Raw genomic sequence first — 115343 nt, 5'->3', positions numbered from 1 at the left:
CAACGGAGAACCACACCATGTCCCAGCGAATCGGCAGGACCCACTGGAAGCGCTTCGCCGTGGGCGCTGTGCCGACGGTGGCCGCCATGGCCGCGGTCGGCATCTCCATGGCCCAGGGCGCGCTGGCCGCTTCGTTCAGCATCTCCGGTTCCGACTTCCAGGTCTCGGCAGGCAAGTTGAGCGGCACCGGATTCGGCAACTACGCCACGGTGGACGTCGCCAAGAACGGCAAGCGCGTGCCCGTCTCCGTCTCGTCCATCAAGAACGCGACGGTCACCGACATGTGCCAGTCCGTGCCGGTGGACATCCCCGTCCTCGGGACCTACACGATGACGCTCAAGGCAGGCGGATCGGGTACGCCGGTCAAGGCCAAGAACCTGTACATCGACATGACCGACCTCCAGGCGAAGAAGGGCACCTTCACCAACGTCGACATCGGCGTCGCCACCGGTTCCATGACCAAGGGTCAGGTCAACCCGAAGGACCACGTCGACCCCAACGGCTACGCCCAGCAGGCGGACGCGGTCGAGATCATCGACGCCCACCAGAAGGTCTGGGCCACGACCGCGGGCACGTTCGAACTGTCGGGCCTGCACATGAACATCGCGGCCGGCCGGCACGACTGCTTCTGACCCAGGGCCCTTCACGGAAATCCATCGGTCCGTCAGTCCGTCAGAAGGGCCCTGGCCCAGCCCGGCGTCCCCACCCCCACACGGACGCCATGACCCGCTCACGACTTGGGAACTGCCACATGACGAGTGCCGGCGCGCCCGCGCACCCCCACAGTGACAGCGGCTTCACCCGCGCTCGCCGGAACTTCCGGGCCTGGCGGCGCACCCGCCCCTTCTGGGCGGGCCTGCTGGTGCTCCTCGCTGCCGCGCCCATCATCTACTTCCCGTACTTCAACCTCTCGCTGGGCGCCCTGTCCGTGGCGATGTCCACCACCGGAGGCGCCGGATCGCTGGTCATCGGCCTGACTCTGATCGTCCTCGGCGGACTTCTCTGGTTCCAGCCGGTCATCAGGTTCTTCGCCGGCTGCGTCGCCGTCTTCCTCGGTGTGCTGTCGCTCCCCATCTCCAACTTCGGCGGATTCCTCGCCGGCACCCTGCTCGCGGCCACCGGCGGACTCCTGGCCCTGGCGTGGGGCCCGGTGGACGAACAGCCCCAGGACATACCCGGCGGCGGCGCCCACGAGTCGTCCGATTCGTCGGATGCCGCCGTCTCCGAGGGAGGTCCGGCACATGAATGACCCGTCATCCGGCACCCGCGACGAGGCCGCGGAACCCCGCTTCGCCCGGCCGCCGAGAGGCCGGCACGCCGTTCCCCGCACGTCCGCGCTGACGCGCCTGCGCCTGCCGCTCGGGAAGGCTCTCGTGCTGACCGCGCTGCCGACCGCCCTCGTCCTGGGAAGCCAACGCCCGCCCGAGTCCGTCGACATGAACGCCGCCGCGGCTGTCTCCGCTCCCGAAGCGGGGCCGGGCGGACCCGGAACCGACGGCGTCGACTGCGCCCGCCCCGACGGCACATCGCCCCCTGCCGCGGCGGCTCCCGCGAGCCCCACCCCGTCCGCTGCTCCCACTCCGTCCCCTGCTGCCCGCGCGTCCGGTGCCCCCGCGAGTGACGAGCCCGTCAAACCGTCGGAGCACCCGGCCGACGAGGAAACGGGGCCCGGCCGGGCTCCGACCCCGACCCCCACCCCGACCGCGTCACCGAGCGCGAGCTCCGCCGCCACCGGCCTCGGAGACTTCCTCGGCTCCCTCTTCGGTGGCGACACCGATGACGACACCGGGCGCCGGAGTCCGGCACCTGACGCGAGCCCCTCACCGAGCCCGGCCTCTTCGACGGCGAAGGCCCCAGCCCCGTCCGAGGCAAAGGCACAGGCACAGGCCACAACACCGTCCGACCCACGGCCGCCCTCGTCCCACGCATCACCCACACCGAGCCACCGGACCGCCCAGCCCTCGCCCTCACCCCGACCGGAGTCCACCGGGGGAAACACCCGCGCCTGCGACATCAGCGATCTCAAGGCTCCCGAGGACCGGCATGCCGGCCGGTTCGCCGCCGAGGCGTGGAAGATGAAGGGGAGCCGCCTCGCACTGCACGACCTCGTCTTCGGCGGCGTGGTGACCGTGGACACGGCCGCCGGACCCAAGCGGGTGCTCAAGTTCTCCGCGGCGAGCGTCACGATCCGCGACCTGAAGATGGCGGTGCCCGTCGGCCCGCAGATCCAGCACATCGACGGAGCGCCCGGCTCGACGTCCACGCTGCGCGGCGACCGCATCACCATGTACGTCGAAAGCCTGACGGGCACCCTCTCCGGCATCGAAGGCCTTCCCGTACCGCCCGTCCTCCGCCTGCACCTCACCCCCGACACCGTGCCGGAGTGGCTCTACGACACGGTCGGGAAACTCGGCCTCAAGCTCCAACTCGGCCTGGACGACGCCGACATCGACCAGGCCGGACAGACAGGCGGACAGCTCCTCATCCCCGGGATCCACGGGTACGGAACGCCACGCTGAAGTCGGCGGCACCTCCCGGACCGGCCGCGGCCCGACATCCGGACATGCCGCGGCATCCTGGAACTTGCACACAGAAACCGATCGGTTTACGGCGAGTGGAAACCAATCGGTTTACAACCGTGAGCATTGTGGAGGCACGTCATGACCGCACTCAAGGGCGCAAGCGTCTTCGTCACCGGCGGCAGCCGCGGGATAGGCAAGGCCCTGGTGGAGGAGCTCTATCTGCGCGGCGCCGGCAAGGTGTACGCCACGGCCCGCGACCCGCGCAGTGTGACGCATCCCGACGCCGTCCCGGTGGCGCTGGAGGTCACCGACCCGGCTTCCGTCGCGGCGGCCGCCGCGCAGGCACAGGACGTCACCGTGCTGATCAACAACGCCGGCGCCTCCGTCGGCGCGTCCTTCCTCGACTCCCCGGTCGACGACGTGCGCCGGGAGTTCGAGACCAACTTCTACGGCCCGCTGCTGGTCGCCCGGGCCTTCGTGCCGGTCATCGAACGCAACGGCGGCGGCCACCTCCTCAACGTGCACTCCGTACTGTCCTGGCTGGCCCTCGGCGGCTCCTACAGCGCCTCCAAGGCCGCCCTTTGGTCGCAGACGAACTCCCTGCGCCTGGAGCTGCAACCGCGCGGCATCGCCGTCACCGGACTGCACGTGGGATACGTGGACACGGACCTGGCGTCCGGCGTCGACGCCCCCAAGTCCGACCCTCGCGACGTCGCCGCACTCGCCCTCGACGGCGTCGAGACCGGCGCGTACGAGGTGCTCGCCGACGACATCTCACGCGAGGTCAAACTGGGCCTGGCCGGGGACCTGGCAGGGCTGTACACCCAGCTGGCGAAGTAGGGCAGGGAGCCCGGCGGTACGGGGCCGTGGCCGGTTCGCCTCCGACGGGGAGACCGCAACCTCAACACAGGTGAGCCGGAGGAGAGCGCGACCACGGCCCGGGTGGCCCACCAGCAGGTCTTCCACGGCCGACGTCATCTCCCCCGCGGGGTATGCCCGGTGGCATGGTCCCGGCCGTCGGCGCAGACGTCATCTACTCCGTCACCGCAACCCTCACAGGGCTACCCCGCGCACTCCGCGAGTTCCCGCCAGAGGTCGAGCTTGGGCGCCTCCGACTTGTACGACCTGCCCGAGCGGCCGTGTTCGGGATGGAGTCTGTTGTAGTGCGTCACCAGCGACTCCGCTGCCCGAACCGTGCGGGCGGGCAGATCGCGCTCGATCGCCCGGTCCCAGCGGAAGGGCGACTTGGGGTCGTGCAGGGAGAGCAGGGGCAGCCAGCGGCAGGCCTTCCAGCAGATCAGTTCCGGCGCGTACTCGATCAGGTGGCCGTGGCCCTGCCGGGACTTCCTCGGCATCGCGGCCAGTGCCGCGCGAGCTGTCCGCCACGCCTCGACGGCGCGCATCACGCCCACCGGGCTCATCCGCCCGTGGAAGAGGCGCCGGTAGACCGCGGAGGCGCGGTCGCTCCACAGCGCTTCCCGCCCTTCCGGGGTGGCGGCCAGATGCGCCGCGACCGGCTGCGGAAAGTCCGACAGACAGGCGAGGGCGGATGTCACGTCGGCCATGGAGAAACGCTGTCCGTGGGGTCCCGCAGTCACGCCCCGCCGGGGATCGAAGTCACCCTTCTCCCAGTCGCCGTCCATCAGGCGGATGATGTTCGCACACCGGATCAGACGGTCCTGAGCCGTCGACACGTTGAGGCAGCGATGCGCGACGTCGTAGGCACCGCGGGCCCGGTCCCGCTCGTCGCCACAACGAATCTCCAGCCGGATGACGGCGCGCTGCAGGTGCTCCTGCGACAGGCGGTCCCGCATGTCGGCGATGACCCTCAGCCGCTGGAGGCCGTCGATGCACTCGGGTCCGACGACGAACAGCGTGTCGGCGAACGGTCGCGGACCGGGCTGGATCTCGACCGCTTCCGCGCCCAGCACGATCTGCCCCACGGCACCGAAGTCCTCGGGCCGCTCCTCCAGCATCCGCGCCAGCTCCACGTTGGCCCCGGTTCCCCCGAGGTAGCCGCGTCTGGCCCGGAGCCGGCGCGGAGCGTCGACCGAGGAGGCGAGCGGGGCGAGGTCGGCCGCGGTGACGTCCACGGCCCAACCGCGGATGAGCTGGGCGACCTGCAGGGGCCAGAGGTCGAAAACGGGGTCAGCCGGGAGCGCGTGCTGGACGGGCGAGAAGGTCGTGATCACGACTTCTCAACGCATGAGATCGCAGAGCGTGACGGTCCACGGTCGACCTGTTGCGGAGTTCTCCGGGCCGGTCCCGACGATCTTCGATACCGTCGCCCTCCGCGCCTCAAAAGGGGGAGGAACATGGGGACTTCGGTGCGAATATGGGTGGTCGTGGGCGTAAGCCTCGCCGTGGCTGCCTGGACCACGGCGGCCGTGCTGAGCCGGGCGTCGGCTCTGGTCGTCGCTCTGCCGGTGGCCGGGACGATCTGGCTGCTGGTCGTCCTGGACAGCGGATACCTGTTCGGCCGGCGATGGGCGCACCGTCGCCGACGCCGGGCCAGCCGGTCGCGGCGTGCGGCGCGGGTCCCCGACCCCGCCATACGCCGGCCGATCGACTACCCGAACATCCTCCCCCGCCCGGCGGGCGACACCACGGTGGACCAGCAGGGGCGGTTCCGGGCGACCGGCATCCGGCTCGCCGTGCTGCCCGCGCTCGCGGTGATGTGTCTGACCGTGCAGACCGTGTTCCTGGAAAAGGGCGGCGATCTGGGTCTCGGCTTCGTCCTGGCCGAGTGCCTGCTTCTCGTCTCCATGATCTGGACGGTGTGGACCAGTCAGGAGCCGTCCCAGCCCTGGGTCACCAGCCGGGTCAGGGCCGAACTCTTCCGCCGCGAGATGTTCCTCCTGCTCGCCGCCGTCGGCCCCTATCTGGGGCGCACCGATCAGGAAGCCGGGCAGGTCCGTGACGCCCGGCTGAGTCTGCTCGCGGCCGCGGGCCCGGCCGAGCTCAGCGCGTTCGCCCGCCTCTGCGACCGGGGTTCGGACGGCGCGGAGAAGCACTGGCAGGACGCGGTCTGGCTGCGCGGGGCCGAGGGCGTACCCGTCGCCGGCACCGAGACCACCGAGCGGATGCGCACCTATCTCGACTATCGCATCAGGCGGCAGAGTCTGTTCTTCGAACTGGCCGCCGCCACCTGCGAAGGTACCGAGGCCAAGCTCGGCAGGACGGCCAAGGCCGCGGTCCTTGCGGCGGTCGCCGTCGCCGTCGCGTACGCCGTTCTCCTCCACTCGGGCCGCGGCGGGGCCGGGCCGTCGACGACCTCGGCGGTCGTCGCCCTGCTCGCCGCGGGTCTCCCGCCCCTGTGCAACATGGCCCTGGCGGTGCAGAACCTCTTCGCCTCGCAGCGACTGGCCGCCTCGTACCGCGAGACCCGCCAGGAACTGCTCGGGCACGAGAACACCCTGCGCCGTCTGCTCGCCGAACCCGTCGGCGCCGAACTCGCCGTCTCGTTCCGCTCGTTGGTCGTCCGGGTCGAGTCGACCCTCACCGAAGAACTCCGCCGCTGGCGCATCATCGTCGCCAAGACCGAGTTCGAGGCAGGTTTGTGAGACTTGCCCGCACGGTGGCTGACGATGGATCACAATCGGCTCCGTGGGGGACGTGTTCATCAGTCACAGCGCTCGGGGCGACGCGTTCGCCGTGGCCGTACTCGAAAAAATCGAGGAGGGTCTGCGAGGGCGGACCCACACCCCGCTCGTGGACCAGTCGGGCATCGAACCGGGCGACGAGTGGCGGCCCACGCTCGTCGACTGGCTCGCCCGCTGCGACGCGGCCGTCATCCTGCTCAACGAGGCGGCCCTGCGCTCCCACTGGGTGCGCCGCGAGGTCAACATCCTCATGTGGCGCAAGGCGCTCGGCGCACCCCTGCTCGTGGTGCCCGTACTGCTGAACAGCCTCTCGACCGGAGAGGTGAAGACGGCAGGTCTTGAGGAGCTCCGGCCGATCCAGTTCGCGCGCACCGCGCGGGGCGAGGAGCAGGATGCCCAGAGCCTCGCCGACGAGGTACTGGGACGCTTCGCCGAGCTTCCCCCGGCGGCCACGCGCAAGGACCCGATGAGCAAGTGGCTCGGGCGACTGGCCATGTATCTGTCCGAGGCCCACAGACAGCCGAGCGTCCTGGCCGAGGCCGCGCGAGTGCTCAACGTCGAGCGGGAGTTCCTCGCGCATGTCACCGCTCAGCACGGCGGCTGCCTCGTCCTGGCTCATCAGTTCCTCCTGGCCCCTCCGGAACGGATGGAGGAGGCCCTCGACGTCCTTGCCCCGTCCCTTCAGGCCGAGACCATCCGCCGGCTGACAAAGGACCTGACCGCCACCTGGGTCAACGAAGAGGCCGCCTGCCGTGCCCTCCCGGCCCCGGGCGACCGACCACAGGAGATGACCCTCCTGCTCAACGCCTTCTCGAACGGCACGGCCGAGCAGTACATAAGCCGGGCCACGTGCAGCGCGTTCCACGGCTTCGAGACGAAGTCGATCGGCAGCCTGCCCACGGGCGAGGACCGGGTCGGAGAACGGCTCCGCACGTGGGAGGACACGGTGTGGAAGGAGTTCTTCAACGCCGACACCGAGGAGGAGCGGATGTTCCCGACGGACCTCGGCGCCCGCACCTACTACCTCGTCATCAACGAATTCCGCCCGCCCGACGCCGAATTCGCCGAAGCCGTCAGCCTGCTCCATCGTCTCTTCTCCTGGCTGATCGTCCTGGTGACCACCGGCACCGCGCCGCCCGACGGCCAGGTCCGGAACGCCTTCAAGAACGCGGTTCTGCTGGAACCCCTGCTCACCGCGGAGGACGAGAAGACGGCGGAGCTCCGCAGCAAACGCCTCAGACAACTGCCCGAGCGTCTCGCCGGCATGTACTAGGAGCCTTCGTGACCCGATTCGTCTCCCATGGTCCGGATCCGCGGGACGGCAGGATCTACGACCTGTCGCAGGACCTGCGGCTCGCGATCGACGTGGCGCTGGCCACCGACCGGCCGCTGCTGCTGAGCGGAGAGCCGGGATCGGGCAAGTCCTCCCTGGCCCCGTTCTACGCGCGCGAGAACCACCTGCGGTACTACGAACACGTCGTCACGTCACGGACCCAGGCCACCGACCTGCTGTGGACGTTCGACAGTGTGCGCAGGCTGGGAGACGCCCAGGCGCACGGCGGCAGGCTGAACGACGGCGCCTACGTCAACCCCGGTGTCCTGTGGTGGTCGCTCGCCCCCGAGTCCGCGCGCACCCGCGGGGGCCTCCTCCAGGACGTCCACCGGCCCGATCCGCTGGACCGGTTCCACCAGGAGCACTGGACGAAGGGAGCCGTCGTCCTCATCGACGAGATCGACAAGGCCGACCCGGACGTCCCGAACAGCCTGCTCGTACCGCTGGGCTCGCAGGAGTTCACCATCGCCGAGACCGGAACGCCCATCCGGCGCGAACCGGGTGTCGGCGCCCCGCTGATCGTCATCACCACCAACGGGGAGCGCCAACTCCCCCAGGCGTTCCTGCGCCGCTGTGTCACCTTCACCCTGCCCGGCCCCACCCCCGAGAGCCTGGTGCGGATCGCGCGGCTGCATCTGGGACACGCGGGCGTGCCCCTGGACGACGAGACGCTCGACCTCGTCGGCACCCTGGCCAACGAGCTCGTCGACGTACGGGAGGACGGGCATCTCGGACGCGAGAGGCTGCCCAGCACCGCCGAGTACCTGGACGCGCTGCGCGCCTGCCGTGCGCTGGGTATCGGTCCGGAGCACCCGCAGTGGCCCCTGGTCCGCAGTCTGACGCTGGCCAAGTCCCCGCAGCGGGAGGGCTGAGGCGATGCGGGCGCAGATCTGGGTGGGTGATGTCGTCCGTGCCCTGGAGGTGGCACGGACCGAGAGCGAGCAGGTGCGCGTGCTGGAGATGCTGGGGTTCGCCCCGGGTGTCGTACCGCCCGTCGACCGCGGCACACCCTTCGCGGGACCGGACAGGCCGCCGACTCGGACTCCGGCCGAAGCCTCCCGTCAGGGACGGAGTCCGGAGCCCGGTCACGAGCCGCCGCCGAGCCCCTCCCCCGAGGACGAGACGGACGGCGTCGACGTGGCGGAGGAACTGCCGTTGCTCCGCCCGGCCCGCGTCGAGGCCGTGAACGCGCCACGTGAACCGGTGGAGCCGCTCGCGAGGCCGACGTCCGAGCGGGCCCCGCTGCCGCATCTGCCGCTGTTCGTTCCCGGCTGGACCAGCGCCATCGTCAGAGCCATGATCTCCCGGCGGGTCCCCGAGGGCACTGTGGACATCCCGTCGCTCGTCGACACGCTCGCCCATGGGCGCCCGGTCAGCCGGCTGCCCCGCCTTCCCGTGCCCACGATGCGGTACGGAGTCCAGGTGCTGGTCGACCGGGGCGCCGGAATGCAGCCCTTCCGGCGCGACCAGAACCAACTCCTCGAACGTATCCGCGCGGTGGTCGGCCCTTCCCTGGTCGAGGTGGGCTACTTCTCCGGTGCGCCCCAGCGCGGCACGGGGCCCGGCGCGCGCTGGACGCGCACCGCCTACGCTCCTCCCGAGTCCGGCAGGCCCGTCCTGCTGTTGTCGGACCTCGGTCTGGGCGGACCGTCCGACGCCCCCCGGCGCGGCACCCGCGAGGACTGGGAGCACTTCGTCGGCCTTGTCACCCTGGCGGGATGCGGCGTCGTCGCGCTCTCCCCGTACCCGGCGCGGCGCTGGCCGCGATGGATGACGAGCCTGCTGCCCCTGGTCAGCTGGGACCGCACGACCACCGTGGGCCGGGCCGCGGTGAGGCTGCCGTGACCGGACCGCCGCGGGAGCCGTCGCACGAACTGCCGCCGGCGCCACCGGCCGGTGCGATGGAACTCGCCACGGTGCTGAGCATCGCGACCCGCATCGAACCCGAGCTGATCCGCGCGGTCAGGCTCCGGCTCCTGCCTCACCTGGACGTCGGCGCCGAAGCCGATCTCTGGTTCTGCGACTGGGTCGGCGCCCGCACGCCGGAAGCCATCGCGCTGCTCCCCGAATGCCTGCCCTACCTGCGCGCGGGTCTCGTGGAAAAGCTGGCGAGCGAGCCGCGGCTGGCGGAAGTCCTGGTCATCGTCACCGAGTTCCACGCCGGTCTGTCGCCCGCGCTGCTACTGGAGGAACAGATCACCTGGGCCAGCCTCAGCGGTGACACCGAAGGCGCGGCCCAGAACCTCAACCGGGCCCTGCACGCCCTTGTGCGGGAGAACCGGTCCGGCCTGGCGGGCTGGTTCGCGGAGGCACTGCGGCGGCTGCCCGCCGAGACCCTCTCGACCGCCACCGCGTGGAGCCTCGCCACCGCGGCCCGCACGCACGTTCCGTCCCTCGACCCCGGTGCGGCGCCCGAACTCACCCTCGGCACCGTGTCGTCCATCGCGTCGGTCATCGGGGAAGCCCCGCTCGGTGTCCTGCGCGAGGGGAGGGCGCTGCTGCTGGGGAAGGTCCGCGGGAGGGACGCGGCCGCCGTCCTCGTTCCCGACACCTCCCCACGGGTGGTCGAGGTCACCGCGGGCACCACGGTCCGTACGGTGCGGATCGACGCGGCCGAGGTCGTCCGTCTGGAGGTGGGGACCGGGCCCGTCGGCGTGCGCACCGGCGCGGGTCACGTCTACCTGATCGAGGAACCCGCCCCGGCCGCACCGCGGCCGGACACCTCTCCGTACGAAGTGCTGAGTGACCTGATCGGGCTCGGAGCGGAGCCCGAGTCGGTGCCACCGCTGACCCTGGCGATCCGGGACCTGCTCGACCGGTCCCGCCGGGCGGACGACGCCGAGGCCCTCCAGCAGGGCGTCGCTCTGACGAAACGGGCACTCGATGCCGGATTCGAACCGCGGGACTTCCCCGAATTCGGCTGCGTGGCCGCGGAAACGCTGTACCTCCACGGCCTGCGCCTCGGCTCGCGGAAGTCACTCGAACGAGCCGCCGACGTCGCCCAGTACGTGACCGACGTCGCGTCCCTGGAGCTGAGCATGCGAGCCGGTGTCGTCCTCGGCGCCGCCCAGCGCGAACTCTTCTGCCACACGGGTGACCTCTCCCTGCTGCACAGGGCCGGGGAAACCCTCGCGACCTGGGCGGACCGGATGCTGGGCGGTTCGGTCTCCACCGGGGGCCTCGTCGCGGAACTTCTCACCACCTACCTGGTCCTCCATGAGGTCCGGCCGCGCGAGAACGCGCTGCTCCGGGCGCTGAATCTCGCGGACTGGACGTCCCGCTCACACTCACGTGCCGAACGGGAGACCTACGCGCTGCCGCTCGCCCGGGTCCTCATCGCCCGGTACGAGGCGGAGGGAGATCCGGCCGACCTCGACCAGGCCGAGGACCTGGCACAGCATCCCCTGTCCCTCCAGGAGCCCCGATCCGTACTGGCCGAGCGAGCGGCCGTACTCGCCTCGGTGTATCTGGCCCGCTTCTGGCGGGACGGTTCACCGGACGCGCTCCACGCGGCGCTGGGACAGTGCCGATCGGCGCTCAAGATCAGTCCGGGCAGCGACAAGCTCCTCCGTGCCCGGCTGCGACACGCGCTGAGTGACGTCCTGCGGGTGCACTCCGCCGTACTGCCGGAACAGGCGGACGCCGACGAAGCGGTGGCTCTCGCCGAGCAGGGGGCCAGATCCCTGCCGGCGAAGTCCACGTGGAGGATGACGGCGCTCATCAGCCTGAACCGATGCCGGCTCGACGGATTCCGCCGGACCGGGGCCGTGTCCGAACTCGACCGCGCCATCAAGGCCTCCCAGGAGGTCGTCTCGCATTCCCAGTTCCACCCGGACCTGCCCTACCGGCACACCGCACTCGTCCAGCTGGGCGAATGTCTGGTCCTGAGATACCGGGTGACCGGAGACGGCCTGTCGCTGAGCCTGGCCGTCGAGAGCTTCAGGTCGACCAGGGAGGATCTCGCCGCCCTCAGCCCCGCACACCACGTCGCCCGGACCGCCGCCTACGCCTCCGCCCTGCTCGAACTGCACACACTCGACTCGTCACACACAGAACTCACCAGCGCCCTGGCCGAGTTGGACGCACTGCTGGAGCACGACCGCCACGACCGTCAACTCACCGATCCGGAGTCGGCGTCCGTCCTGCTGGCCCGCGCCACGTTCCTCTCACACCCGCCGAACGCGTCGGCCGCCGCCCTCCGCGACGCGGCCGACAGAGCACGACAGGTTGTCCGCAGCCCGTACGTCCTGCCGCTGCAACGCCTGCGGGCCGGACTTCTCTGGGGCAGCCTGGCAGTGCGCCTCGGCCTGCCCGAGGACGTCGTACAGAGCTCCGAGACCGTCGCCGGCCTTGTCCCAGTGGTACTGCTGACATCCGGCCGTGAGCACGCGGAGCTCGTCAGGGCCTGGGAGGAGCGGAGCAGGGAGGCCGCCGCCTACGCGATCGAGGCGGGGGCGCCGGATCGCGCACTCGAGTTCCTGGAATCGCGGAGTGTTCTCCTGTCGGCCTGGCGTCAGGACTCCCATACGGAGGTGGACCGGCTGCGGGAAGCCGCACCGGACCTCCTCGCGGAACTCCGTCGGCTGTGGGCGTTCCTCCATCTCGCCCCGAAGCCGATCGCCTCGCGGATCCGCCCGCAGGAGGACACGTCCCAGGACCAGCTGGCCGAGCTCGTCGAAACGATGCGTGCCGTTCCCGGTTTCGAGGGCTTCCTCGCACCCGTACCCGTCCACCGGCTGTTGGCGGCCGCGGACGAAGGTCCCGTCGTCGTCCTCAACGCCACCGCCCGCCGCTGCGACGCGCTGATCGTGACCCGCCAGGGGGTGTCGGCGCTACCGCTGCACGGACTGAGCCTGGCCGACCTGACGAACGAGGCGAACAGATACCGGGACGCGATGGGCGCCGGCTCGCTGCCGCTGCCGCTGGACGAACACGCGGTCTGGTCCGTACTCGACTGGTTGGCGGAAAGCACGGTGGGACCGGTCCTCTCCGCTCTCAGGATGACCGACCACATCGGCCCCGGCATGCCGGACTCCGCCCCAGGGGATACGCAGGTGCGTGCCGCGGCCCCGCACGACGAGCTGCCACGCATGTGGTGGTGTCCCAACGGCCCGTTCACGATGCTGCCCCTCCACCTGGCGGGGCGGCCGCCGAGGACCGCCATGGACTACGCGGTGCACTCCTATACCGCAAGCCTCCAGGCGCTGACGGCCGCACGGCATCGCGAGAGACACTCGGTCCGCAGGGCTGTCCAGCCGATGCTGCTGGTCCTCGCGGACCACGACCTGCCGGACGGGGCGTGGGAGATCGACGCAATCCATCGGCTCGTCCCGCAGGCCCGCGTCGTGCGCGACGCACGGGGCACGGGTACGAACGTCGCGGCGCAACTCGCCGACCACTCCTTCTTCCACTTCGTCGGCCGCGCCGATCTCCACGAGGGCGTCCCCCGGCTGCAATTCGGCCCGGAGACCGGACCGGGTGAGCGGCGTCCCGAGCCGCACCCCGTCTCCGGCGGAGCACTGGCGTATCTCTCGGTCCGCGAGACGCACTTCGGTGACCAGGGCTTCGAGGGCGACGGCTGGACCTGGGCCACGTACTTCCAGGCCGCCGGCTTCGACCATGTGATCGGGCTGCCGGGGTGGGGTGGGGACGCGGACGCGAGGGACCTCGCGCAGACCATGTACGGCCTGCTCCTGGCCGGCGACGGCCGACTTCGTTCGGAGCGTTCGGCGCACGCCCTGCACCACGTCGTGCGGGCGGCGATCGCCGATTCCGCCACTCATGCGCTCGCCTTCGCATCGGTCGTGCACCTGGGCCCTTGATCCCCGGCCGCTGAGCGGGACCAGAAAGGAACGGCCGGCGAACACCGTGGAGACACTGTGGAGTTGTTGCACTTTCATGATTCATTCCCTTCTCACAGTGATCTCGCAGGAGACACGATGACGGCGATCTCGGGGGACTGACCACTCCAGCGACCGTCATGCGCACGCGTCCCACAGGCGTGCGCAGGGGGAAGGCACCCACTTGTCCCAGCACCACCCCGGTCTGCGTCGCCTCACCGACCGCAGAACGGTTCTCCTGTTGGCCCCCGCACTCGTCGGCGGCCTGCTCCTCGCCTACGGCCCCACCGCCCAGGCCGCACCCGCCGACCCGTCGGGGAACGCATCGGCGGACGCATCGGCCGACGCCGCCCGGCAGTCGCTCAAGGGCGGAACGTACTTCGTCCAGCTCGCCGACAAACCCGTCGCCACGTACTCCAGGACAGCGCCCGATCCGGGCGAACGGCTGAACGCGCGGACGAAGGCCGTCCGCGACTACCTCGGCCACCTGAAGCAGGAGCGCGACAAGGTGCTGGACGCGGTGGACGGCGTCGCACCGCTGTACAGCTACCAGTTCGTGGCGAACGGGTTCGCCGCCGACCTGACGGCCGGTCAGGCCAACAGGCTGGCCCGCACCTCCGGCGTCGTCTCACTGGTCCGCAACGAGCTGCACCAGGTGACGGCCGCGTCCGAGACCGACGCGGCGGCCGGCGCGAAGGCGGCAACCGCCGACCGGCCCGCCGCGCGCACGCGGACGACAGCGACGCAGACGACAGTGACAGGAACCGCGGCAGCCACCGGAACCGCCGCCGGTTCCCTGCCCGTTCCCGACACCGCCGAGTTCCTCGGTCTGAAGGACCGGGGCGGCCTGTATTCCAAGGTTTCCGGCGGTCAGCGGAACACGGGCGAAGGCCTGGTCCTCGGTGTCCTCGACACCGGTATCGACACGAACAACCCGTCCCTCCAGGCGCTTTCGGAGCCGCGGCCCGACGCCGGGGTCATCGAGAAGAAGTGGAAGGGCAGCTGCGCCCGCGGTGACGACCTCGCGCACCTGGTCACCTGCAACAACAAGGTGATCGGCGCCCAGTACTTCCGCAAGGGCATCACCAAGCCCGGCCCCACCGACTGGGCGTCCCCGCTGGACGCCGAGGCGCACGGCACGCACACCGCGACCACCGCCGCCGGCAACATCGACGTGCCCGCCACCGTGCCCGACAGCGGGATATCCGGCCGAATATCCGGGCTCGCCCCGGCCGCCCGTATCGCGGCCTACAAGGTCTGCTGGAGCCCTGGCTGCTCGACGGTGGACATCGTCGCCGGTCTCGACAGGGCCGTGGCCGACGGTGTGGACGTCATCAACTACTCCCTCGGCGGGTCCGCGCGGAGCACCACCGACCCGACGTACACGGCCATGTTCAACGCCGCGAAGGCCGGTGTCTTCATCTCCGCCTCGTCGGGCAACACCGGCCCGAACACCACCACCAACACCCCGCCGTGGGTGACCACCGTCGCCGCCTCCACCCATGACGTCGGCTACCGCACGACCGTCACCCTCGGCAACGGCACCTCGTACACCGGGGTCGGCATCAGCGCCTCCGCCGTGGCATCCGCGCCGCTGGTCGACGGGGCCGAGGCCGCCAGGAGCGGCGTGGACGCCACCAAGGCCGGGCAGTGCCAGGCCGACGCCCTCGACCCGGACAAGGTCAAGGGCGCCATCGTGGTCTGCGCGCGCGGCACCAACGCCCGGTTCGACAAGAGCGTCCAGGTCAAGGCGGCCGGCGGCGTCGGCATGGTGCTGTACAACGTCAGCACGGCCGACGAAGAGGTCGCCGACGCCCACACCGTCCCGAGCACCCACGTCAACCGGACCACCGGCGAGGCCGTCAAGGCGTACGCCGACAGCGCCGGGGCAGGTGCCACGGCCGAACTCGGCGCCGCCAAGGCCGTCAAGCAGGCCGGCTCCATGATCGCCGGCTTCTCCTCCGGCGGCCCGGACCCGCTCAGCGGCGGCGACCTGCTCAAGCCCGACGTCACGGCCCCCGGCGTGGACATCGTCGCCGGTACCGTGCCGGGCGGCGGGAACGGCGCCTTCAAGGGCGAGCAGGGTGTCATGTCCGGCACCTCCATGTCCGCCCCGCACGTCGCCGGTCTGGCCCTGCTGATCAAGGCGCAGCACCCCGACTGGTCGCCCATGGAGGTCAAGTCGGCGCTGATGACGACCGCGACCACCAAGGACGGCGCGGGCGACGCGATCAAGCGCTCCGGCTCCGACAACCCCGCCACTCCGCTCGACTACGGCGCCGGGCACGTGGTCCCGAACGCCGCCGTCAACCCGGGTCTGGTCTACGACTCCACCTCCGCCGACTGGACGGCGTACTCCTGCTCCCTCGACGACCACCTGGCGAACGCCGACGGCTCCGACGCCTGCCCCACCGCCCGCAAGATCGACCCGAGCGACCTCAACTACCCGACGATCTCGGTGGGGGACCTCGTCGGGAAGCAGACCGTCACCCGCACCGTCACCAACGTCGGCTCCAGGACCGGTGTCTACACCGCCAAGCTGCAGACGCCGCCCGGCTACAAGGCCGTGGTCTCGCCGAAGACGCTGGTCGTCGCGCCCGGCGCCTCGGCCACGTACCAGGTCACCTTCACCCGTACCTCCGCCGCCTTCGGCGACTGGTCGTACGGCTCGGTGCTGCTGAGCGACAAGAGCGGGCACCGGGTCCGCAGCGCCGTCTCCCTGCGCGCCGCGAAGTCCGTCGTGGCGGGCGAGGTCAGCGGCAAGGACGCCACGGGGTCGGTCACCCTCAGCCCGAGGACGGGCTACGCGGGCACGCTCACCACCGCCGTGAACGGCCTGTACGCGGGCAACACCGAGACCGGCACGCTGACCGGGACGAACGGCAACTTCAACCCGACCGTGTCGCCGCAGCCGGCGGCCACGGTCAAGAGCGAGTTCACCGTTCCCGAGGGCACCACCTTCGCCCGCGTCGCGATCCGGTCCGCCGACTACCTGGCCGGCAGCGACATGGACCTGTGGGTCCTCGACAAGGACGGCGGCCTCGTCTCCCGGCTGCCCGGCGACAGCAGCGACGAGCACATCGACCTCAAGCCGGGCACGTACACGGTGTACGTCAACCAGTTCGCCCTGCCGGCCGGCACCACCAGCCAGCCCTACACCCTGCACACCTGGCTGATCGGCCCCGACTCCGAGCCGGACCACGCGGCCACCGCCGCCCCGGCCGAACAGCGGGTCGCCGCGGGCGACACCCCCGAGATCACCGTCTCCTGGGAGAACCTCCCGGCCGGCCGCTCGTACCTGGGCTTCGTCGACTACGGCGACGGAAAAGAGACCATCGGCACCACCCTGCTGACCGTCACTCCCTGACCGTCACTCCCTGACCAGGGCAACCGGCGACCCGAGGGCCGGCCCCACCGCGCGTGCGGTGGGGCCGGCCCTCGTTCTTTCACAGGCTCCGGCAGACCCTGACAGGCACAGACAGGCACAGACAGGCACTTCAGCAGCAGTCGCAGCCCTGGCGGCACCCGCACGCGTCCGCTTCCTGCTGCTCCTGCTCCTGCTGCCGAGCGGTGACCGGGACGGCGGCGGCCGGTGTCGCGCAGCAGCCCTTGCCCTGCCAGGCGTCGCGGCCCTCCTTGACCGCGACGGCGGCTATGACGAGGGCCGCGAGGGGGTCGGCCCAGGACCAGCCGAGGGTGGCATTGGCCACCAGGCCGACGAGCAGGACGGCGGAGAGGTACGTGCACAGCAGGGTCTGCTTGGAGTCCGCGACCGCGCTGGCGGAACCCAGTTCGCGTCCCGCCCGGCGCTGGGCCGCGGACAGGAACGGCATGACGGCCAGCGACAGGGCGGCGATCACGATGCCGGGGACGGAGCGTTCGGCCTCGCCGGTGCCGACCAGGGCACGGACGGCGTCCAGGGTGACGTACGCCGCGAGCGTGAAGAACGACACCGAGATGATCCGCAGTGTGGTCTTCTCCCGCGCCTCGCGGACCGTGTGCTCGGCGGCGGAGAACTGCCAGGCGACCGCGGCGGCCGAGGAGACCTCGATGACCGAGTCGAGGCCGAAGCCGATCAGCGCGGTGGAGGAGGCGATCGTCCCGGCGGTGATCGCGACGATCGCCTCGACGACGTTGTAGGCGATGGTGACGGCGACCAGCAGCCGTATGCGGCGTGCGAGCGCGTCACGGCGGGCCGGTGAAGGCGCGAGGAACATCGAGCCCGTCGCGTCCATCGCGTCCGTCGCGTCCATCGAGTCCGTCGCGGCCATCAGCAGCAGCCCTTCGTCTCGGCGTCCGGGCAGTTCTTGTCCTCCTCGACCGCGACGACGGCGTTGCGCAGGTCGTCGAGGGCGTGGCCGAGACGTGCGTCGGCCAGTTCGTAGCGGGTACGCCGGCCGACGGGGATCGCGACGACCAGCCCGCAGTCCCGCAGGCACGCCAGGTGGTTCGACAGTCTCGTACGGGAGATGCCGAGGGCGTCGGCGAGGTCGGACGGGTGGGCCGGCGCCTCGCGCAGCGCCAGCAGCAGCCGGCAGCGGATGGGATCGGCGAGCGCGCGGCCGAAACGGGCCAGCACCTCGATGTCGGAGGCAACAGTCAGCACCCCTTGAAGGTACACGTCATCCTGAATTCAGGAAACCATGGACGATCTAAACGGTCGGTAATATCGACCGGCCGACCATGGAACTTCGCAGGGCCGGGGGGAGTTGCCAGAAGGGCACGCGGAACGCGCGCGGGCGCCCGGAGACACCGAACGACCGGAACGACACGAGCAACACGGGCTGAAGCCGAGGTGGCACTGATGGCGATGTGGGATCGGATCAAGGACCAGGCCAAGGGTCTGCAGCAGGCGCAGGGCACGCGGAGCGCCGGCGGCGGACAGGGGCGGCCGGGTTCGGGATCCGCCGGGGGATCGAAGGCTCAGCTGGTGAGCACGCTCAAGTCCCAGCTCACCTCCCTCAAGACGGAGTTGAAGAGCGGCGTCTACCGGGATGCCAGCATGGCCATGTGCGCCCTGGTCGCCGCCGCCGACGGGCAGGTCGACCCGGCCGAGCGGCAGCATGTGGAGTCGCTAATCCTGAACAACGACGTCCTGCAGAACTTCCCGGCCGACCAGCTGCGGCAGCGCTTCAACAAGCACGTCGACCGGCTGGCGCTCAACTTCCAGCAGGGCAAGGCCGAGGCCCTCCAGGAGATCGCCAAGGCCGCGAAGAAGCCGACGGAGGCCAGGGCGGTCGTGCAGACCGGCTTCGTCGTCGCGGGTGCGGACGGATACATCGCGCCGGCCGAGGAGCAGATCCTGCGCGAGGCGTGCTCCGTACTGGGCCTGTCCACCCAGGAGTTCGGCCTCTGACGCCGACGCGCACCACCACCGGCGACCGAACCGCCCGGTGACCCCGACCAAACCCCAGGCCAACGGCCTGGGGTTTTTGTCTGCTGTCCGAGTCACGCCTGTAGCCATTTGACTCCCAAGTGAGCTAGACATTTCCCCAACATCATCAACCGACTATTGATGACGCATCAGCCCCAGGGGGAACACGCAGTGACTACGCAAGACCATGTCTCGCCGGACGAAGGCAGACGCTCGGAACACCGGCCGCACCGGCTCGGGGGCCGGTCCGACTCCCGGACACGCAGCGGCTTCTCGCGTCTGCGGATCATCGGAGCCGCGGTGACCGCACTCGTCGTCGCTGGCACGGGGGCCCAGGCGATGGCCGCCCCAGCACCCTCCACCACCTCCACCACCTCGATCGCCTCGCAGGTGACGCCGCCGGTGCCGACCCTCGCCTGGTCAGACTGCCAGGGCGGCTTCGAGTGCGCGAGCGCCGACGTGCCGCTGGACTACCGCGAGCCGCAGGGCCGCACCATCACCCTCGCGGTGATCCGCAAGAAGGCCGCGGACCCGGCGAAGCGCAAGGGCACCCTCTTCATGCAGCCCGGCGGTCCCGGCAACTCCGGAGTGGACTTCGTCCGCAACAACCACGCGGACCTGCCGGCCGCCCTGCGCGACTCGTTCGACGTCTTCGGATACGACGTCCGCGGTGTCGCCCGCAGTTCGGCGCTCCAGTGCTGGGACGACCAGCGGTACACCCAGGCCGTCACCCAGGCCAAGGGCGTCCCCGCCCCCGGCGCCTTCGGCCCGGCCCTGACCGAGGCCGCCGCGTTCAACCAGGCGTGCGTGGACAACTCGGCCGAGCTGCTGCCGTACGTGGGCACGGAGTACGTCGCCCGTGACATCGACCTGCTGCGCCAGGCGCTGGGCGAGGACCAACTCACGTACTACGGGCGGTCGTTCGGCAGCTACATCGGCACCGTCTACGCCGCCCTGTTCCCGAAGCGGGTGCGCGCCCTGGCCCTCGACGGCGCGTACGACCCGGTGCACTACGCCAACCAGCCGTACGCCTACGACCGGTCCCAGTACCAGGCCCTCGACGGCGCGATGAGCCGCTTCCTCGACTGGTGCGCCGCCGACCAGGCCACCTGCGGGTTCGGCGACGGCGACCCCCGGGCGGCGTTCGAGAAGCTCAAGAGCGACCTGGACGCCAACCCGGTGCCGACCGCGAACGGCGGGCAGGCGAACGGCTACACGCTCGTCTACCGCCTGATGTTCAACATCAACGAGGGCAAGGTCATCTGGCCCGGACTCGGCGAGGCCCTGCGCAAGGCCCAACTGCGCGACAACACCTCCTTCCTGCTCCGGCCGCCGTCCCCGGGCAGCTTCGACTTCCTGGTCCCGAACGTGGTGGTCGAGTGTGTCGACCGGGACTACCCGCGTGACCTCAAGCGGCTGAAGCGGAACGTCACGGCCAACGCCAAGGCGGCACCGCTGCTCGGCCCGGCCATGGCGTACGGCCCGCCGACCTACGACCACCAGCACGCCACCGCCTGCGTCCAGTGGCCCGGCGAGCGCGCCAGCCGCTACGACGGCTCCTACCGCGCGAAGGGCTCCGCGCCGATCCTCGTCCTGGGCACCACCGGCGACCCGGACACCCCGTACCAGGACGCGGTGGCCCTGTCCCGGCAGCTCGACAACGCCTCGCTGCTCACGTTCGAGGCCGAGGGGCACACCGCCTTCGGCAGGAGCGCCTGCGCGACGGACGCGGTCACCGGCTACCTGCTGGACCAGAAGGTCCCGGTCTCGGGCACGACCTGCGCGGACGAGACCCAGCCGCCCTCCGCCACGCCCAGGGTGGCCCCGCCCGGCACGACGCTCGGCGAACTCCGCAACGGCGTGAACGAGCGCCTCGACCGCATCGGCACCCTGCGCTGAACCCGTAACCGGTAAGCAGCAACCAGCAACACGTAGTCGGTAACCAGTAACACGAGGCGCCGGGCCCTTCACGGCCCGGCGCCTCGCCACGTCCCGCCTCGCCACCGGGGGCTACCCCCACCGCCGGCCCGGAGGCCCGTCCCATCGCGCTGGTCCCCGCCCCGCCGACATCCTGGGACGGCACAGGAGTCGACAGGAGTCATACGTTCGATCAGGGGGCTGACCGACCATGCGCACACGCATCATCCTGCCCGCCACACTCGCGACAGTCGTGGTGCTCACGCTGACCGGCGTCGCCGCGCCCGCGAGCAGCGCCGCGACCGGCACGAACAGACCCTCGGTGGAGGGCGTCTGGCAGACGGACGGCTACGGCACCGCGGTGGCCGTGAGCGGCCGCAGCCTGACGACGTACGACACCACTGCCATCAGCTGCCTGCCGGGCAACATGCGGGGAGACCAGCAAGGACACACCGGCCCGGACGGCAGCCGCCACTACAGCGCCGCCGGCTACGGCCGGATCACCGTCACCGCGCAGGACGGCGACACCGCGCGGCTGCACATCGCGTCCAGTGCGGGGACCCGCGTCCTGCACCGGGTTTCCGCACTGCCCGCCACGTGTGCGAAGAAGCCGGCCACCGATCCGCGCGCGGTGTTCGACGTCTTCTGGCAGACGTACGCCGAGAACTACCCGTTCTTCGCCGCCAAGGGCATCGACTGGCAGGAGGTCCGCGACCGCTACCGGCCCCGCGTCGACAAGGACACCGGCGACGACGAACTCTTCGCCGTCCTGCGGGAGATGATCGAGCCCCTGCACGACGCGCACACCAGCCTGTCGGACGGGAAGGACCGGGAGTACGGCGGACTGCGCCCCGACACACCTCCGCACAGCCCCGAGCACCTGGCCCGTATCGACACGGCGGTCGCGAAGGCGGTCGAGGTGCCGCTGCGGCAGTACGCCAACGGGTCCCTGTCGTTCGCCCGCCTCCCGGAGGGCACCGGCTATCTGCGCATCACCCGCTTCGCGGGCTACACCGACGAGGAGTCGTACCCGCAGTGGGAGGCGGCACTGGACGCCGCCCTCGACGACATCCCGTGGACGCGGCTGAGCGGGCTCGTCCTGGACGTGCGCGTGAACGGCGGCGGCGCCGATCCGCTGGCGCTGCGCATCGCCTCCCGGTTGACGGACCGGCCGTACATCGCGTACACCAAGCACGCCCGCAACGACCCGGCCGACCCGACCCGGTTCACGCCGGGACAGCCGATCCCCGTACGTCCCCACCAGGGGCCCCGCTTCACCGGGAAGGTCGCGGTCCTCACCGGCGGCCTGTCGGTCAGCGCGGCCGAGACCTTCACGCAGGCGCTCATGGCACGCACCCCGGCACCGGTCCGGATCGGGCAGAACACCCAGGGCGTCTTCTCCGACACCCTGGACCGCGCGTTGCCCAACGGCTGGCGTTTCTCGCTGCCCAACGAGGAGTTCCGTACGGCCGACGGCACCACCTTCGACGGCCCCGGCATCCCACCGCACCACCGCACACCGGTCTTCACCGACAAGGAACTCGACCAGAACCGCGACAGCGCCCTGACCAAGGCACGGAAACTGCTGCGCCGGTAGGAACGGGGCCGGTCCGCAAGGTGCCACGTCCGTGACGACCCCCTTGCCCGCTGTCAGTTGCGGGCATCTCCGAGCGAAACGAGCAGGGCGCGCAGGATGCAGTTCAGTTCGTCGCAGTCGTCGGTGTCGAGGCCAGCGAGGATCTCCCGCTGATTGCGGACGTGGCCCTCCACAGTGCGGTCGACCAGTCAGTCCCCGGGGTTGGATCGTTCGTCGCCGACACAAGGAAGCCCCACGCCCGCACATAAGTACGGCTCTGTACTTGCCAGCCTCGTCCACCCGAACGTCGACCCGTCTTGGTCGTTCACACAGCCGGGTGGCCTTTATGGAAACAGGTTTGACTCTTGAGGAATCAACGACCTGCGCACCTTTGCCGTCGGCTAGCCGAGTGGTTGGGCAGAGATCATGGCCTGCGACACCTTGACAGTCAGGGGACGCTCTTATCCTTACCGCTCAGGCAACGCCCCTCCAGGGCAACGCTCCGCATGACCTAGTGGCCGCCGACAGCCCCCTCCACGAAGCCCCGCGCCAGCGCGCCGAGCACACATGCCACCAAATTGTTCTCAAAGAAAAGGAAATCCAGTAACCACATGAGAATCGTCAGGCGGCTGGACACCGCAGACCAGCGATGCATTCACGACTCCAACTGCCCTGCAGTTTTCTCGCTTTCCAACGGCGATATCGCCTTTATCGGCGCTGAAGCATCTGTGGAACTCCAGTCAAATCTACCGGAAGGCTCCGGCATCGGGGCCGGAGAAAACCTCGTGGTAGTGCCCCGTGATGTACTTATCAGCGCGGGATGGGTCCCACCGTCCGTTTGATCATCGGCACGGTCCGAAGAATTCGTCTTCGGACCGTGCTATTGACTGGAGGCGCGCCGCAGATAGGCCAGTTCAGCGAGATCATAGAATTTCCGCATGCTGCCACCGTAGGGCGTGGAACTGTTTCGACGCGAGCGCGTTTCCTTCCAGAATTTTTGGGTCACCGCGCTACCGAAGGTATGATAAAGAGCTTCCTCTATCTCGTCATCCGTGTAGTAGCCTAATTCATAGCACATAGCATGGTGCGAGATCACCAAGTTGGCGTACATATATTGCCTCCGACGATCCCCTGTGACCTCCGGGCCGTATCCTGGCCAACACTCCATGAGAAGTGGATCACCGATCGCCATCTGAAGCAGGCTCTGATGCTGTCGACGAAATGACGCTGCGGCAGCTTGCTGAGAACTCTTGTGCTGGCCTTCTGCTATCTCACGCTGCATCGAAAGCTCCAGACGCTGCGCCTCTAACAGCTGGCGCTGCATTCTGGACTCTTCTCCTTGCTGGTGAAAAGTTCTGGCTATATAGAAGAGAACTACCACGGACGAGGCCGCTGCGGCCGAACCGAAAGCATCTCCCGCATTTCCGTTGGCGCTGGTCTGAAGCATGGGAAGATTTGTCATCACGATAGTGAGGACAACCGACCCGCTACAGGATGCCGCAAAAAGAGCTACCAGTGTGAGTATCTCTCGCACCCGCCTGAACCTTGCCATGACGCCCCCCGACAAAAGCTCTCCCACTGAGCGATCACATATACCCGCCCAATGCAAGCCTCCCCGCCAACAATCGATCGAAAACGGAAAATTCGAAGCTCGGGTGGCGCACGGAGACACACGTTTTCATCACACCCGTGTGGACCCCGCACACGGGGCGCATACCCGGTTTGGAGCACATGCCACAGAATTCCCCGCAGACCCGTGAAAACCAACCACAGCGGCATGCAGCGGGACCATGCACGAATCAATCCCACTACCCGGATTGCAGATTTTCGTCTACACACATGCTGGCCAGCGGTAACGTCGAACGAATCTGACGGAGCTCACGCAACGGAGCTTCCAGGGGCTCCAGAGATTCCAGTGGAATGCGGTTCTGGTGGTCCCTATTACACGATCGTGCCGCCACGCGCCCCCGTGCGCCGAGGCACGTGATCAAACTTCTACAGCGATACAGAACAGACAGAACAGAAAGGCGCGCAGCCTCTGAAGCCCGCGCGGGAGCGCCAGTCCCAGGGGCTGTGCGGTCTCCTACGGGGCGTTGATCAGGTCGTGCTGCGGGACAGTCACGGTGCGGGCGTCCGGCTCACCGCCCAGGACGACCTTGCGCAGGGCGACGTTGCTGTCGGTGTTCGTCTCCTGGAGCCGCTTCTCGGGTTGGCGATCACCTGGATGTAGTACGTGCCGTTCGGCAGGTCGGTGTTGTCCGGGTGCCAGTTGGCGTTCTTCACGGTGTAGTCGATGGCGCCGGTGTTGGCCAGGCAGAAGGCCTCCTTGCCGCTGCGCACCTCCTTCGTCTGGTCCGCGCTCAGCAGCCGGTAGCTCGCGAAGTCCGTGAAGTGCCAGTGCTCGTGGCCGTTGCACGGTTCCCACTCCGTGGTGCCGGTGGGCGCGTACCCGACCTGCTTGCCGTCCGCGTCGTAGAAGTACTGGTACGCGTCCATCAGATCCTCGCCGGGACTGCGGAAGCCGTCCACGACGAGCGGGGCGGGGCCCGCGTTCCAGACGTTCGCGCTGAATGCGAGGTAGTCCTTGCCCGGGGTGTCCCCCGTACTCGCCGTCGGTGACGGGATGTCCCAGGCCGACAGCGAACGCAGGTCCGGCTTGGGCACGTCGGCCGGGACACCGGCCCGGTCGGCGGGCCGCTTGGCGGCCGGCTCCAGCGCGGGCGCGATGCGCGAGCCGTCGGTGTGCCCGCGACCGTCACCCAGGTGGTGTGCCGTGCCGCGGTCTTCCAGCGCGTGCGACAGAGCGGGCGGTGTGGGCGCTCGGCGCCGCGGGGACCGTAGTGGGCGGCGGAGGACGCGGCGGAGTGCACGTCGTGCCCGCCGCCGTGGTGGGCGGCGGACCGGGAGGCGCGGCCACTCCCTCTCCCCCTCCGCCGCCGTCGCTGAGCTGCCGGACCGTCAGCTTGATGGTCGACTGGTCGTCGGGGATGGCGAACAGGTCGCGGTACTTCTTGGCCACCGACACCTTGGCCGTGTACTCGCCCACCGGCAGGTCCACCGGACTGTCGTAGCCGAACGTGGTGGTGTTGGACGCCCAGCCCTTCTCGACGCCCCAGACCGAACCCAGCGTGAACGGATTGGTGGGGCAGCCCTCGGGATAGTGCGAGGTCGACGGAGCATCCGGGCGGATCCGTCCGGAGGCGTTGTTCGGGCAGAAGTTGCCCTTGCTGGTCGACACCTCCTCCCTGGCCGCGTTCTTGATCGACAGGTTGAGGAAGCCGGGCAGACCGGAGAAGTCCTTCACCAGCCAGGCGGGCAGTGTCTTCGTCCGCGTGCTCGTCCCGTTGCGGAGGACCTGCTTGGCGACGACCGGGTCCTTGTACGACTTCCGGGTCACCTTGATCTCGAACGGCGCGTCGTCGACCGTGACGTACGTACCCAGGTCCAGATAGACCCCGGACTCCCCCTCCCACCGGTCGAGGGTCACGGAGTCGGACGCATCCCCGCGCGCCCCGGGCCGAGCCTGTGAACGCACTGTGAGAGTGGCAAACGCGGTGTGTGGGTTGCCTGTGGTGGTTGTCTGTCGAGGAGGAAATCAACGGCCGGTGTCGCGCCGGGTACTCGTGTTCGAGCTCCACCGGTAGGAGCAGTCAGGAGCAGGAGCCCTGCGCAGTCAGGAACCCGGCACCGCGTGGCGCAGGATGCGGCTCCACATGGACCCGTACTGCCGCCACAGCGGTCCGGTGACGTACCCGATCCCGTGCCGGGCGCAGACCTCGCGTACCCGGGGGGCGATCTCGGCGTAGCGGTTGCTGGGCAGGTCGGGGAAGACGTGGTGTTCGATCTGGTGGCTCAGGTTGCCGGTGAGGACGTGGAGGAGGAAACCGCCCTCGATGTTCGCCGAGCCCTGGATCTGCCGCAGATACCACTCACCGCGGGTCTCGCCCTCCAACTGCTCCTCCTCGTACTCGAAGGTCTGGACGTCCGCCGGGAAGTGGCCACAGAAGATCACGGTGTGCGCCCAGATGTTGCGCAGGCTGTTCGCCGTGACGTTGCCGAGCAGGCAGGGCAGCGCGGACGGGCCGGCGAGCAGCGGGAAGAGGACGTAGTCCTTGGCCGCCTGGCGCACGCCCTTGCGGATCAGGCCCGCGAGATCGCCGAGGAAGGACCGCACGCTCTTGCGGCCGGACGGTACGGCGTCCGCCTCCAGGTCGTAGAGGGCGATGCCCCATTCGAAGACGGGCGCGAGCAGGGCGGCGGCCACCGGCTGGAGAAGGTGGCCCGGATGCCAGGGCTGCTCCGGGCTCATGCGCAGGACCGTGTAGCCGAGGTCCCGGTCGCGGCCGACGACGTTGGTGTACGTGTGGTGCAGGTGGTTGTGGGTGTGCTTCCAGGCCTCGGCGGGGGTGAGGAAGTCCCACTCCCAGGTGGTGGAGTGGACGGCCGGGTCGCCCATCCAGTCCCACTGGCCGTGCAGGATGTTGTGGCCCAGCTCCATGTTCTCCAGGACCTTGGCCACGGTGAGCATCGCGGTGCCCGCCAGCCAGGCGGGCGGGAACAGGGATACGGCGAGGGCGGCCCGGCCGCCGGTCTCCAGACCGCGCTGGACGGCTATCACCGTGTGGATGTAACGGGCGTCCTCCGCCCCGCGCTTCGCGATGACATCGGCGCGGATCCGGTCGAGCTCCGCACCGAGCCGCTCGGCCAGGTCAAGTTCCGTCGGTGGTACGGCAGTTACGGAAGGCGCGGAGGATACGGAGGGTGCGGAAGATACGGACATGAAGGCTCCCGAGGAGGCCTAGAGGTCGAGGGCGAGCGGACCTGCCGCGCCGTTGACGCAGGTCTGGATCAACTCGCCCGGGTCACCGTGCAGTTCACCGGTACGCAGATCGCGTACGCGGCCGTGGACGAGCGGGGTGAGGCAGCCGAAACAGATGCCCCGGCGGCACCCGTACGGCATCGGGACGCCCGCCGCCTCGCCGGTTTCGAGGAGCGGGACGGCCGCCGCCGAATCCGCCTCGACGCCGGTGCGGTCGAAGCGGACCCGGCCGCCGGAGGCGTCGGCGCCGGGCGCGAGCAGCGGGGCCGGGCGGAAGCGCTCCACCCGTAGCCGCTCGCCGATGCCGGCCGCGGCCCAGTGCTCCTCCAACGCGTCGAGCAGCCCGTCCGGACCGCAGGCCCACGTCTCGCGGGTACGCCAGTCGGGACAGAGCACATCGAGGTGGGCCGGAGCGAGCCGCCCGGCGGTACGGGTGTGCCGCTCGTCGACCTTCAGCCAGGGCAACCGGGCTGCCATGTCGGCCAGTTCGGAGCGGAAGAGGGTGTCTTCCGGCCCTGGGGCGCTGTGCAGGAGTACGACATCGGGGGCGCCCCCGGAGGATGATGGTCCGTCCCGACCGCGCCGCCGCGCGAGGGTCCGCAGCATCCCCATCACGGGGGTGATGCCGCTGCCCGCGGTCACCATCAGCATCCGCCGGTTCCCCTCCGGCAGCGTGAACTCCCCCTGCGCCGGGCCCAGTCGAAGCACCGTGCCGGGGCCGGTCCGGTGGACGAGGTGCGGGGAGACCCGGCCGCCGGGATCCGACTTGACCGTGATCGTCAGCGGCAGAGGCAGAGATTCGGGTGAGGTGATCGAGTACGTACGCCAGTGCCGTACGCCGTCGATCTCCACCCCGACCGGAAGGTACTGACCGGCCCGGTGCCCCGCCCAGCCGCGCCCGGGACGTATCTCCAGCGTGGCGGCCCCGGCGCACTCCGGCCGCACGGCGACCACGCGTCCCGCGGGTTGGCGGGCGGAGAGCAGGGGGTCGATCAGGCCGAGGTAGTCGTCGAGGGCGAGGGGGGTCGCGAGGGAGTTCGCGAGCGGGTTCACCAGGGCGCCGGTGAGTCTGCCCACGAAGCCGGAAAGGCTGGGCGGAATCGGCGGAATCGGCGGAAGAAACGGCGTGCGCGGAGCCGGCATGGGAAGAAGCCCCTCTCTCACCACACGGGGACCTGGCACATCGAGCGCATCGGGCACATCGGGCCTGTCGCCGCATCGCGTACCCGGGTTCGCCTCGGTCATGTACATCGGTCATGCACGTCGATCACGTACATAGATCACGTACATCGGCCCTGGGGTGGCGGGCCGCAGCCGAAGTCCCGACAGAGAACCACAGCGACGTGTCCCCATGGCAGACGCAGAACCGGATTCCCGCCAGCCCCTCCACCCCACCCGCCCCTCCCATCCCGCGCGTCGAGGAAAGCACGGCGTCCGCCGGGTCGCGGTACGGCACACAATGGCCGAATCGCGACCCGGGGGACGTCGTGTCCCGCCTCTGTCAGCACTGCCCGCTCTGTCAGCGCTGACAGCTCTGCCGGCCGTCAGTGCACATGAGGCGCGCCCGTCTGTTGCGGCTTGCCGCGCGGTACGAGTCCCAGGGACACCGCCGCGCTCACCGCCGCCGCGAGGGCGCAGACGGTGAAGGCGTCCGTGAAACCGCCGACCGAGCCGCCCTCGATACCCGAGGCGGCGACCGTGGAGACGACCGCCACGCCGATCGAACCGCCCACCTCGTGGAAGGTGTTGACGACTCCGGACGCCAGGCCGGCCTCGTCGTGTTCCACCATGCCCAGCGCGGTGGTGGTGGCGGTCACGAAGACCGCGCCGAGACCGAGCGAGGCGACGACGAAGCCGGGCAGCAGACCGGCGTACACGCTGCCGTCGGTGGAGAGCTGTGTCAGCGGTACGGATCCGGCGGCGGCGACCGCCATGCCGCCCACGGCGACGGCGCGGCTGCCGATCCGTCCGACGAGCCGGGACGCGAGGTGGGCGCCGAGGCCGGTCGCCACGGCCACCGGCAGGAACAGCAGGCCGGTCTTCAGGGGACTGAATCCGCGTACATGCTGCAGGTACATGGACCCCAGGAAGAAGAACGCGATCAGCAGCGCGGTGGCGACCAGCATCAGGAACGCGCCCGCGAGCACCGGCCGGCGGGTGAACATCCGCAGGTCCATCAGCGGGGCCCGGCCCGCCCGTTCGACCGCCGCGAACACCGCGTACAGCACCAGCGCGGCGGCGATCGGCAGCAGGGTGGCCGTGTCGCCCCAGCCCGCGTCCCCCGCCTTCACCAGGCCGTAGATGAGGGACGCGGTACCCGCGGTGACCAGCAGCGCACCGGGCACGTCGAGCCGGGCCGGCCGCGGCGGGCGGGCCGGGACGAAGGCGGGCAGGACGGCGAGGAGGGCGAGGCCGACCGGCACGTTGACGTAGAAGACCCACTGCCAGCCGGGGCCGTCGGTCAGCGCCCCGCCGATCAGGACACCGGCGGCCGCGCCGGAGCCGCCGATCGCCGCCCACACGCCGAGCGCCTTGTTGCGCTCGGCGCCGTGGAAGGAGGTGGTGACGATGGCGAGCGCCGCTGGCGACAGCAGGGCCGCGCCGACGCCCTGCGCGATCCGGCCGCCGAGCAGCATGGGTGCGCCGGTGGCGAGGCCGGTCACCAGCGAGGCGGCGGTGAAGACCGCGAGCCCGGCGAGGAGCGTACGGCGGGCGCCGAGGGCGTCGGCCAGTCGGCCGCCGAGCAGCATCAGACCGCCGAAGCACAGGGTGTACGCGGCGACCACCCAGGTCAGCGTCGCCCGGCCGAGGTCGAGGTCGGCGGCCATGTCGGGCAGTGCGAGGTTCACGACGGTGACGTCGAGGATGAGCATGAACTGGGCCACGCAGATGAGGGCCAGCGCGGTCCAGCGGCGCGGATCGGCGGGCGGCTGGTGCTGGTGCGGCGCGTGCTGCGCGCCATCGGGTGCGGGATGCGTCATGACGAAGTCCTCATGAGTAAGGGCGGGCCCTTCGCGGCCGTCGCCGGGACACATATGAACTGTACGGTGCAGTTCATATGAACTCAACTGTTCAGTTCAGCTCGTTGCTAGGATCGGGCCATGAGCGTGGAGAGCGTGAGACAGCCCCCCAGCGGACCCCGCGCCGAACTGAAACGGCGCGCCATCGTTCGGGCGGCGCGCGAGCTGTTCCTGCGGGACGGTTTCGGCGTCGGCATGGACGCCATCGCCGCCGCGGCGGGCGTGTCCAAGGTGACCGTCTACAACCACTTCCGCAGCAAGGAAGCCCTGTTCACCGCCGTGATCGCGGGCGCGCTCGACGAACCCCTGTCCGGCAGTTCGTCGGCCGCGCTCGAAAAGCTGGCCGAGGCCGAGGACCTCCGTACGGCCCTCATCGACGCCGCCCGCTCCTGGGTGCACGCCGTCAGGACCAACCAGGACGTCATCGCCCTGCGCAACCTCGTCGCCGCCGAGCAGCACCGCTTCCCGGAACTGGGCCGGGCCTGGCAGGGGCGCGGCCCCGAGGGCCACCACCCCGCCGTGGCCGGCGCGCTGCGCACGCTCGCGGACCGGGGCCGACTGGTCATCCCGGACCTGGAGGCCGCGATCATCCAGCTGTACGCGCTGCTGGTCTTCCCTCACATGGTCTTCGGCACCTACGGCACGCACATCGACGAGGACCTCACGGACCGTCTCGTCATCAGCGGCGTCGACATGTTCCTGGACCACTACGGCCCATCCCGGCCCTCCGGCCCTTCCCAGCCATCCGGGCCATCCCGGGATCGGGTCGCACGGGACCCGGCAACGGAGTAGACATGAGGGCATGAGCGCCATTGATGCGCCTGGCGGGAGACCAAGCCCGGGCATCGAGACCGACAAGGCCACAGGCAACGACGTCGAGGTCGGTGGCGAGGTCGACATCGACTTCGCGGAGGTCTTCCAGGCCCTGCCCAGTCCGGTGATGCTGCTGACGCCCGGCCTGGTGATCGTCGACGCCAACCGGGCGCTCCTGAAGGTGAGCGGGCGCGGCCTGGACGAGCTGCGTGGCCGAGTGCTCTTCGACGTGTTTCCCGACAGCCCTTCCAAGCAGGCCACCGGTGTCCGGACCCTGCGCACGTCGCTGGAACGGGTGCTGGCCACCGGCGAGCGGGACACCATGGCTCTGCAGAAGTACGACGTCGAGGTGCCGGACCGGCCCGGCGTGTTCGAGGAGCGTTACTGGAGCCCGGTCAACATCCCGGTCCTGGACGCCGAGGGCCGGGTGTCACTCATCGTCCACCGCACCGAAGAGGTCACCGCCCTGGTCCGCGCCCGGCGGGCCCTCGCCTCGACGCCGGGCACCACGCTCAGCCACGAGGACGCCATGACCGCGGACCTCCTCACCCGCTCCCAGGAACTGCAGGAACTCAACGAGCAGTTGCGCGAGGCCCACGCCCGCACCCACGAGGTCGCCGTCACCCTGCAACGCGCCATGCTGCCCGGCACCGCGCTGCCGCGGCACTCCTTCGCCGCCGTGCGCTACCGGCCCGCGACCAGTTTCCTCAACGTCTGCGGCGACTGGTACGACCTGATCGACCTGGCCGCGGACCGGCTGGCCGTCGCGGTCGGCGACGTCGTCGGCCACGGTCTGGAGGCGGCCGGCGTCATGGGCCAGCTGCGCAGCGCCCTGAGCGCCGCGATCCGCGCCACGGGCCGGCCGGCCGCGGCCCTCACGACCCTCGCCCAGCACGCGCACACCGTCGAGGGCGCACTCGCCACGACCGCCGTCCAGGCCGTCATCAACCGCACCGACCACACGATCACGTACAGCCGCGCCGGCCACCCGCCCCCGCTCCTGGCCCACGCCGACGGAACGGTCGAGATCCTCGACTCGGTCACCGACCCACCCCTCGGAGCATGCGACGACACCCTCCCCCGCACCGAGGCCACCGCGCCCTACACCCCCGGCGCCACCCTCATCCTCTACACCGACGGCCTGATCGAACGCCGAGACGAGGACATCGACACAGGCCTCAACCGCCTCACCAACAGCCTCAAACACCACCACGCCCTCGCCCCCGAGCCCTTGGCCGACGCGATACTGACGGACCTGGTCCCGTCCCCACGACGGGGGCCGGACGACGATACGGCGCTGGTGGTCATTCGGTTGTGACGGGTCCGGAGCGGAGCTCAGCATCCGATCAGGCCGGGCACGCGCCGGGCGGGTCACCGTGCCGCCGTGGATACCAGTAGGGCGACGGGGGCCGGATGAGCCGGTGCCGCGTATCTCTCAGGACCGGCTGCATCAAGGGCGGGCCCTCTGCGTGATCAGCCGGGACGGCTCCTTCGTACTCACCGCACGGGCGTACTCCTCGGGGATGTCGCGGGTGTCCTGGACGGCGACCATCGCTCCGAAGCGGGTGCGGCCGGCGAGATGGGGAGTCGGTACCGCATCGGTCAGCGTTCGCTCTGGTGTCAGCTGACGAGACCGGATCGGAAGACCATCTTCCGGAACGAGCCACCCTTTAGGGACGGGTTCAAGCCAAGGGAGATATGACGTGACTTTGTCAACTCCATCCCTGTAGATTCCAGCTCGTTGTTGATCTTTCACGCGAAATATAGGGGGAAGCCCATGCTGAAGCTGAAGAAGACGCTGGCCGTCGTGGCCATGACGAGCGCGCTCGTCATGGCAGGGACGAGCGCGTTTGCTTATGGGTCCAAGAGCACGCAGCTGTCGAACGGTGTCCTGACCATCAACGCAGATGACGGCTGCCTGGTGAGCGGCAACTGTTCCTTGTACTACTCATCAACCAAGTACAAGAAGACCGGCGGAAGCAAGGTCACGATCCAGCTCGCCCTGGCCACCGGAAACGGGCTCTACCTGGACACCCAGAAGTCGATCTCTTCAGGCCAGACGCTGTCGCACAGCTGGGGCGGGCTGAGGAAGTCCGACGCGAGCGACTGCTCGGTCGCTGGTTACATGAAGGCCAGCACCGGCAACTACTACACCCCCAATATCGGGGTCTGCTAGTCCATTTCCGCGGCGGCCGGGGCGCATGACCAGCGCCCCGGCCGCCTGCTCCGAAGGCCACCTTGTGATTGAAGCGTCCATTTCCGCCGTACCGGGCTTGATCGCGTTCTTCGTGATCCTTGCCGCCCTGGCCGCCGTCCCGACGGTGCTCGTGGCCAAGGCCAGGAGCAAGCCGTGGCCTCTGAGGGCCGCGCTCGCGGTCTATCTGGCCGGGATCGTGGCGGTGACGCTCCTACCGGGCGACGCCGGCCTGGAGTCGGGGCAGTGTGACACCGGGCTGCCCGCCCACTTGTTCACCTCGGCAAGCTCCTTGCTCAACATCGCCCTCTTCGCTCCGGGCGCGTTCTTGGCCGTCCTGCTCTTCCGGCGGCCGGTGACCGTCGTGGCCTCCTTCGCCTGCCTTAGCGCCGGCGTCGAAATCATCCAGTCCGTTGCAAGTCTTGGCCGGTCCTGCAGCGTGAGCGACATCGCGGCCAACGCGACCGGAACCGTACTGGGCTCCCTCGCAGCAGCCCTCTGGCTGTATCAGCGCAAGCAGCCGCCGCACCGACCTCTGCGCGACGCGCTGTGGGGGCTCTCACTCGCCGGCCTAGGCATCGCGGTGCTGGGCGGGATCTTCCATACCCGGATCGACTCGGTCGACATCGTCGCGCGGGACGAGCAGCGAAGCGCCCTCACCGACTCTGCCGTCCAGGCGGACGAGTGGATCACGACGATGGCCAAGGGCATCTACGGCAACGACACCCAGATGAAGGGGACCGCCACCCAGAAGGACGGCACCCGCCTGAAGATCACCGCGGAGACCAACCGGGGCAGCATCTCGGGCTGGTGGCCACAGAAGGATCTGGCGACCGCCTGGTCGTCGAACACCCGCGGCGACGAGGGCACCCTCAACAAGAAACAAGTCGCAGCGGCCGCAGACAAGTTCGCCCGCACCTGGTTCCCGAAGAACATGGCCGGAAGCCAGCAGAAGATCCACTCCATCGGCGACGGCGCAACCCGCGCCTATACGGTGATCTACCGGCGCTACACCGGCGGCGTGATGATGCCCATGCGTCTCGACCTCACCATCACCACCAAGGCCCGGGTCATCGGATTCACGGCCACGAGCGTCGAGGACCCGGCACTCCCGCCGGCCACCATCGACGAGTCGCGAGCCAAGGACATCGCCGGCCGGTTGACCGGGCTGCCAACGGAATCAGCAGTGCTCCTCGCACAGCAGGTCAACGGCGCATGGCGACCGGTCTGGCTGGTCGGCAGCGGCCCCAAGGACATCGCGATCGACGCCGCGACCGGCGACCAGATCACCGACGCACAGCTGAACGGCTCCAAAACCGGGCCGAAGGCTGGCTAGTGGGCAGTGCACTGCCCACTACTACATCCCCGCTTCCCGGAACCGTGCCCTCTTCGAGGACGTGCTTGAGGGACGATGCCGGTGCACATCGCGTGCGGGGCGCCGGACATCATCCGGCAAGAGACGAAGAAGATCACCGAAGGCCAGTGGGACCGTGGCCCGAACCGCCAGACCTGTTGCGAATGCGGTCTGTGGCCCGCAATCCAGCCACCCCCTCCACAAAAAGCGTGAGAACTTTCGGGGAAAGTGCTCACGCTTTTAGCAACTGGTGTCCGGCAGAGGAGATCGTCCAACGGCCTCCCGCCACTCGGGACCCGATCGCAACTGCTCACCCCTGCTTCTGCTCCCCCAGTGCTGCACGCAGCCAGTCCAGAGATCCCGTCTCCAACACCGCGTCCGCAAGCTCGTTCGCGGACTTGGTGATGAGGCGCCCGCGGCTGTTGTCGATCCACCGCTGAGCGTTCTCATAGCCCTGGGCCTTGTACTCGATGCCCTGGATCATGCACTCCAGCTTGTCGGCGTCCCGTGCGCAGACCGCCTCCGGGGACTCCTTCGCCTCATACTCCGCAACGATCTCCTTCACGGCAGAAGCCAGCACCTCGGGCATGCCCGACACCTGGTCAGCCGTGACCGCCTCGGGATCAGCACCAGTCGCGTACTTCTTCCCGAGGTGGTTCACATCACCGGTACGGGTCTCCTGCGAGTCGTGCCACACCGCGAGGAACGCGGCCCGCGCAGGGTCGGCCCCTTCGAGCTTCGCGATGACCGTCGCGATGAGAGCGGTGCGCCAGGAGTGCTCCGCCACCGACTCGGGGTCGCGTACGCCGGCCATCCATCAGCCCGTGCGCTTGGTCTGCTTCAGCGTCCCGGCCTCGTACAGGAACCTCGCCACCGCGGACAGGTCGTCTGCCACCGTCGCACTCCTCTCACGCCTCGGCGAGGCGGATCGCGTACTGAATGCCGCCATGAACGGCCAGGCACGCCGGCAGTTCAACGTCTGCTTCACTACCCGCGCCACCTCAACAGCTCAGACTCCATCACTTCCTGGAGACCCGCGAGCATCCCTGTCTCGGCTCACCTGGTGGAAAGCGAACATCACAGCAGAAGCGGCCCGAAGCCCTCATTGGACGGCCAGGCGTCAGCCACCACAACGGAGACCACGGTCCCGCCGAATCGGCTGGGTCCGGAGTGCCAGGAGTGGGCGATGGAGTCGACCAGGAGCAGCCCACGCCCGTGCGCGTCGCTGGCCTCTGGGCGCCGCATCCGTACGTTCGCCGGGAACCCCGGATTGTGCACCTCGATCCGCAGCGACGTCTCCACCCGGTACCACTCGACGCGCACCAACCAGGGTTCATCCGCCCGCCCGTAGAGAATGGCGTTGGTGACCAGCTCGGAGACCATCAACGTGCACTCGTCGATCGAGCAGGCCGGGCTGTACGGAGCGATGAACTTCCGAAACCATCGCCGGGCCCGAGGGACGGACTCCGGCGCCGGATGCAGGATCATCGCCCCGAGCCGTGCGGTACCAAAGCCGTCGCGGCCATCGGTGGTGTCATCCATCCGCGCTCACTCCTTGCCGCTGCCGCCACAGTTCAGGCAGCGCCGTTTCGATGCGGCACGAACGCGGCCGTTGGCCGGGGCAAGCGCCAGAGCCGTACGGGAGCTGTCGCGTCTCCAACCGCGACCCGGCATCCCGGCAAGCTGACCGCACGCCCTTGTCTGACCGCTGACTCGTCACTTCGCGCCCCTCCCACTCAAGTGGCCTTAGCCACTTGCTGGATAGTGGCGTTAGCCACTTGAGGGATGCAAGCGATTCGGCACAACCGACACCGATCAGGTGAGCGGGTAGCCCTGCTCGAAGGCCCAACGATGCGGGGGATAGGTGGCTTCGGCGAACTCCAACGGCCGGTCCTGAAGGTCGAAGACGACATGATGAACGACCAGCACCGCAGCTCCACCCTCCAGTTGGAGATCCGCCGCTTCCTCGTCCGTAGCGTCACGCGCGCACATGCGGTCTTCGGCATAGCTACCTTGCCGCCCCGTCATCTTCTCGACGTACATGAGCGTCCCCTCCTGGATCCGCGCCGGGTCCAGGAGCTTGGGCGCACGCTGGGCAACATCCGGAGCGAACCAGGAGGTAGATAGCGTGATCGGCCCGTCCTGGCTGTTGGTCACCCGCCGCCGGTGCGCGGCCTGACGGTCCTTGACCAGCCCCAACGCCTCAGCAACATGATCGGGTGCCTGCAGCCAACCGGCCGAGGTGATCACCGCGTACTCACCGGGCGTATAGATCTTCCCGGTCTGCCGCGCCCGCCCATACAACTCCCGCGCCCGCCGATTGACTTCAAGGCTGCGCACGTACGTACCCGAGCCCTGCCGCTTCTCGACCAGGCCCTGATGACTCAATGCCTCCAACGACCGGGCGGCCGTGGGCCGGGACACCTTCCAGTCCGCCGCCAACTGCCGTTCCGAGGGCACCTCGTCCCCCGGCCGCAGGTCTCCCCGAAGGATCTGATCGCGGATGTAGTGCGCGATCTGGAGATACTTCGGCTGAGCCTCCTCAATCTGAGGCATCCACCCTCCTCGTCCAAGTGGCTATGGCCTCTAGCCACTATAGAGTGAGCGGTCAACGCTCCGCCCCGTACGCTGGCCGCATGAAGCGGTTGATCGTCGCAGCAGGAGGAGGGGGCGACGCAGTCGCCGGCTCCATGCTTCACACCGCCCTCTACGGCGACGAGGACCAGGCGGTGATCCTCACGTACGCGTGGGACCGCCTCCTGATCGACCCGGTACCGGGACCGCGGGGACCGGAAAACTTCACCGGCCTCGAACAGCTCACCCCCGCAGTCTGGACAGTGCCGGCGGACGCCCGCCCGATCACTCCAGCGGGCTCCACACTCCCCCGACTTGCGGCAGAGCTCCCGCACACGTTCGCGCTGATCGACCCGCACCATGGCGCCGAGGGCATCACACGCCAACTCGAAGAGCTGATCGACCACTTGTCGCCGGAGTCAATCGATCTGCTCGACGTGGGCGGCGACATCCTCGCCCGCGGCGACGAGCCGACGCTGAAGAGCCCGCTTGCCGACGCCCTCACGCTCGCCGCGTGCTGCCAGGTGAACGCGCCCATCCGGCTACTGGTCGCGGGCCCCGGCCTGGACGGCGAACTACCGCTCGACGACTTGCGCGGCACGCTCGGCTCCCTCGTCCACACCTTCACGGCGAAGGACGTCGAGCCGATCAGCTCGGTCCTGGAGTGGCACCCGTCCGAAGCCACCGGCATGCTCGCAGCCACAGCCCGAGGCGTACGCGGCACCTGCGAAGTCCGAGACGCCGGACTGCCCGTCGCACTCACGGACGAAGGCCCCACCGTCCACGAGGTCGACCTGGACGACGCCGTCAGCCGCAACCAGCTGGCCCGCGCCATCATGGCGACCGAGACGCTGGACGAGGTCGAGGCACACAGCCGGGAAGTCTGCGGCTACTCGGAAATCGACTATGAGCGCAACAAAGCCGCATGGCTCAAAGACCAGCCGCCCTCGGACTTGCTACCACAGACGGTCTTGGCCCAACTCGACCAGTTCGAGAACGAAGCCCGCAGCCACGGAGTCACCCACACGACCTTCCGCCACCTCACCGAGGCCCTGAACCACAACGGCTCCCAGAGGGAGGAGCTACGGCAACTCCTCATCAGCAGCCGCCCCAAGCAGTACACGGCACCGTTGTGGCACATCCCAGCGAAACCTGAGTAACAACTTTCTCTACGGGCTCAAGGCGGTTCGCTTCGTCCAGCGCGCGTGGCGCGGGCGCCGGCCGGGCCTGTGCTCCTGTCTCCGCCCCGCTCCAGCCCGGCCAGCGCCCGTGCCGCGCGCACAACAGTTAGCCGCTTGCCGTTGCAGGGTCTCGTCGTGGCTGGGGCGGTCGACTCCACAGCCTCGGCCACCTGCCTCCCGGGTCCGACGTCGAGCACGGCCAGGGGGCCACCTATTCGCATTATGGGCAGGTCCAAACCTGCCCACGTTGCCAGACAGCGTACGACCCTCTGGATCACGCTCGACCCCGGACCAGGCAGACTACCTGCCAAACCGCTCCGCGCACCCACCTTGCACCCTTAAAGCTGCTTCTTCTGTGTCTGCCGTACAAGGGCCGCTTGCGTCCGGCAAACTGACCGGACACTCCCCCACCTTGAGCATGCAGGAGCTCGCATGTCAGACCGTCAGGAACGTGTGAAGGTATGCATCTTGGAGTCCGACAATAACAAGAAAGGAGACCTCTTCGGCAGGGCAGTCCAAGACGTGTTTCACGCTCTCGGATATGAAGATTTTTCACTGAATATCCAAAAAGCTGGAAGAGAAATCGATATCAAGGGAAAGCATCGAACCGAGACACGCTCACTAATTGCCGAATGCAAGGCAACCAAGGGGCCAATAGGAGGGAGTGACGCAAACAAGTTTGCTGGAGCGGTTCAGGTTGAACGCGCTAGAAACGGCGCCGTGGAATTGGCCCCGTATTTTGTCTCGCTTGGTGGCTACACAGCCACCGCGCTCGAACAAGAGGAAGAGGCAGGGAATCGTCTAATCCTGCTTGATGCCCCCAAGATTGTAGAGGAGTTGGTACGAGGGCGCGTCATTGTCAGCCGCGAGCAGGCGGCTTCCGTTGCTTCGCGGTGCGAAAACCTCCCCGAGCGGGCGATTCTAGGCCAGCGCTGCTCTCTTGCGATCCATGAGATCGGATGGATCTGGGCCTTCTACTTCAAAGTCGGAGGCCGCTATGCATTTTTCACGTTGATCCACGCTGACGGCTACGGACTAGACGCAGACCTAGTTACTGCAATTTCCGAATCAGACGCAGAATCCGCCAAAATTTTCAGCGGCCTGCAGTATGTAGCGCCAGCCGACGTTCCAGACTCTAAGCCGAAGCAAGATCAAGCAACCTCCTCCTATTTTGACTACCTCGAACGCGAGTGTGGAGGGATCACTCTTGAGGGTCTTCCTGCTGACCAGGAGGTTGGAAGCAAGACAATTCGACTCGAATCCATCTATGTTCCCCTCCATCTATCCGCTGTGTCCAAGAGCGAAAAGAATGAAGACGAAAAGGGCACTGCCCTCCCTTCGGCCAAATCCAACACTCCCAGAATTACAGTAAGTGAGGTACTTAATTCTCACAAGCATGTTGCCATCCTTGGAGCACCTGGTGCCGGGAAGACCACGCTCCTCAAACGCCTGGCAGTCGCATACGCAGTTGCTGAACGTCGTGGCGAAGTCGGAGATGAGCTGCCTGCAACTGACTGGTTTCCACTATTCATCCGATGCCGACAGTTGGGAAGTCAAGTCAGGAAACCTGTTACGGAGCTCATTCAGGACCTGCCTCGTTTCGCTGAACTACCACACCTCAGGGAAGCGTTTTCCCGCCGTGTTTCTGAGGAACTCAAGCAGGGTGACGCGCTACTACTCGTCGACGGATTGGATGAGATTAGCGACCCGGGAGATCGAGCAGCCTTTGCAGCGCAGCTGCGCACCTTCATCGGAACCTACCCTGCCGTGCGTGTCATTATTACTTGTCGAGAAGCAGGATTCAGGGCTGTCTCGGGCGCCATGTCCTCTGTATGTTCCCTTTTTCGAATCGCAGATCTCTCAGTGCAGGATATTTTTACACTTTGTCGAGCGTGGCAACATGAAGTTGTTGGAGGAACGACAGAATCTGCGAACAAGATTGCACAGTCAATTGTTAGCCAGCCAAGAGTTCGCGACTTGGCTATCAACCCCCTCCTTCTAACTACCCTACTTCTTGTTCAACGATGGCTGGGAGAGCTTCCACCAAAGAGAAGTGTTCTATATGACAAGGCGATCGAAGTCCTGCTGATGACTTGGAATACTGAAGGGCACACACCCATCGACCAAGACGAAGCGCTTCCCCAGCTCGCTTATGCGGCATTCTCAATGATTACCTCAAATCGGCAAAGCATTAGCGCCAAGGGATTGAGAGACCTCTTTGAGCAGTCTCGCGCTAAAATGCCGGAAGTTCTTGGGTACGCCCGGATGTCAGCAACTGAGCTGATTGAGCGGGTGGAAGACCGCAGTAGTCTTCTCGTGCAGAGTGGACATGTTATCGAAGACGGACACCTGAGGCCGCTATACGAATTCAAACATCTAACCTTTCAAGAATATCTAGCCGCTCGGGCATGCGTGGAGTCTTGGAACCCGAGGCGCGAGGAAACAGAGGACTACACTGAAATCCTTTCTCCGCACTTGGACGACGAGTCGTGGTCGGAGGTAATTCCGTTGGCCACAGCCTTGGCGGGTAGCCGTGGTGCGAAGCGAATGATTGAAGTTCTCATCGAAGATCTTGAGTCGATTGAAACTCGCACGTCAATCGATACTGAAGAACGGGAGCGAAGGAGTTCTCTCGTAAGTGAAACCTTGCTCCAATGCCTTGTTGATGAAGTGCAAATCTCGCCGGAGCAGGTTCGCAAGGCAATCGATTGCCTAATTCGGCACACAAACATGAATGATGCTTCCCTGGTCGCAGCGATTCATGAGTCACGCTTCTCGCCAGAAATTCCAGATGTGGCTTGGGCTGGATATTCCGCACAGAAAAACAATGTGATCGATTACGCATCGGCAATCGCGAGCCTAGCAGGGTTGACGGTACTCGAAAATCCAGACTTCACAGAGGAGGTACACCTTCTTCTTCGATCGGACTCGGACAGAGAAACTGTCACCGGCCTCGCATGCGTTATGTTGCTTTCATACTCTCGGGTTCAGCATGAAGAGCGTCCGGAAGGTAAGAATGCTGACGAACTCCCCGAAGTTGTGCCCGAAGAAAAAATCCCTCCTCTTGAGACATTTGCCGAATACAAAGCACTCATTTTGTCTGCAATGAAGCGCTTCGATAACGGTCCGAAAATTGCGACCATGTCCTACTGGGCTCTCGCCTGGATGGGTGATCAAGTTTCATGGTCAGACGATGAGCTGCAGGGACTTTTGAGGGAATGCCTCGAAATATGGCGCGGCAGCGAAAACGAGGACTTCAAGAGGACGGCAGTATGGTGCATTTGGAGGCTCCCTATTGCCAAGCAAAAGGGATCGATTTCCTTGCCAATCAACGATGACCTACAGGAATTCCTGCTGCGTGAATTCAAAAGACCCGCAAATGGGAACTTTGCAAAGGATTTTGCGCGAGCCGCGCAGATTATTTCCTACTATTGCAACTTCGCAATTCCTCTCGGCGACGACTCATCATCCTCTGAGACAAAGTCATCTTCGGGACATTGGGAAGAGAAACTCGGTACTATTCTTCATGAGGCCTGAAACTGGCATGGTGGTATAGCAGTCTTTTGAAAAGTCCGGCTCGTGTCGCATCCTTCCAGATGCTGGGGTCATCCACGGTCAACGAGGGAGTCTTACGGTCGAGTTGCCAGCCGCCTCACCAGACATCGAATCCCCAGGTCATCGACATGATCCTCCAACCGCTCTCCTAAAGCGGTGCCCCCAGGACGAGGTGGCGTCGGCAGTGCTGGGACGCCGGCGGGCAGCCGCAGTACTCGGTGCCCCGGTTTAGCGGATGCGCCGATCCACCTAGCACAGCTAAGGGTCGATCTACTGATTTTCGTCGAATCGGGCGGCCGATATGACAGCTTGCGGTACGCATGTCTAACCAAACGGTGGAGTAGCAGGATCAATTGGAGGATCCGCACGCGGGGAAGAGAACCGCCGTATACCAGTGCGTCTGGCCAGCGCGACGCTGAGTACATGCAGAAGTGCTATGCAGACGAAGGTATCGACCGCTCCAGGGAGCCAGCGATACTGGTGCGCGACAGCGCTACCGGAAGCCGTGAAATCTTCCACGGCAACGAGCACTGCGGCCTCATGATCGGCGACGGACGACACCTAGTTGAGGCCAGTTGGATGCTCCTGGGCGATGCACGGGCTGAGAGGTATCGACCGTGCAAGCACTGTGAAGCTCCCGTCATGTAGCGCTCAACCGATCGTGGCCGGACGGCCGGGCCCCCATACTGCCCTCCGCCAACCGTCTCAGTTTCCGTCTAATTCAAAGCCGTTCACGGCCGTTCAGGCGGGATCGAGGCGGGAAGTCGCTCCCAAGACTAGCCGCCAATGAACCCAGTTGAATGCCCCCGCACCCAGCCCATCACCCCATCACAGTTGGAAATCGTGTTGGTGGGGCGGATCCGGGTCGAGCGCAGCGGTGAGAGTGTCAGACCTCGATGAGAGGGTGTCCGGCGTGGAGACACCCATTGCCCCTGACTGCGGGGATGAGGAGCATGCCGTCATCGCGCACTTCCGGCTTGCCGGTGACGGTTTCGGCGATGGCGACCAGCGCGAGCAGATCTACGAAGCTGAACAGGCGATGGAGGCAGCGACCGAGAGGGCAGGCGTCGGGGAGGTCGACGGGAACGAGTTCGGAGAAGGCGAAGCCGTCGTGTACGCCTACGGACCCGATGCCGATGCTCTGTTCAAGGTCCTGGAGCCGACTCTGCGCAGTCTGCCGTTCCGGCCGGCACACGTCCTTCTCCGGCGGGGTGACGTCGAGACACGTGTTGAGCTGTAGGCCTCCCGCGTTTGGGCGACGAACCCACCACAAGCGCACCAGATCCAGATGTGGCCACCCCGACCAGCACCTGCCGTTCCGAACACGGAAGCCGCCCGAAGTCGGCGGGCACGGCCGATCAGCCCCTCAGTGATCGGCCCAGTCAAGTGCCCAAATGCCCTGTCAGTCGCCCGGGTTGGCAGTCAGCGCGTCCACCAGTTGCCGCGCCCGGGTCTTCTCCCTCAGGAGGATCTCGACCAGGGGACCGGTGCCCGGGTCGGCCACCGGTTCGCTGTCGCTGCCGACGGCGGTGTCGGAGCCGGTGCCCGAGTCGGAGAGCGAGTCGGCGTCAGCCAACCTCCCCGCCCTCGGCCCCGCCACCACATCGAGGTACCGCTCAACAGGCCGGGCGTCAGCCGTCAGCTGGACCCGGTCACCGGTCAACGCGCTGTGGACCGAGGCATAGTCGATGCCCAGCCGGGCCAGCCGCTCACCGCCCGCGTACCGGGTGTCGGGAGCGGGGGCGTTCTCCGCCGCCAGGTGTGGATACCGGAGTGCGACCTCGTGGGTGGCCAGGATTGCCAGGAGGATGTGTTCGGTGCCCACCGTGCGGTTGCCGAGGCGGCGGGCCTGGTCGTAGGTCTCCATTTGGACCCACCAGGCGGGCTTCGACGCCAAGTTGATCCCGGCGTTTTTGACCAGCCACCGCTTCCAGAAGGGGAGGTGACGATAGTGGCCGCGGCCGCGGCCGAGAAGGACGTCGCGGGTGGCGTGCAGCAAGGGGTCGAGGTCGTCGTCCCGGCCCGCGGTGCCGCCGCCATCGTCACCGTCACCGCCGTCCAGGCGGTCTCGTACGGACTGTGGTGAGACGCCGCACGCGCTCAGCAGCTCCACCGCGCGGTTGTCCTCCTCCGCCAGAAGCGCTCGCAGCAGGTGAACGGCGCCGAACTTCGCTGCGCCCTCCCGCTGTGCCTGTTCCATCGCCGTGGTCAACGCCCTGGCCGCGGCACCCGTGAAGCGGTCGCGCTTGTCACCGTGTTCGCCCATCACGTCCTGCGCGGCGGCGCTTCCCTCGGCGTCGTCGGCACCGCTCCACGCGTCGGCCCGGCCTTTCTTGTCCCGTAACACCGCCGTCAGCGCGATCTTGGTCACCCCTTCGGCCGCGAGTGCTTCGCGCGCGGCGCCCTTGGCCGTGGCGATGCCGGCAAGCAGGTGCTCGGTGCCGATGGCTTTCTCGTCGGTTCCCAGCGCGCCGCCGCGGGCAGCCCCCAGGACTCCCACGGTGTTCCAGTCGGGCTCCTTGATCGCTTCCATGCAGCCTTTCCTCTTCCTTTCCTCTTCTTGCTGGTCCTGGCATGCAGCAGCCTTCCCGAACCCGGGCTGAGGCCGCATCACTCCAGAGGTGGATCTCCCCCTACCTCTCTACCTCTCTGGATACACCTGGCTCGACCGAGGCCGCTCTGCCGGGGACAACCGTTCCTCGTGTCCGCCCAGGTGTCCGCCCGGGCGCCTGCCCATCGCCGCGAGGGTCAGCGTCACAGTGACCGATGCGGCCGCCATCAGGCTCACCGCCGTGGCCGGGGAGGTCAGTTGGGCCAAGGCGCCCGCGAGGGCGGCGCCGATGCCCTGGCAGGCGGCCATGCCGGTGGCGTGCAGGCCGAGGGCCTGGCCCGCGAGGTCGTCGGGGGTGAGGGACATCAGGCGTTCCTGGAGGACCAGGCTCGCGGCGAAGCCTACGGAGGCGACGGTGACGGCCACGGCCGACAGCGCCGCTCCCGGCCGCAGGACGAAGAACAGGTAGGGCACCGCCAGCAGCAGGCGCAGCGGGGTCGCGAGGCGGGGGCGCAGTGCGGGAGGTATCAGGCGGCCCACCGCCAGGTCGCCCACGAACATGCCCAGCGCCCCGAACGCGTACAGCATGCCGGCGGCTTCGGGGGCGTACGAGACGTAGAGCGAATCGCCGCCGACCACCAGGCCGTTGGGGACCCACAGGCCCAGGTACGTCAGGCGGCGGGAGCGGGAGGACCACAGGAGGGCGTTGGTGCGCCAGGTCGCCGAGACGGACGGGCGGCCCGCGGAGCGCGGCGGGCGGGCCGTGAGGCCGAGGCGGGTGGCGAGGGCCGACAGCACGTACAGCGCCGCCGCGAGGAGCAGGCAGGTCCGTGGGGAGAGGAGCAGCAGCAGTGCGCCGCCCATCGCGAAACCGGCCATCTGCGTCAGGCCCCAGAGCATGTTGAACACCGAACGGCCCAGCACATAGCCGTCCTTGGGCAGGATCTCGTTCAGGAGTCCTCCGCGCACTCCGCCGCCCAGCGACGCGACCAGGCCCTGGAGGAGCAGGACGACGAAGACCGCCCAGAGCGGCAGGCCGGGCAGCGCCAGTACCGCCGTGCCGGCCGCGAAGGCGAGGGCGAGGACGCACAGGACCGCGCGCGGGGGCAGGCGGTCGGCGCCCGAGAGCAGGAACGTGGCCCCCAGCAACTGCGCCAGCTGCGGGGCGAACATGCTCAGCGCCGACAGGAACGGGGAGCCGGTGGCCCGGAAGACCAGCGTGCCGAGGGCCAGGCCGCCGATCGTCTGGGCCGCGGCGAAAGCGGCGAAGGAGAGCAGGAACGGGGTGAACTCCGGCGTGCGGAAAAGGGAGCGGTAGCTGCGCATGCGCGAAGTCTCTGAGCGGTCCGGGGGCAGTGGATATTGTTTCGCCGACACACGAAAGGCCGACAGCCGGAAGGCCGACAGCCGGCACGAAAGGTCGTACGCGTGGGCTTGTGGCAGATCGGCACGGACACCCTCGCCCGCAGCCGGTTCGTGCTCTCGCCGTTCGCCGAGACCTTCGCGAGCCTGAGACTGCTGCACGCGGGGACCGGCGCCCATCCGGGCGAGGAGGCCTGGCTGCGCACGCACCTGCCCGGCTACCGCGCGCACCTCGCGGCCGACCCGGTGGCCGCGCAGCTCGTCCAGGTGGCCATCGGCACGTCCTGGATCGCCGACTTCTTCTGCCCCACCTCGTGCGTCGGGGAGAGCTTCGAGGAGACCGTGGCCCGAGTGCGGGCGGCCACGGCCGAGGAGGCGCGGGCCAACCTCCGCGTGTGCGCCCGGGGTCCGCTGCCCGCCGCCCTGGAGCGGGACGACCTGCCCGAGCGGGCGACCGTGCTGCTGACGTACGTCTGGGAGGAGACCGTACGGCCGTACTGGGAGCGGCGACGGCGGGTCCTGGAGGCCGATATGGTCGCGCGGACCGCGCGGGTGGGCCAGGGCGGCTGGGCGGCCCTGCTGGACGAGCTGCGGCCGTGGACGCGGTGGCTCGGGGAGAACCGGTTCCAGGTCAACCTGCACGCGTATCCGCCACGGGAGGTCGCCGCCGGGGCCGAGTTGCTGTTCATGCCGGTGACGGCGGGGGCCGGTTGGGTGTCGTGGGAGGGGCAGGAGCGGTACGCCGTCGTCTATCCGTGTCTCGGGGTGCTCGCCGAGGATCACCGCAAGCGTCCCGTCCCGGCCGGGCTCGGGGCGCTCATCGGGGCCGCGCGGGCCGGACTGCTGGCGCTGCTCGAAACTCCCATGAGCACAACCCAGTTGGTCGCCGTGACCGGGCAGGGGCTGGGGTCGGTGGGCCGACATCTGCGGGTGCTGCTGGACGCGGGACTGGTGGAGCGACGGCGGGCCGGGCGGTCGGTGCTGTACGTCCGAACGGCGGCCGGGGAGGTCCTCATGGAGGCGTCGGGGCCGGCGGTCTCCTGAATGAACCTCAGCCCCTGGTCAGGCAGAAGGGCGCCCGGCCGGGCCGGTGCAGACGCGCCAACTGTCGCCGCCCGATCGGAACTCCGGCCCGGCGGCGCCCGGTGCGAACTCCGGCTCGGTGCCGCCCTGTTCCGGCAGCGGGGCCTCAGTCTCGCCGAGGTCATGACCGCGAAGTCGAGGTCGTCGACGGCGAGTTCGAGGCGGGCCTGCCGCGGCACGGGCTCGTAGACGACCGGGTTCCAGGCACGTAAACACAGCCGCCGCGGTCTTGCCGCCGGTGAATCCATCCACCACTATTTCGCCGGATGGATAAAATAGTGAGCCGAAACTGGAGCCGGAGACCGGCCGTCAAGCGGTTGCCCGGTCTCGTCGTCGCTGTCCTGACTCTCTGCGCGCTGGGTACCGTCCCGGCCCCCGCCATGGCCGTGGCGGAGCGCGCCGCCCCGGCCGCCACCCCCCGCGTCTGGCCGACACCGCAGCAGATGCGGCCGGCGCATGGTTCCCAACCGGTCCCCGAGCGGGTCGTGGAGGTCGTCGGGCGTGACACCGATCCGGCCGCGCGCAGGCTCGTCGAGCGGGTGTTGCGCGGCGCCGGGGCCCGTACCGTCCGGGTCGTCACGGCGGGCGAGCGGGTACCGGCCGCCGCGCTGACCGTCTACATCGGCGGTCCGTCCGAAAACCGCGCGACAGCCGGGGTGCTGGCCCGGCTCGGGGCCGACTCGCCCGCCGGGCTGCCGTCCGGTGGGTACGCGCTCGCCGCGGGCCGGGGCAAGGTCGCGCTGTCCGGCGTGGATGCGACAGGCACGTACTACGCGGCGCAGACCTTCCGGCAGCTGCTCAGCCGCCGGAGCATGCCCGCCACCACCGTCCGGGACTGGCCGGCCACCGCACTGCGCGGTGTGGTCGAGGGCTTCTACGGCGCACCCTGGTCGCAGCGGGACCGGCTGTCCCAGCTGGACTTCTACGGGCGTACGAAGCAGAACGTGTACGTGTACTCCCCCAAGGACGACCCGTATCTGCGGGCGAACTGGCGCGACGAGTACCCCGCCGACCGGCTCGCGCAGCTGAAGCAACTCGTCGACCGTGCCGCCGAGAACCACGTGCGGTTCACCTACGCGCTCTCCCCCGGTCTCTCGGTCTGTTACTCGTCGGCGGCCGATGTGAAGGCGCTGGTGGCCAAGTTCGAGTCGCTGTACGCGATCGGGGTGCGCTCGTTCGCGGTTCCGCTGGACGACATCAGCTACACGGCCTGGAACTGCCCCGAGGACGAGCGGGAGTTCGGCACCGGGGGCGGTGCGGCGGGCAGGGCGCAGGCTTCGCTGCTGAACGACGTGGTCGAGGACTTCGTCGACGCGCACGCCGACATACCGCCGCTGGAGATGGTCCCGACCGAGTACTCCGATCTCGCCGACTCGCCCTACAAGACCGCGCTGCGGGAGCGGTTGGACCCGTCGGTGGTCGTGGAGTGGACCGGCGTCGGTGTCATCGCGCCGACCATCAGCGCCGAACAGGCCCGCCGGGCACGGGAGTTGTTCGGGCATCCGATCCTGGTCTGGGACAACTACCCCGTCAACGACTATGCCACCAGCCGCCTGCTGCTCGGTCCGTACACCGGGCGGGAAGCGGGCGTGGCCGAGGCCGTCACCGGCATCACCGCCAATCCGATGGTCCAGGCGGAGGCCAGCAAGCTCGCCCTGTTCACCTCCGCCGACTACGCCTGGAACCCGGCGGCGTACGACCCCCGGGCCGCCTTCCTCGCCTCGGTCGCCGATCTCGGCGGGCCCGCCGCCCCGTCCCTGCGGATCTTCGCGGAGAACAGCTACTCCTCCCTGCTGGACACCACCGAGTCGCCCACGCTCACCCCACTGATCAAGGCGTTCAGGACGGCGTACGAGAACGGCAGCGGGCTCGCGGAGGCGGCACGGAGGCTCAGCGCCTACTTCACCGCCATGGCCGCCGCACCCGCCGACCTCCGCGCCCGCCTCGACAACTCCGGCTTCCTGAAGGAGACATCGGCCTGGCTGGACAAGCTCGGCGCCTACGGCGAGGCGGGCGACACGGCCGTACGGCTGATGCTCGCCCAGGCGGACGGCGACGGCGACGCGGTGCGGACGTACTTCGACCGGCTGCAGGCACAGCGCAAGGAACTCGACTCCGTCCCGCAGCAGATCGCGCCCGGTGTGATGGAGCAGTTCCTGTACGACGCCACGCTGCGGGCCGCGCCCGATCCGGGACCGGACGCCTCCTTCGAACCGTCGTCACTCTCGCTGGCCCCGGGGGCGAACGGCACGGCGACCCTGACGGTGGCCGACGACCGGTCGACCGCGGACCGTACGGTCTCCTGGAAGGCCGCGGCCCCCGACGGTCTCACCGTCTCCCCGTCCGCCGGGACCCTCACCGTCCCGGCGGGCGGCAAGGCCACGGTGGAGGTGACCTTCACGGCGACAGGCGGCGACGGGGCCGCCGCCGGAGTGCGGTCCGTCGTGGTGAGCGGTGACGGGCTCGTCGGCCGGGCGATTCCGGTCCGGGTGACGGACGGCAAGGGCGGCGAGCGGGCGCTGACCGCCAACTTCAGTGGGGCGTCGGTCAGTTCGGTGGACCTGGCGTCCGGCAAGTCGACGGAGATCGCGGTCGGTAAGAACCCGGGCGAGGTCGTCGTCAGTACGGACGGCCGGACCGCGTACGCCGCCAACCAGGGCTCCGACACGGTGAGCGTCATCGACGTCGGCACCGGTACGGTCACGGCCACGGTGCCGGTCGGCGACGTCCCGGCGGGCCTGGCCCTGACCCCGGACGGGAAGACGCTCTGGGTCGCCGACTACTCCGACGACGCGGTCCAGCCGGTGGACCTCGCGACGGGGACGGCGGGCGCGAAGATCCCGGTGGGCGACGGCCCGGAGAACATGGCGATCACCCCGGACGGCAGCACGCTGTACGTGGCGAACATCCACGACAGCACGGTGACGCCCGTAAGCCTGGCCGCGGGTACGGCAGGTACGGCAGGTACGGCGATTCCGGTGGGCCCGAACCCGTTCAACGTCGTCGCCGCGCCGGACGGGAAGACGGTGTACGTGTCGAACTCCGGCGGCTCGACGGTCACCCCGATCGACACCGCCACCAACGACACCCGTCCGACGCTCCTGGTGAACGGGCAGCAGGCGTACGGACTCGCGCTGTCCCCCGACGGTCGCACCCTGTGGGTCAGCGCGAGCAACGGCACCACCGTCACCCCCGTCGACACGGTCACCGGCGCGCCCGGCACCCCGGTGACCGTCGGCCGGTCCGCGTTCGACGTCGCTCTCGACTGGAACGGTGCCACGGCCTACGTCACCACGGCCGACGCCGGTGCGCTCGTGCCGGTCACGACGTCGAACGGCACGGTCGGCACCGCGCTCACGACGGGCGCGTATCCGCTCGCGGCGACGGTGACTCCGGTGCCGGTCGGCTGATCCCCTTCCGCGCGCCCCCAGGTGGGGCGGTCGCCGCCGGTGGTGCGTGCACCGGCGGCGACCGCACCGCCCCGTCGCGCCGCCCCCCGGTCGGCACATCGGGGCAGGTGAGTCCTCGTCGGGCCGCCACGGCACGCGGGAATGCACCGCGGCGGGATTCCGACAGGGACAACAGGGACATGGGAGTTGACTCGGCGGTGGGATTCTCGTCCTGGCGCCCGGGGGCAAGGGGCGGTGGCGCCCGGGGACAGGGGGCGCGAGGGAAGCCGACGACCGCGACTTCGGGATGGCGTCGGGATGGTGACCGGGCTCGCGAAGAGCCTCGCTCATCACACGACTACGAGCTTAGGCCAGCCGGACACGCGTGGACAGCCCTGCGGAGGACCGGTGTGCGGGGATTGGCCGATGTGTGGACATGGGTGTGCGGGCCTGCGTGACGGGGCATCGCCTCCTTGATCCCGACGCCCGGTTTACCCCGGCGGCTCCTGCTGCCACGATGCCGAGTCCGGGGACGTCCGTCCCACGGCCGGGGGAGGCCCGTATGACCGAGGTGTACCTGCGCAGGTTGTCCCGGTGGCAGGCCGAGCAGCAGCGGAACGCCGTCGCGGACGTGCACGTCTCGGCGTACCGGGGCAGCGCGGGGGCCGGACAGCACGACCACCGGAGCTTTCTGAGCCGGTTCGAGCAGCATGTGCAGGGCGCCGGGTTCGACATGGTGGTCGCCGAGGGGGGCGGTCTCGTCGCCTGCGCCTACGGGTTCCGGGTGCCTCGTACCGGCGAGTGGTGGTCCGACTTCCACGGGGAACTGCCTACCGACATCGAGGAGTTGACCGCCTCCGGCCGCACCTTCCTGCTCACCGAACTGATGGTGCTGCCGGCCCACCGCCGCCTCGGCATCGCGACGCGCCTGGTCGAACGGCTGCTGATCCGCCTCGACACCGACCTGGTCGTCACGGCGGTGGCCCGCGACCCCCACGGCGACGGAGACGGTGGTCGTCCGACGAACGCGGCCGAGGAGACCCTGCGGGCGTGGGGATGGTCGAGGCTCGGCGTCCTCGGTCCTCGCACCGTTTCAGACGTCAGTGCCGGATCCGGTTCCAGTGCCGGTGCCGGTGCCGGTGCCGGTTCCAGTGCCGGGGACGTGTGGATTCGCAGGCCACTGCACTGACCCGTCAGCGAGTCAGCGAGGTCAGCGAGGCGAGCGCGCGGCCGTCGTCGCGGTTCCCGCCGCCGCGGCCGCCATCAGCGGCTCCGCGTCCGCCGCGTCGACCTCCGGGGGCACGACGAGCAGGTCCCAGCGGCCCCGGCCGGGGCTGAGCAGGCAGACCGTGTGCCGGCCGTCCGATCCTGACGTCCTGCGCAGCCGTACGACGTGGTTGGCGACGAGCATCCGGCCGGGCGACACCGACCACATCGCCGTGTTCACGGTGACGCCGGTGATCTGTCCCCACGCCCGGGGCAACGCGCCGATCAGCAACGGGAGTTCGACCAGCAGATCGCGCGAGCGGGGCCACCACGCCCCGTCGATACGGCGCGGCAGGGCGCTGTGCGGGGCCAGGCGCAGGCGGGCGAGGGGCTGGGAAGGCGTCAGGGGTTCGAGAACGGGGACGGTGGCCATGGAAGCGCTCCTGTCTGGGGCACGAGTTCGGCGTGCCGGTGATTCGTTCGCGGCGGACCGCGGGACGGAACAGGCTTTCTCCTCGGGCGGTTCGGTCGAGCCGGTGGCAGGCGGCTGGCGGCTCCTCGGCCTCAGTGCCCCGGTGCCTCGACGATTCCGTGAATCGGCAATTCCGTGAATCGGTGAATCGGCGGTCGGCCGGCTCAGTGGTTCGTTGGCTCGCTGCGAAGTGGGCGGTCAGGGTCTCGGCCGCCCTGGTGTGCGGGCGGAACGTCAACGGCTTCGGCCGCCATGAGGTGGACCCCGCCCCGGGCTCTGAACGGCCCGGCATCGTCGAGCGCCGAGGACGAGACCGGCTCGATCGCCGGTGTACGACATGCCCTCGGTTCCCCCACCGTACCCCGCCCGCCCCGAAAGAAGGCTTCTGAGACCGTATGGCTTGCGCCACCACCGTCCGCGGCAATTCCCTTGCGACCCTTGCGGCTTCGACCCCGAACCGCCTGGAACCGATCATCTGCCGACCACATACGACCGCTGCGGACACCCCTGCCACAGATACCGGAAGCACGGCGACGAACCGCCCCTCCCGGGCCTACGCTCACGGGGCGGCAGCCCGTGCCCCCGGCCCTCTCCGTGAACTCCCGCTCCGCGCAACAGAGGCCCTGCGCAAGACGAAGCCACTCCGGAGAGCTGTCCCACAGAGCTTCTCCGGAGAGCTGCTGCACGGACAGATGGAGATGGGGCACATGAACCCGCATCCCGACCTGCTCGACGAGTACCGCGTGGTCCGAGCGCGCGGCGAGCTGGACCTGACGACTACTCCCAGGTTCGCCCGCACGCTGGCCGCCGTCCGCCACGGCACCGGGCGACTCTTCCTCGTCGTCGACCTGAGCGACGTGACGTTCGTGGACGGCAGCGTGCTGGACCCGCTGTGCACGGCGTGGGACGACTGCCGGAAGCGGCACGGCTGGGCGCGGGTCGTCTACACCCGCCCCTGCACGGGCCTGCTGCTCCGGGCCGGCTCCCTGGCGGAACGGTTCCCCCGGTACGCGAGCGCCCAGGACGCCTGGCGGGGCATAGCCTCGGAAGGCGGTGAACGGTGCAGCCCCGCCGTGAACCGATCCGCGTAAAGTACGGCGCAGCGCCGGTCGGTGCCTCGTCCGAGGGACCCCGGCAGCGGCGGAACGGAACCCGGTGATCAGCGACGGCATGGCCGACGTGCTCCGGTCGCTGCGCCTCGGCGGGCGCGGTGATCCGGCGCGGGCGTGCGCGCGGGCGCTGGGCGCCGAGGGGGTCGCCCTGTCCCTGCTCGTGGGCGACGGCCGGGTGGCGGAGCCGGTCTGGTGCCACCCCGAGGTGAGCGCCCGTTTCGAGGAACTCCAGTTCACGCTGGGCGAGGGCCCGGGTCCGGACGCGGTGCGCAGCGGGGCACCCGTCATCGAGCCCGACCTGGACCGGGTACGTCCCGACCGATGGCCGGCGCTGCTGCCGCCCGCGCGGGAGATGGGCGTACAAGGTGTGTGCTGCTTCCCGCTGGGCATCGGGGCGATCCGGGTCGGCGTACTGACCGTGCTCTCGGACGGCGACCGGACGATGACCGCACAGCAGTGCGCCGACGCCACGGCCCTGGCCGCCGTGCTGACCGGCGCGTTCTTGAACGGGGACCGGCGGGGGTACCCGGGCGCGCACGGGGCAGGGAACAGGAACACGGACGGGAACAGAAACGGAAACGGAAACGGGAGTGCGGACAGCGGCGGGGACGCCGGTCCCGTTTCCGGCATTTTCCTGGAACGGCCGACCGGGCTGCACCGCGCGGCCGTTCACCAGGCCACCGGGATGATCAGCGTCCAGCTCGGCGTGCCGATGGAGGAGGCACTCCTGCGCCTGCGGGCTCACGCCTACAGCAGCGAACGTCCCCTCGGGGAGATCGCGAAGGACGTGGTCGCCCGCAAACTCCGCTTCGGCGACCGAGACGACCGGAACGGGCCGTACTCGCCCAACGAAGGAAAGGGATGATCGGCATGGCCCGCGAACAACGTCTGGTCGAGGTCTTTGTGGAGGTGGCGGACTCCCTCGTCGAGGACTTCGACGTCATCGATCTGCTGCAACGGCTGTCCACCCGGTGCGTCGAGCTGCTGGACGTCTCGGCGGCGGGAATCCTCCTCGTGGACGCGCACGGCGAACTGCAGATCATCGCCGCGTCGGACGAACACACCCGGCTGCTGGAACTGTTCGCGCTCCAGCACGAGCAGGGCCCGTGCGTGGAGTGCTACCGCAGCGGCTCGGCCCGCACGAACATCGACCTGACCTGCCAGGAGACGACGGCGGCCTGGCCGCAGTTCGCCGTACGGGCCCGTGAGACGGGTTACGTGGCCACGCACGCGATTCCGCTGCGCCTGCGCAACCGGGTCGTCGGCGCGCTCAACCTCTTCCAGGCCACCCCGCACCGCCTCGGCGAGGAGGACATCGCGCTCGCCCAGGCGCTCGCCGACGTGGCCACCATCGCGATCCTCCAGCAGCGCACGCTGGAACAGTCGCACGTCGAGAACAGCCAGCTGGAGACCGCCCTCACCAGCCGCATCCTGGTCGAACAGGTCAAGGGCGTACTGGCCGAGCGCTGGAACACCTCGGTGGACGACGCCTTCGCCGCGTTCCGCTCGTACGCGCGCTCCCGTCGGCTGCGCCTGGCGGACCTCGCCGCGCGGATCATCGCGGGCGACTTCGACACGGCGTCCATCCCGGCACCGGTCGCGCCGCCGGAGGAACACCAGGTCTGAGCGCCGTCAGCCGACGCGGAAGCCTTCCTTGACCTTGTCGAAGACCGGGCGGTACGTGTCCCAACGGGCGTCCGGCGCCGAGAGGTAGATGTCGTACTCCGTGCCGCCCTCCTGGCCGAAACCGAAGTCGATGGCACGGAACATCCGGACCCGCCCCTGGAAGGTGAACTCCCACACCGCCGCGGGCTTCCCCTGGAACGTGGTGCGCTGCATGCGCAGCTTCCGGTAGCTGTCGGGGTAGTTGTCCTTGGTGTTCGCCTCGATGTTCTCGAAGTGCGACACGGGGTTCGCGCCCGCGGGGTTCACGGTGCCGACGGTGAGCTCGACCAGTTTGGACTTGTCGGTATAAGTGACCTGTTCGGCGGTCGACTTGTCGTCGCGCTTCCAGCCCTCCGGGACGGGGAACGAGACGCCCAACCTGCCCTCCCTGACCAGGCGGAACCCCTCGGGGACGGGCGGCGGCGCGGAAGCGCTGGGCGAGGGTGCCGTCGTCGTGTCGCGCGTGTCACCGTCGCCGGACACCGCGTAGAGCCCGCCCGCCACGGCCGCGCCCGCCAGCGTCACGGCCACCGCGCCCCAGACGAGCGCGCGCCGCCGTTTACGGCCCCGGCCGCGGTTGCCCCTCCCGTCTGCGGGGGCGGGCGGGGCCGGCGCCCCCACGGCGGTCGGCTCCAGCCCGTCCGGCCTCTGCGCGGCCGGCCTGTGTGTCTGCGCGCTCGACGGCTGCGCGATCGACTGATGCCCGTGCAGCGGCTGCCCGGTCGGCGCAGGCCCGGTCGACGTAGGTCCGGTCAGGGTCGGTCCGGTCAGGGTCGGTCCGGTCGTCGGCCGGGCAGTCGGCCGCTCGACGGTCGGCGCCCGCTCGGCCGTCACCGCCACCGCCACCCCGTCCGCCTCAGCCCCCGCCTCCGTCCCCGTCGGCGTCGCCACGGCCCGCAGTACCCGTTCCGTCTCCTCCGCCGAGGGGCGCTCGTCCGGGTCCTTGGCCAGCAGCGCCTCGATGAGGGGTTCGAGCGGTCCGGCCTGCTTCATGGGGGCGAGGGGGTCGACGGCTATGGCGTACGCCGTCTCCATCGCCGTCTCCTTGCGGAACGGGGGCCGCCCCTCGACGGACTGGTAGAGGGTCGCTCCCAGCGCCCAGAGGTCCGCGGCGGGTCCTGGCCTGCGCCCCTTCATCCGCTCGGGCGCGATGTAGTCGATCGACCCGATGATCTCGCCGGTCCTGGTCAGCGTGGAGGTTCCGGTGGCCATCGCGATGCCGAAGTCGGTGAGGACGACCCGGCCGCCGGCGCCCAGCAGTACGTTGGCGGGCTTGACGTCGCGGTGCAGCACCCCGGCGGCGTGCGCGGCGCGCAGGGCGGCGATCATGCCGAGGCCGATCCTGGCGGCCTCGGCGGGCGCCACGGTCCCGCCGCCTTTCAGCAGCTCGCCGAGGGTGGTCGAGGGGACGTACTCCATGACGATGCAGGGCGGGCCCTCGTCGTCCACGACGTCATGGACGACGACCACGTTCGGATGGGCGATGCGGGCCGCGCTGCGGGCTTCCCGGCGGGTGCGTTCGTAGACCGTGGCGAGTTCGTCGTCGGTGAGGTGGTGCCGGACGTGCAGCCGCTTGAGCGCGATCTCGCGACTGAGGACCTCGTCCTCGGCACGCCACACGGTGCCCATGCCACCGCGGCCGATCCGCTCGATCAGCCGGTACCGCCCGGCGACCAACCGCCCCTCGTCCGACACAACGCGCCCTTCGCCGACGTTCTGCGATCTTCCACGACCTGCTCGTGTTCGATTCGCGTCGACACGATAGCCGCCGCAGGTTGCCGGGCACTGTGGCGGAGGCCATGCGGCACGCTCCGCGGAGCGTGCCGCATGGCCCGGCGGGACCCGTCAGGACCCGTCAGGCCGCGGCCGGAGCCGGGCCGACCAGCTCCGACAGCACGTCCTCCATGGTGACGAAGCCGAGCACGGTGCCCGTCTCGCCGGTGACGGCGGCCAGGTGGCTGCCGGTGGCGCGCAGGGCCGTGAGGGTGTCGTCGAGCGGGGTGTCGATGCGGACGCGGGTCACCGGATGCAGGGCGGTACGCGGGAAGGGCCGGTCCCGGTCGGTGACGCCGAGGGTGTCCTTGATGTGGAGGTAGCCGAGCAGGGTGCCGTCCTCGCCCGTCACGGGGAAGCGGGAGAAACCGGCCTCGGCGGCCGCGCGCTCCAGCCGCGCCGGGGTGACGGTGTGGTCGACCGTACGCATCCGCTGGGCCGGCACGAGGATCTCGCCGACCGGGCGGGTGCCCAGCTCCAGCGCGTCGCGCAGCCGCTCGCCGTCGGTGGCCGTCAGGAGCCCGGCCTGACTGGAGTCCACGACCATGCGGGCGAGCTGGTCGTCGGTGAAGGCCGATTCCACCTCGTCCTTGGCCTCGACGCGCAGCAGCTTCAGCAGGACGTTGGCGAAGGCGTTGATACCGAAGACGACCGGCCTGAGCGCCCGGGTGAGGGCCACCAGGGGCGGGCCGAGCAGCAGCGCGGCCTGCACCGGTGCGGCGAGCGCGAGGTTCTTCGGCACCATCTCGCCGATCAGCATGTGCAGATACGTCGCCACGGTCAGCGCGATCACGAAGGCGATCGGATGCACCAGGGCGTGCGGGATGTGCGCCGCCTCGAAGGCGGGCTCCAGCAGATGCGCGATGGCCGGTTCGGCGACCGCGCCGAGCACCAACGAGGAGACGGTGATGCCCAGTTGGGCGGTGGCCATCATCGCGGAGATGTGCCGCAGACCCCACAGGGTCATCCGGGCCCGCTTGTGGCCCTCCTGGGCGCGCGGTTCGATCTGACCGCGGCGCACCGAGATCAGGGCGAACTCCGCGCCGACGAAGAACGCGTTGGTCAGCAGGGTCAGAGCGCCGATGGCGAGCTGCAGGGTGGTCATCGGGACTCCTCCATGGCCTGCTGCCGGCCCGGGCGGGGCGTACTGGCAGACGCGGATGCGGGCGCGGGCACGGGCCCAGCCGCGGATGCGGGCGCGGTGATGCGGACCCGGTCGGCGCGGTGATGCTCGACGTCGAGGACCTCGAACCGCCAGCCGCCGTCCAGGTCGAGCACGTCGCCCTCGGCCGGGATCCGGGCCAGCCGCGTGGCCACCAGGCCGGCGACGGTCTCGTACGGACCCTCCGGCGCGCGCAGCCCGATGCCGGCCAGCTCGTCGATACGGACGCCGCCGTCCGCCTCCCAGGCGGCCCGGCCGTCCTCGGTGGCGGGTGCGGGCAGCAGGTCGAGGGGCTCGACCGGGTCGTGCTCGTCCCGGACCTCCCCCACGACCTCCTCGACGATGTCCTCCACCGTCGCCACGCCCGCCGTGCCGCCGTACTCGTCGATGACCACGGCCATCGTGCGGCTCGCCCGCATCCGCTCCAGGAGCCGGTCGGCGGGCAGGCTGTCGGGCACCAGCAGCGGTACGGTGGCCAGCTCGGTGACCGGCGTGACGGCCCGCTTCGCGGGTTCCAGGGCGAGTACGTCACGGATGTGGACCGTGCCGACGACCTCGTCCAGGCTGTCGCGGTAGACCGGGAAACGGGACAGCCCGGTGGCGTGCGTGAGGTTGGCCGCGTCGGCGGCCGAGGCGCGCGCCTCCAGCGCCTTCACGTCCACCCGCGGCGTCATCACGTTCTGCGCGGTCAGCTCGCCCAGATGCAGCGTACGGACGAACAGCTCGGCGGAGTCCGCCTCCAGCGCGCCCTCGGCGGCCGAGTGCTGGGCCAGCGCGACCAGCTCCTCCGGACCGCGGGCGGTGGCCAGCTCCTCGGCGGGCTCCAGACCGAAGCGGCGCACGACACGGTTCGCCGTGTTGTTGAGATGCCGGATGAAGGGCCCGAACGCGGCCGTGAAGGCGCGCTGCGGCCCCGCGACCACCTTGGCGACGGCCAGCGGCCGGGAGATCGCCCAGTTCTTCGGCACCAGCTCACCGACCACCATCAGGACGACGGTGGAGACGACCACGCCCAGTACGGTCGCCACGGACGAGGCCGCGCCGCCCAGACCGGCCGCCGCCAGCGGGCCGCGCAGCAGCGCGGCCAGCGACGGCTCGGCGAGCATGCCGATCACCAGCGACGTGACGGTGATGCCGAGCTGCGCCCCGGACAGCTGGACCGTCAGCCGCCGCACCGCCTTCAGGGCACCGTCGGCGCCCCGCTCACCGGCCTCGGCGGCCCGCTCCAGATCACCTCGCTCGACGGTGGTCAGCGAGAACTCCGCCGCCACGAACAGCGCACAGGCCAGCGTGAGCAGCAACGCCAGCAGGAGCAGCAGGACCTCGATCACCGTGCCACCCCCGCTCCCACACGCGGACTCGAACTCGGCGGGCGGGACATGGCACGGCTGGTACTGGGAGGTTCACCCATCGCGGAACCGTCGCTCCTTTCGTACTCGAAGATCACAGTCAGGCTTCGCAACCAGTGTAAAGGAATCGCAAAGTAAGCAGTCGGGAGAGTTCCGAGAATCTCCGCCCTGCGGGTCTCCGGGTCCCTACTCCGTCCCGGACCGCCCCAGCAGTTCGCGCAGCAGCCGTTCGTCGTCCGGTGCCAGGGACATCACGAAGCTGGCGAGGACCGCCTCCCGGTCCCGCTCGCCGTCCAGCACCTTGCGCATCCGCCGCGCGGCGAGCCCCGCCTCGTCCGACGCGGGGGTCCAGACGAAGGACCGGCCCTCGCGCTCACGGGTCACCGCGCCCTTGGCGAGCAGCCGGGTCAGGATCGTGATCACCGTCGTGTAGGCGAGGTCGTCACCGAGCCGCTCCTGCACCCAGCCCGCGGTCACGGGAAGCTCCGCCGCGCGCAGGGCCGCCAGCACCTGCGCCTCCAGCTCACCCTGCCCCCGCCGCCGAGGACGTGCCCGCCGGTCCGTCACGTCCTGTCTCCCTTCCGTGGCCGCGCGCGCTTCACCAGCGGCATCGTAAAAGCCGCGGGGCCCGGACACATCCTGCTGCGCCCGAACCCTTCCACATTTTCTACAGTGTTGTAGATTTTGCGGTCCGGGTCCTGGCGCGGGTCCGGACCGCACACACCAAGAAGGAGATCAGCGTGGGAGTTTCCCTGGCCAAGGGTGGCAACGTCTCGCTCAGCAAGGAGGTACCTGGCCTGACCGCGGTTCTGGTCGGCCTCGGCTGGGACGTACGGACCACGACGGGCACCGACTACGACCTCGACGCCTCCGCGCTGCTGGTCGACGAGTCGGGCAAGGTCCTCTCCGACCAGCACTTCATCTTCTACAACAACCTGAAGAGCCCGGACGGTTCGGTCGAGCACACCGGCGACAACCTCACCGGCGAGGGCGAGGGCGACGACGAGTCCGTCAAGGTGAACCTCGCGACCGTGCCCGCCGAGGTCGCGAAGATCGTCTTCCCCGTCTCCATCCACGACGCCGAGAGCCGCGGCCAGAGCTTCGGCCAGGTCCGGGGCGCCTTCATCCGCGTCGTCAACCAGGCCGGCGGCGCCGAGATCGCCCGCTACGACCTGTCGGAAGACGCGGCCACCGAGACCGCCATGGTCTTCGGCGAGCTCTACCGCAACGGCGCCGAGTGGAAGTTCCGCGCAGTGGGCCAGGGCTACGCCTCCGGCCTGGCCGGCATCGCCTCGGACTTCGGCGTCGGAGTCTGACCCCAACGCCGACGCCGACCCCGGCCCCGCAAGGGGCGCGGGGAACGGCGCACCCAGCCGACGCCAACAGGCAGGCTACGAACCGGCGCGAGCCCCCGTATTTCAGGGGCGCGGGGCTGTGCCAACATGCGGCCCCGCCGCGTGGGCGCGCCCAGCCCCCACCGACCCGCACCCTACGAACCGGCGCGAGCCCCCGTATTTCAGGGGCGCGGGGCTGTGCCAACATGCGGCTCCGCCGCGTGAGCGCGACCGGCCCCACCCGGCCCGCAGCCTACGAACCGGCGCGACGCCCCCGTATTCAGGGGCGCGGGGAACTGCGCGACCAGCCCCCACCGGCCCGCAGCCCACGCACCACCCCAAGGCCCCCGGAGGCACCCCTGCGGCCCTCAGCCGCAGTAGGTGTCCCGGCCCGGCCGCACCCCCGTGGCCAAATAACGGGACACAGTCCCATCCCCGCACGCGTTCCCATTGGCGAGATACGCGTCGTGCCCGGTGGAGTTCACAGTCACCAGAACGGCCCGCTCACCAAGGGCCCGGCGCAGCCGAAGGGCACCGCGCAGCGGAGTCGCCACATCCCGCTCGTTCTGGACGAGCAGGATGTTCGAGGGACCGTCATCGGTGATCCGCACGGGCGCCTCCTTCGGCCGGTACGGCCAGGCGGCACAGACCATCGCGTTCCTCGGCATCCCCGCGGTCAACGGGTACTTCGCCCGGCTCTCGTCCACGCCCTTCTGGTACACGGAGGCCGACGACGGCCACTCGACGTCGTTGCAGAGCGTCCCCGCTCCGACCGCGGTGACGTTCTGCAGCACGGCCTCGTCCGGCATCGCGGGCGCGGCCGGCACGGCGCCCCGCTGCGCGGCCAGCATCAACTGGGCCAGCCCCGCGAAGCGGTCGGGGTCGTAGAGGGTGTCCAGCATGGTCTGGCGCAGCACATTCCCGTTCAGCTCCGCCGGGTTGGCACCGGGCCAGGGGATCGGCTCCCGGTCGAGCCGCGAGGCGAGCCGCAGGAACAGCGGCCGCACCTCGGCCGCCGTATCGGCCAGCCGGTACGGGTTCCCGGGCGCCGAAGCCCACTCGGCGAACTCGGGGAAGACGTCCTCGACGCCCACCTCGTGCCCGGCGAGCCAGGCCCGGGAGACGCGGGTGTGGTCGGGGTCGTCGTTGCTGTCCAGCACGAAGCGGTCGGTGCGGTGCGGGAACAACTGGCTGTAGACCGCGCCGACATACGTCCCGTACGAGACACCCCACGCGGAGACCTTCCGCTCGCCGAGCGCGGCCCTGACACGGTCGAGGTCACGGGCGTTGTTCGCGGTGCTGATGTGCCGCATCAGCTCACCGCCGTTGCGCGCACAGGCCTCGGAGAGCCGCTTCGCGTTGGCCATGTTCTCGGTGACGGACCCGTCCGGCGCGGGCCAGGGCCGCAGCTTCGACAGAGCCAGGTCACCGCGTTCGAGACCACAGCTGACCGGCGCGGAACGCCCGAACCCGCGCGGGTCGAACCCGATCAGGTCGTACGCGTCCCGCACCTCCTGCGGCAGCTTCTGCCCCTTGCCCGACGGGTTGTCGAGACTGGACCCGCCGGGCCCGCCGGGGATCAGCAGCAGCACACCGCGGCGGGCGGCCGGATTCTCGCTCGGAATGCGGGAGACGGCGATGCCGATCTTCCTGCCGCCCGGGTCGGAGTAGTCCATCGGCACCTGGACGGTCGCGCACTCCTGCCGGGGATCGAGCCCGCCCCCCTCGCACTTGGCCCAGTCGAGCGGCTTTGCGGCAGCGGCGGGCGTGGAGGCCGTCGCGGTGAGGGGGGCGGTGAGCGATGCGGTGAGGCCGAGGACTGTGGCGGAGGCGGCGAGCAGGGCGGCGTTTCGCTTGGTCTTCGTCATACGGAAGAGCCTCGCGGATCTTCTCCGAACGCCACATCATGCCAACAGGCCTATATAGCTGGGGGATTACCCCAGGAGGCCCCCTAGTGGGAATCGCCGAGGATCACTCGGAATCCGTCCCGGGACCACTCGGAATCCGTCTCAGCAGTCGCGGAACTCCGGTGACTGGTTGAGGATCTGCGAGCGCAGCGAGGTGAAGCGGGTGTACGTCTCGCCGCCGCGGGACTCCGGGCGGAAGGCCGCGACGCGGTGGCAGTTCTGGAAGGCCAGGGCGATGCCGAAGTGACGCTCCAGGCTGCCCCGGATCGCGTCGCTGGACAGGGCACGCAGCAGCTGGCCGCGCTCCTTCTCGGAGGGCGGCGGGGTCTGGTTGTCGGCGAACTCGGCGGTCCCCGAGCCCAGTTCACCGGCGAGGCGGGCGACGAGATCGTAGGCGTACGGCAGGGACGTACGGACCGTTTCGACGAAGTCCTCCTCCCGCACCTGGCCGTTCTCGGCTTCGGCGAGCAGCTGCGGGGAGACGTCGAGCGACATGAGGGGGTCCTGTCTGTTGGTTCGGGTGGGGGGGTGCGGGGGAGGTGCGGGTGCGGGGGTGAGCGCGGCTCAGACCGAGGCCGGCGCCGTCAGTGCCGCGGGGCCGTGGCGGAAGTCCGGGTCCACCTGGGTGGCGAGGTCCTGGCCCGTCGCGCGGTCGGCCCACGCGGTGGCGTTGCGCAGGTGGAACTCGACGGCGTGCCGCTGGAAGGTGTCCCAGTCCTTCGTACGGGCGTCGAGAGCGTCCTTCAGCAACCGCAGCGTGTGTAGGTTGTGCGGCTCCAACTCACCCTCGCCGCGCCCCTGTTCCCGGGCGCGGACCCAGGAGGATTGCTCGCAGTACGCCAGCAGGTCGTCGCCGACGTGCTCCTTGAGGAAGAGCAGGTCGTCCTCGCCGGTGACCTTGTTGCCGACGACCGCGATCGGGATGCCGAACTCGGCGGCGTGGTCGCGGTACTGGCGGTAGACCGAGACGCCCTTGCGGGTCGGTTCGGCGACCAGGATGGTCAGGTCGAAGCGGGTGAACAGGCCGGAGGCGAAGGCGTCGGCGCCGGCCGTCATGTCGACGACGACGTACTCGCCGGGGCCGTCCACCAGATGGTTGAGGTACAGCTCGACCGCGCCGAGCTTGGAGTGGTAGCAGGACACCCCGAGATCGCTCTCGTCGAAGGCGCCGGTCACCATCACCGGTACGCCGTCCACGAGTTGGATGTGCCGGGCGTGCACCTCGTCGTCGCCGAGCGGGCGCAGCAGGCGGGAGCCGCGGCCCGGCGGGGTGGTCTTGATCATGGCGTCGCGGGACGCGATGCGCGGGTTGGTGCCGCGCAGGAAGTCCTTGATCTCGCCCAGCCGCGAGCTGAGCGGCGGCGCGGCGAAGGGTTCCGCCTCGTCGAGTCCGAGCGCGTACGCCAGGTGCTGGTTGATGTCGCCGTCGATGGCGACTACCGGGGCGCCGGAGCGCGCCAGGTGACGGGAGAAGAGGGCGGACAGGGTGGTCTTGCCGCTGCCGCCCTTGCCGACGAATGCGACGCGCATGGTCAGGCTCCGCTGGTGAAAATGAATGTCATGTGGCTAGAGTTACTGGGGAGGTTGAGGCTCTGTCAAATCGTCACTCACCCAATTGCCTTGCGCACCAACTGAGTTAAAGGCCACGTCGCCCGGGGCCGGTCGCGCCGTTCCCCGCGCCCCTAATTGGGGTGGCTCGCGCCGGTTGTCGGGTGCGGGTCGTGGTGGGTTGCTCGCGCAGTTCCCCGCGCCCCTGACGGGGCTGGACTGGATGCCGGTTGTCGGGTGCGGGTCGTCGTGGGTTGCTCGCGCCGTTCCCCGCGCCCCTGAAAGGGGCGCGGTGGGCGTGGGTTGCTCGCGCCCCCCTCCCGGCGGGCGAGGCCACTCGGTATCGCCACTCGGCGGAGGGGGCGTGGTGGGATGTGTGGCCGCAGCGTACGACGACATCAGCGCCGGACCACCGAGCACAGCCGCGCTTTACGTCAGCGGCTGCGGACGCACATCCCGCCGCGCCCCCGCACCCCAACAAACCAGCCTCAGCCCCCACCCACCCAGGGGCGCGGGGAACTGCGCGCCCAGCCACACACAACCCGCACGATCGCTACTTCTCGGCAGGCACGTCAGGGCTCGGGACGGAGTCCCGGTCCGACGCCGACGCCGACCCAGTCGCAGTCTCAGACCCAGCCCCAGACCCAGCCCCATCGGCCGCGCCCCGGCGGAAGCCGATGAGTCGCGTCGCCACCGGCTCCGTAAAGCGGGCGGTGAGCGGCCCGACGATGACCAGGATCAAAACGTACGCGGTGGCCAGCGGCCCGAGTCTGGGCTCGATGCCGGACGTGACGGCGAGCCCGGCGATGACGATGGAGAACTCGCCCCGGGCCACCAGCGTGCCGCCCGCCCGCCAGCGACCCTTGACGGAAATGCCGGCACGTCTGGCGGCCCAGTAGCCGGTGGCGATCTTCGTACCGGCGGTGACGACCGCCAGCGCGAGCGCGGGCAGCAGCACGGGCGGAATGCTGGCCGGGTCGGTGTGCAGGCCGAAGAAGACGAAGAACACCGCCGCGAAGAGGTCGCGGAGCGGGGAGAGGAGACCGTGCGCCCCCTCGGCGACCTCGCCGGACAACGCGATGCCGACCAGGAACGCGCCCACCGCGGCCGAGACCTGCAACTGCTGGGCAAGCCCGGCCACCAGCAACGTCAGCCCCAGCACGACCAGCAGCAGCTTCTCGGGGTCGTCGCTGGAGACGAAGCGGGAGATGTGGCGGCCGTAGCGGACCGCGACGACGAGTACGAGTCCGGCGGCGCCGAGCGCCACGGCGAGGGTGACGCTGCCCGCCGCCAGGCCGCTGCCGGCCAGCAGGGCGGTGATGATCGGCAGGTAGACGGCCATGGAGAGGTCTTCGAGGACCAGGATGCTCAGGATGACCGGCGTCTCGCGGTTGCCGAGCCGGCCCAGGTCGCCGAGGACCTTGGCGATGACGCCGGAGGAGGAGATCCAGGTGACTCCGGCGAGGACCACGGCGGCCACCGGCCCCCAGCCGAGCAGCAGCGCCATCGCCGCGCCCGGCAGAGCGTTCAGCGCGGCGTCCACCAGGCCGGCCGGGTACTGCGTCTTGAGGTTGGAGACCAGGTCGGTCGCCGTGTACTCCAGGCCGAGCATGAGCAGCAGCAGCACGACACCGATCTCGGCGCCGATCGCCACGAACTCCTCGCTGGTGCCCAGCGGCAGCAGCCCGCCCTCGCCGAAGGCGAGCCCGGCCAGCAGATAGAGGGGAATGGGGGAGAACTGGAAGCGCCCGGCGAACCGGCCGAGCAGCCCCAGACCCAGGATGATCGCACCGAACTCGATCAGGAACGTCGCGGAGGAGTGCACAGCTTCCGTCACTCCCGTCCGAGTATCGTCGCCGCCGTCTCGACACCCTCGCGGGTACCGATCACGATCAGGATGTCGCCGCCGGCCAGCCGGAAGTCCGGCGTGGGGGAGGGGATGGCTTCCGCCCGGCGCAGCACCGCGACGATCGAGGCGCCGGTCTCGGTACGCATCCGGGTGTCGCCCAGCAGCCGCCCGTTCCAGTGCGAGACCGACGACAGCTCGACCCGCTCGGCGACCAGTCCCAGTTCCGTGGTGGACAGCAGGTTCGGGCTGTGGTGCGCGGGCATCAGCGCGTCGATGAGCGCCGCCGACTCTCCCGCGGAGAGCCGCACCGAGAGGGCGCAGGCGTCCGGGTCGTCCTTGCGGTACGCGCTGAGGGTCCGGGCGCCGTCCCTGTGCGCGACCACCGACAGGCGGCGCTGCTCGCGTGTCGTCAGGTCGTACCGCACACCGATGCCCGGCAACGGCGTACTGCTGAGGCGTGGAGTGCCCATGACTGTTCCCCTGTTCGGTGTCGATCTCGGCGTGAGTTCACCCTACGGGGGGCTGTGCGACGGGTTCCTCTGCGGCCCGGTGGGGGTTGATCGCGCAGTTCCCCGCGCCCCTGAAAAGCGACCCGGTGGGAACTGCGCGACCAGCCCCCACTCACCCGCAGACGAACTCCAGCCGTACCGTCAGTCCGTCACTTCGACCTTGCCGTTGATCTCGACCGTGCCGGCGGCCGGCTTGGGTGCCGGCTTGGGCGCCGTGACACTCCGGAGGAGCTCCGCGAGGTCGACTCCCGTGGTGGAATTGAGGAGTTCGACGCCCTGGGCGACGTTGTCGGCGACCGTACGCGACAGCTGGCTCGCCCCGTCCGTGGAGATCACCGTCATCTTGTCGATGGCGCTGAGCGGCTCGGACGCCTTGGCGACGACCTGCGGCAGCACCTCGACCAGCATCTGGAGCACGGCCGCGTCGCCGTACTGGGCGAACGCGTCGGCCTTCTTCCGCATCGCGTCGGCCTCGGCGGCGCCCTTCGCGCCGATCGCGGCCGCCTCCGCCTCACCCTCGATACGCACGGCGTCGGCCAGCGCGGCGCGGTGCGCCTTCTCGCCCTCACCGGTCAGCCGCGACCGCTGGGCGTCCGCCTCGGCCTCCTTGACCTGCGCGATACGCCGGGCCTCGGCCTCCTGCTCGGCCTGGTAGCGGGCGGCGTCGGCGGGCTTGCGAATCCTGGAGTCCAGCTCGCGGTCGGTCAGCGCGGCCTGCCGCTCGGCGACCTTCTCCTGCTCGCTCAGCACATCCTGCTGCCGGGCCGCCTCGGCCAGCGGACCCGCGGCCGCGGCACGCGCCGCCGCCTCGTCCGTCTCGGCCTTGATCTCCGCAGTCTTGAGGGCGAAGGTCCGCTGGGCGATCGCGATCTCCTCCTCGGCCTTCAGCCGGGCCTGCTCGGCGGCCCGCCGGGCCACCGCCTCGGCGATGTCGGCCTCCTGCTTGGCGCGGGCGGCCTCGGGCCTGCCCAGGTCCTCCAGGTACGAGCCCTCGGTGGTGATGTCCTGGATCTGGAAGGCGTCCAGGACCAGGCCCTGCCCGGACAGGCTCGCCTCGGCCTCCTCCGCCACCTGCCCGGCGAACGCGGCACGGTCCCGGATGATGTCCTCCACCGACATACGGCCCACGATGGAGCGCAGTGCGCCGGAGAGCACTTCCTGGGTGAAGCCGACGATGCCGTCCTGCTGCATCAGGAACCGCTGGGCGGCCGCGCGGATCGAGTCCTCGGTGCCGCCGACCTTGACGATGGCGACGCCTTCGAGGTGCGCCTTCACCCCGCGCAGCGTGACCGCGCCGCGCACCGCGATGGGGATGTGCCGGCTGGACAGGTCGAGGGTGAACTTCTGCTGCACGAACGGCACGACGAATACTCCGCCGCCGACCACGACCTTCTGGCCGCTGTTGTCGGTGAACACCCGCCCGGTGTCCGGGTCGGTGGACTTCTTGCCGCGCCGCCCGGTGACGATGAACGCCTGGCTGGGCCCGGCCACCTTGTAGCGGGTGACCACGACGAGTGCGAGCAGTACGAGGAGTGCGACGGCTCCCACGACGGCGACGAGAACTGGACTCATGGAGAATTCCCCCTGTTGACGAATGAGCTGATGAGCTGTGGTGCCGCTGGCCCAATGAGCTGTGGTGCCGCGTCCGAGGTATGAGGTGTGAGGTGTGAGGTGTGGTGACGCGTATGAACTCGGCGGCCGGTTCGGTGCCGGCCGGGTTCAGCGCTGGATCGGGCGGACCGCCACCGACGTCGGTGACAGGGACTCCTCGACCCAGATCTCGGCGCCCCGGGCCACCGGCTGGGGGCTCTTGGCCGCCAGCTTCAACGGCTGGCCCGCGAGATACACGAGGACCTCGCCGTAACCGTCCGCCGGGATCGGAGTGACCACCGAGCCCGCACTGCCCACGAGGTCGGTGCCGCGCGGGGTGGCGGCGGGCTCGTCCCGCATCAGGGCACGGCTGAACCGCCAGGTCAGCCAACCCGCCGCGGCACCCGCTCCGACGCCCACCGCGGTGGCGGGCCCGGCGCCGAGTCCGGTCGTGCCGAGGACGATCGCGCCGCCGAAGCCGAGCATCGAGACGAACCCGGCGACGACCGGCAGCGAGAGCAGCCCGTCGAAGAGTCCGTCCAGCACACCAGCCCCGCCGAAGAGCCCTTCGAGGATCCCGTCGAAGACCAGTGCCAGGACCAGTACGACGAGTCCCGCGATGCCGAGACCAAGAAAAAGGTTCACCCGGCCCACCTCCCCCGTCCGCACCGGTCACCTCGATCGACGGACATTCTGTCAGGCGTGGACGCCTGCGCACATTGCCGTATCCCGGCAATCTTTACGCGCCCTTGATGCCGGGCGCGTACGGAGCGCCGGGCGCCGGACCCGGGTCAGGATGGGCGGGCAGAAACGGGGGGCGAACGGGGGACGGATACGGCCCCGGTGCCGGAGCATCCACGGGGGAGGCCGGCGCCGGGGCCGTATCCATGCGTCATGGGGCAGGTGTCAGGGGGCAGAGGTCAAGGAGCAGGGGGCATACGCGTCGAGGTACGCGTTTCCTCAGTCCTCCCCGTCCTCCTCGCCGCCCTCTTCGCCGTCCTCGTTCCCGTTCGGGAGCCCGGCCGGGGGGTCCGCGACGGGAGCGGAAGGGGATACCGACGGCGTCGTATCGACGGTGGGTGTCGGCGTCGGGGTGGGCGTGGGGGTAGGGGTGGGAGCGAGGTCCTGGGGCTGGTTCGCCGTTCCCTGCTCGGGTGCCTCGTCGGTCGCCGTCGTCGCGGTGGGCGAGGTGCTGGACGGTGTGTCCTGCTGCCCGGTCTCCGCCGCGCTGTTGTCCGGCGAGAACAGCGTCATGCCGGCGAACACCGCCGCCACGAAGAGCAGCGCACCGGCGACGAGAGCGACGACCCGTGGGCGCCGGGTGACCAGTGCTCGTACGCCGCCACCGGCCTGGGGCCGGCGCGAGCGGGTGGAGCGGGTGGAACGGGTGGAGTGGCCGGAGTGGCCGGAATGGCTGGAATGGCTGGAGCGGGTGGCCCGAGTGGCGGGTGCGGAGTGGTTGGCGTGGGAGGAGTGGGAAGAGCGGGTGGTCTGGGTGGGGGTTGCCGGCAGTCGGTACGTCGTCGGGGGGCCGGGGTCGTCGGAACCGGGTCTTCCTGTGTACGTGAGCCCGGTGGCTCCGGGAGTTCTGGAGGCTCCGGCAGTTCTGGGGGACCCGGCAGCGGGTGAAGCCATGGGCAGCGGCTCCGGGCGGCCCTGCCACGCCCCCGACGCGAACCAGTCGGCGACCTCGTGGGCCGTGGGGCGGTCCTCGGGCTGCTTGGCGAGGAGGCCGAGGAGGTAGTTCTCGAAGGCGGGCGGCACCTGGACGCCTCGCTCCCGTGGCGGTACGGGAGCCATGTCGATGTGCTGGTGGAGGGTGACCGTGGCGCTCTCGGCCTGGAACGGCGGTCTTCCGGTGAGGAGTTGGTACAGCACACAGCCCAGCGAGTACACGTCGGACGCGGCCGACGCCGGGCGGCCCAGGGCGCGTTCGGGGGCGAGGTAGAGGCTGGTGCCGACGATCTGACCGGCCGTGGTGAGCGCGGAGGACGGGTCGTCGACGAAGCGGGCGATGCCGAAGTCGCCGATCTTTACGGTGCCTTGGGCGTCGGCGAGGAGGTTGCCGGGCTTGATGTCCCGGTGCACGATCCCCTCCCGGTGTGCGGCGGCCAGGCCGGCCGCGGCCTGCATGGCGATCGTCGCCACGCGGTCGGGGGTGAGGGTGCCGGCCGCGGTCAGCTCCTGTGCGAGGCTGCGGCCCTCGACGAGTTCCATGACCAGGTAGAAACGGTCGTTCCAGGCACCGAAGTCGAAGACCGCCACTACGTAGGGGTGGCTCAGGCGGGCCGCCGTCTGCGCCTCCAGCCGGAAACGCGCGGCCGCCGCGCTGTCGGCCTCGTCCCCCAGCAGCAACTTGACGGCCACGGAACGGCCGAGCACCTCGTCGGTGGCCTGCCACACCTCGCCCATCCCACCGCGGCCAATGGACGCGCCCAACCGATAACGCTCCGCGACGAGCACCAGCGAATCATCCTCAACACAGCAGTGGGCCAACACGACGGCCGCGACCGGCACTTCGGCCTGCCGGCCAAGGGGCGGGGTGGGGGTTCGCGGTGGCCACAGCCTACCGACCCGTGAGGGTGCCTCTGCCTCCGGCGGTTGGGCGGTTGTTTGTCTGCGGGTTCGGTGGGGGCTGGTCGCGCAGTTCCCCGCGCCCCTGGGGAGGTAGGTGGTGGGGCCGGTGCCGCGACGGGATATCCGATCGCCGCTCTGGGATATCCAGCCTCAGGCACGTTGCCGCGGCGATCGGACACCCCGACACGACCCCTCACGCCGGAGGCCGACAGCGGGCGAGTGGGGCCTGAGGTTCAGACCCCGCCCGGCGCTGGCGGGCCTGTTTTTTAGGGGCGCGGGGAACTGCGCACCCAGCCCCCACCGGGCCCGCAGTGATCACACCGTCCCAAGCCACCCCTGTCTTTCGTCTTTTAGGGGCGCGGGGAACTGCGCGACAAGCCCCCACCCGTCCGCAGTCCACACACCGCCCCAAGACCCCCCGTCTTTCGTCTTTCAGGGGCGCGGGGAACTGCGCGACCAGCCACAGCCGGCCCGCACCAGAACAACGGGCCAACCGCCGAAGGCGTCTCTACGAACCGGCCTCGGACCCGCGCATCATCACGCAGTCGAACTCCACGACCCGCCCAGAAGGCTCCTCCCGAGTCACGGGATACATCCCCGTGATCCCGAACCCTGCCTCCTCGTACGCGGCGATCGCCTCCCCCATCGCCGGACTCCCCTCGTACAACCGCAACGCGGCAACCTCGGACTGCATACCCACAAAGTCGGCGATCCGCTTGCCCGCCCCGGCGAACACCTCCATGTCGAACCCCTGGGTGTCCATCTTGAGATAGGGCCGGGGATCGGCGACCCCCTCAAGCACCTTCTCCATCACCCCGTCGAGCCGCCGGACCTCGATCTCCTCCGTACGCCCCTTCACGAACCGCTTGTAGCGTCCCTTGCCGTACTCACTCGGCGGGAGCAGCGAGTTCATGGACTTCCAGTCGACGTGGATGGACTGGACGGCGTCCTCACGCCCGAGCGCGAAGTTGTACACCTGCCAGTCGGGGTCCTTCTCCGCGGACCGCCGGAGTTTCGCGAAGGTATCGGCAACAGGTTCGAAGGAGACGATGCGACCGGTGTAGCCGAACCGCCGCAGTCCCTTGCCGTACTGCCCGGTGTTGGCCCCCACGTCGAAGACGCAGTTCACGCGGTAACGCTCCAGCAGCGCGGCGACATGCTGGGCGCAGAGATAGTGGGCGGCGGCCAGCTGGAACTCGCGTTCCTCGTCCGCCGTCACCTCCTTGTCGAGGAGGAGCCGCGCCCCGGTGTCGCCGAACGGCACGCTCGTCACCGCGCGCCCCGGCCCTGCCGAGGGACCCCGCGCGACGACCCACGTGTCCGCCGCCAGGGGAGTGACCGCGTACCGGCCGCTCCCGTGGGACACGAGATCGGCACTCCGCCCCAGGGGAACGCTGGTCCGGTCACCCCGGCGGTAGACCACCGCCGCACCGGGCCCGAGATCGTGCACCTTCACCCCGATACGGGGCAGTGCTTTGAGCAGTCTTCTGTAAAAGGTCTGCATCCCGCCAGCCTCGCAGACGACACCTCATGTCCACCGGCACTTTACGGAACAAATTTTCGCGCATGATGAAGGGCATGGCGGTCGAGCTCGTACGCCACGTGGATCAGGGGCACATGGGTGAACGCCTGCGGGAAGTTCCCCAGTTGACGGCGGGCCCGCGGGTCGTACTCCTCGGCCAGCAGACCGACGTCGTTGCGCAGGAGCAGCAGCCGCTCGAAGATCTCCCGCGCCTCCCCTTCGCGGCCGGTCAGCCGCAGGGCGTCCGCAAGCCAGAAGGAGCAGGCCAGGAAGGCCCCCTCGCTCCCCGGGAGACCGTCGGGAGATGTCCCGGAAGGTGCGGCGGAGGGGGTGGAGCTCTTGGGAGAGGTGGAAGGGGTGGAGGTCCTGGAAGGGGCCGATGCGTCGGCTGGTCGGCCTGCCGTCGAGTAGCGGCGGACCAGGCCGTCCGAGACCAGTTCCCGTTCTACGGCAGCCACCGTGCCGAGCACCCTCGGGTCGTCCGGCGGCAGGAAGCCGGTTCCCGGGATGAGGAGGAGCGCGGCGTCGAGGGCGCGGGAGCCGTAGGACTGGGTGAAGGTGGAGCGGACCGGGTCGAAGCCCTTCTCGCAGACCTCCTGGTGGATACGGTCCCGGATCTCGCGCCAGTGGGCGACGGGTCCTGGCCGCCCGTGGTCCTCGGCCATGCGTACCGCCCGGTCGAAGGCCACCCAGCACATCACCTTGGAGTGGACGTGGTGGCGCGGGGCGCCGCGCGTCTCCCACAGCCCCTGGTCGGGCCGGGACCAGGTCTTCTCCAGGTGGTCGAGCACGGACCGCTGGAGCGCGAGAAGATGGCGCTCGGGCCGCAGGCCGGCCCGCAGGGTCAGCAGGAGGGTGTCCATCAACTCACCGGGTACGTCGAGCTGTTGCTGGGCGGCGGCTCCGTTGCCGATGCGTACCGGGCGCGAACTCTCGTACCCGCCCAGCCAGTCGGCCGTCCACTCGGTCAACCGGCGCTCGCCGCCGATGCCGTACATGATCTGGATGTCCTGCGGCCGTCCCGCGACGGCCCGTTCCAGCCAGCCCCGCCACTTGTCCGCCTCGGCGGTGAAACCGCTGCGCAGCAGGGCCTCCAGGGTCATTCCGGCGTCGCGCAACCAGCAGTAGCGGTAGTCCCAGTTGCGTACGCCGCCGATCTGTTCGGGGAGGGAGGTGGTGGGAGCGGCGACGATGCCGCCGGTCGGCTCGTACGTGAGAGCTTTCAGCGTGATCAGGGAACGTACGACCGCGTCCCGGTAGTGGCCCTCGTACGAGAAGGGGCGCAGCCACTCCTTCCAGTATTCCTCGGTGCGGCGCAGCGCGTCGAAGGGGTCCACCGGGTCGGGGGCGGGCAGGTGGGAGGGCTGCCAGGTGAGGACGAAGGGGATCTGTTCGCCCGCGGTGACGGTGAAGTCGGCGGTGTGGGCCTCGCCGTGTCCGGTCGGCCGGACCGGGGTGGACAGCCACACCGACTCCGGGCCCGCGATCCCCGTCAACTGCCCGTCCACCCGGTGCATCCAGGGCACCACACTCCCGTACCCGAAGCGCAGCCGCAGGTCCATCCGCAGGTCGACGGTGCCTGACAGGCCCTCCACGATGCGTACGACGCAGGGGGCGCCGTCGCGGCGCGGCATGAAGTCGATGACCGTGGCCCGGCCGGTGGGGGTCTCCCACTCGGTCTCCAGGACGAGGGAGTCACCTCGGTAGCGACGACGGCTCGTGTGGTTCGTCCCGTTCTCCTCGGCTGCCTTGGGTGCCTCGGCTGCCTCGGCTTCCTTGGGGGCGATGCGCCAGCGGCCGTTGTTCTCGTCGCCCAGGAGTGCGGCGAAGCAGGCGGGTGAGTCGAAGCGCGGCAGACACAGCCAGTCCAGGCTGCCGTCCCGGCCGACGAGGGCGGCGGTCAGCAGGTCCCCGATCAGGGCGTAGTCCTCGATCTTTCCCGGCATGGGGTCAGTGTCCGCGCGGGGGCGGGCGGGGGCATCTCGAAAGAGGCGGACGGTGGGAGTGGGGCGGGGGCGGGGCTCACCCGGTCGGCCCGGTGCGCTGGTGGGAGGGACTGAGCGGTGGTGCCGTGGGGGTGGAGTGGTGGCGTGGGAGGTGGTCCCGCGTGCCAAGGATCTTCAGGAGGCATTCGCGATGACCCGTCCGTCCCGTCGTACCGCCCGTGTCCTCGCCTCGGCCCTGGCGGCGGCCGCGCTGCTGACGACGGCCGCGTGCTCGTCCGGCGGCGGGACCGGGAAAGGGGACGGGAACGGGAACGGGAACAGTGACGCCGTCGGGGCGGGTGACGCGGCGGCCTCCGCGTCACCCCTGGCCAGGAAGGCGCGGGCCGCCTCCGCCTCTCCGTCGGTGACCGTCGCCCGGACTCTCACCGAGACGCAGGCGAAGACAGCCCTCATCACCCGCGAGGACCTGGGCGAGGAGTGGGTCGGCACGCAGGGCGCGGCGACCTGGCGGGACGCGCTCCTCAAGGGGAAGACGGACGTGGCCGACTGCCGGCGGCTGCTCGACGGCCTGTACACCGAGGAGCTGCTCGGCGAGCCCGCCGGGGCGCGGGCGGTCGTGGGCTTCGACGACGCGGCGGCCGGGGCGCAGTTGCGCCACCAGGTCGCCGCGTACGACCGGGCGGCGCTGGACCGGTCGCTGGCCTGGCTGAAGACCTTGCCGTCGACGTGTGCGGAGTTCACGGCCACGAACGCCGGGGGTGAGCAGCTGACGGTCCAGGTCGCCGACCTGCCGCTGCCCGATGCGGGCGCGGCCCGCGAGGGGCTGCGCGTGACGGTGACCGGCGGTACCGTCACCGACCGGGCCCTGACCGGCGAACCCGACGGTGTGCCCGCCACCCTCACCCTGGACTTCGCCGCCGTACGGGTCGGCGACAACGCCCTCTCCCTCACCAACGGCGGCCTCACCGGCGCCGACGACGACTACACCCGACAGGCCGCACAGTTCGGCACGGAGCGCCTCCGGGAGGTCCCGGAGGCCCCGAAGGCCCGGGAGGCCCCGAAGGCCCGGGAGGCCCGGGAGGCCCGGGGAGAGGGCAACCGCGCCGCCAAGTCCCCCGCCGCGCGGTCCTCGGCCAAGCAGGACTGATCTCTCGTCCCTTGTCTCTCGCCTCCCTCCTTATCTCTCGTCCCTCGGTTCAGTGCGGTTTCCGGGTGTCGGTGAGGTACCGCTCGACCGGGCCGAGGGTGAGCAGGCCGCTGCCCGCGCCCGCGAGTTCGGCGGCGGCCGGGCGCAGGCGGGTGCGGGCGCGTTCCAGGACGGTCCGGTCGCCGAGGCGGAGGGCGGCTTCGGCCTCCAGGGCGCAACAGGCCTCGTACAGCAGGTCCTTCGGGGGTTCCGGGAGCGCGCGCAGAGCCGTCCGCGCCTCGGCCGGGCGGCCCGCCCCGATCAGGGCGAACGGCTCGGCCCAGGGGCGGTAGGGACCCCAGTCGGCCCGCGGGTCGGGGTGCGGGTCGGGGTCCTTCGTCAGCCCCTGCGTCAGGCGCAGGCAGAGCAGGGCGAGGGGGAGGAGGCCGCGTTCCAGGCCTGGCATGCCCGCGCCGTCGAGGCGGGCGGCGGCGGACCGGTAGGCGGTTTCGGCGCGGGCCGGCTGTCCGGACGCGGCGAGCCGGAGGGCGCCGTACCAGTCGGTGAAGACGCCGACCAACGGCAGTTCGTGGCGTTCGGCGAGGCGGTCCGCGGCGGCCGCGTGCGTGTCCGCGGCCGGGAAGTCCGCGAGTGCGCTGCGTGCCTGGATGCGGATGAGGTGGCCGAGGACCTCGTAGGTCACCAGGCCGTGGCGGGCCGACAGTTCGACGAGTTCGGCGCCGATCGCGTCCCGGCGCGGGGCGAGGCCGGCTCGGCCGAACGACTGCATGAACGTCCCGTTGAGGGTGAACGCGAGCAGCGCCGGGTCGTCGAGGCGACGGGCGATCTCCTCGGCCTGGCGTGCGGCTTCGGGCCCGCGCGGCCCGCCGGTGCCGCGTGACTCCAGGGCGACGGTGGCGAGCAGCCGGCAGCGGGCCGCCTCGTGCGTACCGGACGGCAGGGCGGCGAGGGTGCGCTCGGCGGCGGCCACGATCCGCTCCGCCAGCACCGGGTCGTCGGAGCGCGTCCAGATCGCCGGGACGTCGTACGCGCCGATCACCCGGGCGGTCAGCTCCGGGTCCCCGAACTCCTCGGCCGCGACGACCGCCGCCATACGGTGCTGCCGCGCCGCCGCCAGTCCACCGCCCCCGGTGACCGCGAGACTCCGGACCAGCCCGACGGCCGACTCCAGCCGCGCCCGGGCCCCCACGCCGACGGTCCGGTCGTACGCATCGGCGGCCCGACTCCACAACTCGTCGACGGCGAGGGCGGGTTGGGTCAAACCCTGGCCGGCCGGAGCACCCGCGTCGACACCGGTGCCGTCGCGTGCCCCCGCCGGACGCGCCCCCAACCGGGCTGCCGGGGACGGCAGTTCCGCCGGAGAACGAGAACCCGAAGCCGCCGGATCAGCCGAACAGCCCGGGTCCTGGCCGGCCGGAACACCCGCGGCGGCATCGACACGGCCGTACGGACCCGCCCGGCACGCCCTCAACTGGGCTGCCGGGGGCGGCAGTTCGGGCGACGCCCCGGGAGCCGTCCGTGGAACCGGTGGGAGGTCCAGGGTCGGGGACTGGGTGAGGATGTCCGTCTCCAGGTGGCGCAAGCGGGGGCCGGGGTCGACGCCCAGTCGGTCCACCAGGGTCGCGCGGGCCCGGCGCAGTACGCCGAGGGCGTCTCCCTGGCGGTCCTGGCGGTAGAGGGCCAGGGCCAGCAGGCGCCAGGCGTCCTCCCGCCAGGGGTGGTCGGTGAGGTGGGCGTCGAGGTCGGGGACCGCCTCGGCGGGGCGGCCTAGGGCGAGTTGGGCCCCGGCCCGCCGTTCCACCGCCTGGAGGCGCAGTTCGGCGAGGCGGGCTCGTTCACCCCGGGCCCAGTCCTCCTGCGCGAACTCGGCGTAGGCCGGGCCCCGCCACCAGCCCAGCGCCTCCTCCAGCACCGGCAGCGCGTCCTCGGCCGGCAGCTTCGCCGCGGCGCCGAGGGCCGACTCGAAACGCCAGGCGTCCACGGCGTCCGGCGCGGCGCGCAGCGCGTATCCGGGGCCATCGGTGACCAGCAGCCGGGCCGGCGCCCGCGGCGGCCGCTCCGGTTCGAGCACGCGACGCAGCGCGCCGACGAACGTCTGGACGGCACCCACCGCCCCGGCCGGCGGGTCCTCCCACAGATCCTCGACCAGCCGGCCGACCGGCACGACCCGGCGGCGGGCCACGATCAGCCGAGCCAGCACGGCCCGGTGCCGCGGCCCCTTCAGGGCGAGTGCGTACCCGCCGTCCCCGTCCCCGTCCCCGTCCCCGTCCCCGTCCCCGGTGACGGCGACCGTCGGCCCGAGCACTCCGAACCCGACCCGTTCCATCCCGAACGCCGACCTCTCCACGTCCCCCTCCGGCCACGCTACTGCCCCGCCCCGCGCTGATCCCCCGCTGATTCAAGCCCGGCAGGCTCAAAGCACCCGTCCACCCCGGGCCCCGCAAGGGGCGCGGGGAAGTGCGCGACAAGCCCCCACCGGCCCGCGGTCTACGAACAACCCGAAAGGCCCCCCATGACACCCACCATCCCCGGCTTCACCCAGCAGCACGTCCCCACAAACGGCATCACCCTGAACGCCGCCGTCGGCGGCTCCGGCCCCCCGCTCGTCCTCCTGCACGGCTTCCCGCAGACCCACCTGATGTGGCGCCACGTCGCCCCCGCCCTCGCGGCCGAGCACACCGTCATCTGCCCCGACCTGCGCGGTTACGGAGCCAGCGACAAGCCCGCCGACACCGACGGGACGACGTACTCGAAGCGCACGATGGCCGCCGACATCGTCGCCCTGGTCAGGGAACTCGGCCACGAGCGGTTCGCGGTCGCGGGGCACGACCGGGGCGCGCTGGTCGCGATCCGGGCGGGCCTCGACCACCCGGACAAGGTCACCCACCTCGCCTCGCTGGACGTCCTGCCGACCCTGGACATGTGGGACGTGATGCGCGGAACGTCGGCCGCGGTCGGCTTCCACCTCTACCTGATGGCCCAGCCGCCCGGCCTGCCGGAACGGATGATCGAGGCGAGCGCGGACGCGTTCTTCGGCCACTTCCTCGACATCTGGACGCGCGACCCGGCGGCCGTACCGCCCGAGATCCGCGCCGCCTACCTCGCGGCGTCCCGCGCGGCCGTCCCGTCCATCGTGGCCGACTACCGGGCCTCCGCCGGCATCGACCTCGCGCACGACCGGGCCGACCGCGAGGCCGGCCGCCGGCTGCGGATGCCGGTGACCGTCCTCCAGCAGGACTGGGGCGCCGCCCTCGGTTTCGACGCCGCCGCGCTGTGGTCCGCGTGGGCACCCGACCTGCGGCACATCACCGTCTCCTGCGGCCACTTCATGGCGGAGGAGGCTCCCGACGAGGTCGTCAAGGCCGTACGGGATCTACTGACCCGGTGACCCGGTGCTGTGACCCGGCTCCGGCTGTCAGGGACTGTCGACAGTGGGCAGGGGCTGTCGGCAGTCGACAAGGGCTGTCGACGATGGGGATGGTTAGGTTAGCCTGCCCTAATGAACCCTGCTCTCTCCTCCTCCGCCCGGGCCGGTGTCTCCCGACGGCGGCTGCTGGCGGCCGGCGGCGCGCTCGCCCTCAGCCCTCTCCTGGCCGCCTGCGGTGACGGCGACGGCGGGTCCGCGCGGACGGCCGGGGACGACGAGAGCGGCGAGAGCGGCGACGGCGCCTGGTCGTTCAAGGACGACCGCGGGAAGACCGTCAGGACGGACGGGAAACCGGAGACGCTCGTCGCCTTCGTCAGTACGGCCGCGGCGCTCTACGACTACGGCATCGAGTGCAAGGGCGTCTTCGGGCCCACCGACCCGGTCGGGGGCAAACCCAATCCGCAGGCCGGCGACATGGACGTGTCGAAGCTGACCAGCCTCGGCACGGCGTGGGGCCAGTTCAACATCGAGAAGTACGCGGCGCTCAAGCCCGACCTGCTGATCAGCAACATGTTCCCGGGACCCGACCTCTGGTTCGTCCCCGCGGAGAGCTGGAAGAAGATCGACCCCCTCGCTCCCTCCGTCGGGATCAGCGTCGCCCGGGCCCCGCTCACCACCCCCCTCCGGCGGACCGCCGCACTCGCCGAGGCCCTCGGCGCGGATCTCTCCGCCAAGAAGGTCACCGACGCGAAGGCCCGCTTCGAGAAGGCCGCCGAGACCCTGCGCAAGGCCGCCGAGGCGAGCGGCGGGCTGAAGGTCATGGCGATGACGGGCGACGACGAGCAGATGTATGTGGGCGTCCCCGACTCGTACAGCGATCTCAACTACTTCAAGGACCTCGGCGTGGAGTTCGTCGAGGGGAAGAAGTCCGACGAGTGGGGCTTCTGGGAGTTCCTCAGCTGGGAGAACGCCGACAAGTACCACGCCGACCTGATCATGGTCGACAACCGCTCCCACGCACTCTCCCTCAAGGACCTCGGCAGGAAGCCCACGTGGCGTCAACTGCCCGCCGTCAAGGCCGGGCAGACCACGCCGTGGTCGATGGAGGAGCGGTTCAGCTACGCCGGTTTCGCCCCCGTCGTCGAACGGCTCGCGGCGGCCGTGCGGAAGTCCGAGAGGCTGGACGTCTAAGGCCCCGACCCCCTATCGCCCCTATCGACCGGTGAGGAGAGTTGTCCGGTGGACAAGCGCACGCCCCAACTCGGTGACATCCAGGAGACGTTGCTCATCCCCCTCTACGGCCGGGCGGTCGAGACCCGTAAACGGCGCGGCATGCTCAACGACCCGCGTGCCGTGGAGATGGTCGACGCGCTGGACTACGACTTCTCCCGCTTCGACGGCGCGAAGAGCCTGCTCGGGGCGAGTCTGCGCACCCTGATCTTCGACCAGTGGGTGAGCGACTTCATGGAGCGGCACCCGTCGGGCACGGTCGTGGAACTCGGCACCGGCCTCAACACCCGCTTCGAGCGCCTGGACAACGGCACGGTCCACTGGTTCGACCTCGACCTCCCCGACGTGATCGACCTGCGGCGGAGCTTCTTCGAGGACACCGGGCGCCGGCGCATGATCGCCGCCTCCGTCACCGACCCCGGCTGGCCGGACGAGGTACGGAAGAGCCCCGGGCCGTACTTCCTGGCCGCCGAGGCGGTGCTGCTCTATCTGGAGGAGGAGCTGGTCCGCTCGGTGTTCCAGCTGGTCGGCGAGCGGTTGCCCGGGGCGCACCTCGCCCTGGAGACCGCGTCCGCCCGGATGATCGACAGCCAGGACAGCCATGACGTACTCGCCGGAATGGCGGCCCGTATGCACTGGCGGTGCGACGACCCCAAAGCCGTCGAGCACTGGCAGCCCGGCCTCCGGCTGACCGACTCCCGCACCCTCGCCCAGCTGCCCGCCCCGGTCGCCCGCCGGCTCCCCGTCCCCTTCCGCGTCCTGCTGCGCGCCATGACCACACTCCGCCGCCGCGACATCGAGGCCTACCGCTTCAACCTGTTCCGCTTCGCCGACGAGTGACGGGGCGTCCGGGTCACCCGGGCATCACCCTTCTCCCTGGGTGCGGAGACGCAGGAGCGAACGTGTGGCGGCCAACAGGGCAGCGAGGTAGATCGCGGCGAGCAGGGTGGCCAACTGCGCCCAGGGGATGCTCAGGACGAAACCGGAGATCCGGGTGGAGATGATCACCGTGGGCACCAGGGCGATGACCAGACCGAGCAGCGTACTGACCGCGATGAGGGCTGCCTGCTGGTAGAGCAGAATGCGCCGCGCCCAAGAGGGCGGCAGCCCGAGCGCGGAGAGCCCGGCCAAGTAGCCGCGCAGGGTGCGGATCTGGCCGCGGACGGCTGTCAGGACCGTGGCCAGGACGAGGAGTACCAGTGCGACCGCGGTGGCGAGCAGCGCCGCTGGAGCAACGGCCGGCTCGGGGGGCACGTAGATCCGTACCGCGCGTCCGTCGTGCCCGGCGGCGACAAGCGCCTTCTGAACAGCTTCGGCCTCGGTGTCGGCAATGCCGGTGATCATGACTGGCCCCTGTGGGGGCAGCGGCAGCCGAAGGTCGTTCGCGGTGGAGCGGAGCATGATGCCGTCGCTGCCGGCTCGCCAGTGGGTCGGCGCGGCGTCCACCGAAACCGTCGGGAGTTCGGGGGTGCGGCCAAGGATCTTGTCGTCCTGGTGCACGACGAGCCGGGTACGTGCGGAGGTGCCTTCCGGGGCGCCCGGTGCGTCGGACCAGACGAGCAGGCCCCCATCGGTCAGAGTGGCGAGCTGATCGCGGTCGAGGTCGTGTCCGAGCAGGTGCTCGGCGTCGGCAGGGGATTTCACGGTCAGGAAGAGGGTGGCACTGTTCGGCCGGGTGGCCGAACGGATGACGTCGTCGCCGTCCACGGTGTAGACGGGACTGATCTCGAAGCGGGGGTGGCCGTCGAGGAGCTTGGTGGCCTCTGCGGCCCGCACCACGGACTTGGTGGGGGCGAAGCGGTCGCTGCTGCTGTCGGCCAGCAGGACTTGGCCGGGCAGGACGTCGGGGTGCCGCTGCGTGTCGGCCGTGCGCAGCAAGGTGTCCAGCAGCGCGAGAAATCCCAGGGAAGCGCCGAAGAGCACCGTGAGTACGGCGAGGGAGGCGCAGGCACGGCGCGAGTCGGCCGCCAGTTGCCGCCGGGCGAGCCGCGAACGTGGTCCTCGCTCGGGGATGAACCTGAGCGTCAGTGCGAACGCCTCGGGGATGACCAGCAGCACGGCGACGGTCACTATGCCGGTCAGGGTCATGGCCATGGCTGGTGAATCGACGCGGACGGCGTAGACCGCTGTGGCGCACCAGGCGACGACCGCCAGTACCTGCCGGGTGTCCCGGACACGACGAGCCGTTTTGCCGCCGGCCGTTTCGGCGCCGGAGTGGTTGGCGTCGCCCCGGGAAACTGGCGTGGCGTCGCGGCGGTCGGTGCGCGCCAGTGCCACCCCGGCGACCAGGGAGGTGAGCACGGTCAGGGTGAGCAGGCGCAGGGCGGGATCGGCGAGTCCGTCGATGGGACCGGCCGGGCGCTCTCTCAGATGGGAGACGAGCAGGCGGGCGACTGCCCCCACCGCCAGACCCGCTGCGGCTCCTGCCGCCGCGGCGGCAAGGGACCACGCCAGCGTGGCAAGGGTGAGTCCGGCCGCTGCCGACCGGCGGGATACGCCCAGGGAGACCAGGGAGCCGACAGTGCGCCGAAAGCGCCGGTCGTTCAGCCCGAACACCAGTAGTACGGCGCCCAGCGGCACCAGGAACGCCGGAACCGTGTAACCGGCCGGGGTCTTCTCAATCCAGAACCCCTCCCCGCTGCCTTCTTTCCGCAGAGAGAGTGTGTCGGCGACGGCGACAGCGCCCTCCGCCTTTGTGTCCTGTTCTTTCTCCCAGCTGCTGATTGCGACGCTGAACGCCGAGATTGCGCTCTTGGGTTCGGCTCCTGACCACAGGAGGACGGGCTGGGTAGCCAGGATGGGGAACCCATCGACCAGGTTCTCGTCCAACGCGGCCCAGGTGCCCGGGGCCGCCAGCAGGTTCGTAGTGCTGGCATTACGGTCGTCGGCCGTGCCGACCACCTTGAGGTGAACGTCTCCCAGCACGGTCAGCACCTTGCCCGGCGCGGTCCGCACATCCTGCGCCTCGGTGACGACGACCTCGCCCGGGCTGCTCGGCCAACGCCCGGACTGAAGGTCGTAGCGACGCGGGTAGGGGCCGGAGCTCCAGTCGGCCTCGAACATCGTCACGTTGCGTGCGGGCGTGGTGTTGAGCTGGACATCGTAGGCGCTGAGCATGACCAGCGCGTCCGTGATACCCGCCTGTTGCAGGCGCTCTCGCAGCTCGGGGACGAACGCGTCGTCCCCGGGAGGGAGTTGAACGCTGCCGTAGCCCACCGACGCATCGAAGCGGCCCATGTCCCGGTCGGCGACCTGCGCACCGGACAGGGACAGCGTCTTGAGCACGATGAACATCGCCACGACGAAGATCGCGGCGACGAAGACCGTCAGGGTGGAGCGGATCAGCGCGCGCGAGCGAGCCAGCCGCCGTGCCAGTCGGAAGACCAGACGCAGTTGCTGCGCTGCCGGGGCCGCCCCGGTTTCAGCACTCACGAACGCTTCTCCAGTCGGCCGTCCACGACCTCGTAGATGGTGTCGGCAAATTCCCGGCACCGGGTGTCGTGCGAGCAGACGACGGCGAGTACGCCCTCGTCGCACAGCGCACGGATCAGTTTGAACAGTTCCTGGGTCGCCGCGGAATCCAGGGCGCCGGTCGGCTCGTCCGCCAACAGCACCGCGCGCTGTCCCGTCAGGGCGCGCGCCACCCCGACCCGCTGACGCTGTCCGCCCGACAGCTGCCAGGGCAACCGATCCTCAAGGCCGGGAAGACCGACCCGGGCAAGTTGCCGCAGGGCCTCCGAGCGGGCTTGTGCGGCCGGTCGGCCGAGTGCTTCCAGGGGCAGGGCGACGTTCTCCGCCGCCGTGAACTCCTGGATCAGGTTGTGATCCTGGAACACGACGCCCACGGTGCGGAGTCTGAGCTCCGCCCGTTGCTTCTCACCGGCGCCCCCCACCTCGACGCCGCCCACCTGGATCTCGCCGGTGTCAGCGAGATCCAGGCCGGCCAGCAGATTGAGCAGCGTCGACTTGCCCGAACCGCTGGCGCCGTAGATGCACACGAATTCGCCCGGTCGTGCTACGAAGTCCACATCCCGCGCGGCCCACACAGTCTCCACCTCGGAGCGGTAGGCCTTGCAGACCCCCCTGGTCCGGATCAGCGCGGCATCCACAGCCTCAGACAATTTAGCAACCGTTCCTGGTCCGGAAGGAGGACACCTCGTCGCTGTTCAAGGGCGAGACGTTGTTGTCGTTGCTGGCCCTGGCCATGCCCTGCTTGTCGCCGCCGCCGTTGGCGTTGTCGGTCATGCAGCCGTCGTAGGTCGCGGAGAGGTTGGCCCACGAGTCCATCTCGTCGTTCCTCTCGCCGGTCAGGCTCGTGAACGTGGTGCTGCCGTGCGCACGTTCGCCGATCAGCCAGGCGAAGTCGTTGTTTCCCCACAAACACATGTTGTTCGAGTTGCACTGGTTCAGGGCGGCGTTAGCCGTGCTGGGCGTCATTGCCAAGGCAGCGAACAGGAGCGCTGCCGAAGCTATGACCTTCTTGGCTCACAAAGTGTCTCCTAGGCTGACTGAGTGAGCTCACATGACTCCGAGGCGTGTCACTCGGAGGCGACAGATCATCTCCGTGGGCCTATTCGCAGGTCAAGGATCACGCTGGCTTCACGCCACACAATGGCCACTCTTGCAACATGACTTGACGACAAGTCATGCACATGCTTGACGTCTTGGGACAAGTGCGGAATTTCCCGAGCGCCCCGAGCTTCGCGCGCGGGCGGTGCCTTCCCGTGCCCTGCCCGGCGGCAACCGCTCGCCCAAACCTGTTCGCAGCGAACCTGCCCGCTTCCCCCGGCAGCCACGTCGACCCCGGCGAGACCAGCCGTGACGCGGCTGCCCGCGAGCTTGCCGAGGAGACCGGCGTACACGTGACGCCCGAGGCCCTGCACCAGCTCGGCACCTGGGACCAGTTCGGCCGCGACCCTCACGGCAGGTACGTCACCGTCGCCTACCGCGTCACCGTCCCTACCGGGACTCCTAAAACCTCAGCGAAAGGGACTTTCCGCCCGATCGTTGCCGAACAGCCCTCATTGGCAGTAATCGATCCCGGCGGCCCGGCCGACCGCCGGCAGGCACACACAAGTCCTGCGGTTCTTGGCTGAACCGCAGGACCCTGCGCCAGCAACCGACTCCCGGCGCCGGTCACTTGCCAGCCGAGTCCCCAAGGTCAGCAACCAACACCAATCCACACCACACGCCCGGAATAGTTCGCGAACAGGTACTGACACGTCCACGTTCGAGCCGCCCGGCCCTCGGCGAAGGTGTCCGGGACGCGATCCGGACGACCGGGGCGGTGGACGGCCGGGCCGGAACACGGCAGTCCTGGACGAGTGACCGGGCGGTAAACCGGACTTGCGGGCCGCGTGGTCGAGGGTGGCTCGGGGTAGTACTCCAGGTGAAGTGTGAGTGAGGATGGGATTATGACCGCGGCCCCTCGCGCCATCGCTCTTCTGGAGACGTGGCCGAACCTGGTAAGTGGCCCGGCCCGATGCACCGTCGGGCAAGCCTTCGCTTCGGCGGGACACGAGATCGTCCATTTCCACTCCGACGACTCCGCCGACCTCTACCTCACGAGCACGGCGGTCGAACGCCTGCTTCCCCAGCTCCTCCACGCCGGCGCGGTCAGGGTCAGCCCCGGCGCCTCCTGGATCACCGTCCTCCTCGACTGCGACGCGGACGTCCAGCTCCTGCTGGGCCTACTGAGCGTCGCCCTGAAGGAACAGGGCGCGCTCCCGCCCCGACGCCCGTCACCACCGTGCGACTGGGAGCGTCCGGCGGTCCCGCGACCGCGCCCGGGAGCCGCCCGCCGCGTGGTGGACCGGCTCAGGCCGCACGCCCACTGACCGGCCACCGACCCCTGCTCCACGCACTGTTCCACCGACCGGCGCGGACCACCGCCCGCTTGCGCTCGATCCGCCCCGACCCGCCACACCACCAGCGGCCAACCGAGTGGCGACAGACAGCCCCTCTATACGTTCAACAGGGATGCGGGGCAGGTCGGTTCCACGCGCGGTTCGCCTCTGAGCAATTGGACGGGGAGGGCGGACTCAGGTCCAGCTCGGGCCGTCCTTCGGTACCAGCACCACACCGGGCGCGAGAGCCGTCGCGCTCTCCCGGAACAGCTCGTGCAGAATGGATCTGCTGCTACCCATGGCCTTGGCCAGCCGGTCAGCAAGAAGCTCCGCCTCGGAAGGCAGTAGGACCATTTCTACGTCCGCAATGTGCCGACCGTTCTTCGTCAGCCAGATGGGGATGCGAACGCTGCCGTCGTCACCCTTGTAGGCCGGTCGACTCGGGATGGGATCCATACGCCACCCACAGACAGGCAGCCCTTGTTCCGACTTCGGTGTGACGGCCATGCCGACTCCCCTCGATCCACGACAGTTACTGCTGACGATGCACACAGCGTCGGGCTGGATCGTGGGAGTATTCAACGAACTTCTACTCACTTGCACCGATTCACTCGAGCGCGTTGATGGCAGACGTGATCAGATTCCTTGCCTGGGTTCCGTAGACCGCGACGCCGGCTAGTTCAGCGAATGTCCGAGCATATTCAGAAATACCCGCCGGTTGGCGCACGTTGAGGTGCGCGCTGACCAGTTCCACACCAACCAGTTCATCGTCGAAGATCGAGAAGGACTCGGTTGACCAGGCACGTCCACGGGGAGCGCCCATCGGAATGAGGCCGAGACTGACCGAGGGCAAGGAAGCCACGGTAATGAGCCGACCGAGCTGAGCCGCCATGATTTCGCCATTCCCGATGACAGTTCGAAGTACCCACTCTTCGACGAGAAATGCAAACCGGCGGCCGGCGGAGTGGAGAATATGCTGGCGCGCCATCCTCGCGGCCACAGCGTCACCAACGTCCCCCGGAGCCTCTCGAAGCGAGGCGACGGTCGCCAGCACCGCGCCGGTGTACCCGGGCGTCTGCAACAGCCCGGGGACGACCCACGACTGATAGAAGCGGAACCGATGTGTTCGCTCATAGAGCGGCAGGACGGATTCCTGCACATGCCTCAGTCCCGCCCGTTCCAGGCGTCGCCAGTCGACATACATCTCCTCTATGCCGCGAGCCGTGGAGATCAGCTCTGAAATCTGATCCTCTGCACCGCACACTTCGGCCCATACGCGAATGTCTGCATCCGAGGGGAGGGTTACACCATTCTCGATACGCGAGGACTTGGACTCGTGCCAGCCGGCCCGGACAGCCAGCGCCCGTGCCGTTTCAATCCCCGCCGCCTGGCGAATCTCTCGAAGCCGCTTACCCAGAGTCTTGCGGGCTTCCTGGACGGCCGAGGAAGATGAAGCAGTCAATTGAGGTACTCACCGTTACACCCAGTCAGGACAACCGGTATTCCTCATGCGGAACAGCCCGTTCCCACACCGCTTCGAAAGCCGTCGAGCACAGCCGAGTCACGGCTGGATCCGTCGTACGCTCCTCATCACCCTCAGGTGAGAGCTCGCCATCCCCTGTGAAGTGCAGAAACACCACGAGACTGTCGTCGAACAGCCAGAAGTCGTTCCCCGGGAGCGCGAGATCCGAAGCCCGCCGCCGAGGAAGCCAGCGAACCTGCTCGCCCGCTTCAACGTTTCCAGCCGTCACGTGATATTCGAATCGAATGTAGTCCGTGACCGGCTCGGAAACGATCCGAGCCCGGCGCACCACGACTCCTCGGCCGGTGGTCTCCCTCATCAGGGCGAGCCAGGAACTGGTCTCCTGGTCCAGGTAGCGGGACACTTCACGCGCCCCCTCACGCCAGGCGATGTACTCCGGGTCCGACCGCATGTAGCCGTCCCGCATCTCAAGATGCACGGCAGACCTCTTGGCCAGCCGGAACAGTTCCTCAAACGTGGGCTCCTCCGTCACCGTTCACCTCCGGGAAGAACTGCATCATGCGTTTGGGGACCTCGACAACGGTCTCGTGATCCGGCAGGTCGAGCTGCGACAGCCGCTGGTCGTCCAACACTTTCCAGCCCTGGACCAGATAGTTGTCGGTTTCGTCGTCGTAGTAGACCGTCGGCGACTTGCCCTCCGGCGATTCAGGGTCCTTGCCCAGCAGGTGCAGAGCCATGGTTTCCTCCGTGCTCGTGGTCCGACGACCTACGGCTCCGAGCTTGCACGCCACCCTCCCGATCACGCACTGAACTTGCAGATACTTGCACTGCCTTAAGGTTCCGTCAGCCCTCAGAGCTGGGGAGGATGTCCTATATGACGAAGTCCAGGCAGCCGCACGACAAGTGGAACAAATTGCTCCACGAAGGGACCGGTCCAGTACAGGACGAGTTCCTGGAACTGGTTCGCCGGACCCGGCACTCCCGCCACTACTGCGACAACATCGTCTGGGGAAACCTCCAGACCACCGACTACGCCCGAGCCGTCTTCCGGCGAGTCGTCGACTTCCACCAGATCCCCGACGACGTCGAGGCCGGCGTGGCGCGACGAACGGCCCGCGCCCAATTCATCGGGCAGGGTGGCCGTACCTACCACGCCCTGCTCGGAGAACAGGCTCTGCGCACAAACCTCGGCGGCACGGAGACCATGCGAGGCCAGCTCGCGCACCTCCTCGCGGCCCTCGATCTGCCAGGGCTCAAGCTGGGTGTCATTCCGACGCGGGCTGAACTCGCCCTGTACCCAGGGCACTCATTCTCGATCTTTGACAGAGCGCAGGTCGAGGTCGAGACGTTCTCCGCCGGCCTCAACATCACCGGAAAGGACGAGATCGCCGTCTACGAGAAGGCGTTCTCCGTACTTGAGCGGTCAGCGGTCTACGGGCAGGAGGCACGGGGCCTGATCGAGTCGGAGTTGATCGCCATCTCCTGACGGGCATCTACACCTCGCGCTTCAGCGACCCGAGCAAAGCACGGAGTCGGGCGGGTGCGACGGTGATGACGATGTCCGCGGTGTCGCTCTCACGTATCAGGATCTGGCCATCGTGATGGGCGAGTTCGACGCAGTCCTCGGCGTCGATTCCCGAGAAGGACGACTTCTGCCACTGGGGCGACATTCCGGTACCTCTCACAGCTCCTGTGCGATGTGGTGGATGAGCTGCCGGGACTCACGTTCGCTCAGCGCCGTGCCCTCGGCGAAGTCCAGCATCCCACCGAACCTCTTGAGCCCGGCAGTGTCGGTGATAGGGATGCCGCCCACCGGACTGTCCAGGTGAACCGTGTCGAGCCGCGGCACAACTCCTCCCGCGTACAACAGAGAATGGGCCGCCTCGATGAAGTCCTCACAGGTGAACGGGATGACCCGCACGGTCACCGTCGGCCACTCCGACGCTTCCAACAGGAACTCCAACTGCGCCTTCGCCACCTTGCGGCCGCCGTACCGCATGCGCAAGGCCGCTTCGTGCACCAGAGCCACGAAAGGTGTCGGGGCGGCACGCTCGAAGATGTTCCGCCGCTTCATCCGGAACTCCACACGTGCGTCCACCTCGTCAGCGGGAAGCTCGGGGACGTAACTGCTGTGAATCGCCCGTACGTACTCCTCGCTCTGAAGGATTCCGGGCACGTTCACGATCTGGACACTGCGCAAGTAGGTGGCGTGTTGCTCCAACTCGGCGAGGTCCAGAAACCCAGGGCGCAGGACATCCCGGTAGTCCTCCCACCACCCCTTGCCCCGCTCCTCCGCCATAGCACACAACGCCTCGATCAACTTCTCGTCAGAGGCCGAGTACAAGGTCGCCAACCGCCGCACGCGTTCCGCGCTTACGCCCCAACGCCCTGACTCGATATGGCTGATCTGCGCCTGGTTGCCGCCGAGGAACGCCCCCGCCTCGCGGGCCGGCATGCCTGCCGCCTCCCGGAGCTGGCGCAACTCCGCGCCGAGCCGGGCCTGGCGTGCGGTGGGTTTGCTCCTGGGTGGCATCTGTTCCTCTTCCTGATCGAGCGCTCCAAGTCTGCCGCGCACGCGTACGGCGGGTCCACTCGCACGAGTGCATTTTCGGCACATAGATGAGACGGCACATAGATGTGCCTTACCGTCTTACTTGCACAGCACACCAGTAAACCCGCAGTGCAGCCACACCAGTTGGCGTGGCCGAGCCATGGCGGTGTGCAGCGCGAACATCCCCGTACCGCAAGAAACAACGAGGGAGCCCCCACATGGACCCCACCGCACTCGCCCAACGCGCCCCGCAGACCTACCGCCTCCGCACCCCCAACTCCCCCTCCAGCCCGAAGATCTGCCGAGACACGGTCGCCCTGCTTCTCCAGACCACCGGCCACCCCGAACTCGCTGAAACCGCCCGCCTGTTGGTGTCCGAAATCGTGACGAACGTCGGCCTCCACACCACCTCCCTCGCCGTCCGCCTCGAAGCGGTCATCCGGCACGATCGCGTACTCGTCTCCGTGCACGACGATGATCCGGGCGCCGACCCAGGCGCCGACCCCCGCCCGAGGGTCACGGACGGACAGGCGGAGAGCGGCCGCGGTTTCCTGCCCCTCGCCGGATTCGCCCACGACTGGGGTGTGACCTGGGCCGATGGATTCCGAACCACGGGGAAACGGGTCTGGTTCGAGCTTCGGGATGATGAAAAGTGAGCGGAGTGAGTCCTCACTCATTGACGGAGTGAGGACTCACTCCGTACTCTCGCGGTCATGACAGCACCTAAGGAGAACCAGACCACCCGCCGCCGCGCCCCCGGCATGCTGCCGGAGCAGCGCCGCGCGATGATCATCCAGACCGCGATCCCGCTGATCGCCGAGTACGGCGCCGCGGTGACGACCGCGAAGATCGCCCGTGCCGCGGGCATCGGCGAGGGAACGATCTTCCGGGTCTTCGCCGACAAGGACGAGCTGCTGCAGGCCTGCGTGGCCGAGGCGCTCTCCCCCGAGCACGCGGTCCGCGAGCTCGACGCGATCGACGTGTCCCAGCCGCTGCCCGACCGGCTCGCGGAGGCGGCCGAGGCACTGCAGGCGCACCTGTCCAGGATGGGCGCGATCGCCGGTTCGCTGGGGCATCGCGGCGGCAAGCACCCCGGCACGGTGCGCGGCGCGGGCCGCGACGAGTCGACGACCCGTATCCGCGCGGCCCTCGCGGAGCTGCTTGAACCCGACAAGGCCGCCCTGCGCCGGCCGCCGGAGCAGATCGCCGCCCTCTTCTTCGGGCTGCTCTTCGCCCAGCCGCGTACGGAGGACGAGCCCGACCTGACCCCGCGGGAGCTGGTGGAGGTCTTCCTGAACGGGGCGCTCTCGGGGGGCGCCGAGTGAGCGCGCGGAGAAGGCGCCTGGGGGTTACGGCCCTGGCCGTCCTGGCCCCCGTCCTGGTGTGGCTGGTCGCGGACCCACTGCTGGGGCACCGGCTGCGGATCGCCGACGGCGAGCAGCCGCTCGACATCGGCGCCGTGCCCGTGGCGTTCGCCGCACTGCTCGCGTCGCTCTCCGGCTGGGGACTGCTGGCCGCCCTGGAGCGGTTCGGGGTGCGGCGCGCCCGCGCCATCTGGACCGGGGTGGCCGGCGCCGTACTGGCTGTGTCCTTCCTGCCGTTCATCGGCGACGGCATGGACGGCGGTACCCGGATCTCCCTCGCCCTGATGCACCTGGCGGTGGCGGCGGTGCTGATCCCGGGGCTGAGCGGCAGGTCCCCCGGTGCCGGTGCCGGTGCCGGTGCCGGTGCCGGTGCCGCCAGGGGGTGACCGGCAGCACCAAGTCCGCCGTGAACAGCACCAGTTGGCTGCGCCGGTCACCCTGGCCACGCTCGCGCATGCCTTCCCCGCCGTCAGGACCCCGTACCGCCGCTCACGGCCCGCGGCGCCCCCGATGGCGTCGGCCTCGCGGTCTGCACCTCCGTTGGCGTCACCGTCGGCCTCGCGGCACGCGCTCCCGGGTCCGCCGGTGTCTGTGGCTCCCCCGGCGACGTCCCCACCACCTCGACCACCGAGCCCGGCCGCAACCGGTCGTACAGCCACTTCGCGTCGGCGCCCCGCAGGCCGATCGTGCCGCCGGTGCGGTCGTAGTTGCCGGGTGCCTTCTCGTCCCAGGTGAGGGCGACGAGGTAGTTCGTACGGTCGTCGGGGGTGCGCAGCATCAGCACCCAGGCCGCCTTCGCCTCGGACTCCTTCAGGCCGGCCAAATCGCCGGGAACCGTCCCCGCCTCGTACTTGGCGGTGACCGTCATCAGGCCTGTCGGTGTGGGCGTTCCGGCCGCGCCCGAGGAGATGGGCAGGGTGCGGCCCTGGGCGGACAGTTCACGCCGGGTGAGGTCGACGGTGGCGGCGACGCTCACCGGGCTGGGCGTCCTGGTGAGCGATGGCGTGGGGCTGCTGTACGTCGCGGCGGGCGGGGTCGAGCGGGCCTCCTCGCCGCCGGTGAGGAGCACGGTCAGGACGAGGGCGAGTGTTCCTACCGCGGTGGCGCCGGCCGCGGCCAGCGAGACCTGACGGCGGTGCCGGCGGCGTACCGCTCGGTGGCGGATCTCCGCGCCGGGGACGGGTACGGGTGTCTCGTGGTCCTGGGCCAGTTCATGGAGGGCGACGGTCAGTTCCGAGCCACGGTCGAAGCCGTCGAAGCCTTCGAAGTGGTCAGAACGGTCTGAGTGGTCAGAGCGGTCGGAGTCGCGGGACTCACCGGGGGCACCCCGTCCGCCACGTTCGCCAGGTCCCCCGGGTCCGTCGAGTCCGTCGGATCCGGTTCGTCCACCGGGCGTGAGTTCATCGGACACGGTCGTCCTCCCTCTCACCCAGTTCGTCGGCCTCGCCGAGCCGCCGTGCCAGCGCCGCCCGGCCGCGGGACAGCCGGGCCTTGACCGTCCCCACGGGCGCACCGGTTTCGGAGGCTACCTGCTCGACACTCAGGTCGCACAGATGGTGCAGGACGACAGCCATTCGCTGCGCCTCGGGCAGTTCCCGCAACGCCCCCACGAGCGCGGTGCGTTCCGGGCCCGGTCCTGGCGTGTGCTGCGGCGGCGGATCACGGCGCACCAACTCCAGCCAGCGCCGCGCCCGCCGCCAGCGGCTCACCGCGAGTCGCATCGCGACCGTACGGATCCACGCCTCCGGCGCCCCCTCGGCCAGGAACTCCCGCCGCCGGTCCCAGGCGCGTACGAACGCCTCCTGGACCACGTCCTGCGCCTCGCCGTGATCCCCGGTGAAGGCGTAGAGCTGGCCGGTCAGCCGGGGGAACGCGGCGGCGTAGAACCCGTCGAACTCTTCCTCGGTCATGCCCCCCGCCCGTGCCCCCGCCGGTGTCTGCGGAACTGCCGTGCAACCCGGCCGCCTCCGCCGTGCGTACAGGTCCCGTACGTCACATACGTCGCGTACATCGAAGCACAAGCCGGGTCCGGTCACCCTCGACGGCCGCGGCGACCGGAACCGAGCCGGAAGGAGTGGCGAGCGGGCAGCGCGCTCGAACCCACCATGGATGACGACGACTTCACGGCCCGCGCGACGGAGTGCTGGCCCCGGCTGGTGCGTACGGCCCGCCTCCTCACGGGCGACTCCGCCGAGGCGGAAGGGCTGGCGCGGGCGGCGCTGGCGGAGGTGTACGCGCGGCGGGGGCGGGTGCCGCGGGACGACGCGGAGTTCTGTGCGCGGCGGGCGCTGGTGGGTGGTTACCTCCGGCGGGCGCGCGGGGAACGGCTGCCGTGGACCCTCGTCCGGCCCGGGTCCAAGCCCAGGTTCGGGCCGAAGTCGGAGTCAAAGTCGAAGTCGTACGAGATCGATCAACTCGACCCTCTCACCGAGGTGTTGGCCGCCCTCCGGCCCCGTCGCCGTGCCGTGGCCGTACTGCACCACTGGGACGGCCTGACCCACCGCGAGATCGCCGCGCTCCTCAAATCCTCGCCGGGCGCGGTCAAGGCGCACAGACGCCGGGCGCTGAAGGCCCTTCGCGCGCACGCCGCGTACACCGAGCCGCCCGCCGCACCCCACCTCGCTGCACATCCCGTTCCCCGTCCCGTTCCCCGTCCCGTTCCGCTCCCCGAGATCGAGCAGGCGGGTCGCATCCGGCGTCGGCACCGGCGCCGTACGACCGCCCTGCTGACGGCGGCCGGAGCCCTGCTCGTCATACCGGCGGCCGTGGGCGCCGTACGCGGCACCGCATCCGGCTCCGACTCCGGCTCGGCCACAACTCCCGTCGCGGCTACGGCGGTTCGGATCGTGACAGCCGGTGAGCGTGTCGCCGTCGCGCCCGGTGTCGAGCTGTGGCTCACGAAGGACGGCAAGCACTGGTCGACGCCGAAGCGGCCGAACCAGTTCCACCCGGTCGACGAAGGCAAGGGCCCCGCCACCCTCAGCCTTCAGTCGGACCCCGTGGACAAGCGGCACTTCCTCTCCGGCGTCTACCAGGGCGCCGGCGTACCGTCCCGCGCCGAACTCACCACGGCCGAGGGCAAGTTCAGTGCCCGGCTGCTCACCCTGGCCGGCAGCCCCGGCTGGTCGGTCTGGTACGCCGACACACAACTGACCGACCTGAAACGGCCGTTGAAGTCGGCGGCCGTGAAGATCTACGACTCGACGGGCAAGCTCCTCGCCCAGACGGGCACACCCTCATGAGCACCCGCCTCCGCGCCTTACGGACCCTCCGTGCCTTACGGACCCTCCGTCCCCTCCGTGCCTTCCGGACCCATCTCCGCCGTACCCGCCCCCGCCGGCTCCGCCGCGCCCTCGCCGTCCTCCTCGCCCTGTTCCTCGCGGCCTGCGCCGCGCTGGTCGTCGCGTACCGGATGACGGACATCCCCGAGCCGCATCCCGAGACCGTCAGCCAGAGCACGGTCTTCGTGGACTCCGAGGGCGAGTACCTGGGCCGGCGCGGTCCCGTCGACCGGCAGGACATCCCGCTGAAGCAGGTGCCCCGGCACGTCCAGGACGCGGTGATCGCCGCCGAGAACCGGTCCTTCCGTACGGACTCGGGGGTCGCCCCGAGCGCGATCCTGCGGGCCGCGCTCGCGACCGTGACGGGCGGTGAGCGGCAGGGCGGGTCCACGATCACGCAGCAGTACGTGAAGAACGCCCTGCTGTCACCGGAGCAGTCCCTGTCCCGCAAGGCGCGGGAGGCGCTGATCGCGGTGAAGCTGGACCGGACGAGGTCCAAGGACGAGATCCTGGAGGGGTACCTCAACACGGTGTACTTCGGCCGGGGCGCCGCCGGTATCGAGTCCGCCGCACGGAACTACTTCGGCGTCGGCGCACCGGACCTGACGGTCTCCCAGGGCGCGGCGCTCGCGGCACTCGTCAACATCCCCTCGTACTACGAGCGGGCGGGCGCCGACGCGAAGGTGACCGGGACGCTGGAGCGTCGCTGGGCCTGGGTCCTCGACGCGATGGCGGACTCCGGTGCGATCAGCGAACGGCAGCGGGCGGCGGCCCGTTTCCCGGCGTTCCGCTTCTATCCGCCGGGTGCCACGGACGGCCGGCGCCAGTACCTGATCGACGCGGCGTCCGCGGAGGCCGCCGACCGGCTCGGCATCTCCGAGGACCAGCTGGCGCGCGGCGGCTACAAGGTGCACACCACCTTCGACCTCGGCCTGCAGGACGCGACGGCGGACCTCGTCCAAGAGCGCACGAACGGGAACGGGAGCGGAAGCGGGGACGGGGACGGGAGCACCGGCGCCAAGGGGGCGCGGCTGCACACCGCCGTCGTCGCCACCGTGCCCGGAGACGGGGCCGTGCGCGTGCTGTACGGGGGTGCGGACTACGCCCGGCAGCCGTTCAACGACGCCGTCGACGGGGCGGTCGAGGCGGGCACGGCGCTCGAACCGTTCACGCTGACCCGGCCCGGCGATCCGCTGGCCGGCCTCGCGAAAGAGGCCGCCCCCACCCCCGTACGCCTGAATGCCGCGTACGCGACCGTGGCCGCCGGGGGCACCCACGCGACCCCGTACACCGTCGCGAAGATCACCCGGGCCGGTCGTACGGTGCACACCGCGCGCCCCGAGACGCGTATGGCGATGGACGAGAAGGAGACGGCGGTGATCACCGAGTTCCTGCACGGATCGCTCGCCAAGGGCGGCGAATGGCCCCCGGGGGCCCAGGGGACACAGAGGGCCCGGGGGAGCAAGGAGTACGCGGTCGAGTCGGCCGTGCCAGGGGTCGTACCAGGGGCCGTACCCGTGCCCGTACCGTCGGCCGGCCACTCGGCGGGGGCCGGCAGCGGGCCCGGGGCGCGGACGGTCTGGCGGAACGTCTACTCGTCCCGACTCGCCCTCACCGTCGCCCTGTTCGCCGAACGCGAGGGCAAGCCCGCCCGGGTCGCGGGCCTCACCGGCACCGTCCCACCCGCCGAGTACGCGGCGCTGGCAGCGGCGGACGTGTGGCAACTGGCCCACGGAACCGGCACGGCGGGCGGCACCGGTCCCGACGCCACCCGGAGGCCCCTGCCCGGTGGTCAGCAGGGCGACGGCGCGGTGCCGTGACGGGTGCCCGGTGACCAGGTCCGGCCCACGTCCTGGCCGACCGGCGCCCGCTCGTCCTCAGCCACCCGGACGACGAGGCCATGCGCCGGTCCACACCACCGCCCGAACGCTCAGCGTTTCTCGTACGGATCCGACGGTGCCTTCACCCGCTCCACCGAGCTGGCGTCCAGTACAGGCCGAGCCGCATCCGACCCGGGCTCCCCCGTCCGGCGCCAGGTCCCCGTGACCGTCACCCACTCGTCCGGGGCCGGGCCGTCGGCGCCGCGGATCTCGACCTTCAGGGCCTGTACGTCGGCGGCGCAGCACGCGACGAGGAGGCGGGCGATGTACCAGGTGCCGTTGTCGCCGCGGGTGACGAAGCCGGTCAGGCGGACGGTGCGGTCTTTCAGGGACGCCCCCGTGTCCCACTCCGCGCGGGACGCGAACGCGCCGAGTGTGAGGTCGAGGGGGTCGCCGGCCGGGAGCTTCGGGAAGGTGCCGGCGCCCTGTGCCGCGGTCCTGGCCTCCTCGCGTCCGGCGCTGTACGAGCCGAGGGCGGGCGGCGGGAAGAGGAGGAGGGCGAGGGCCGGGGCGGTGAGCAGCCAGGCGATGCGGGGGTTGCGGATGTGATCGTGGCCGGTGTGGTCGTGCCGAGTGCTGTCGTGACTGGCGTGTTCCCGGCCGACCAGTCCCCCGCCGGTTTGGCCGACCTGTCCCCTGCCGGAGTGTTCGTGTTGTCCTCCGCCGACGTGTTCGTGCTGTTCATGACCGGCGTGTTCGTAGTGCTCATGGCCCTCGGGGCCGTCGTGATCCTGGTCGTGTTCGGAGTGGGCGCGGCTGAGCATGCCCACCACGCCGAGTGCGATCAGGACCATCCCCGAGACGATCAGGTACGGCCGCAGCCCTTCCTTCACGTAGCGCAGATACAGCTCGCTGAAGAGCGCGATCCTGAGCAGCGCGGCCCCGCAGAGGATCAGCAGCACCCCCTGCGGACGTAGACGCAGACGTATACGCGTTCGCGGCCTCACAGCACCCACCACCCCACCAGCACACTGCTCACCACGGCCACCACCCATGTCACCGACGAGAACCGCCACGCGAACGCCCGCCCGAAGGTCCCCGTCTGGAGGGCGATGAGCTTCAGGTCGACCATCGGGCCGACCACCATAAACGTGAGCCGGGCGGTGGGCGAGAAGCCCGTCAGGGACGCCGCGACGAAGGCGTCCGCCTCGGAGCAGACGCACAGGACCACGGCGAGGACCGCGAGGAGCAGTACCGACAGCCAGGGCGAGCCCGTGAAGACGTCGAGCACGGATCGCGGTACGAGGATGTTGAAGGTCGCCGCGGCGGCCGCGCCCAGTACGAGGAAGCCTCCGGCGTGCAGGAAGTCGTGCTGGAGCCCGTCCCGGAAGCCCCGCCAGCCGCCGCCCTCGGCCGCGGCCCGGCCCCCCTTGTTCCGCGGCGGCAGCCACTTCTCCTGCCCGAACCGCACCCAGAGCCAGCCCATCACCACGGCGGTGGCGAGCGAGGCGACGAGCCGGGCGCCGACCATGGCGGGGTTGCCGGGGAACGCGATGGACGTCGCGACCAGCACGACCGGATTGATGGCGGGCGCGGAGAGGAGGAAGGCCAGCGCGGCCGCCGGAGCCACTCCCCGCCGCATCAGGCTGTCGGCCACGGGCACGGACGCGCACTCGCAGCCGGGCAGTACGACCCCGGCCGCGCCCGCGACCGGCACGGCGAGCGCCGGGTTCTTCGGCAGTACGCGTCTGAAGACCCGCGCCGGTACGAACGCGCCGATCGCCGCCGACACCACCGTGCCCAGCAGCAGGAAGGGCATGCCCTGCACGGCGACGGCGGTGAACACGGTCCACCAGGCGGCCATGGCCGGTGTCGCGAGATCGAGCGCGACCATCGGCCCGAGGACCGATCCGACCGTCGCGATCGCGATCAGCGCGACGCCGCCGACCACCGCGTACACCAGCGCCCGCGCCACGACCCGAGCCCCGTCGCCCAGACTTCTTTGGTTCTCCACGCCCCTTGTTTCCCGCCCCTTGCTTCACGCCCGGCAGCCCGGCCGCACATCCCCGAGCAGGTTAGTCGGCCGTTCCGGGCGGCGCTTTCGCTTCTCCCGGGGAGCGGCCGTCAGCCGGTGCCCGCCACCCCCGCGGCCGCCGCGCTCCCTGTGGACAGAGTGAACCACGTGGTCTTGCCGTCCTCGGTGGCGTGGGTGCCCCAGCTGTCCGCGAGCGCGTCGACGATCGCGAGCCCGCGCCCGGACTCGTCGGCGGCGTCGGCCGACCGCTGGTGCGGCAGGTGTGGGCTGCGGTCGGTCACCTCGACGGTGAGCTCGTGTGCGGTGTGGCGCAGCCGCAGCCCGATGGGCCCGCCGGCGTGGAAGACGGCGTTGGTGAGGAGTTCGGAGGCCAGCAGCCGGGCGTCGTCGGTCACGTCGTGGGGGCAGTTCCAGGAGGCCAGGAACTCCGTGAGGAAGGCGCGCCCTTCGGTCACCGCCGCGGGGACGGCCGCCAGGTCGAGGCGGGCGGTGGCGAGCGGGGCCGACGGCAGGCGCACCAGGAGCAGGGTGACGTCGTCGTACGGTCCGTCGCCGTCGGGCAGCAGTTCGGCGAGCGCGTGGTCGGCGGCCTCCTCCAGTCCTGGCTCGGTCGCGAACGCGGTGCCCAGCGCCGCGGCGAGGGCGTCGAGCTGGCTGTCGATGTCGCAGCCGGGTGTTTCGACCAGTCCGTCGGTGCAGAGCACGAGGGTGGAGCCCACCGGGATGGGGACGGTGACCTGCTCGTGGGGGATCTCGCCCACGCCGAGGGGGACGCTGACCGGGACCGGCAGGGTGCGGACCGCGGCGTCGGGGGTGGCCAGCAGCGGGGGCAGATGCCCGGCGGAGCAGATCGTGGCCTCGCCCGCGCCCGGGTCGATCTCCACATAGCAGCAGGTGATGAACTGGTCGGGCTGCCCTGGCAGGTCGGCCACGACCGCCTCCAGGGTGTGCATCAGCTGCCGCGGCGGCATCCCGCTCCTGGCCAGCGCGTGCGCGGCCGAGCGCAGCTGCCCCATGACGACGGCCGCCGTCAGACCGCGCCCCATGACATCGCCGATCAGGGCGCCGACGCGGCCGGCGCCCAGCGGCACCAGGTCGAACCAGTCGCCGCCGACGCCCGCCCCCTGGGTGGCGGGCAGATAGCGGTGGGCGGTGGGCATCCCGGGGATCTCGGGCGGAATGCCCATGAGGCTGCGCTGCAGGGTCAGGGCGATGTGCCGCTGCCGCTCGTACAGCGCGGTGAGTTCGGCCTCCACCCGTTTCTGCGCGCTCACGTCCCGCACGATGGCGGAGGCCCCGACGATCTGGCCGTCGGGGGCCCGGGTCGGCCACAGCGTGACGTCCACGTCCAGCCGCGCCCCGGTGGCGGTGACCCGGATGGTCTCGAAGTGCTCGATCTTCTCGCCGCGGCTGAGCCGGTCGAGCAGCTCGTCGATCTCGTCCTTGCGGTCGGGCGGCGCGAGGAACGACACGTGGGTGCCGATCGCCTCCTCGGAGGTGTGGCCGTACAGCCGCTCGGCGGCCGCGTTCCAGTAGGTGATCCGCCCGTCCAGGGTCTTGGCCAGGATCGCGTCGTGCGAAGACTCCACCAGGGCGGTCAGGTCGTTGACCCGTGATTCGGCCGCCTGGCGGTCGGTGCCGTCCCAGACCGCCGCGGCCACCAGAGGGCTCCAGGCGGGGGCGACGCCTGCCTCGACCGGCTGGCACAGCACCAGGGCCAGGTCGTCCGTGAGCTGCCCGGCGTGCCGGAGCACCCGCGTGTACAGGGAGCGGAGCGCCTCCTCCGGAAGGGCCGCGGGCAGGGCGGCGGGCGCCTCGCCCAGCAGCGGGAACGGCGTGCCCTGGGCGTCGCGAGCTCCGGTCAGACCGTCGGTGTAGAACAGCAGCCGGTCACCGGACTCCAAAGAGAAGTGGTCCTGGCGCGGGTTCGGCCGCAGGCCCAACGGGAGTGTCGGCTCGGCGGGTTCGAGCAACTCGACGTCCTGTCCCGAGCAGCGCAGCGGTGCGGGGTGGCCGCAGTTGACGAGGCGTACCTCGCCGGGCGCGAACTCGGCGAGCACCGCGGTGACGAAGTCCTCGGGACCCAGCTCCGGGGCGAGCCGCGCGTCCAGGGCGGCGGTGAGCTCGGGCAGTCGTTCCGTGGTGTACGCCAGCTCGCGGAAGCCGGTGACCACCGCCGCGGTCAGCCGTACCGCGTCCAGGCCGTGCCCGCAGACGTCGGCGATCAGGACCCGCAGGCCGAACGGGGTCTGCGCGACGTCGTACACATCCCCGCCGAGACCTGACTCCTCGGTCGCGGAGTGGTAGCGGGTACACACATGTGTGCCGTCCAGCATCCGGGAGAGGGGCTGCAGAATCGCCGCCTGGGTGGCCTTGGTGGCCTGGCGGGACAGGGCCAGCGAGCGGAGTGCGGCCTCCAGGGCGGCACGTTTTCGCGCCCCGTACACGGTCAGCGCACAGCCGAGCAGCACTCCGCACCAGCGCACGGCGAACGCGAGCGTCAGGAAGGTGCCGTCCAGCAGGCCCGCCGCCACTCCGGCCAGCGCGGCCCAGCAGCCCACCAGCACGGTGTGCCGCACGTCGAGCCGGGTGCAGGCCAGCAGGGGGCCGATGACCAGGAGCGCGACGATCTGGGGATCACCGTCGGCCAGCACGTCCAGCACGGCGATCAGCAGGCAGACACCCAGCGAAACCAGGAAGACAGGGGACAGCACTGGCCGCCCTGCCGCACGGACGGCGGTCATGTACCGCTCCCTCTCGATCGAGCCAGCCGCGGTGCGTCGATCAGCCCGTCATCCCGCCGGACTCGACCAGGCACATCGGACCACTCTGATCCGATTCACGCCACTATCCTCCGCGGATCCCGGCCGACCTCGGGCTGACCACAACACGGCACAAAATGCCCGTATCTGCCCGCGCATGTCCGGAACGCGGCCCGCGGCAGGCACACAGCACTCCGCACACAGCACTCCGCGGAAAGAGCGCCACACGTCAGCCGTGGCCGGGCACCGCACGTCAGCCGTAGCCGATCGCCACGCGTCAGCCGTGGCCGGTCGTCCCCCGGCGGCCCCTCAGAGCGACGGGTGCGCCGGCGCCGGACCCAGCGTCGTCGTTCCCGGCGCCGTGCGATGGCCGAGGCCCGTCCGGTACACGTCCAGTGCCGCCTCGACCCGGCCCGTACGCCGGAGCAGGTCTCCCAGCAGGCGGCACAGGTCGGCCAGGTCGCCCGCCGCGCCGGCCCGTTCGAGAAGGCTCAGCGCGCGCACGTAGTGCTCCTCGGCCGTCTCGGTGTCCCGCGCGTCCTCCGCGATGATGCCGAGCAGGCGGTGGGCGGCCGCCGAGTGGACGGCACCCCGCTCCGGGCTCAGGTCCCCGAGCACGTCGCGGAGCAGCTCCGACGCCTCGTCCGACTTTCCCCGCCGGTGCAGTACGTCCGCCAGCTCCACGGCCACCTGACTGGTGTAGAGCGCGGCCCGCCTGGCGGAGAGCATCTCCTGCGCCCGCCGCAACTCCCCTTCCGCCCGCTCCAGTTCACCGTTCTGCGCGTACAAATACCCGCGCATCCAGTGGCAGTTGGCAAGCTCCGTACGAATCTGAAGCTGCCGGTACAGTTCTGCCGCCTTCGCCAGCGACGCGTCCGCCTCCGCCATCCGCCCCTCGGCGATCATCGTGCGGGCGACCGACCGGTGCATACGGGCCACCAGCACCGGATCCCCGACCTGCGGGGCCAGCGCGAGGGCGAACTCCGCGGCCTGCGCGGCCCGGGCGTGCGCGCCCATGTCCATGTACGGGGCGATGACGCCCGTGTAGAGGAGCAGCAGGGCATCGGGATCCTGCATCCCGCCGCGGTTCAGCTCGTCGAGCGTGGACTCGTACAGGTAGCAGGAGTAACGGAGTTCGCCCGCCAGGTAGTGGGAGACGGCCCGGCCCCGCAGCGCCGGCACCCGGCTCGTCAGCGGTGCGTCGGCGAGCCGCTTCTCCGCCTGCTCGAAGCGGAGGCGTGCCGTCGCCAAGTCCCCTGTGTCCAGGGCGCATTCGCCGAGCCCCAGCAACGCGGCCGCGCACTCGGCCTCAAGACCGTGTGTCTCCGCCTCCCCGAGCAGCGCGGTGTACTGCTCGGCCGCGACCTCCGCCTCGCCGGTGGCGAGGGTCCGCTGCGCGTCGGTGAGCCTCAGCCGCAGCTCCGTGGCGAGGCGGGCGGGCCGGCCGGTGGCCAGTTCCTCGTACGCGACCCCGAGCCGCTCCGCGATGTGCCGCAGCGCGTCCTCGGAGGGCCGTACCCGGCCTGCCTCCAGCGTGGAGACGTACGCGGGGGTGTAAGCGGGTTCCGCCAACTGCCTCTGCGTCAGCCCGCGTTCGGTACGCAGCTGCTGCACTCTGCGCCCGATGGTTCCCGGGTCGTCGCGCTCGGCCATGGCGTAAGCATGCCAGTAAGCCGACTTACACCCAGGAGGTACCCAACTTTCTTGCCGTACCAGCACAGTTGAACCATGCGGGGAGGCGGCGGACGGGCCGATTCCCCTACTTGCCCCTGCGGCAAACACGCCCTAGGTTAAGCCGCGCGTTAAACGCATGATGACGCAGACTTAAGCAGACTTAATACGCTGGCCTACGTTGACGATGCGAGGTTGTCGCCGTGTTCCGACGCATTGCCGCGCGCTACATCCCGGCTCGGTTCGTTGTCGCGCTGGGTGCCGCCGTGATCGCCTTCACCGCGCTCGCCAGTGCGGCGGCCGCGGGTCCTCGTTAGTGCGAGGCGAAGCCCGAGGCGTGACGTCTACTCCCCGTCGGATTCGGGCGAGAGCATCATGTCCTTGCGGGAGTAGAGCGGCAGCCCACTCGTGTCGAGTTTCCAGGTGCCCAGCTCGGTGGTGATCGCGAGCGGGGTCCCGTAGGGCTGCTTGTGGAGACGGTTGCCGTAGGCGGGGCGTCCCCCGCATGTGTCGATGCTCCACTGGTAGGTCCAGGTGCCGTCGCGGGGGTCGAGGATGAGGTAACGCTCTATGCCCATGGCTGGGTAGTCGCGGGTCTTGACCTCGTAGTCGTTGGCCGGGTTCGAGGGGGAGACGATCTCGATGGCGAGGAGGATCTCGTGCGGGTTCAGCGGATCGTCGGTCAGCATCGCCTCGCGCGCGGTGACGATGATGTCGGGAACCCGAAGCTTGCCGAGGGCGCCGTCGTCGGTATCGGTGGCCTCGAAGGTGAGGATACCCTCGGGGAGCTGAGGGTCGAGCTGGCGCGTGATGTCTTTGGCGGTGACCTGGTGACGCGGGCGCGGGCTCATCATCATGACGAAGACCCCGTCGCTGATCTCCGGGTACGCAAAGCCGCGTGGCGGCGTGAAGTGGTCGCGCAGCTCGCGCAGATGCCGGTAAATGGTCTGGGTCATGGCTGACTCCTTATTCCCCGTCACTTCACCCACGTTACCGCCGATCGGCTCCGCGAACGGCTGCAGCCGCTTCCCGGAGAAAACGACGACCCCGCGCAGAACCACCGGTCAGCCTGCGCGGAGGTACGTGCCCTGCCGTGCCGGGTCGCGTCCCAGGAACGCCACGAGACGGTCCACGGCCCGGCGCGCGCTCTCGTCCACGGGGACGATGTGGCCGAACGACACGCGAACGGTCAGGCGCCTCGCGCGGAGCCGCAGACCCGGCGGTACGGCACCTCCGGGACGTACGTCTGCCACTGGGCCCGGGTGAGGTCGGTGCGGGCGCGGGCGCAGACGCGGGTGACGGCGCGGGAGGGGTCGATGGCGTACCGCTGGAGCGGGACGTGGGCGCTGCCGGCGTAGAGGGTGCCGTTGTCGGGGCTGAAGGCGAGGGTGGTGATGTTCTCGCCGGGGGTGGTCAGGGGCGTGCCGAGGGGCTGCCTGGTGGCGGTGTCCCAGAGCTGGAGGGTGCCCGCGTCGCCGCCGACGGCCAGGGTGTGGCCGTCGGGGCTGAGCGCGAGGGCGCCGACGGCTTCCGGGGTGTCGCCTAGCGGGGCGGGGAAGACGTTCCGCAGGACGCCGGAGCGGTGCCGCAGGGCGCCGTCCCACAGGGCCACGCGGCCGGTCTGGTCGCCCGCCGCCAGGCGGGAGCCGTCGGGGGCGAAGGCGAGCGCGCCGATCTGTTCGCCCTGGACGAGGCCGTGCCCGGTGACCTCCCCGGCGGGCAGGCGGGCGGCGCGGTTGTCGCCGACGAGGCGGCGGCCGTCGGGGCTCACGGCCAGGTTGACGCTGGTCAGGCCGGTGAGGACGGTTGTCCGGCGGCCCGTACCGGTGTTCCATGCCTCGTCGCTCACCTCGCCGATGGCCGGGGTGCGGGCGGCGTACAGGGTGCGCCCGCCGGGGCCGAGGGCCACCGAGACCACCGCACCGGCGGACTCGGGTGTCGCCAGGTCCAGCACGGTGCGCCGGCGGTCGTGGACCAGATCCCAGACCGTGAACCGCTGGGGTGCCGCCTCCCGGCCGGGGGTCGAGACGCCGTAGGTGAGCGCGGTGCCGTCGGGGCTGAACGCGAGGAGGGGCGTCGTGTCCTGCGGGACGACCGGCTCGGCGGGGTCGCGGGAGACCGGCGCCGGCGGGGACGGCAGGGTGCGGAGCAGGTGCCCGTCGCGGGTGTCGCGCAGTTCGACGCGGTAGCGGTCGCCGGACCGTTCGGCGGTGGCGAGCGTTCGGCCGTCCGGGCTGAGCTGTACGGCGTCCAGTGGGCGCCCGCGCCACGGGGACGTGACGGCCGTCCCGAGGTCGAGGCAGTGGACACTGCCGCCTTCGAGGTAGCGCAGGATCGGCAGGCCGGGGTCCCAGCCGAGGCCGCTCTGCAGGTGCTGGCTGTTGAGGGGGTGGCGGAAGACCGGCGCTTCGGGTGACGAGAGCCGCCACACCTTGATCTCCTCGGTGCCGGCGGTCGCGAGGAAGGTGCCGTCCGCGCTGAAGGCGGCGTCCTCCGCGCCCGGCTCGTCGAGTTCGGCGACCTGGCTGCCGGAGGCGGTGTCCCAGACACGTACGCCGGACTCCGAGAGGGCGACGAGCCGGTCGCCGCCGAACACCAGGGCCGTCCGCTGCTCGTCGCCGCAGAGCCCGTGGGCCCGCTCCCACGAGCCGGGCACCGTGCGGTGCCGGCCGGTGTCCCAGAGCTGCGGCGCCCGGCCTGCGGGGCAGACGGCGACCAGCCGGCCGTCGGCGCTCACGGCCGGGTCGACCAGGCCGGCCGCCCGGGTCTCGAACAGCGCCCTGCCGTCCCTGACGGACCGCAGCAGCACCCGGTCGTCGTCGGCGCGGTCCGACAGATAGCTGCGGTCGTCGGCGCCGAGATCGAGGGTGGAGCCGAAGGGCAGCGGGCGCGGGTCGCCGGTCCACCGTCCGGTGGTCCTGTCCCACAGCCGGATGCCGTCGTCCAAGGCGACCGCGAGGACCCGGGCGTCCGGTCCCGCCGCCACGACGTCGCCGGCCGGCAGCCGTCCGGAGGCGGTGCGGCGGGCCTTGGTCACGTCCCAGGTCCGCCAGGTACGGCCCTCGACGCTGAGCAGCGTACGGCCGGAGTCGGCGAGGAAACGCTTCGGGCCGTCTCCCGGCGCCGGGTCGGTGAAGATGGCGTGCTCCGGCTGGGCGAGGGCGCCGAGCAGGGCCCGGCGGGCCTCGGGCAGCGGAGAGACGCGCCAGGAGGCGACGCCCAGCAGCATCGCGGTGTGCGGATCGGTCGTACGCAGGGCGTCGGCGACGTCGGCGACGCGGCGGGCCGCGGTGTCGGTGCGCTGCTGCTCGGTGTCCCGGCGCAGATGCCAGTCGGCCAGGCCGCCGACCAGCGCCACCGCCAGGAGGGCGGAGAACGCGGACAGCAGGACGCGGCCCCTGCGGGTGGCACGCGTGACGGCCCGGCGCTCCGCCGCGCGGGCGTCGAGCGCGGCGGTGAGGAACTCCCGCTCGGGCACGGTCAGTACGCACCCTGGGCCGTCCCCTCGGCTGTCCCGTCGGCCACCCTCTCGGCCGTCCCCTTGCCCGGCGCTCTCGCCCTCACTGCGGGCCCTGCCGCCGCTCTCGCCGCGGGCCTCACCGCCGCCCTCACTACGGGCCCTGCCGCCATTCTCGCCGCGGGCCTCACCGCGTCCCCAGCCGCCACCCTCGCCGCCGGCGTCACCGTCACCCTCATCGCGGCCCTCGCCGCCGGCCTGACCGCGACCCCAGCCGCCACCCTCACCACGGACCTCACCGCGGGTCTCGCCGAAGGCCTCATCGTCACCCTCATCGCGGCCCCAGCGACCACCCTCACCGCGGCCCTCACCGCCGGCCTCACCGCGACCCCAGCCGCCACCCTCACCACGGGCCTCACCACGGATCTCACCGCGGGTCTCGCCGAAGGCCTCATCGTCACCCTCATCGCGGCCCCAGCGACCACCCTCACCGCGGCCCTCACCGCCGGCCTCACCGCGACCCCAGCCGCCACCCTCACCACGGGCCTCGCCGCCGACCTCACCGTCACCCTCATCGCGGCCCCAGCCACTACCCTCGCCGCGGGCCTCGCCGAAGGCCTCGTCGTCGTCCGCGAACAGTTCCTCCGCGCGGGCCAGGCGGGCGCCGCGGTACAGGGCGCCGGGGTCTCGGTCGTGTTCCAGCCAGAGGCGGGTGGCGTCCGTCAGGTGACGGTGGTGGCGCAGCCGCTCCCGCTCCTCATCGATCCAGCGGCGCAGCCGCGGCCAGCAGGTGATCAGCGCCTCGTGGGCGAGCTCCACGCCCTGCTCGTCCACGGTCACCAGGCGTTCCCGGGCGAGCCGCTCGACCGCAACCGGCACCGAGGGGTCCTCCCACTCGTCCAGTTCGGCCCGGGTCAGTGGGCGCCGGGTGTCCGCGGTGCCCTGACCGGGCTCGATCAGCCGCAGCAGCAACTGCCTGGCCGTCCGCGACTGGGCCGGGGACAGCCGGCCGTACACCTCCTCGGCGGTCGCCGCGATCGCGCCGCGCACCCCGCCCGCCGCCTCGTACGCGGCCAGCGTCAGCAACCGGCTCCGGCGCCGTTTCCAAGTCTCCAGCAGGGCGTGCGAGAGCATCGGCAGCGCGCCGGGCTGGTCGAGGACCTCCTCGACGACCCGCGCGGTCAGCTCCCGTTCGACGAGCAGCCCGACCGCCTGCGCCGGTCCGACGACGGCGTCCCGCAGTTCGTCCGCCGTCATGGGCCCGGCCAGCAGCGCGGCGCCGCTCAGCGCCTCCGCGAGACCGCGGTGCTCGGCGCACCGGGCGTAGAAGTCCGCCCGCACGGCGATCACCACCCGCAGCCGGCTCTCCGGCTTCCGGGCGGTCAGCAGCAGGTCGATGAACCGGTCCCGCTCCCCGGCGTCCCGGCACAGCGTGAAGACCTCCTCGAACTGGTCCACCAGGACCCAGCTCTCCGGCTCCCCCTCCGCCGGGGCCAGCAGATGCCCGTACTGGTCGGCGGGCCGGGCGCCCGGGGTCAGTACCCGCAGCACCGGCGACCACCCCCGCTCCACGGCCGTCTCGCGGAGCCGGGGGATCAGCCCGGCCCGCAGCAACGACGACTTGCCGCTGCCGGACGCGCCGAACACCACGGCGAGGCGGTTCCCGCACAGCAGCTCCCGCAGCTCGTCCAGCAGCCGGTTCCGGCCGAAGAACAGCTCACGGTCGGCCGGCTCGAACCGCGCCAGACCCCGGTACGGCGGCGAGGCGTCCGCCGCCTCCGCACGTACGGCCCCCGCGGCCTCCGCGTCGGCTTCCTTCCACCGGGGCTCCCACTCCGCCGGATCGCCGCCGCACGCCCGCACATACCCCTGGACCACGGGCAGCGACGGAAGCCGCCGGCCGGCCGCCGCGTCGGACAACGTCGTCGCGGAGAAGCCCGCCGCCGCGGCCATCGTCCGGTACGACGGGCCGCCCGCGGCCTTGCGCAGCTCCCGCAGCTCATGGGCGAGGCGCTGCACGGGACCGGCCGCCGGGTCCACCGGTCTTTCGGGACGCCCCATGGGACCACCCACTTTCGTCCATGCCCACAGAGCGGATGAAAACGACGTTCAACGACGTTCGGGGCGATCAACCTACGTTTCGTACGGATGCGGGGTAAACACTTTCCGCCCCAGATGTGGCATTGATGACAGCCATGGAACGGGACGCCGAACAACCCGGTGGCGCCCCCGGGAATTGACCGACCTGACGAAAGGGACCTGCCGGTCAACCGTTCCGTTGCCAGCCTCGGTCGGGTCAAGCCGGATCCCGGCACACCGAGCAGCTGGAGAAGAGCGCCCATGCCCCACCCAGACCTCATGGCGGACCCCGAGCGGGGAGCCGCCGACCAGCCGTCGCCCGCGCCGCCCCGCGGAACCGGCCCGCCCCGCCACGACAGGCGCATGAACGCGTCGATCATGTCCACGCTCGTGCTGGCCCTGTTCGCCACGCTGCTCGGCCCGCTCGGCATGCTGTCGAGCGCCCAGGCCGCGGGCACGCCGTGCCCGGGAGGCTCCTCCTCGGGATCCGGCGGGCAGTGGTGCTCCAGCCTGCACAACGCGGACATCGATCCGCAGGACTCGTTCCCTCACGACCTGTACCGCGGGGACTCCCGCCCGCCGGACGATGTCTTCAGGAACGGCTTCACGGCACGGGGACACAACAACGACCTCGTCGCCCATGTCCACGGCGGAGACCGCCATGTGGACAGCAACTACATTTCGACGACCGGGACGCGGAGTGTGGCGGAGAACTTCGCGCGGAGAGGGGGGATGGAAAATCTGGCCGAGCTGGCGGCGCAGCCGCGTTGCTCCACGGGCCGGATGGCGGCCTACGCCTTCATCCCGGTGGTCGGTAACTTCCTGCTGTCACGCTGCCAGACAGGGCAGATAGTCGCCCACGCCTACGTCTACGTGATCGACCCGACATGGGCGAGGAACGCGCTGAAAGTCGTCGATCAGCTCCAGCGGGAACGTCCGGACATGGCCAGCAGATATCGCTGGCAGGACGAATGGGCCTACGTCCGCCACATCCCGAACTACGCGATCGTCGGCGTCCGCGCCTACCGGATGACGCAGGCCACGATCAACGGGCGCGTCAACCCTCTCAGGCCGCCCACGTTCACCTTCGAGCGTTTCATGGCCAATTCCCGCCACGTCCAGGCCCGGGTCTCGTACGACCCGGCCCGCGACCCGGCCGCTCACTGGGGCTTCAACACGGACCTGATCGTGTCGACCGCCGCGAACCCGTACACCCGGGGTTGCAGCAAGATCACCCGGTGCGACCGGGGCGGCGGCGGCTGAGGCAACGCCTGAGCGCGACTGAACTGACGGGACCGAGTCGAGAGGGCCCCCGGCGCACCAGCGCCGGGGGCCCTCTTCGGTCATGGCCGGCACCCGGCCCGGCCGAGATCCGGCCACCGGCCACCGGCCACCGGCCGGCAATGGTCACTCCTGTCGCCCCGATCCAGACGTGAACCACCAGACCTCAACCAACGGAAGATGTGGTGCTGACGTCGGCTTCGTGACGTCCCGCCGGACAATTCCAGCGGGCGGTTCACCGAAGCCTCCCGGTATTGATTGCCCTGATGAAAGGGGGTGCCGGTCAATTTTCCGGTTGCCAGTCTCGGTCTCGCCACGCCGCATTCCGGCGCGGAACACCCCTCACGGACCGAGCGACTGGAGAGCACCCGCATGTTCAAGGCAGTGCAGAACAGAAAGAAGTCCCGCCTCGGCAAGGCCTCGCTCGTCGCGGTCAGCGCCACCGCACTGATCGTCGGCCTGGCGGGCAGCGCGTCCGCCGACAACCTGAACCCGCTGAGAGAGAAGGCCAGCACTTTCCAGCTGAAGTACCGGCCGTACTTCGACTACGACGAGGACGGCTGTTACCCGGCGGCCGCCGTCGACTCGACCGGGTTCCGCAACCGTGGTCTCAACCCGACCGGAACCCTGGGCGGCGGCTGCAAGAGCAACCACCTCGGCCGCGCCAACACGTACGCGCAGTCCGTGTGCAAGAACGGCTGGTGCGCGTACGTCTACGCCCTCTACTTCGAGAAGGACCAGTCCGGGGCCGCCTCCGGGCACCGCCACGACTGGGAGAGCGTCGTGGTCTTCCAGAAGCAGGGCGAGGAGAGACCCCGTTACCTGGCCGCCTCCCGCCACGGCAACTACAGCACCCACCCGATCAACGAGGTGCCGATGGACGGCAACCACGTCAAGATCGTCTACCACAAGGACGGTGGCGCCGCGTGGGACACACACGCCTTCCGCTTCGCGAAGTGGGGCGAGACACCGGAGGCCTATGACGACGGGGGCTGGGACCGCCCGGCCCTGGTCACCATGGAGACCATGGACAAGGCGCCGCGCGACCAGATGTGGAACTCCAACAAGAAGGACAGCAACTACTGGGGCTCCGCCAACTTCCCGCTGACCAACAACCTCTACAGCAACATCAACGGAGCCCGGCCCTCCGCGGTCCCCGCGTTCTGACCCGACGCACGACTCCGGCACACGGCTCCGACGTACGGCTCGGACGCACGGCCGGCACAAGCCGCCACCGGCGGGACTCTCCCCCTCCCGCCGGTGGCTCTGCCGTACGGACATACCCTGACCCCGTGACCTCCCCCACCGCACGCCTCGCGCTGGACCTCACCGCCGACCTCCCGCTCCCGGCCCTCGAAGACCTCTACCGGGACCTGCACCGCCACCCGGAGCTGTCGTCCCGGGAGCACCGGACGGCCGGCATGTTCGCCGAGCGGCTGCGGGCCGCCGGGTACGAGACGGCGGACGGCATCGGCGGCACCGGAGTCGTCGGCGTACTGCGCAACGGCGACGGCCCCACCGTCCTGCTGCGCGCCGACATGGACGCGCTGCCGGTCGCCGAGGAGACGGGACTGCCGTACGCCTCCGGGACGCCCGGCGTGATGCACGCCTGCGGCCACGACCTGCACGTCACCTGGCTGGCCGGCGCGGCCGACGCGCTCGCCGACGGCCGCGACACCTGGAACGGCACACTGCTCGTCCTCGGCCAGCCCGCCGAGGAGACCGGCGAGGGCGCGGCGCGGATGGTGGCGGACGGCCTGTACGAGCGGTTCCCGCGCCCCGACGTCCTGCTCGCCCAGCACGCGGCACCCGGCCCGGCCGGTCTGTACGCCCACTCGCCCGGCCTGATCATGTCGGCCTCGACGGACGTCGACATCGTCGTGCACGGGGTGGGCGGGCACGGCTCGCGGCCCGAGGCGACCGTCGACCCGGTGGTGACGGCCGCGTACATCGTCACCCGGCTCCAGACGGTCGTCTCGCGCGAGATCGCGGCCCGCGAGTCCGCCGTACTGACCGTCGGGCGGATCGAGGCGGGCACCCGGCACAACATCATCCCGTCCGAGGCGCACATCGCCCTCAACATCCGTACGCAGTCCGCCGAGGTGCGGGAGCGGATGCTCGCCGCGATCCGGCGGATCGCCGCGGGCGAGTGCGCGGCGGCGGGCTGCCCGCGCGAGCCCACCGTGACGGTCGGCGACAGCTTCCCGGTGACCGTGAACGACGTCGACACCGACCGCCGGATCGCCGCCGTGCACGGCGAGGTCTTCGGCGCCGGTACGGTGCTCGACTTCGGCCCTGTCATGGGCAGCGAGGACTTCTCGGCCCTCGCCGACGGCGGACTTCCGTACGCGTACTGGTTCGTGACGAGCACACCCGCCGACGTGTGGGACGCGGCCGGAGCCGGCGCCGGCGGCGACCTGATGCAGCAGCTCGCCGCCGTCCCCAGCAACCACAGCCCGCACTTCGCGCCCGACCTGGGAACGGTCGGGCCGGGTGTACGGACGCTGGTGTCGGGGGCGCTGGAGATGCTGTCGCCGCGATGAGCTCGCTGTTACCCACTACCTGCCGGTACGTGTGACGATGTGCGACCACTGAGGTTGAGACCTCAATGACCAACCCCCACGGTCGGCACAGCAAAGGAACAGGACATGACCTCCCCTGTCTCCACGGCCTCTCTTTCCCCCACGACCCCGCCCGCCCATCTCCTCGTCGTGGACGACGAGGAGGGCATCCGCGCCCTGCTCACCATGGCGATGGAGTTCCTCGGCTTCCGAGTGACCGGTGCGGCCACCGGACGCGAGGCGCTGGAAACCCTCACCCGCTACAGCCCCGATCTCGTACTGCTCGACGTCAACCTCCCCGGCCTCGACGGTTTCGAGGTCTGCCGGACACTGCGCCTGCGGGGGCACACCATGCCGGTGCTGTTCCTCACCTGCCGCGACGAGGTCGACGACCGGGTACGCGGACTCGACCTGGGCGGCGACGACTTCGTCACCAAGCCCTTCGAGCTCAAGGAGGTCGCGGCCCGCGTCCGGGCCCTCCTGCGGCGTACCGCCGTCCGCCCGGCCGAGCGGCGCAGCCTGCAGGCCGGCGACGTACGGCTGGACGCCGACACCCACCAGGTGTGGGCCGCCGGGCAGCCCATAAGCCTCACCACCACCGAATTCGCCCTGCTGCGCTACCTGATGGAGAACCCCGGCCGGGTGCTGACCCGCGCCCAGATACAGGAGCGCGTCTGGAACCACCGCGTCGAGGGCGCCGGCAGCGTCGACACGTACGTCTACTACCTGCGCCGAAAACTGGGCGGACGCGGGCAGGAGCTCATACGGACCGTGCGCGGGGCGGGCTACCTGCTGTGCGCGGACTGAGCTCCGGCGGGGTCTACCCGCATAGGGATTTCTGAGGGAACTCTGATCTTGTACCGAGCGGTTTTTGATCTTCGCGCGCTTTACTGCCGACAGGAAGTGGGCTCCCCGGCCACTTCCTGCGGCGAGGGAAGGCTCAACCTCGTCACACCTGCGTCTGAAGCCGGCTGAGGTTCCGCTGGACATCGTCCAGCGCCCCCTGCCGACGACCCGGAACGCGCAGCCGCAGGTCGGCCAGCGCGGGCCCGAGCTCACGGGCCCGCGCCGAGTCGTCGATACGGCCCCACTGGTGGTGGGCCCGGTCCACGGCCGCCTCCACACCGGGCGCGTCAGCCGCCTGCCCCGCCGCGAGCCGCGCATCGGCCACCGCCAGCCAGGTCCGGCAGCTCCGCGCGGCGTCCCCCGCGAACATCGCCAGGTCGGCCCGCACCTCCATCCAGTGCACGACCTCGTCGGCCCCGGGCCCGTACGCCCGCAGCGCCGCCTGCTCCCACCGCTCGGCCAGCTCGGCGGCCTCGGCGTGCCGGCCATGTTGGACGGCGGCGGTGATGGCGGCGTGCGGGTCGGTGACGTTCTCCGGTGAACTGGCTGTGGTGGGGGGTGAGTTGACGGGCGGGTTGGCGGGCGTGTTGGCGGGCGCGGTGGGTACGGGAGGTGTGGCCGGTGCGGGTGCTGGTGCGGGTGTCGTCCCTGCGAACGCCGGCGCGAACGTCGGTCCGGTGGGCCACTGTTGGGCCTGGGCCTGGGCGCCGGTGGCCGGTGTCAGGACGAGGTCCGGCTGTCCAGGCCGGGAGCCGTCACCGGTGGACCGGGCGAGCGCCTGCTCGTGGAGCTGCGGCAGCGGCGGGCGGTGGCCGCTGCGCAGGATCGTCGCGACGGCCCTCATGTACGTGGGCGTCGCCACCGCGCGGCGCGGCGGAGGCGGGGCCACCCGGCCGTACAGCTCGGCCCCCGGACCCGCGGCGAGCGGCTGCGTCGCCAGGTGCTGCCAGGTCTCCGCGTCGGTGTGCAGGTCGACTATCAGCGTCGTACTGCCCGGGGAGCGCAGCCGGAGTTCCTCGCGGATCCAGTGCCAGGGGAAGCCGGTGTAGCGGACGGTGGAGGGGGTCGTACGGGCCAGCGCGAGGTGCGGAAGCCGCTGGCGGCGGTCGAGTTGGAGCTGGCCGGTGAGGAAGACCGTGAGCGGTCCCGGGGCCGTCGCGGCGGCGCGCAGCCGGGTCAGGACGGCCTGCGGTTCCAGTGGGTCGGCGAGTTCGACGACGTTCGCGGTGTCCGTGCCGGAGAGCACCGAGGGTGCCACCGCCGCGAGTACGGGGAGCACCGAAGCGGCGTCCACCAGACACCCCTTGCCCACCGGCGAAGCCGCGAGCAGCAGCACGGTTCCAGGCATCGCCGCCGTCTCCTCCCGTTCGATCACCACGGCAGCACCGTAACCGGTGCGGGTGCAAAGGGGGACCTCGGGCCGGGGGGACGGGAGTTCACTGTGGTGAGGGGTGTGTGGGCTGCGCGCGGTGGGTGGGGTGTACGGGGCGTGTGAGGCGTACGGCGAAGATCGTGGTGTCGTCGGCGAGGTGGCCGCCGCAGTGGCGGAGGGTGCCGTCGCGGACGAGCTCGACGAGGAGGCGGGGGTCCGTGAAGCCGGGGTCGGTGGCGATGGCCAGGGCCACGCGTTCGTGCAGCGGGAAGAAGACTCCGTCGCCGTCGCGCGCCTCGGTCACGCCGTCGGTGACGAGGAGGAGGGTCTCGTCGGGGGTGAGGGGGACGCGGTGGACGGGTGGGATACCCGTCGTGTTCGTCTCGGCCGTCGTGTTCGTTGTGGTCGTTGTGGTCGTCGCGAGTGCGCCGAGGCCGAGTGGAAGGCCGGCTCCGGGTGGCAGGAGGCGTACGCCGTCCGGGCCCGCCACCAGCGGGGGTTCGTGGCCGAAGTTGACGACGTCGACATGGCCGCCGGGGGAGCCCGGGGGAGGGAAGGCGACGAGGACGGCGGTGGCGAAGCGCTCCATGCCGCGGGCCGGGTCGCCGCCCAGGGCCTCGCCCAGGTCGGCGAGGTACTGCCGGTGGCGGCCCATCCGTACCTCCAGGCGTTCCGCGACGACGGAGAGGGACGCCTCGTGGTACGCGGACTCGCGGAACGTGCCGAGCAGGGCGGCGGCCGTCTCGACCGCGGGGAGGCCCTTGCCCTGGACGTCCCCGAGGAGGACGCGGGTGCCGTGCGGGCCGGGCTGGATGTCGTAGAAGTCGCCGCCGACGCGGGCCTCGCTGTCGGCGGCGAGGTACACGGCCGCGTGGTCGAGGCCGGCCCACGGCGTGGGAAGCGGGCGCAGCACGGTGCGGCGGGTGGTCTCGGCGATGTCCCGCATGTGCAGCATGCGCAGGTCGCCGCGGACGCGTACGGCGCAGGCCAGCGTGGCCAGTACGCCGCCCACGGCGACGAGGATGAAGTCGGGGATGCCGGTCTGGTACTGGTGCGGCCAGGAGGCGTCCACCTCGACGTACGTGATGAGGGCGAGGCCGGCGAACACGGCCGTTCCGCGTACTCCGCAGATCGCTGCGGCGATGCCGGGGACGAGCACGATCCAGGAGATGATCCGGAACTCGCCGGAGGTGTTGCGGTCGACCACTGTGATGCCGAGGAGGAGGAGTAGCGGGGGTATCCAGGCGACGCTGCGGCCGCGGACGCGGAGGCGGTACGGGGTGTCGGCGTGCCGTCGCATGCCGACGTCGCCGTTGACCGGGCCCTCCGGGTCCGCGCCGCTCATCTTGTCGACTCCTGTGGCACGTCGGCGCCGTTCGAATGTGCTCAGGGAAGCATGGGCTTGGCTTTGGCGCACGCCGGTGCCTCCGGCGGTTGGGCGGTTGTTTGTCTGCGGGTGCGTTGTGGCTGGTCGCGCCCACGCGGCGGAGCCGCACAATGTCACAGCCTCGCGCCCCTGGGGTGGTGTGTGGGTGGGCGGTGCCGCGACGGGGTGTCCGATCGCCGCTCTGGGATATTCGGTCATGGCATGTTGCCGCGGCGATCGGACA

88 protein-coding genes and 3 pseudogenes are annotated in these 115343 nt (G+C 70.2%); 43 read left to right on the top strand and 48 right to left on the bottom strand.

The features are described from left to right. Positions 1-17 precede the first annotated feature (17 nt). From AB0I18_RS11490 to AB0I18_RS11475, 4 genes are all read left to right on the top strand, one after another. On the top strand, positions 18-632 hold the full coding sequence (locus tag AB0I18_RS11490; RefSeq protein ID WP_363105200.1) for a DUF6230 family protein: 615 nt from the start codon (positions 18-20) through the stop codon (positions 630-632). A 119-nt stretch (positions 633-751) separates the two neighbouring features. After that, positions 752-1249, top strand: a complete 498-nt coding sequence (locus AB0I18_RS11485) for a DUF6114 domain-containing protein (protein ID WP_363105199.1) — start codon at positions 752-754, stop codon at positions 1247-1249. Next, positions 1242-2519: a hypothetical protein gene (locus tag AB0I18_RS11480; RefSeq protein ID WP_363105198.1), complete on the top strand. Its 1278-nt coding sequence runs from the start codon at positions 1242-1244 to the stop codon at positions 2517-2519. Before AB0I18_RS11485 ends, AB0I18_RS11480 begins: the two co-directional genes overlap by 8 nt. A gap of 141 nt (positions 2520-2660) precedes the next feature. Continuing rightward, positions 2661-3362: an SDR family oxidoreductase gene (locus AB0I18_RS11475; RefSeq protein ID WP_363105197.1), complete on the top strand. Its 702-nt coding sequence runs from the start codon at positions 2661-2663 to the stop codon at positions 3360-3362. 221 nt (positions 3363-3583) lie between these two features. Here AB0I18_RS11475 and AB0I18_RS11470 read toward each other — a convergent pair whose 3' ends face one another. Beyond that, positions 3584-4714: a hypothetical protein gene (locus AB0I18_RS11470; protein ID WP_363105195.1), complete on the bottom strand. Its 1131-nt coding sequence runs from the start codon at positions 4712-4714 to the stop codon at positions 3584-3586. 123 nt (positions 4715-4837) lie between these two features. Here AB0I18_RS11470 and AB0I18_RS11465 point away from each other — a divergent pair, with 123 nt between their 5' ends. The 6 genes from AB0I18_RS11465 to AB0I18_RS11440 all read left to right on the top strand — a co-directional run bounded on the left by AB0I18_RS11465 (position 4838) and on the right by AB0I18_RS11440 (position 16664). Next, positions 4838-6085 (top strand): hypothetical protein, encoded by a 1248-nt coding sequence (locus tag AB0I18_RS11465; RefSeq protein WP_363105194.1) that lies wholly within the window; start codon positions 4838-4840, stop codon positions 6083-6085. A 43-nt stretch (positions 6086-6128) separates the two neighbouring features. Then, the gene (locus AB0I18_RS11460) at positions 6129-7397 is read left to right on the top strand and encodes a toll/interleukin-1 receptor domain-containing protein (protein ID WP_363105193.1); all 1269 of its coding nucleotides are present in this window, start codon (positions 6129-6131) and stop codon (positions 7395-7397) included. Positions 7398-7405: 8 nt separating this feature from the next. Further along, entirely contained in the window at positions 7406-8329 is a 924-nt protein-coding gene (locus AB0I18_RS11455) for a MoxR family ATPase (protein WP_363105192.1), read from the top strand. A 4-nt stretch (positions 8330-8333) separates the two neighbouring features. After that, positions 8334-9302 carry a hypothetical protein gene (locus AB0I18_RS11450; RefSeq protein WP_363105191.1) on the top strand — a complete coding sequence of 323 codons (969 nt, stop codon included), beginning with the start codon at positions 8334-8336 and terminating at the stop codon, positions 9300-9302. Beyond that, positions 9299-13279: a hypothetical protein gene (locus AB0I18_RS11445; protein WP_363105190.1), complete on the top strand. Its 3981-nt coding sequence runs from the start codon at positions 9299-9301 to the stop codon at positions 13277-13279. The genes AB0I18_RS11450 and AB0I18_RS11445 overlap by 4 nt, the downstream gene beginning before the upstream one ends. Before the next feature lie 202 nt (positions 13280-13481). Then, positions 13482-16664, top strand: a complete 3183-nt coding sequence (locus AB0I18_RS11440; protein WP_363105189.1) for a S8 family serine peptidase — start codon at positions 13482-13484, stop codon at positions 16662-16664. Between the two features lie 130 nt (positions 16665-16794). On the opposite strand, the gene AB0I18_RS11435 is transcribed toward AB0I18_RS11440, so the two are convergent. Next, complete coding sequence (locus tag AB0I18_RS11435) at positions 16795-17532, bottom strand: cation transporter (RefSeq protein WP_363105227.1); 738 nt, start codon at positions 17530-17532, stop codon at positions 16795-16797. Between the two features lie 35 nt (positions 17533-17567). After that, on the bottom strand, positions 17568-17903 hold the full coding sequence (locus tag AB0I18_RS11430; RefSeq protein WP_363105188.1) for a metalloregulator ArsR/SmtB family transcription factor: 336 nt from the start codon (positions 17901-17903) through the stop codon (positions 17568-17570). 198 nt (positions 17904-18101) lie between these two features. On the opposite strand from AB0I18_RS11430, the gene AB0I18_RS11425 reads away from it, so the two are divergent. The 3 genes from AB0I18_RS11425 (at position 18102) to AB0I18_RS11415 (ending at position 22185) form a co-directional block, all read left to right on the top strand. Further along, positions 18102-18653 (top strand): tellurite resistance TerB family protein, encoded by a 552-nt coding sequence (locus AB0I18_RS11425; RefSeq protein WP_363105187.1) that lies wholly within the window; start codon positions 18102-18104, stop codon positions 18651-18653. A gap of 357 nt (positions 18654-19010) precedes the next feature. Beyond that, positions 19011-20570 carry an alpha/beta hydrolase gene (locus AB0I18_RS11420; protein ID WP_363105226.1) on the top strand — a complete coding sequence of 520 codons (1560 nt, stop codon included), beginning with the start codon at positions 19011-19013 and terminating at the stop codon, positions 20568-20570. Positions 20571-20799: 229 nt separating this feature from the next. Then, positions 20800-22185, top strand: coding sequence for a S41 family peptidase (locus AB0I18_RS11415; RefSeq protein ID WP_363105186.1), 1386 nt, complete (start codon positions 20800-20802; stop codon positions 22183-22185). 859 nt (positions 22186-23044) lie between these two features. Here the strand turns inward: AB0I18_RS11415 and AB0I18_RS11410 are convergent. The 5 genes and pseudogenes from AB0I18_RS11410 to AB0I18_RS11390 all read right to left on the bottom strand — a co-directional run bounded on the left by AB0I18_RS11410 (position 23045) and on the right by AB0I18_RS11390 (position 29964). Further along, positions 23045-23611 carry a DUF6082 family protein gene (locus AB0I18_RS11410; protein ID WP_363105185.1) on the bottom strand — a complete coding sequence of 189 codons (567 nt, stop codon included), beginning with the start codon at positions 23609-23611 and terminating at the stop codon, positions 23045-23047. Between the two features lie 636 nt (positions 23612-24247). After that, positions 24248-25663: pseudogene (locus AB0I18_RS11405) on the bottom strand (protein-lysine 6-oxidase); the annotation flags it as partial. A 174-nt stretch (positions 25664-25837) separates the two neighbouring features. Next, positions 25838-26944, bottom strand: coding sequence for an acyl-CoA desaturase (locus AB0I18_RS11400; RefSeq protein WP_363105184.1), 1107 nt, complete (start codon positions 26942-26944; stop codon positions 25838-25840). Between the two features lie 18 nt (positions 26945-26962). After that, positions 26963-28060 (bottom strand): FAD-binding oxidoreductase, encoded by a 1098-nt coding sequence (locus AB0I18_RS11395; RefSeq protein ID WP_363105183.1) that lies wholly within the window; start codon positions 28058-28060, stop codon positions 26963-26965. Positions 28061-28527: 467 nt separating this feature from the next. Then, complete coding sequence (locus tag AB0I18_RS11390) at positions 28528-29964, bottom strand: MFS transporter (protein WP_363105182.1); 1437 nt, start codon at positions 29962-29964, stop codon at positions 28528-28530. A gap of 120 nt (positions 29965-30084) precedes the next feature. Here AB0I18_RS11390 and AB0I18_RS11385 point away from each other — a divergent pair, with 120 nt between their 5' ends. The 4 genes from AB0I18_RS11385 to AB0I18_RS11370 all read left to right on the top strand — a co-directional run bounded on the left by AB0I18_RS11385 (position 30085) and on the right by AB0I18_RS11370 (position 34346). Further along, positions 30085-30795, top strand: coding sequence for a TetR/AcrR family transcriptional regulator (locus tag AB0I18_RS11385; protein ID WP_363105181.1), 711 nt, complete (start codon positions 30085-30087; stop codon positions 30793-30795). A 10-nt stretch (positions 30796-30805) separates the two neighbouring features. Continuing rightward, positions 30806-32134: a SpoIIE family protein phosphatase gene (locus tag AB0I18_RS11380; RefSeq protein ID WP_363105180.1), complete on the top strand. Its 1329-nt coding sequence runs from the start codon at positions 30806-30808 to the stop codon at positions 32132-32134. 459 nt (positions 32135-32593) lie between these two features. Next, positions 32594-32992, top strand: coding sequence for a hypothetical protein (locus AB0I18_RS11375; protein WP_363105179.1), 399 nt, complete (start codon positions 32594-32596; stop codon positions 32990-32992). Positions 32993-33017: 25 nt separating this feature from the next. Beyond that, positions 33018-34346, top strand: coding sequence for a VanZ family protein (locus AB0I18_RS11370; RefSeq protein WP_363105178.1), 1329 nt, complete (start codon positions 33018-33020; stop codon positions 34344-34346). Between the two features lie 328 nt (positions 34347-34674). Here the strand turns inward: AB0I18_RS11370 and AB0I18_RS11365 are convergent. The 3 genes and pseudogenes from AB0I18_RS11365 to AB0I18_RS11355 form a co-directional block, all read right to left on the bottom strand. Beyond that, a pseudogene (locus AB0I18_RS11365) lies at positions 34675-35259 on the bottom strand (HD domain-containing protein). 182 nt (positions 35260-35441) lie between these two features. Continuing rightward, complete coding sequence (locus tag AB0I18_RS11360) at positions 35442-35906, bottom strand: ATP-binding protein (RefSeq protein WP_363105177.1); 465 nt, start codon at positions 35904-35906, stop codon at positions 35442-35444. 273 nt (positions 35907-36179) lie between these two features. Further along, a complete protein-coding gene (locus AB0I18_RS11355; protein ID WP_363105176.1) occupies positions 36180-36920 on the bottom strand; it encodes a GntR family transcriptional regulator in 741 nt (246 codons plus the stop codon). Positions 36921-37000: 80 nt separating this feature from the next. Between AB0I18_RS11355 and AB0I18_RS11350 the strand changes: the two genes are divergently transcribed. From AB0I18_RS11350 to AB0I18_RS11340, 3 genes are all read left to right on the top strand, one after another. Continuing rightward, on the top strand, positions 37001-38098 hold the full coding sequence (locus AB0I18_RS11350) for a DUF1152 domain-containing protein (RefSeq protein WP_363105174.1): 1098 nt from the start codon (positions 37001-37003) through the stop codon (positions 38096-38098). 453 nt (positions 38099-38551) lie between these two features. Next, positions 38552-41656: an NACHT domain-containing protein gene (locus tag AB0I18_RS11345; RefSeq protein WP_363105173.1), complete on the top strand. Its 3105-nt coding sequence runs from the start codon at positions 38552-38554 to the stop codon at positions 41654-41656. A gap of 901 nt (positions 41657-42557) precedes the next feature. Then, positions 42558-42914, top strand: coding sequence for a hypothetical protein (locus AB0I18_RS11340; RefSeq protein WP_363105172.1), 357 nt, complete (start codon positions 42558-42560; stop codon positions 42912-42914). Between the two features lie 162 nt (positions 42915-43076). On the opposite strand, the gene AB0I18_RS11335 is transcribed toward AB0I18_RS11340, so the two are convergent. Together AB0I18_RS11335 and AB0I18_RS11330 are read right to left on the bottom strand one after the other, a co-directional pair. Next, the gene (locus tag AB0I18_RS11335) at positions 43077-44207 is read right to left on the bottom strand and encodes a Clp protease N-terminal domain-containing protein (protein ID WP_363105171.1); all 1131 of its coding nucleotides are present in this window, start codon (positions 44205-44207) and stop codon (positions 43077-43079) included. A 108-nt stretch (positions 44208-44315) separates the two neighbouring features. Further along, positions 44316-45551 (bottom strand): MFS transporter, encoded by a 1236-nt coding sequence (locus tag AB0I18_RS11330; protein ID WP_363105170.1) that lies wholly within the window; start codon positions 45549-45551, stop codon positions 44316-44318. A 102-nt stretch (positions 45552-45653) separates the two neighbouring features. Here AB0I18_RS11330 and AB0I18_RS11325 point away from each other — a divergent pair, with 102 nt between their 5' ends. The 3 genes from AB0I18_RS11325 (at position 45654) to AB0I18_RS11315 (ending at position 51248) form a co-directional block, all read left to right on the top strand. After that, entirely contained in the window at positions 45654-46631 is a 978-nt protein-coding gene (locus tag AB0I18_RS11325) for a helix-turn-helix domain-containing protein (protein WP_363105169.1), read from the top strand. Positions 46632-47050: 419 nt separating this feature from the next. After that, complete coding sequence (locus AB0I18_RS11320) at positions 47051-50080, top strand: beta-N-acetylglucosaminidase domain-containing protein (RefSeq protein ID WP_363105225.1); 3030 nt, start codon at positions 47051-47053, stop codon at positions 50078-50080. 541 nt (positions 50081-50621) lie between these two features. Then, positions 50622-51248: a GNAT family N-acetyltransferase gene (locus AB0I18_RS11315; RefSeq protein WP_363105168.1), complete on the top strand. Its 627-nt coding sequence runs from the start codon at positions 50622-50624 to the stop codon at positions 51246-51248. Between the two features lie 21 nt (positions 51249-51269). On the opposite strand, the gene AB0I18_RS11310 is transcribed toward AB0I18_RS11315, so the two are convergent. Further along, positions 51270-51698, bottom strand: a complete 429-nt coding sequence (locus AB0I18_RS11310; RefSeq protein ID WP_363105167.1) for a DUF5994 family protein — start codon at positions 51696-51698, stop codon at positions 51270-51272. Between the two features lie 746 nt (positions 51699-52444). Here AB0I18_RS11310 and AB0I18_RS11305 point away from each other — a divergent pair. From AB0I18_RS11305 to AB0I18_RS11295, 3 genes are all read left to right on the top strand, one after another. Next, the gene (locus tag AB0I18_RS11305) at positions 52445-52828 is read left to right on the top strand and encodes an STAS domain-containing protein (protein WP_363105166.1); all 384 of its coding nucleotides are present in this window, start codon (positions 52445-52447) and stop codon (positions 52826-52828) included. Between the two features lie 79 nt (positions 52829-52907). Continuing rightward, positions 52908-53714, top strand: coding sequence for a GAF and ANTAR domain-containing protein (locus tag AB0I18_RS11300; protein WP_363105165.1), 807 nt, complete (start codon positions 52908-52910; stop codon positions 53712-53714). Beyond that, positions 53711-54475, top strand: a complete 765-nt coding sequence (locus AB0I18_RS11295) for a GAF and ANTAR domain-containing protein (protein WP_363105164.1) — start codon at positions 53711-53713, stop codon at positions 54473-54475. The genes AB0I18_RS11300 and AB0I18_RS11295 overlap by 4 nt, the downstream gene beginning before the upstream one ends. Before the next feature lie 6 nt (positions 54476-54481). Here the strand turns inward: AB0I18_RS11295 and AB0I18_RS11290 are convergent, their stop codons facing one another. From AB0I18_RS11290 to AB0I18_RS11275, 4 genes are all read right to left on the bottom strand, one after another. Further along, a complete protein-coding gene (locus tag AB0I18_RS11290) occupies positions 54482-56209 on the bottom strand; it encodes a serine/threonine-protein kinase (protein WP_363105163.1) in 1728 nt (575 codons plus the stop codon). Between the two features lie 160 nt (positions 56210-56369). Further along, the gene (locus tag AB0I18_RS11285; RefSeq protein WP_363105162.1) at positions 56370-57392 is read right to left on the bottom strand and encodes a hemolysin family protein; all 1023 of its coding nucleotides are present in this window, start codon (positions 57390-57392) and stop codon (positions 56370-56372) included. Then, positions 57389-58780 (bottom strand): hemolysin family protein, encoded by a 1392-nt coding sequence (locus AB0I18_RS11280; protein WP_363105161.1) that lies wholly within the window; start codon positions 58778-58780, stop codon positions 57389-57391. Before AB0I18_RS11280 ends, AB0I18_RS11285 begins: the two co-directional genes overlap by 4 nt. 204 nt (positions 58781-58984) lie before the next feature. Beyond that, entirely contained in the window at positions 58985-59365 is a 381-nt protein-coding gene (locus AB0I18_RS11275) for a BlaI/MecI/CopY family transcriptional regulator (protein WP_363105160.1), read from the bottom strand. Between the two features lie 173 nt (positions 59366-59538). Between AB0I18_RS11275 and AB0I18_RS11270 the strand changes: the two genes are divergently transcribed. Further along, entirely contained in the window at positions 59539-60114 is a 576-nt protein-coding gene (locus AB0I18_RS11270) for a TerD family protein (protein WP_363105159.1), read from the top strand. A 386-nt stretch (positions 60115-60500) separates the two neighbouring features. On the opposite strand, the gene AB0I18_RS11265 is transcribed toward AB0I18_RS11270, so the two are convergent. The 10 genes from AB0I18_RS11265 to AB0I18_RS11220 all read right to left on the bottom strand — a co-directional run bounded on the left by AB0I18_RS11265 (position 60501) and on the right by AB0I18_RS11220 (position 73580). Beyond that, entirely contained in the window at positions 60501-62000 is a 1500-nt protein-coding gene (locus AB0I18_RS11265; RefSeq protein ID WP_363105158.1) for an alpha/beta hydrolase, read from the bottom strand. A 141-nt stretch (positions 62001-62141) separates the two neighbouring features. Beyond that, entirely contained in the window at positions 62142-62534 is a 393-nt protein-coding gene (locus tag AB0I18_RS11260) for an SCO5389 family protein (RefSeq protein ID WP_363105157.1), read from the bottom strand. A gap of 69 nt (positions 62535-62603) precedes the next feature. Continuing rightward, on the bottom strand, positions 62604-63569 hold the full coding sequence (locus AB0I18_RS11255; RefSeq protein ID WP_363105156.1) for an ATP-binding protein: 966 nt from the start codon (positions 63567-63569) through the stop codon (positions 62604-62606). A 571-nt stretch (positions 63570-64140) separates the two neighbouring features. Continuing rightward, entirely contained in the window at positions 64141-65412 is a 1272-nt protein-coding gene (locus tag AB0I18_RS11250; protein WP_363105224.1) for a cation:proton antiporter, read from the bottom strand. A gap of 8 nt (positions 65413-65420) precedes the next feature. Continuing rightward, positions 65421-65906: a TrkA C-terminal domain-containing protein gene (locus AB0I18_RS11245; RefSeq protein WP_363105155.1), complete on the bottom strand. Its 486-nt coding sequence runs from the start codon at positions 65904-65906 to the stop codon at positions 65421-65423. Between the two features lie 180 nt (positions 65907-66086). Next, positions 66087-67517, bottom strand: a complete 1431-nt coding sequence (locus AB0I18_RS11240; protein WP_363105154.1) for an SPFH domain-containing protein — start codon at positions 67515-67517, stop codon at positions 66087-66089. A gap of 147 nt (positions 67518-67664) precedes the next feature. After that, positions 67665-68180: a hypothetical protein gene (locus tag AB0I18_RS11235; RefSeq protein WP_363105153.1), complete on the bottom strand. Its 516-nt coding sequence runs from the start codon at positions 68178-68180 to the stop codon at positions 67665-67667. A 315-nt stretch (positions 68181-68495) separates the two neighbouring features. Further along, positions 68496-69998 (bottom strand): serine/threonine-protein kinase, encoded by a 1503-nt coding sequence (locus AB0I18_RS11230; protein WP_363105152.1) that lies wholly within the window; start codon positions 69996-69998, stop codon positions 68496-68498. A 622-nt stretch (positions 69999-70620) separates the two neighbouring features. Further along, positions 70621-71616: an FkbM family methyltransferase gene (locus tag AB0I18_RS11225; RefSeq protein WP_363105151.1), complete on the bottom strand. Its 996-nt coding sequence runs from the start codon at positions 71614-71616 to the stop codon at positions 70621-70623. Between the two features lie 41 nt (positions 71617-71657). Next, positions 71658-73580, bottom strand: a complete 1923-nt coding sequence (locus tag AB0I18_RS11220; RefSeq protein ID WP_363105150.1) for a glycoside hydrolase family 15 protein — start codon at positions 73578-73580, stop codon at positions 71658-71660. Positions 73581-73770: 190 nt separating this feature from the next. Here AB0I18_RS11220 and AB0I18_RS11215 point away from each other — a divergent pair, with 190 nt between their 5' ends. Further along, positions 73771-74727, top strand: coding sequence for a hypothetical protein (locus AB0I18_RS11215; protein WP_363105149.1), 957 nt, complete (start codon positions 73771-73773; stop codon positions 74725-74727). Between the two features lie 49 nt (positions 74728-74776). On the opposite strand, the gene AB0I18_RS11210 is transcribed toward AB0I18_RS11215, so the two are convergent. Next, entirely contained in the window at positions 74777-77053 is a 2277-nt protein-coding gene (locus AB0I18_RS11210; RefSeq protein ID WP_363105223.1) for a BTAD domain-containing putative transcriptional regulator, read from the bottom strand. Positions 77054-77239: 186 nt separating this feature from the next. Between AB0I18_RS11210 and AB0I18_RS11205 the strand changes: the two genes are divergently transcribed. The 3 genes from AB0I18_RS11205 (at position 77240) to AB0I18_RS11195 (ending at position 80164) form a co-directional block, all read left to right on the top strand. Continuing rightward, positions 77240-78115 carry an alpha/beta hydrolase gene (locus AB0I18_RS11205; protein WP_363105148.1) on the top strand — a complete coding sequence of 292 codons (876 nt, stop codon included), beginning with the start codon at positions 77240-77242 and terminating at the stop codon, positions 78113-78115. A 111-nt stretch (positions 78116-78226) separates the two neighbouring features. Further along, positions 78227-79285 (top strand): ABC transporter substrate-binding protein, encoded by a 1059-nt coding sequence (locus AB0I18_RS11200; protein WP_363105147.1) that lies wholly within the window; start codon positions 78227-78229, stop codon positions 79283-79285. Positions 79286-79333: 48 nt separating this feature from the next. After that, positions 79334-80164, top strand: a complete 831-nt coding sequence (locus tag AB0I18_RS11195) for a class I SAM-dependent methyltransferase (protein ID WP_363105146.1) — start codon at positions 79334-79336, stop codon at positions 80162-80164. Between the two features lie 24 nt (positions 80165-80188). Here AB0I18_RS11195 and AB0I18_RS11190 read toward each other — a convergent pair whose 3' ends face one another. The 3 genes from AB0I18_RS11190 to AB0I18_RS11180 are packed head-to-tail and all read right to left on the bottom strand — an operon-like array spanning position 80189 to position 83761. Next, the gene (locus AB0I18_RS11190; RefSeq protein WP_363105145.1) at positions 80189-82756 is read right to left on the bottom strand and encodes a hypothetical protein; all 2568 of its coding nucleotides are present in this window, start codon (positions 82754-82756) and stop codon (positions 80189-80191) included. After that, positions 82753-83445, bottom strand: a complete 693-nt coding sequence (locus AB0I18_RS11185; protein ID WP_363105144.1) for an ATP-binding cassette domain-containing protein — start codon at positions 83443-83445, stop codon at positions 82753-82755. The genes AB0I18_RS11190 and AB0I18_RS11185 overlap by 4 nt, the downstream gene beginning before the upstream one ends. A 1-nt stretch (position 83446) precedes the next feature. Further along, the gene (locus AB0I18_RS11180) at positions 83447-83761 is read right to left on the bottom strand and encodes a peptidase inhibitor family I36 protein (RefSeq protein WP_363105143.1); all 315 of its coding nucleotides are present in this window, start codon (positions 83759-83761) and stop codon (positions 83447-83449) included. Positions 83762-84102: 341 nt separating this feature from the next. Here AB0I18_RS11180 and AB0I18_RS11175 point away from each other — a divergent pair. Both AB0I18_RS11175 and AB0I18_RS11170 read left to right on the top strand, forming a co-directional pair. After that, positions 84103-84294: pseudogene (locus AB0I18_RS11175) on the top strand (NUDIX domain-containing protein); the annotation flags it as partial. Positions 84295-84738: 444 nt separating this feature from the next. Beyond that, entirely contained in the window at positions 84739-85161 is a 423-nt protein-coding gene (locus AB0I18_RS11170; RefSeq protein WP_363105142.1) for a luciferase family protein, read from the top strand. 204 nt (positions 85162-85365) lie between these two features. Here the strand turns inward: AB0I18_RS11170 and AB0I18_RS11165 are convergent, their stop codons facing one another. The 4 genes from AB0I18_RS11165 to AB0I18_RS11150 all read right to left on the bottom strand — a co-directional run bounded on the left by AB0I18_RS11165 (position 85366) and on the right by AB0I18_RS11150 (position 87390). Further along, positions 85366-85677 carry a hypothetical protein gene (locus AB0I18_RS11165; RefSeq protein WP_363105141.1) on the bottom strand — a complete coding sequence of 104 codons (312 nt, stop codon included), beginning with the start codon at positions 85675-85677 and terminating at the stop codon, positions 85366-85368. A gap of 100 nt (positions 85678-85777) precedes the next feature. Beyond that, positions 85778-86632 carry a helix-turn-helix transcriptional regulator gene (locus AB0I18_RS11160; RefSeq protein ID WP_363105140.1) on the bottom strand — a complete coding sequence of 285 codons (855 nt, stop codon included), beginning with the start codon at positions 86630-86632 and terminating at the stop codon, positions 85778-85780. A gap of 25 nt (positions 86633-86657) precedes the next feature. Beyond that, positions 86658-87185 carry a DUF6879 family protein gene (locus tag AB0I18_RS11155; protein ID WP_363105139.1) on the bottom strand — a complete coding sequence of 176 codons (528 nt, stop codon included), beginning with the start codon at positions 87183-87185 and terminating at the stop codon, positions 86658-86660. Next, positions 87163-87390, bottom strand: coding sequence for a hypothetical protein (locus AB0I18_RS11150; protein ID WP_363105138.1), 228 nt, complete (start codon positions 87388-87390; stop codon positions 87163-87165). Before AB0I18_RS11150 ends, AB0I18_RS11155 begins: the two co-directional genes overlap by 23 nt. Before the next feature lie 137 nt (positions 87391-87527). Between AB0I18_RS11150 and AB0I18_RS11145 the strand changes: the two genes are divergently transcribed. Continuing rightward, positions 87528-88139 (top strand): DUF5753 domain-containing protein, encoded by a 612-nt coding sequence (locus tag AB0I18_RS11145; protein WP_363105137.1) that lies wholly within the window; start codon positions 87528-87530, stop codon positions 88137-88139. Between the two features lie 7 nt (positions 88140-88146). Here AB0I18_RS11145 and AB0I18_RS11140 read toward each other — a convergent pair whose 3' ends face one another. Together AB0I18_RS11140 and AB0I18_RS11135 are read right to left on the bottom strand one after the other, a co-directional pair. Then, on the bottom strand, positions 88147-88323 hold the full coding sequence (locus AB0I18_RS11140; RefSeq protein WP_363105136.1) for a DUF397 domain-containing protein: 177 nt from the start codon (positions 88321-88323) through the stop codon (positions 88147-88149). 11 nt (positions 88324-88334) lie between these two features. Next, the gene (locus AB0I18_RS11135; protein ID WP_363105135.1) at positions 88335-89186 is read right to left on the bottom strand and encodes a helix-turn-helix transcriptional regulator; all 852 of its coding nucleotides are present in this window, start codon (positions 89184-89186) and stop codon (positions 88335-88337) included. A gap of 236 nt (positions 89187-89422) precedes the next feature. Here AB0I18_RS11135 and AB0I18_RS11130 point away from each other — a divergent pair, with 236 nt between their 5' ends. From AB0I18_RS11130 to AB0I18_RS11120, 3 genes are read left to right on the top strand one after another with little or no spacing between them, the layout of a single operon-like run. Further along, positions 89423-89860, top strand: a complete 438-nt coding sequence (locus AB0I18_RS11130) for an ATP-binding protein (protein ID WP_363105134.1) — start codon at positions 89423-89425, stop codon at positions 89858-89860. 57 nt (positions 89861-89917) lie between these two features. Beyond that, positions 89918-90529 (top strand): TetR/AcrR family transcriptional regulator, encoded by a 612-nt coding sequence (locus AB0I18_RS11125; protein ID WP_363105133.1) that lies wholly within the window; start codon positions 89918-89920, stop codon positions 90527-90529. Next, entirely contained in the window at positions 90526-90954 is a 429-nt protein-coding gene (locus AB0I18_RS11120) for a DUF6069 family protein (protein ID WP_363105132.1), read from the top strand. The genes AB0I18_RS11125 and AB0I18_RS11120 overlap by 4 nt, the downstream gene beginning before the upstream one ends. An 83-nt stretch (positions 90955-91037) precedes the next feature. On the opposite strand, the gene AB0I18_RS11115 is transcribed toward AB0I18_RS11120, so the two are convergent. After that, on the bottom strand, positions 91038-91979 hold the full coding sequence (locus tag AB0I18_RS11115; RefSeq protein ID WP_363105131.1) for a L,D-transpeptidase: 942 nt from the start codon (positions 91977-91979) through the stop codon (positions 91038-91040). Continuing rightward, positions 91969-92478, bottom strand: coding sequence for a SigE family RNA polymerase sigma factor (locus AB0I18_RS11110; protein WP_363105130.1), 510 nt, complete (start codon positions 92476-92478; stop codon positions 91969-91971). Before AB0I18_RS11110 ends, AB0I18_RS11115 begins: the two co-directional genes overlap by 11 nt. A 195-nt stretch (positions 92479-92673) precedes the next feature. On the opposite strand from AB0I18_RS11110, the gene AB0I18_RS11105 reads away from it, so the two are divergent. Then, positions 92674-93810 (top strand): sigma factor-like helix-turn-helix DNA-binding protein, encoded by a 1137-nt coding sequence (locus AB0I18_RS11105; RefSeq protein WP_363105129.1) that lies wholly within the window; start codon positions 92674-92676, stop codon positions 93808-93810. Further along, on the top strand, positions 93807-95669 hold the full coding sequence (locus AB0I18_RS11100) for a transglycosylase domain-containing protein (RefSeq protein ID WP_363105128.1): 1863 nt from the start codon (positions 93807-93809) through the stop codon (positions 95667-95669). The genes AB0I18_RS11105 and AB0I18_RS11100 overlap by 4 nt, the downstream gene beginning before the upstream one ends. A gap of 110 nt (positions 95670-95779) precedes the next feature. On the opposite strand, the gene AB0I18_RS11095 is transcribed toward AB0I18_RS11100, so the two are convergent. The 6 genes from AB0I18_RS11095 to AB0I18_RS11070 form a co-directional block, all read right to left on the bottom strand. Next, positions 95780-96631: a TIGR03943 family protein gene (locus tag AB0I18_RS11095; protein WP_363105127.1), complete on the bottom strand. Its 852-nt coding sequence runs from the start codon at positions 96629-96631 to the stop codon at positions 95780-95782. Positions 96632-96672: 41 nt separating this feature from the next. Then, the gene (locus AB0I18_RS11090; protein ID WP_363105126.1) at positions 96673-97683 is read right to left on the bottom strand and encodes a permease; all 1011 of its coding nucleotides are present in this window, start codon (positions 97681-97683) and stop codon (positions 96673-96675) included. A 110-nt stretch (positions 97684-97793) separates the two neighbouring features. Next, entirely contained in the window at positions 97794-100448 is a 2655-nt protein-coding gene (locus tag AB0I18_RS11085; RefSeq protein WP_363105125.1) for a SpoIIE family protein phosphatase, read from the bottom strand. A 327-nt stretch (positions 100449-100775) separates the two neighbouring features. Then, positions 100776-102119, bottom strand: coding sequence for a helix-turn-helix domain-containing protein (locus tag AB0I18_RS11080; protein ID WP_363105124.1), 1344 nt, complete (start codon positions 102117-102119; stop codon positions 100776-100778). A 362-nt stretch (positions 102120-102481) separates the two neighbouring features. Then, positions 102482-103093 (bottom strand): Uma2 family endonuclease, encoded by a 612-nt coding sequence (locus AB0I18_RS11075; RefSeq protein ID WP_363105123.1) that lies wholly within the window; start codon positions 103091-103093, stop codon positions 102482-102484. Positions 103094-103326: 233 nt separating this feature from the next. Further along, positions 103327-107655, bottom strand: coding sequence for a hypothetical protein (locus AB0I18_RS11070; protein ID WP_363105122.1), 4329 nt, complete (start codon positions 107653-107655; stop codon positions 103327-103329). A 279-nt stretch (positions 107656-107934) separates the two neighbouring features. Here AB0I18_RS11070 and AB0I18_RS11065 point away from each other — a divergent pair, with 279 nt between their 5' ends. The 4 genes from AB0I18_RS11065 to AB0I18_RS11050 all read left to right on the top strand — a co-directional run bounded on the left by AB0I18_RS11065 (position 107935) and on the right by AB0I18_RS11050 (position 112322). After that, complete coding sequence (locus AB0I18_RS11065; RefSeq protein ID WP_363105121.1) at positions 107935-108936, top strand: hypothetical protein; 1002 nt, start codon at positions 107935-107937, stop codon at positions 108934-108936. 390 nt (positions 108937-109326) lie between these two features. After that, on the top strand, positions 109327-110121 hold the full coding sequence (locus AB0I18_RS11060; RefSeq protein WP_363105120.1) for an NPP1 family protein: 795 nt from the start codon (positions 109327-109329) through the stop codon (positions 110119-110121). Positions 110122-110246: 125 nt separating this feature from the next. Further along, on the top strand, positions 110247-111497 hold the full coding sequence (locus tag AB0I18_RS11055; RefSeq protein ID WP_363105119.1) for an amidohydrolase: 1251 nt from the start codon (positions 110247-110249) through the stop codon (positions 111495-111497). A gap of 105 nt (positions 111498-111602) precedes the next feature. Beyond that, positions 111603-112322 carry a response regulator transcription factor gene (locus tag AB0I18_RS11050; RefSeq protein ID WP_363105118.1) on the top strand — a complete coding sequence of 240 codons (720 nt, stop codon included), beginning with the start codon at positions 111603-111605 and terminating at the stop codon, positions 112320-112322. A gap of 142 nt (positions 112323-112464) precedes the next feature. Here AB0I18_RS11050 and AB0I18_RS11045 read toward each other — a convergent pair whose 3' ends face one another. Together AB0I18_RS11045 and AB0I18_RS11040 are read right to left on the bottom strand one after the other, a co-directional pair. Then, positions 112465-113709, bottom strand: coding sequence for a hypothetical protein (locus AB0I18_RS11045; RefSeq protein WP_363105222.1), 1245 nt, complete (start codon positions 113707-113709; stop codon positions 112465-112467). Between the two features lie 88 nt (positions 113710-113797). Beyond that, the gene (locus AB0I18_RS11040; RefSeq protein WP_363105221.1) at positions 113798-115033 is read right to left on the bottom strand and encodes a PP2C family protein-serine/threonine phosphatase; all 1236 of its coding nucleotides are present in this window, start codon (positions 115031-115033) and stop codon (positions 113798-113800) included. Positions 115034-115343 lie beyond the last annotated feature (310 nt).

Source organism: Streptomyces sp. NPDC050704, assembly GCF_040654355.1.
GTDB lineage: Bacteria > Actinomycetota > Actinomycetes > Streptomycetales > Streptomycetaceae > Streptomyces.
The sequence above is the reverse complement of the archived record's forward strand: the minus strand, read 5'-3'. Positions and strand labels throughout refer to the sequence as shown.

Bases quoted from the DNA above. Each gene is read 5' to 3' on its own strand.
- AB0I18_RS11490 (WP_363105200.1), top strand. From the start codon at position 18: ATGTCCCAGCGAATCGGCAGGACCCACTGGAAGCGCTTCGCCGTGGGC.
- AB0I18_RS11485 (WP_363105199.1), top strand. From the start codon at position 752: ATGACGAGTGCCGGCGCGCCCGCGCACCCCCACAGTGACAGCGGCTTC.
- AB0I18_RS11480 (WP_363105198.1), top strand. From the start codon at position 1,242: ATGAATGACCCGTCATCCGGCACCCGCGACGAGGCCGCGGAACCCCGC.
- AB0I18_RS11475 (WP_363105197.1), top strand. From the start codon at position 2,661: ATGACCGCACTCAAGGGCGCAAGCGTCTTCGTCACCGGCGGCAGCCGC.
- AB0I18_RS11465 (WP_363105194.1), top strand. From the start codon at position 4,838: ATGGGGACTTCGGTGCGAATATGGGTGGTCGTGGGCGTAAGCCTCGCC.
- AB0I18_RS11450 (WP_363105191.1), top strand. From the start codon at position 8,334: ATGCGGGCGCAGATCTGGGTGGGTGATGTCGTCCGTGCCCTGGAGGTG.
- AB0I18_RS11435 (WP_363105227.1), bottom strand. From the start codon at position 17,532: ATGGACGCGACGGGCTCGATGTTCCTCGCGCCTTCACCGGCCCGCCGT.
- AB0I18_RS11425 (WP_363105187.1), top strand. From the start codon at position 18,102: ATGGCGATGTGGGATCGGATCAAGGACCAGGCCAAGGGTCTGCAGCAG.
- AB0I18_RS11420 (WP_363105226.1), top strand. From the start codon at position 19,011: ATGGCCGCCCCAGCACCCTCCACCACCTCCACCACCTCGATCGCCTCG.
- AB0I18_RS11415 (WP_363105186.1), top strand. From the start codon at position 20,800: ATGCGCACACGCATCATCCTGCCCGCCACACTCGCGACAGTCGTGGTG.
- AB0I18_RS11410 (WP_363105185.1), bottom strand. From the start codon at position 23,611: ATGCTTCAGACCAGCGCCAACGGAAATGCGGGAGATGCTTTCGGTTCG.
- AB0I18_RS11400 (WP_363105184.1), bottom strand. From the start codon at position 26,944: ATGTCCGTATCTTCCGCACCCTCCGTATCCTCCGCGCCTTCCGTAACT.
- AB0I18_RS11390 (WP_363105182.1), bottom strand. From the start codon at position 29,964: ATGACGCATCCCGCACCCGATGGCGCGCAGCACGCGCCGCACCAGCAC.
- AB0I18_RS11385 (WP_363105181.1), top strand. From the start codon at position 30,085: ATGAGCGTGGAGAGCGTGAGACAGCCCCCCAGCGGACCCCGCGCCGAA.
- AB0I18_RS11380 (WP_363105180.1), top strand. From the start codon at position 30,806: ATGAGCGCCATTGATGCGCCTGGCGGGAGACCAAGCCCGGGCATCGAG.
- AB0I18_RS11375 (WP_363105179.1), top strand. From the start codon at position 32,594: ATGCTGAAGCTGAAGAAGACGCTGGCCGTCGTGGCCATGACGAGCGCG.
- AB0I18_RS11370 (WP_363105178.1), top strand. From the start codon at position 33,018: ATGACCAGCGCCCCGGCCGCCTGCTCCGAAGGCCACCTTGTGATTGAA.
- AB0I18_RS11360 (WP_363105177.1), bottom strand. From the start codon at position 35,906: ATGGATGACACCACCGATGGCCGCGACGGCTTTGGTACCGCACGGCTC.
- AB0I18_RS11355 (WP_363105176.1), bottom strand. From the start codon at position 36,920: ATGCCTCAGATTGAGGAGGCTCAGCCGAAGTATCTCCAGATCGCGCAC.
- AB0I18_RS11350 (WP_363105174.1), top strand. From the start codon at position 37,001: ATGAAGCGGTTGATCGTCGCAGCAGGAGGAGGGGGCGACGCAGTCGCC.
- AB0I18_RS11345 (WP_363105173.1), top strand. From the start codon at position 38,552: ATGTCAGACCGTCAGGAACGTGTGAAGGTATGCATCTTGGAGTCCGAC.
- AB0I18_RS11335 (WP_363105171.1), bottom strand. From the start codon at position 44,207: ATGGAAGCGATCAAGGAGCCCGACTGGAACACCGTGGGAGTCCTGGGG.
- AB0I18_RS11330 (WP_363105170.1), bottom strand. From the start codon at position 45,551: ATGCGCAGCTACCGCTCCCTTTTCCGCACGCCGGAGTTCACCCCGTTC.
- AB0I18_RS11320 (WP_363105225.1), top strand. From the start codon at position 47,051: ATGGCCGTGGCGGAGCGCGCCGCCCCGGCCGCCACCCCCCGCGTCTGG.
- AB0I18_RS11315 (WP_363105168.1), top strand. From the start codon at position 50,622: ATGACCGAGGTGTACCTGCGCAGGTTGTCCCGGTGGCAGGCCGAGCAG.
- AB0I18_RS11310 (WP_363105167.1), bottom strand. From the start codon at position 51,698: ATGGCCACCGTCCCCGTTCTCGAACCCCTGACGCCTTCCCAGCCCCTC.
- AB0I18_RS11305 (WP_363105166.1), top strand. From the start codon at position 52,445: ATGAACCCGCATCCCGACCTGCTCGACGAGTACCGCGTGGTCCGAGCG.
- AB0I18_RS11300 (WP_363105165.1), top strand. From the start codon at position 52,908: ATGGCCGACGTGCTCCGGTCGCTGCGCCTCGGCGGGCGCGGTGATCCG.
- AB0I18_RS11295 (WP_363105164.1), top strand. From the start codon at position 53,711: ATGATCGGCATGGCCCGCGAACAACGTCTGGTCGAGGTCTTTGTGGAG.
- AB0I18_RS11285 (WP_363105162.1), bottom strand. From the start codon at position 57,392: ATGACCACCCTGCAGCTCGCCATCGGCGCTCTGACCCTGCTGACCAAC.
- AB0I18_RS11265 (WP_363105158.1), bottom strand. From the start codon at position 62,000: ATGACGAAGACCAAGCGAAACGCCGCCCTGCTCGCCGCCTCCGCCACA.
- AB0I18_RS11260 (WP_363105157.1), bottom strand. From the start codon at position 62,534: ATGTCGCTCGACGTCTCCCCGCAGCTGCTCGCCGAAGCCGAGAACGGC.
- AB0I18_RS11255 (WP_363105156.1), bottom strand. From the start codon at position 63,569: ATGCGCGTCGCATTCGTCGGCAAGGGCGGCAGCGGCAAGACCACCCTG.
- AB0I18_RS11245 (WP_363105155.1), bottom strand. From the start codon at position 65,906: ATGGGCACTCCACGCCTCAGCAGTACGCCGTTGCCGGGCATCGGTGTG.
- AB0I18_RS11240 (WP_363105154.1), bottom strand. From the start codon at position 67,517: ATGAGTCCAGTTCTCGTCGCCGTCGTGGGAGCCGTCGCACTCCTCGTA.
- AB0I18_RS11225 (WP_363105151.1), bottom strand. From the start codon at position 71,616: ATGCAGACCTTTTACAGAAGACTGCTCAAAGCACTGCCCCGTATCGGG.
- AB0I18_RS11220 (WP_363105150.1), bottom strand. From the start codon at position 73,580: ATGCCGGGAAAGATCGAGGACTACGCCCTGATCGGGGACCTGCTGACC.
- AB0I18_RS11215 (WP_363105149.1), top strand. From the start codon at position 73,771: ATGACCCGTCCGTCCCGTCGTACCGCCCGTGTCCTCGCCTCGGCCCTG.
- AB0I18_RS11210 (WP_363105223.1), bottom strand. From the start codon at position 77,053: ATGGAACGGGTCGGGTTCGGAGTGCTCGGGCCGACGGTCGCCGTCACC.
- AB0I18_RS11205 (WP_363105148.1), top strand. From the start codon at position 77,240: ATGACACCCACCATCCCCGGCTTCACCCAGCAGCACGTCCCCACAAAC.
- AB0I18_RS11200 (WP_363105147.1), top strand. From the start codon at position 78,227: ATGAACCCTGCTCTCTCCTCCTCCGCCCGGGCCGGTGTCTCCCGACGG.
- AB0I18_RS11180 (WP_363105143.1), bottom strand. From the start codon at position 83,761: ATGACGCCCAGCACGGCTAACGCCGCCCTGAACCAGTGCAACTCGAAC.
- AB0I18_RS11170 (WP_363105142.1), top strand. From the start codon at position 84,739: ATGACCGCGGCCCCTCGCGCCATCGCTCTTCTGGAGACGTGGCCGAAC.
- AB0I18_RS11165 (WP_363105141.1), bottom strand. From the start codon at position 85,677: ATGGCCGTCACACCGAAGTCGGAACAAGGGCTGCCTGTCTGTGGGTGG.
- AB0I18_RS11150 (WP_363105138.1), bottom strand. From the start codon at position 87,390: ATGGCTCTGCACCTGCTGGGCAAGGACCCTGAATCGCCGGAGGGCAAG.
- AB0I18_RS11145 (WP_363105137.1), top strand. From the start codon at position 87,528: ATGACGAAGTCCAGGCAGCCGCACGACAAGTGGAACAAATTGCTCCAC.
- AB0I18_RS11140 (WP_363105136.1), bottom strand. From the start codon at position 88,323: ATGTCGCCCCAGTGGCAGAAGTCGTCCTTCTCGGGAATCGACGCCGAG.
- AB0I18_RS11135 (WP_363105135.1), bottom strand. From the start codon at position 89,186: ATGCCACCCAGGAGCAAACCCACCGCACGCCAGGCCCGGCTCGGCGCG.
- AB0I18_RS11130 (WP_363105134.1), top strand. From the start codon at position 89,423: ATGGACCCCACCGCACTCGCCCAACGCGCCCCGCAGACCTACCGCCTC.
- AB0I18_RS11125 (WP_363105133.1), top strand. From the start codon at position 89,918: ATGACAGCACCTAAGGAGAACCAGACCACCCGCCGCCGCGCCCCCGGC.
- AB0I18_RS11110 (WP_363105130.1), bottom strand. From the start codon at position 92,478: ATGACCGAGGAAGAGTTCGACGGGTTCTACGCCGCCGCGTTCCCCCGG.
- AB0I18_RS11105 (WP_363105129.1), top strand. From the start codon at position 92,674: ATGGATGACGACGACTTCACGGCCCGCGCGACGGAGTGCTGGCCCCGG.
- AB0I18_RS11100 (WP_363105128.1), top strand. From the start codon at position 93,807: ATGAGCACCCGCCTCCGCGCCTTACGGACCCTCCGTGCCTTACGGACC.
- AB0I18_RS11085 (WP_363105125.1), bottom strand. From the start codon at position 100,448: ATGACCGCCGTCCGTGCGGCAGGGCGGCCAGTGCTGTCCCCTGTCTTC.
- AB0I18_RS11080 (WP_363105124.1), bottom strand. From the start codon at position 102,119: ATGGCCGAGCGCGACGACCCGGGAACCATCGGGCGCAGAGTGCAGCAG.
- AB0I18_RS11075 (WP_363105123.1), bottom strand. From the start codon at position 103,093: ATGACCCAGACCATTTACCGGCATCTGCGCGAGCTGCGCGACCACTTC.
- AB0I18_RS11070 (WP_363105122.1), bottom strand. From the start codon at position 107,655: ATGGGGCGTCCCGAAAGACCGGTGGACCCGGCGGCCGGTCCCGTGCAG.
- AB0I18_RS11065 (WP_363105121.1), top strand. From the start codon at position 107,935: ATGCCCCACCCAGACCTCATGGCGGACCCCGAGCGGGGAGCCGCCGAC.
- AB0I18_RS11060 (WP_363105120.1), top strand. From the start codon at position 109,327: ATGTTCAAGGCAGTGCAGAACAGAAAGAAGTCCCGCCTCGGCAAGGCC.
- AB0I18_RS11050 (WP_363105118.1), top strand. From the start codon at position 111,603: ATGACCTCCCCTGTCTCCACGGCCTCTCTTTCCCCCACGACCCCGCCC.
- AB0I18_RS11045 (WP_363105222.1), bottom strand. From the start codon at position 113,709: ATGCCTGGAACCGTGCTGCTGCTCGCGGCTTCGCCGGTGGGCAAGGGG.
- AB0I18_RS11040 (WP_363105221.1), bottom strand. From the start codon at position 115,033: ATGCGACGGCACGCCGACACCCCGTACCGCCTCCGCGTCCGCGGCCGC.